This window comes from Sulfurospirillum sp. E15m, assembly GCF_059415145.1.
The window spans coordinates 1-115,343 of sequence record NZ_JCAHZS010000011.1 but is presented as its reverse complement, the minus strand read 5'-3'; the positions used below and the strand labels follow the sequence as shown (position 1 = coordinate 115,343).

Annotated in this window: 118 protein-coding genes, 5 tRNA genes, 1 pseudogene and 1 riboswitch (1 of these 125 running past the window's edge); of the genes and pseudogenes, 75 read left to right on the top strand and 49 right to left on the bottom strand. The window is 38.1% G+C overall.

The features are described 5' to 3' along the window. The 3 genes from sdhB to AC5SLP_RS13580 form a co-directional block, all read left to right on the top strand. A protein-coding gene (sdhB, locus tag AC5SLP_RS13590; protein ID WP_495255701.1) for an 8-methylmenaquinol:fumarate reductase iron-sulfur subunit crosses the window boundary here: on the top strand, positions 1–308 show its end. 652 nt of this gene lie to the left of the window's left edge; the window shows 308 of its 960 coding nt (coding positions 653–960); the start codon falls outside the window, past its left edge; the stop codon is at positions 306–308. A gap of 3 nt (positions 309–311) precedes the next feature. Beyond that, the gene (gene sdhE / locus AC5SLP_RS13585) at positions 312–1,166 is read left to right on the top strand and encodes an 8-methylmenaquinol:fumarate reductase membrane anchor subunit (protein WP_495255700.1); all 855 of its coding nucleotides are present in this window, start codon (positions 312–314) and stop codon (positions 1,164–1,166) included. 1,150 nt (positions 1,167–2,316) lie between these two features. Then, entirely contained in the window at positions 2,317–3,558 is a 1,242-nt protein-coding gene (locus tag AC5SLP_RS13580; RefSeq protein ID WP_495255699.1) for an ATP-binding protein, read from the top strand. A gap of 319 nt (positions 3,559–3,877) precedes the next feature. On the opposite strand, the gene AC5SLP_RS13575 is transcribed toward AC5SLP_RS13580, so the two are convergent. Further along, on the bottom strand, positions 3,878–4,600 hold the full coding sequence (locus AC5SLP_RS13575; RefSeq protein WP_495255698.1) for a hypothetical protein: 723 nt from the start codon (positions 4,598–4,600) through the stop codon (positions 3,878–3,880). A gap of 233 nt (positions 4,601–4,833) precedes the next feature. After that, positions 4,834–5,766, bottom strand: coding sequence for a hypothetical protein (locus tag AC5SLP_RS13570; RefSeq protein ID WP_495255697.1), 933 nt, complete (start codon positions 5,764–5,766; stop codon positions 4,834–4,836). A gap of 112 nt (positions 5,767–5,878) precedes the next feature. Between AC5SLP_RS13570 and AC5SLP_RS13565 the strand changes: the two genes are divergently transcribed. Genes AC5SLP_RS13565 through AC5SLP_RS13545 form a run of 5 tightly spaced genes read left to right on the top strand, consistent with a single transcriptional unit; the run spans position 5,879 to position 9,095 of the window. Then, the gene (locus tag AC5SLP_RS13565; protein WP_495255696.1) at positions 5,879–6,844 is read left to right on the top strand and encodes a helix-turn-helix transcriptional regulator; all 966 of its coding nucleotides are present in this window, start codon (positions 5,879–5,881) and stop codon (positions 6,842–6,844) included. 55 nt (positions 6,845–6,899) lie between these two features. Continuing rightward, on the top strand, positions 6,900–7,502 hold the full coding sequence (locus AC5SLP_RS13560) for a hypothetical protein (protein WP_495255695.1): 603 nt from the start codon (positions 6,900–6,902) through the stop codon (positions 7,500–7,502). Between the two features lie 37 nt (positions 7,503–7,539). Then, the gene (locus AC5SLP_RS13555; protein WP_495255694.1) at positions 7,540–8,298 is read left to right on the top strand and encodes a hypothetical protein; all 759 of its coding nucleotides are present in this window, start codon (positions 7,540–7,542) and stop codon (positions 8,296–8,298) included. Then, on the top strand, positions 8,295–8,615 hold the full coding sequence (locus tag AC5SLP_RS13550) for a hypothetical protein (RefSeq protein WP_495255693.1): 321 nt from the start codon (positions 8,295–8,297) through the stop codon (positions 8,613–8,615). The genes AC5SLP_RS13555 and AC5SLP_RS13550 overlap by 4 nt, the downstream gene beginning before the upstream one ends. Positions 8,616–8,660: 45 nt before the next feature. Beyond that, complete coding sequence (locus AC5SLP_RS13545) at positions 8,661–9,095, top strand: hypothetical protein (RefSeq protein ID WP_495255692.1); 435 nt, start codon at positions 8,661–8,663, stop codon at positions 9,093–9,095. A 144-nt stretch (positions 9,096–9,239) separates the two neighbouring features. Here the strand turns inward: AC5SLP_RS13545 and AC5SLP_RS13540 are convergent. From AC5SLP_RS13540 to AC5SLP_RS13530, 3 genes and pseudogenes are all read right to left on the bottom strand, one after another. Beyond that, positions 9,240–9,690, bottom strand: a pseudogene (locus AC5SLP_RS13540) (transposase); the annotation flags it as partial. Positions 9,691–9,772: 82 nt separating this feature from the next. Next, on the bottom strand, positions 9,773–10,204 hold the full coding sequence (locus AC5SLP_RS13535; RefSeq protein WP_495255691.1) for a 5-methylcytosine restriction system specificity protein McrC: 432 nt from the start codon (positions 10,202–10,204) through the stop codon (positions 9,773–9,775). A 1-nt stretch (position 10,205) separates the two neighbouring features. Then, a complete protein-coding gene (locus AC5SLP_RS13530; protein ID WP_495255690.1) occupies positions 10,206–10,973 on the bottom strand; it encodes a hypothetical protein in 768 nt (255 codons plus the stop codon). 144 nt (positions 10,974–11,117) lie between these two features. Here AC5SLP_RS13530 and AC5SLP_RS13525 point away from each other — a divergent pair, with 144 nt between their 5' ends. Together AC5SLP_RS13525 and AC5SLP_RS13520 are read left to right on the top strand one after the other, a co-directional pair. Further along, on the top strand, positions 11,118–11,450 hold the full coding sequence (locus AC5SLP_RS13525; RefSeq protein ID WP_495255689.1) for a hypothetical protein: 333 nt from the start codon (positions 11,118–11,120) through the stop codon (positions 11,448–11,450). Positions 11,451–11,466: 16 nt separating this feature from the next. Next, complete coding sequence (locus tag AC5SLP_RS13520) at positions 11,467–12,609, top strand: PDDEXK-like family protein (RefSeq protein WP_495255688.1); 1,143 nt, start codon at positions 11,467–11,469, stop codon at positions 12,607–12,609. Positions 12,610–12,674: 65 nt separating this feature from the next. On the opposite strand, the gene AC5SLP_RS13515 is transcribed toward AC5SLP_RS13520, so the two are convergent. Continuing rightward, positions 12,675–13,355, bottom strand: coding sequence for a hypothetical protein (locus AC5SLP_RS13515; RefSeq protein ID WP_495255687.1), 681 nt, complete (start codon positions 13,353–13,355; stop codon positions 12,675–12,677). A 107-nt stretch (positions 13,356–13,462) separates the two neighbouring features. Here AC5SLP_RS13515 and AC5SLP_RS13510 point away from each other — a divergent pair, with 107 nt between their 5' ends. Next, complete coding sequence (locus AC5SLP_RS13510) at positions 13,463–14,389, top strand: PcfJ domain-containing protein (RefSeq protein WP_495255686.1); 927 nt, start codon at positions 13,463–13,465, stop codon at positions 14,387–14,389. 22 nt (positions 14,390–14,411) lie between these two features. Here the strand turns inward: AC5SLP_RS13510 and AC5SLP_RS13505 are convergent, their stop codons facing one another. Further along, the gene (locus AC5SLP_RS13505) at positions 14,412–15,185 is read right to left on the bottom strand and encodes a hypothetical protein (RefSeq protein ID WP_495255685.1); all 774 of its coding nucleotides are present in this window, start codon (positions 15,183–15,185) and stop codon (positions 14,412–14,414) included. Between the two features lie 106 nt (positions 15,186–15,291). On the opposite strand from AC5SLP_RS13505, the gene AC5SLP_RS13500 reads away from it, so the two are divergent. Together AC5SLP_RS13500 and AC5SLP_RS13495 are read left to right on the top strand one after the other, a co-directional pair. Further along, positions 15,292–15,840, top strand: a complete 549-nt coding sequence (locus AC5SLP_RS13500; RefSeq protein WP_495255684.1) for a hypothetical protein — start codon at positions 15,292–15,294, stop codon at positions 15,838–15,840. A gap of 63 nt (positions 15,841–15,903) precedes the next feature. Beyond that, positions 15,904–16,302, top strand: a complete 399-nt coding sequence (locus AC5SLP_RS13495) for a hypothetical protein (RefSeq protein ID WP_495255683.1) — start codon at positions 15,904–15,906, stop codon at positions 16,300–16,302. Positions 16,303–16,316: 14 nt separating this feature from the next. Here AC5SLP_RS13495 and AC5SLP_RS13490 read toward each other — a convergent pair whose 3' ends face one another. From AC5SLP_RS13490 to AC5SLP_RS13480, 3 genes are read right to left on the bottom strand one after another with little or no spacing between them, the layout of a single operon-like run. Next, positions 16,317–17,006: a hypothetical protein gene (locus AC5SLP_RS13490; RefSeq protein ID WP_495255682.1), complete on the bottom strand. Its 690-nt coding sequence runs from the start codon at positions 17,004–17,006 to the stop codon at positions 16,317–16,319. Positions 17,007–17,031: 25 nt separating this feature from the next. Then, positions 17,032–17,592: a hypothetical protein gene (locus AC5SLP_RS13485; protein ID WP_495255681.1), complete on the bottom strand. Its 561-nt coding sequence runs from the start codon at positions 17,590–17,592 to the stop codon at positions 17,032–17,034. Positions 17,593–17,608: 16 nt separating this feature from the next. After that, a complete protein-coding gene (locus tag AC5SLP_RS13480) occupies positions 17,609–18,841 on the bottom strand; it encodes an MBL fold metallo-hydrolase (protein ID WP_495255680.1) in 1,233 nt (410 codons plus the stop codon). A 198-nt stretch (positions 18,842–19,039) separates the two neighbouring features. Between AC5SLP_RS13480 and AC5SLP_RS13475 the strand changes: the two genes are divergently transcribed. Together AC5SLP_RS13475 and AC5SLP_RS13470 are read left to right on the top strand one after the other, a co-directional pair. Beyond that, positions 19,040–19,966 carry a helix-turn-helix transcriptional regulator gene (locus AC5SLP_RS13475; protein ID WP_495255679.1) on the top strand — a complete coding sequence of 309 codons (927 nt, stop codon included), beginning with the start codon at positions 19,040–19,042 and terminating at the stop codon, positions 19,964–19,966. Positions 19,967–20,029: 63 nt separating this feature from the next. Then, a complete protein-coding gene (locus AC5SLP_RS13470) occupies positions 20,030–21,010 on the top strand; it encodes a hypothetical protein (RefSeq protein WP_495255678.1) in 981 nt (326 codons plus the stop codon). A 15-nt stretch (positions 21,011–21,025) separates the two neighbouring features. Here the strand turns inward: AC5SLP_RS13470 and AC5SLP_RS13465 are convergent, their stop codons facing one another. Continuing rightward, on the bottom strand, positions 21,026–21,769 hold the full coding sequence (locus AC5SLP_RS13465; RefSeq protein ID WP_495255677.1) for a hypothetical protein: 744 nt from the start codon (positions 21,767–21,769) through the stop codon (positions 21,026–21,028). A 698-nt stretch (positions 21,770–22,467) separates the two neighbouring features. On the opposite strand from AC5SLP_RS13465, the gene AC5SLP_RS13460 reads away from it, so the two are divergent. Then, positions 22,468–22,800 (top strand): helix-turn-helix transcriptional regulator, encoded by a 333-nt coding sequence (locus AC5SLP_RS13460; RefSeq protein WP_495255676.1) that lies wholly within the window; start codon positions 22,468–22,470, stop codon positions 22,798–22,800. A 35-nt stretch (positions 22,801–22,835) separates the two neighbouring features. Here the strand turns inward: AC5SLP_RS13460 and AC5SLP_RS13455 are convergent, their stop codons facing one another. Next, positions 22,836–23,066 (bottom strand): helix-turn-helix domain-containing protein, encoded by a 231-nt coding sequence (locus AC5SLP_RS13455; RefSeq protein WP_495255713.1) that lies wholly within the window; start codon positions 23,064–23,066, stop codon positions 22,836–22,838. Between the two features lie 144 nt (positions 23,067–23,210). Between AC5SLP_RS13455 and AC5SLP_RS13450 the strand changes: the two genes are divergently transcribed. The 10 genes from AC5SLP_RS13450 to AC5SLP_RS13405 all read left to right on the top strand — a co-directional run bounded on the left by AC5SLP_RS13450 (position 23,211) and on the right by AC5SLP_RS13405 (position 35,903). Continuing rightward, the gene (locus AC5SLP_RS13450) at positions 23,211–23,453 is read left to right on the top strand and encodes a hypothetical protein (protein ID WP_495255675.1); all 243 of its coding nucleotides are present in this window, start codon (positions 23,211–23,213) and stop codon (positions 23,451–23,453) included. 21 nt (positions 23,454–23,474) lie between these two features. Continuing rightward, positions 23,475–23,786 (top strand): hypothetical protein, encoded by a 312-nt coding sequence (locus AC5SLP_RS13445; protein ID WP_495255674.1) that lies wholly within the window; start codon positions 23,475–23,477, stop codon positions 23,784–23,786. Then, positions 23,786–24,712, top strand: a complete 927-nt coding sequence (locus AC5SLP_RS13440; RefSeq protein ID WP_495255673.1) for a hypothetical protein — start codon at positions 23,786–23,788, stop codon at positions 24,710–24,712. Before AC5SLP_RS13445 ends, AC5SLP_RS13440 begins: the two co-directional genes overlap by 1 nt. Positions 24,713–26,055: 1,343 nt before the next feature. Next, positions 26,056–26,691 (top strand): recombinase family protein, encoded by a 636-nt coding sequence (locus tag AC5SLP_RS13435; protein WP_495255672.1) that lies wholly within the window; start codon positions 26,056–26,058, stop codon positions 26,689–26,691. Next, positions 26,681–26,911 carry a hypothetical protein gene (locus AC5SLP_RS13430; RefSeq protein ID WP_495255671.1) on the top strand — a complete coding sequence of 77 codons (231 nt, stop codon included), beginning with the start codon at positions 26,681–26,683 and terminating at the stop codon, positions 26,909–26,911. Before AC5SLP_RS13435 ends, AC5SLP_RS13430 begins: the two co-directional genes overlap by 11 nt. Before the next feature lie 3 nt (positions 26,912–26,914). After that, positions 26,915–29,296 carry an EcoAI/FtnUII family type I restriction enzme subunit R gene (gene hsdR / locus AC5SLP_RS13425; RefSeq protein ID WP_495255670.1) on the top strand — a complete coding sequence of 794 codons (2,382 nt, stop codon included), beginning with the start codon at positions 26,915–26,917 and terminating at the stop codon, positions 29,294–29,296. Positions 29,297–29,333: 37 nt separating this feature from the next. Next, a complete protein-coding gene (locus AC5SLP_RS13420; RefSeq protein WP_495255669.1) occupies positions 29,334–31,421 on the top strand; it encodes a RecQ family ATP-dependent DNA helicase in 2,088 nt (695 codons plus the stop codon). Continuing rightward, positions 31,421–32,557 carry a DNA-processing protein DprA gene (locus tag AC5SLP_RS13415; RefSeq protein ID WP_495255668.1) on the top strand — a complete coding sequence of 379 codons (1,137 nt, stop codon included), beginning with the start codon at positions 31,421–31,423 and terminating at the stop codon, positions 32,555–32,557. Before AC5SLP_RS13420 ends, AC5SLP_RS13415 begins: the two co-directional genes overlap by 1 nt. A gap of 23 nt (positions 32,558–32,580) precedes the next feature. Next, the gene (locus AC5SLP_RS13410; RefSeq protein WP_495255667.1) at positions 32,581–34,008 is read left to right on the top strand and encodes an N-6 DNA methylase; all 1,428 of its coding nucleotides are present in this window, start codon (positions 32,581–32,583) and stop codon (positions 34,006–34,008) included. Beyond that, positions 34,008–35,903: a restriction endonuclease subunit S gene (locus tag AC5SLP_RS13405; RefSeq protein ID WP_495255666.1), complete on the top strand. Its 1,896-nt coding sequence runs from the start codon at positions 34,008–34,010 to the stop codon at positions 35,901–35,903. The genes AC5SLP_RS13410 and AC5SLP_RS13405 overlap by 1 nt, the downstream gene beginning before the upstream one ends. Before the next feature lie 41 nt (positions 35,904–35,944). Here the strand turns inward: AC5SLP_RS13405 and AC5SLP_RS13400 are convergent, their stop codons facing one another. Next, the gene (locus AC5SLP_RS13400; protein ID WP_495255665.1) at positions 35,945–36,658 is read right to left on the bottom strand and encodes a helix-turn-helix domain-containing protein; all 714 of its coding nucleotides are present in this window, start codon (positions 36,656–36,658) and stop codon (positions 35,945–35,947) included. A gap of 117 nt (positions 36,659–36,775) precedes the next feature. On the opposite strand from AC5SLP_RS13400, the gene AC5SLP_RS13395 reads away from it, so the two are divergent. Further along, positions 36,776–37,525, top strand: a complete 750-nt coding sequence (locus AC5SLP_RS13395; RefSeq protein ID WP_495255664.1) for a hypothetical protein — start codon at positions 36,776–36,778, stop codon at positions 37,523–37,525. A 153-nt stretch (positions 37,526–37,678) separates the two neighbouring features. After that, positions 37,679–38,710, top strand: a complete 1,032-nt coding sequence (locus tag AC5SLP_RS13390; RefSeq protein WP_495255663.1) for a tyrosine-type recombinase/integrase — start codon at positions 37,679–37,681, stop codon at positions 38,708–38,710. A gap of 3 nt (positions 38,711–38,713) precedes the next feature. Here the strand turns inward: AC5SLP_RS13390 and AC5SLP_RS13385 are convergent. The 13 genes from AC5SLP_RS13385 to tig all read right to left on the bottom strand — a co-directional run bounded on the left by AC5SLP_RS13385 (position 38,714) and on the right by tig (position 47,111). After that, positions 38,714–38,798: transfer RNA gene (locus AC5SLP_RS13385), tRNA-Leu, on the bottom strand. A gap of 47 nt (positions 38,799–38,845) precedes the next feature. Next, positions 38,846–38,922 (bottom strand) — tRNA-Arg (locus AC5SLP_RS13380). Positions 38,923–38,938: 16 nt separating this feature from the next. Further along, positions 38,939–39,015 (bottom strand) — tRNA-Arg (locus AC5SLP_RS13375). A gap of 19 nt (positions 39,016–39,034) precedes the next feature. After that, positions 39,035–39,111, bottom strand: a tRNA-His gene (locus tag AC5SLP_RS13370). Between the two features lie 21 nt (positions 39,112–39,132). Next, positions 39,133–39,210 (bottom strand) — tRNA-Pro (locus AC5SLP_RS13365). 78 nt (positions 39,211–39,288) lie between these two features. After that, the gene (locus tag AC5SLP_RS13360) at positions 39,289–40,080 is read right to left on the bottom strand and encodes a thiazole synthase (RefSeq protein WP_495255662.1); all 792 of its coding nucleotides are present in this window, start codon (positions 40,078–40,080) and stop codon (positions 39,289–39,291) included. Further along, entirely contained in the window at positions 40,080–40,661 is a 582-nt protein-coding gene (purN, locus tag AC5SLP_RS13355; protein ID WP_495255661.1) for a phosphoribosylglycinamide formyltransferase, read from the bottom strand. Before purN ends, AC5SLP_RS13360 begins: the two co-directional genes overlap by 1 nt. After that, positions 40,652–42,046 carry an NAD(P)H-hydrate dehydratase gene (locus AC5SLP_RS13350; protein ID WP_495255660.1) on the bottom strand — a complete coding sequence of 465 codons (1,395 nt, stop codon included), beginning with the start codon at positions 42,044–42,046 and terminating at the stop codon, positions 40,652–40,654. The genes purN and AC5SLP_RS13350 overlap by 10 nt, the downstream gene beginning before the upstream one ends. A gap of 8 nt (positions 42,047–42,054) precedes the next feature. Then, complete coding sequence (locus AC5SLP_RS13345) at positions 42,055–43,596, bottom strand: YifB family Mg chelatase-like AAA ATPase (RefSeq protein ID WP_495255659.1); 1,542 nt, start codon at positions 43,594–43,596, stop codon at positions 42,055–42,057. Between the two features lie 2 nt (positions 43,597–43,598). Continuing rightward, complete coding sequence (gene def, locus AC5SLP_RS13340; protein ID WP_495255658.1) at positions 43,599–44,114, bottom strand: peptide deformylase; 516 nt, start codon at positions 44,112–44,114, stop codon at positions 43,599–43,601. Further along, on the bottom strand, positions 44,111–45,205 hold the full coding sequence (locus AC5SLP_RS13335) for a GGDEF domain-containing protein (protein WP_495255657.1): 1,095 nt from the start codon (positions 45,203–45,205) through the stop codon (positions 44,111–44,113). The genes def and AC5SLP_RS13335 overlap by 4 nt, the downstream gene beginning before the upstream one ends. Before the next feature lie 20 nt (positions 45,206–45,225). Next, entirely contained in the window at positions 45,226–45,816 is a 591-nt protein-coding gene (clpP, locus tag AC5SLP_RS13330) for an ATP-dependent Clp endopeptidase proteolytic subunit ClpP (protein ID WP_495255656.1), read from the bottom strand. Then, positions 45,816–47,111 (bottom strand): trigger factor, encoded by a 1,296-nt coding sequence (tig, locus tag AC5SLP_RS13325; RefSeq protein ID WP_495255655.1) that lies wholly within the window; start codon positions 47,109–47,111, stop codon positions 45,816–45,818. Before tig ends, clpP begins: the two co-directional genes overlap by 1 nt. Positions 47,112–47,240: 129 nt before the next feature. On the opposite strand from tig, the gene folE reads away from it, so the two are divergent. The 7 genes from folE to AC5SLP_RS13290 all read left to right on the top strand — a co-directional run bounded on the left by folE (position 47,241) and on the right by AC5SLP_RS13290 (position 53,402). Beyond that, positions 47,241–47,816 (top strand): GTP cyclohydrolase I FolE, encoded by a 576-nt coding sequence (folE, locus tag AC5SLP_RS13320; protein WP_495255654.1) that lies wholly within the window; start codon positions 47,241–47,243, stop codon positions 47,814–47,816. Then, on the top strand, positions 47,816–49,120 hold the full coding sequence (gene fliI / locus AC5SLP_RS13315) for a flagellar protein export ATPase FliI (RefSeq protein WP_495255653.1): 1,305 nt from the start codon (positions 47,816–47,818) through the stop codon (positions 49,118–49,120). Before folE ends, fliI begins: the two co-directional genes overlap by 1 nt. 126 nt (positions 49,121–49,246) lie before the next feature. Further along, a complete protein-coding gene (locus AC5SLP_RS13310; RefSeq protein ID WP_495255652.1) occupies positions 49,247–50,437 on the top strand; it encodes a NifS family cysteine desulfurase in 1,191 nt (396 codons plus the stop codon). Between the two features lie 27 nt (positions 50,438–50,464). Continuing rightward, a complete protein-coding gene (locus AC5SLP_RS13305) occupies positions 50,465–51,454 on the top strand; it encodes an iron-sulfur cluster assembly scaffold protein (RefSeq protein WP_495255651.1) in 990 nt (329 codons plus the stop codon). Between the two features lie 69 nt (positions 51,455–51,523). Next, entirely contained in the window at positions 51,524–51,745 is a 222-nt protein-coding gene (locus AC5SLP_RS13300) for a MoaD/ThiS family protein (RefSeq protein ID WP_495255650.1), read from the top strand. A gap of 2 nt (positions 51,746–51,747) precedes the next feature. Continuing rightward, complete coding sequence (locus AC5SLP_RS13295) at positions 51,748–52,194, top strand: molybdopterin synthase catalytic subunit (RefSeq protein WP_495255649.1); 447 nt, start codon at positions 51,748–51,750, stop codon at positions 52,192–52,194. Continuing rightward, on the top strand, positions 52,191–53,402 hold the full coding sequence (locus AC5SLP_RS13290; protein WP_495255648.1) for a molybdopterin molybdotransferase MoeA: 1,212 nt from the start codon (positions 52,191–52,193) through the stop codon (positions 53,400–53,402). Before AC5SLP_RS13295 ends, AC5SLP_RS13290 begins: the two co-directional genes overlap by 4 nt. A 25-nt stretch (positions 53,403–53,427) precedes the next feature. Here the strand turns inward: AC5SLP_RS13290 and AC5SLP_RS13285 are convergent, their stop codons facing one another. The 4 genes from AC5SLP_RS13285 to AC5SLP_RS13270 all read right to left on the bottom strand — a co-directional run bounded on the left by AC5SLP_RS13285 (position 53,428) and on the right by AC5SLP_RS13270 (position 57,746). Further along, positions 53,428–54,855, bottom strand: a complete 1,428-nt coding sequence (locus tag AC5SLP_RS13285; RefSeq protein ID WP_495255647.1) for an SLC13 family permease — start codon at positions 54,853–54,855, stop codon at positions 53,428–53,430. Between the two features lie 214 nt (positions 54,856–55,069). After that, a complete protein-coding gene (locus AC5SLP_RS13280; protein ID WP_495255646.1) occupies positions 55,070–55,936 on the bottom strand; it encodes a prephenate dehydratase in 867 nt (288 codons plus the stop codon). A 73-nt stretch (positions 55,937–56,009) separates the two neighbouring features. Then, positions 56,010–56,429: a YqaA family protein gene (locus AC5SLP_RS13275; RefSeq protein ID WP_495255645.1), complete on the bottom strand. Its 420-nt coding sequence runs from the start codon at positions 56,427–56,429 to the stop codon at positions 56,010–56,012. Next, positions 56,430–57,746, bottom strand: coding sequence for an MFS transporter (locus AC5SLP_RS13270; RefSeq protein ID WP_495255644.1), 1,317 nt, complete (start codon positions 57,744–57,746; stop codon positions 56,430–56,432). It abuts the gene before it with no gap. Positions 57,747–57,885: 139 nt separating this feature from the next. Between AC5SLP_RS13270 and AC5SLP_RS13265 the strand changes: the two genes are divergently transcribed. The 6 genes from AC5SLP_RS13265 to AC5SLP_RS13240 all read left to right on the top strand — a co-directional run bounded on the left by AC5SLP_RS13265 (position 57,886) and on the right by AC5SLP_RS13240 (position 62,495). Beyond that, positions 57,886–58,050 (top strand): hypothetical protein, encoded by a 165-nt coding sequence (locus tag AC5SLP_RS13265; protein WP_495255643.1) that lies wholly within the window; start codon positions 57,886–57,888, stop codon positions 58,048–58,050. A 38-nt stretch (positions 58,051–58,088) separates the two neighbouring features. Then, positions 58,089–59,159: a murein transglycosylase A gene (mltA, locus tag AC5SLP_RS13260; protein ID WP_495255642.1), complete on the top strand. Its 1,071-nt coding sequence runs from the start codon at positions 58,089–58,091 to the stop codon at positions 59,157–59,159. Positions 59,160–59,206: 47 nt separating this feature from the next. After that, positions 59,207–59,797, top strand: a complete 591-nt coding sequence (rdgB, locus tag AC5SLP_RS13255) for an RdgB/HAM1 family non-canonical purine NTP pyrophosphatase (protein ID WP_495255641.1) — start codon at positions 59,207–59,209, stop codon at positions 59,795–59,797. A 244-nt stretch (positions 59,798–60,041) separates the two neighbouring features. After that, positions 60,042–61,262 carry a saccharopine dehydrogenase family protein gene (locus AC5SLP_RS13250; protein ID WP_495255712.1) on the top strand — a complete coding sequence of 407 codons (1,221 nt, stop codon included), beginning with the start codon at positions 60,042–60,044 and terminating at the stop codon, positions 61,260–61,262. Between the two features lie 67 nt (positions 61,263–61,329). Then, positions 61,330–61,668 carry a hypothetical protein gene (locus AC5SLP_RS13245; protein ID WP_495255640.1) on the top strand — a complete coding sequence of 113 codons (339 nt, stop codon included), beginning with the start codon at positions 61,330–61,332 and terminating at the stop codon, positions 61,666–61,668. Beyond that, positions 61,668–62,495 carry an SDR family oxidoreductase gene (locus AC5SLP_RS13240; protein ID WP_495255639.1) on the top strand — a complete coding sequence of 276 codons (828 nt, stop codon included), beginning with the start codon at positions 61,668–61,670 and terminating at the stop codon, positions 62,493–62,495. The genes AC5SLP_RS13245 and AC5SLP_RS13240 overlap by 1 nt, the downstream gene beginning before the upstream one ends. A gap of 19 nt (positions 62,496–62,514) precedes the next feature. On the opposite strand, the gene AC5SLP_RS13235 is transcribed toward AC5SLP_RS13240, so the two are convergent. Next, positions 62,515–64,644, bottom strand: a complete 2,130-nt coding sequence (locus AC5SLP_RS13235) for a methyl-accepting chemotaxis protein (RefSeq protein ID WP_495255638.1) — start codon at positions 64,642–64,644, stop codon at positions 62,515–62,517. A 132-nt stretch (positions 64,645–64,776) separates the two neighbouring features. Between AC5SLP_RS13235 and nspC the strand changes: the two genes are divergently transcribed. Beyond that, on the top strand, positions 64,777–65,922 hold the full coding sequence (gene nspC, locus AC5SLP_RS13230; RefSeq protein WP_495255637.1) for a carboxynorspermidine decarboxylase: 1,146 nt from the start codon (positions 64,777–64,779) through the stop codon (positions 65,920–65,922). Positions 65,923–65,993: 71 nt separating this feature from the next. Here the strand turns inward: nspC and AC5SLP_RS13225 are convergent, their stop codons facing one another. Next, positions 65,994–67,100, bottom strand: a complete 1,107-nt coding sequence (locus AC5SLP_RS13225; RefSeq protein WP_495255636.1) for an amidohydrolase — start codon at positions 67,098–67,100, stop codon at positions 65,994–65,996. Between the two features lie 278 nt (positions 67,101–67,378). On the opposite strand from AC5SLP_RS13225, the gene AC5SLP_RS13220 reads away from it, so the two are divergent. The 14 genes from AC5SLP_RS13220 (at position 67,379) to AC5SLP_RS13155 (ending at position 82,226) form a co-directional block, all read left to right on the top strand. After that, on the top strand, positions 67,379–68,044 hold the full coding sequence (locus AC5SLP_RS13220) for a hypothetical protein (RefSeq protein ID WP_495255635.1): 666 nt from the start codon (positions 67,379–67,381) through the stop codon (positions 68,042–68,044). After that, entirely contained in the window at positions 68,034–68,504 is a 471-nt protein-coding gene (locus tag AC5SLP_RS13215) for a YjiG family protein (RefSeq protein WP_495255634.1), read from the top strand. Before AC5SLP_RS13220 ends, AC5SLP_RS13215 begins: the two co-directional genes overlap by 11 nt. 185 nt (positions 68,505–68,689) lie before the next feature. After that, positions 68,690–69,634: an EF-hand domain-containing protein gene (locus AC5SLP_RS13210; RefSeq protein ID WP_495255633.1), complete on the top strand. Its 945-nt coding sequence runs from the start codon at positions 68,690–68,692 to the stop codon at positions 69,632–69,634. Between the two features lie 73 nt (positions 69,635–69,707). After that, positions 69,708–70,382, top strand: coding sequence for a response regulator transcription factor (locus AC5SLP_RS13205; RefSeq protein WP_495255632.1), 675 nt, complete (start codon positions 69,708–69,710; stop codon positions 70,380–70,382). Continuing rightward, positions 70,375–71,643, top strand: a complete 1,269-nt coding sequence (locus AC5SLP_RS13200) for an ArsS family sensor histidine kinase (protein WP_495255631.1) — start codon at positions 70,375–70,377, stop codon at positions 71,641–71,643. Before AC5SLP_RS13205 ends, AC5SLP_RS13200 begins: the two co-directional genes overlap by 8 nt. A 137-nt stretch (positions 71,644–71,780) precedes the next feature. Next, positions 71,781–71,876: riboswitch (guanidine-I (ykkC/yxkD leader) on the top strand. Between the two features lie 46 nt (positions 71,877–71,922). Beyond that, complete coding sequence (locus AC5SLP_RS13195) at positions 71,923–72,990, top strand: putative urea ABC transporter substrate-binding protein (protein WP_495255630.1); 1,068 nt, start codon at positions 71,923–71,925, stop codon at positions 72,988–72,990. Between the two features lie 35 nt (positions 72,991–73,025). Beyond that, entirely contained in the window at positions 73,026–73,844 is an 819-nt protein-coding gene (locus AC5SLP_RS13190) for an ABC transporter permease (RefSeq protein ID WP_495255629.1), read from the top strand. Next, complete coding sequence (locus AC5SLP_RS13185; protein ID WP_495255628.1) at positions 73,841–74,611, top strand: ATP-binding cassette domain-containing protein; 771 nt, start codon at positions 73,841–73,843, stop codon at positions 74,609–74,611. Before AC5SLP_RS13190 ends, AC5SLP_RS13185 begins: the two co-directional genes overlap by 4 nt. Continuing rightward, positions 74,601–75,308 (top strand): urea amidolyase associated protein UAAP1, encoded by a 708-nt coding sequence (locus AC5SLP_RS13180; RefSeq protein WP_495255627.1) that lies wholly within the window; start codon positions 74,601–74,603, stop codon positions 75,306–75,308. Before AC5SLP_RS13185 ends, AC5SLP_RS13180 begins: the two co-directional genes overlap by 11 nt. Positions 75,309–75,318: 10 nt before the next feature. Continuing rightward, positions 75,319–75,933, top strand: a complete 615-nt coding sequence (locus tag AC5SLP_RS13175) for an urea amidolyase associated protein UAAP2 (RefSeq protein ID WP_495255626.1) — start codon at positions 75,319–75,321, stop codon at positions 75,931–75,933. Positions 75,934–76,013: 80 nt separating this feature from the next. Beyond that, positions 76,014–79,622, top strand: a complete 3,609-nt coding sequence (gene uca / locus AC5SLP_RS13170; RefSeq protein WP_495255625.1) for an urea carboxylase — start codon at positions 76,014–76,016, stop codon at positions 79,620–79,622. 2 nt (positions 79,623–79,624) lie between these two features. Beyond that, the gene (locus AC5SLP_RS13165; RefSeq protein WP_495255624.1) at positions 79,625–80,509 is read left to right on the top strand and encodes a DMT family transporter; all 885 of its coding nucleotides are present in this window, start codon (positions 79,625–79,627) and stop codon (positions 80,507–80,509) included. Further along, complete coding sequence (gene atzF, locus AC5SLP_RS13160; protein ID WP_495255623.1) at positions 80,506–81,837, top strand: allophanate hydrolase; 1,332 nt, start codon at positions 80,506–80,508, stop codon at positions 81,835–81,837. Before AC5SLP_RS13165 ends, atzF begins: the two co-directional genes overlap by 4 nt. Continuing rightward, positions 81,834–82,226 carry an allophanate hydrolase-related protein gene (locus AC5SLP_RS13155; protein ID WP_495255622.1) on the top strand — a complete coding sequence of 131 codons (393 nt, stop codon included), beginning with the start codon at positions 81,834–81,836 and terminating at the stop codon, positions 82,224–82,226. Before atzF ends, AC5SLP_RS13155 begins: the two co-directional genes overlap by 4 nt. Before the next feature lie 38 nt (positions 82,227–82,264). On the opposite strand, the gene AC5SLP_RS13150 is transcribed toward AC5SLP_RS13155, so the two are convergent. Then, complete coding sequence (locus tag AC5SLP_RS13150; RefSeq protein WP_495255621.1) at positions 82,265–82,621, bottom strand: response regulator; 357 nt, start codon at positions 82,619–82,621, stop codon at positions 82,265–82,267. A gap of 84 nt (positions 82,622–82,705) precedes the next feature. Between AC5SLP_RS13150 and AC5SLP_RS13145 the strand changes: the two genes are divergently transcribed. The 5 genes from AC5SLP_RS13145 (at position 82,706) to AC5SLP_RS13125 (ending at position 85,868) form a co-directional block, all read left to right on the top strand. Then, positions 82,706–83,683 (top strand): DNA adenine methylase, encoded by a 978-nt coding sequence (locus AC5SLP_RS13145; RefSeq protein WP_495255620.1) that lies wholly within the window; start codon positions 82,706–82,708, stop codon positions 83,681–83,683. A 48-nt stretch (positions 83,684–83,731) separates the two neighbouring features. Beyond that, positions 83,732–83,989, top strand: a complete 258-nt coding sequence (locus AC5SLP_RS13140; protein ID WP_495255619.1) for a hypothetical protein — start codon at positions 83,732–83,734, stop codon at positions 83,987–83,989. 182 nt (positions 83,990–84,171) lie between these two features. Then, positions 84,172–85,260, top strand: coding sequence for a transglutaminase-like domain-containing protein (locus AC5SLP_RS13135; protein ID WP_495255618.1), 1,089 nt, complete (start codon positions 84,172–84,174; stop codon positions 85,258–85,260). Positions 85,261–85,263: 3 nt separating this feature from the next. Further along, entirely contained in the window at positions 85,264–85,596 is a 333-nt protein-coding gene (locus AC5SLP_RS13130; RefSeq protein ID WP_495255617.1) for a mercuric transporter MerT family protein, read from the top strand. Further along, entirely contained in the window at positions 85,593–85,868 is a 276-nt protein-coding gene (locus AC5SLP_RS13125; protein ID WP_495255616.1) for a heavy-metal-associated domain-containing protein, read from the top strand. Before AC5SLP_RS13130 ends, AC5SLP_RS13125 begins: the two co-directional genes overlap by 4 nt. Positions 85,869–85,911: 43 nt before the next feature. Here AC5SLP_RS13125 and AC5SLP_RS13120 read toward each other — a convergent pair whose 3' ends face one another. Then, positions 85,912–86,343, bottom strand: a complete 432-nt coding sequence (locus AC5SLP_RS13120) for a hypothetical protein (protein ID WP_495255615.1) — start codon at positions 86,341–86,343, stop codon at positions 85,912–85,914. A gap of 193 nt (positions 86,344–86,536) precedes the next feature. Between AC5SLP_RS13120 and AC5SLP_RS13115 the strand changes: the two genes are divergently transcribed. Together AC5SLP_RS13115 and AC5SLP_RS13110 are read left to right on the top strand one after the other, a co-directional pair. Next, complete coding sequence (locus AC5SLP_RS13115) at positions 86,537–87,163, top strand: LysE family translocator (protein WP_495255614.1); 627 nt, start codon at positions 86,537–86,539, stop codon at positions 87,161–87,163. 71 nt (positions 87,164–87,234) lie between these two features. After that, positions 87,235–87,768 carry a hypothetical protein gene (locus AC5SLP_RS13110; RefSeq protein WP_495255613.1) on the top strand — a complete coding sequence of 178 codons (534 nt, stop codon included), beginning with the start codon at positions 87,235–87,237 and terminating at the stop codon, positions 87,766–87,768. 83 nt (positions 87,769–87,851) lie between these two features. Here AC5SLP_RS13110 and AC5SLP_RS13105 read toward each other — a convergent pair whose 3' ends face one another. Next, positions 87,852–89,576 (bottom strand): DEAD/DEAH box helicase, encoded by a 1,725-nt coding sequence (locus tag AC5SLP_RS13105; protein ID WP_495255612.1) that lies wholly within the window; start codon positions 89,574–89,576, stop codon positions 87,852–87,854. 236 nt (positions 89,577–89,812) lie between these two features. Then, positions 89,813–90,427 carry a DJ-1/PfpI family protein gene (locus tag AC5SLP_RS13100; protein ID WP_495255611.1) on the bottom strand — a complete coding sequence of 205 codons (615 nt, stop codon included), beginning with the start codon at positions 90,425–90,427 and terminating at the stop codon, positions 89,813–89,815. A gap of 209 nt (positions 90,428–90,636) precedes the next feature. Here AC5SLP_RS13100 and AC5SLP_RS13095 point away from each other — a divergent pair, with 209 nt between their 5' ends. Genes AC5SLP_RS13095 through AC5SLP_RS13080 form a run of 4 tightly spaced genes read left to right on the top strand, consistent with a single transcriptional unit; the run spans position 90,637 to position 93,323 of the window. Then, positions 90,637–91,584: a CsgG/HfaB family protein gene (locus AC5SLP_RS13095; protein ID WP_495255610.1), complete on the top strand. Its 948-nt coding sequence runs from the start codon at positions 90,637–90,639 to the stop codon at positions 91,582–91,584. Further along, on the top strand, positions 91,571–91,915 hold the full coding sequence (locus tag AC5SLP_RS13090) for a hypothetical protein (RefSeq protein ID WP_495255609.1): 345 nt from the start codon (positions 91,571–91,573) through the stop codon (positions 91,913–91,915). Before AC5SLP_RS13095 ends, AC5SLP_RS13090 begins: the two co-directional genes overlap by 14 nt. Continuing rightward, positions 91,912–92,280: a DUF4810 domain-containing protein gene (locus AC5SLP_RS13085; RefSeq protein ID WP_495255608.1), complete on the top strand. Its 369-nt coding sequence runs from the start codon at positions 91,912–91,914 to the stop codon at positions 92,278–92,280. The genes AC5SLP_RS13090 and AC5SLP_RS13085 overlap by 4 nt, the downstream gene beginning before the upstream one ends. Continuing rightward, positions 92,280–93,323, top strand: coding sequence for a DUF799 domain-containing protein (locus AC5SLP_RS13080; protein ID WP_495255607.1), 1,044 nt, complete (start codon positions 92,280–92,282; stop codon positions 93,321–93,323). The genes AC5SLP_RS13085 and AC5SLP_RS13080 overlap by 1 nt, the downstream gene beginning before the upstream one ends. A 38-nt stretch (positions 93,324–93,361) precedes the next feature. Here AC5SLP_RS13080 and AC5SLP_RS13075 read toward each other — a convergent pair whose 3' ends face one another. From AC5SLP_RS13075 to AC5SLP_RS13060, 4 genes are all read right to left on the bottom strand, one after another. After that, a complete protein-coding gene (locus tag AC5SLP_RS13075) occupies positions 93,362–94,594 on the bottom strand; it encodes an ArsS family sensor histidine kinase (protein WP_495255606.1) in 1,233 nt (410 codons plus the stop codon). Next, positions 94,591–95,274, bottom strand: a complete 684-nt coding sequence (locus AC5SLP_RS13070; protein WP_495255605.1) for a response regulator transcription factor — start codon at positions 95,272–95,274, stop codon at positions 94,591–94,593. Before AC5SLP_RS13070 ends, AC5SLP_RS13075 begins: the two co-directional genes overlap by 4 nt. Before the next feature lie 38 nt (positions 95,275–95,312). Next, a complete protein-coding gene (locus AC5SLP_RS13065) occupies positions 95,313–96,458 on the bottom strand; it encodes a PAS domain-containing protein (RefSeq protein ID WP_495255604.1) in 1,146 nt (381 codons plus the stop codon). Between the two features lie 65 nt (positions 96,459–96,523). Continuing rightward, complete coding sequence (locus AC5SLP_RS13060) at positions 96,524–97,243, bottom strand: thioredoxin domain-containing protein (protein WP_495255603.1); 720 nt, start codon at positions 97,241–97,243, stop codon at positions 96,524–96,526. A gap of 95 nt (positions 97,244–97,338) precedes the next feature. On the opposite strand from AC5SLP_RS13060, the gene AC5SLP_RS13055 reads away from it, so the two are divergent. Both AC5SLP_RS13055 and AC5SLP_RS13050 read left to right on the top strand, forming a co-directional pair. Continuing rightward, positions 97,339–97,545: a hypothetical protein gene (locus tag AC5SLP_RS13055; protein WP_495255602.1), complete on the top strand. Its 207-nt coding sequence runs from the start codon at positions 97,339–97,341 to the stop codon at positions 97,543–97,545. 29 nt (positions 97,546–97,574) lie between these two features. Further along, positions 97,575–98,549: an HD domain-containing protein gene (locus AC5SLP_RS13050; protein ID WP_495255601.1), complete on the top strand. Its 975-nt coding sequence runs from the start codon at positions 97,575–97,577 to the stop codon at positions 98,547–98,549. Between the two features lie 173 nt (positions 98,550–98,722). Here the strand turns inward: AC5SLP_RS13050 and AC5SLP_RS13045 are convergent, their stop codons facing one another. From AC5SLP_RS13045 to AC5SLP_RS13030, 4 genes are all read right to left on the bottom strand, one after another. Then, a complete protein-coding gene (locus AC5SLP_RS13045) occupies positions 98,723–99,637 on the bottom strand; it encodes a DUF234 domain-containing protein (RefSeq protein ID WP_495255600.1) in 915 nt (304 codons plus the stop codon). A gap of 40 nt (positions 99,638–99,677) precedes the next feature. Continuing rightward, the gene (locus AC5SLP_RS13040; RefSeq protein ID WP_495255599.1) at positions 99,678–100,385 is read right to left on the bottom strand and encodes a pirin family protein; all 708 of its coding nucleotides are present in this window, start codon (positions 100,383–100,385) and stop codon (positions 99,678–99,680) included. Between the two features lie 94 nt (positions 100,386–100,479). Continuing rightward, on the bottom strand, positions 100,480–101,046 hold the full coding sequence (locus AC5SLP_RS13035) for a YceI family protein (protein ID WP_495255598.1): 567 nt from the start codon (positions 101,044–101,046) through the stop codon (positions 100,480–100,482). 41 nt (positions 101,047–101,087) lie between these two features. Further along, positions 101,088–101,543, bottom strand: a complete 456-nt coding sequence (locus AC5SLP_RS13030; RefSeq protein WP_495255597.1) for a MarR family winged helix-turn-helix transcriptional regulator — start codon at positions 101,541–101,543, stop codon at positions 101,088–101,090. Between the two features lie 137 nt (positions 101,544–101,680). On the opposite strand from AC5SLP_RS13030, the gene AC5SLP_RS13025 reads away from it, so the two are divergent. Then, positions 101,681–102,190, top strand: a complete 510-nt coding sequence (locus AC5SLP_RS13025; RefSeq protein WP_495255596.1) for a hypothetical protein — start codon at positions 101,681–101,683, stop codon at positions 102,188–102,190. 65 nt (positions 102,191–102,255) lie between these two features. Here the strand turns inward: AC5SLP_RS13025 and selB are convergent, their stop codons facing one another. Genes selB through AC5SLP_RS13000 form a run of 5 tightly spaced genes read right to left on the bottom strand, consistent with a single transcriptional unit; the run spans position 102,256 to position 108,808 of the window. Further along, entirely contained in the window at positions 102,256–104,091 is a 1,836-nt protein-coding gene (gene selB / locus AC5SLP_RS13020; RefSeq protein ID WP_495255595.1) for a selenocysteine-specific translation elongation factor, read from the bottom strand. A gap of 3 nt (positions 104,092–104,094) precedes the next feature. Next, positions 104,095–105,432, bottom strand: a complete 1,338-nt coding sequence (gene selA / locus AC5SLP_RS13015; protein WP_495255594.1) for an L-seryl-tRNA(Sec) selenium transferase — start codon at positions 105,430–105,432, stop codon at positions 104,095–104,097. Continuing rightward, positions 105,429–106,103: a response regulator gene (locus AC5SLP_RS13010; protein WP_495255593.1), complete on the bottom strand. Its 675-nt coding sequence runs from the start codon at positions 106,101–106,103 to the stop codon at positions 105,429–105,431. The genes selA and AC5SLP_RS13010 overlap by 4 nt, the downstream gene beginning before the upstream one ends. Beyond that, positions 106,084–107,712: a sensor histidine kinase gene (locus tag AC5SLP_RS13005; RefSeq protein ID WP_495255592.1), complete on the bottom strand. Its 1,629-nt coding sequence runs from the start codon at positions 107,710–107,712 to the stop codon at positions 106,084–106,086. The genes AC5SLP_RS13010 and AC5SLP_RS13005 overlap by 20 nt, the downstream gene beginning before the upstream one ends. A 1-nt stretch (position 107,713) precedes the next feature. Then, positions 107,714–108,808, bottom strand: coding sequence for an ABC transporter substrate-binding protein (locus AC5SLP_RS13000; RefSeq protein ID WP_495255591.1), 1,095 nt, complete (start codon positions 108,806–108,808; stop codon positions 107,714–107,716). A 272-nt stretch (positions 108,809–109,080) separates the two neighbouring features. Between AC5SLP_RS13000 and AC5SLP_RS12995 the strand changes: the two genes are divergently transcribed. The 5 genes from AC5SLP_RS12995 (at position 109,081) to fdh3B (ending at position 115,297) form a co-directional block, all read left to right on the top strand. Then, complete coding sequence (locus tag AC5SLP_RS12995; RefSeq protein WP_495255590.1) at positions 109,081–110,760, top strand: 4Fe-4S dicluster domain-containing protein; 1,680 nt, start codon at positions 109,081–109,083, stop codon at positions 110,758–110,760. Beyond that, on the top strand, positions 110,760–111,473 hold the full coding sequence (locus tag AC5SLP_RS12990; RefSeq protein WP_495255589.1) for a TorD/DmsD family molecular chaperone: 714 nt from the start codon (positions 110,760–110,762) through the stop codon (positions 111,471–111,473). Before AC5SLP_RS12995 ends, AC5SLP_RS12990 begins: the two co-directional genes overlap by 1 nt. A 193-nt stretch (positions 111,474–111,666) precedes the next feature. Next, positions 111,667–111,870, top strand: a complete 204-nt coding sequence (locus tag AC5SLP_RS12985; protein ID WP_495255588.1) for a twin-arginine translocation signal domain-containing protein — start codon at positions 111,667–111,669, stop codon at positions 111,868–111,870. 9 nt (positions 111,871–111,879) lie between these two features. Beyond that, complete coding sequence (locus AC5SLP_RS12980) at positions 111,880–114,720, top strand: formate dehydrogenase subunit alpha (RefSeq protein ID WP_495255587.1); 2,841 nt, start codon at positions 111,880–111,882, stop codon at positions 114,718–114,720. A 22-nt stretch (positions 114,721–114,742) separates the two neighbouring features. After that, a complete protein-coding gene (gene fdh3B / locus AC5SLP_RS12975; RefSeq protein ID WP_495254148.1) occupies positions 114,743–115,297 on the top strand; it encodes a formate dehydrogenase FDH3 subunit beta in 555 nt (184 codons plus the stop codon). Positions 115,298–115,343 lie beyond the last annotated feature (46 nt).

Sequence of the window (115,343 nt, the reverse complement as noted above, 5' to 3'; positions counted from 1 at the left end):
TCAGCGCGGCAGATGACATTGCGGGACTTCGTGCATTGGCATTGAAAAAAGGCTTAAATTCAGGTGTTGGTCCTGCACACGCACAATCATTCTACACAGACTTGGTTGAAGATTCAGGACGCCTCAATGAAATCAGACTTGCGCTTAGAACAGAAGGTATGAGTACCGCACTTCGTGCAGGAACGGCCATTACCCTTATGCGTGCAGGCAAAATGAACCCACTGGAAGTCTTTGGTGGTCATGAAATTGAAGGTCATAAAGACTTAGTAAAAATGATTGAAGCAGCGCATGCTGCAAACAAGGAGTAACGTATGCAAAAAGAATTTGCTTTTTTCCCTGGATGTGTGCTTACTCAAGCCGCGATTGAAGCTAAAATGTCGCTTGAAGCTATAGCACCATTATTGGATATTAAACTTAAAGAGATTAATGGATGGAGTTGTTGTGGTGCTTCTCAAGCACAAGATGTTGATCCATTGGCAACGTTGGTAGCCAATGCAAGAAATCTAGCCCTTGCTGAGCAGATGAATTTGCCTGTACTCACCACATGCAGTACCTGTTTATTGATGTTACGTCGTGCAAAAGCGCAACTTGATGGTGGTGAAAAAGAGCGTATCAATACGTATCTTGCCAAAGGCAATATGAACTATAAAGGTACCAGTGAAGTGACCAGCCTTCTTTGGGTATTGGCGCAAAATGCTGAGTTGATTAAATCTAAAGTAAAAAAACCTCTTACCGGTCTTAAAGTCGCTGTTTTCTATGGTTGCCATAGTGTTCGACCTGAAAAAGATTTAGGTTTTGAAAGCTCTGTTAATCCAACCAGTTTTGAAACGGTCGTGAAAGCATTAGGCGCAGAGGTTGTTCCTTTTGCAAAACGTTTGGATTGTTGTGGATTCCATGCGGTCTATCCTGCTGAGAAAACGGTTATGAAAATGACCAGTGGTATTGTCAATAGTGCTGCCGAATCCAAAGCAGATTGTGTTGTCACTCCGTGTCCTCTTTGCCAAATGCAATTAGACATCTACCAAGACGATGCACAAGAGACAACAAAGTCAAAAGCGCGTGTTCCCGTTCTTCACCTCTCCCAACTTGTAGGTTTGGCGTTAGGTGTTCCTGCTAAAAAGCTAGGTCTTGACTACAACGTTATCGATACGAGCAAATTAGGATAAGGTTATTGGTTTCACTGAGTGATATATCTTGTATTGACATTCGGTGAAACCTCACTAATACGTAACGTTTGAGAGCCTAAAGGTAAGTCCAAAGAAATCCATTTAACAATTTTCTTTCTAAAATTATTGAATACAAAACATTGTACTTATTTGATAGAACAATTGTTATATACCTGATTGATATGCTATAGCATACTACTGAACAATTTCATCAAGAATTCCCTGAGTATGAAGTTGAATGGTTTCTTTACACGTGTGACAATTCCCATTGAATACAAAATTAACGGTAAAACACCATATAGAGAGAATAATGACTGCAAAAAATTTAAATTTCATTCCTGAACCTTATTTGAATTATTTTAAAAATTATAATGATTCAAAGGTTTTTTAAAGAGTCTTTTTTGCATTAAAAACTGGCGACTTCTGCGCTTCGTTTGACAAGATATAAAAGAGACCGCAGCATATATTAACATTTTGGTAGGTAACCTTAGCAGAAAAAAGATGAAGGTATTATTCTATTCTCAAAGTTAGGGGAAAGAGTTATATTTTCAAAATATGACTTAGATGAGTATGTAGCAAAGAAGAGATCAACCACTACCCAAAAGAAAGTAAGTTAAGATTATTTTTGCTTGAAAGTTCATACAAAAAGAATGGTGCGGATAAAGAGACTCGAATTCTTTTTAGTAACCGTTAATGTCCTAAAATAGGCATCTTCATCATCATTAGCGTCTATTAAAATACACTAAAAAGGCACCATTTAGGCACTAAAATCTCTATCTTTGTATACCTCACAAATTTAATTTTTTAACCTCAAAAACATAGACAAAGAAGCACACATAAATTTTATAGCAGTGTGTTGACATCATGTAAGCAGTGAAGAAAAGTCCTTAAAATAGATGCTTATAAGATTGTTAGCAGTAAGTAAGCAGTGGGTTAGCACCTATTCTCTTATAAACTATACTAAACTTAATAAGAAGATATTTATAAATAAATATCTCTCTATCTTAACTAAATAAAAAAATGAAATTATCGTAACTATTATTGCGATGGTTGTTGGAAGAAAAAGAGAGATAATTTAGAAGTTATTTATATGTATTGTATTACATATAAATTTTATGTATAATTGTGTTATAAAACATTAGGATAGGCTATGCTGGAAGAATTATTTATTAAAAGTCGTGAATTTATAGCACTTAATAACCAAGTATATAAGCGTTATTTTTTAACAACAGAACCATTAGAACATAGACTTTCCATTATTGTTGGAGCAAGAGGTATTGGTAAAACAACGACCATTGCACAATATATGAGTTTGCATTATAAAGAACATGAAGCTTTGTATGTTAATCTTGATGATATCCAGAACACCTCCCAATTTAGTATGACAGAGATTGCAGAAGAATTTGTTCTAAATGGCGGAAAATTGTTATGTTTCGATGAGATTCACAAATATAACTCTTGGTCAGCAGAGCTTAAAAATATTTATGATCGTTTTGGTGAACTTAAAATTATTGCTACAGGAAGTTCGGCTTTACAAATCAATCAAGGTAGCCATGATTTAAGCAGAAGAGCTATTGTCTATACAATGGTGGGCATGAGCTTTCGAGAATTTTTAGAATTGCATTATGGGTTTAAATTTAGCCCATATACCTTACAAGATATTTTAGAAAAGCATGTGGAGTTAGCAACAGAGATTAAAAAACAGATTGAACAAAAAGAGCATAAGATTATTCCTTTGTTTAAAAATTATCTAAAATATGGCTATTATCCTTACTATTTATCAATGCCCAATATAACACTTTTCTTACAAACACTACAACAAAACATTAATGTCTCCATTGAAAGTGATTTACTCTACATCTATCCGAAACTCAATGGTACCAGTATTAAAAAAATCAAAACCTTACTTTCTATTATTATCAAAAGTGTACCGTTTGAACCCAATATGAGTGATATGAAAAAAGCAGCTGATATCACCGATGATAGGACTTTAAAAGAGTATCTTTCAAAGTTAGATGATGCAGGGCTTATTAAGCTTTTGATGCGGAATGCTTTAGCTATGAAGTCTATTGATAAACCAGAAAAGATTTATCTCGCCAATCCAAATTTAATGTACACAAAAGAGCCTGATATTGGGAATTTGAGAGAAACTTTTTTCGTAAATCAATTAGACAATTATTATAAAATCAAACGAAGCCTTAGTGATGATGGTATCTTTGCTGGTAAAAGTGGAGATTTTTATTGTGAGGAAAAATATACATTTGAGGTGGGTGGTAAAAAGAAGGGATTTGGTCAAATTAAAGACACCCCTGATTCTTATGTTGTGAGTGATGATTTGGAAATAGGAATTGGGCATAAAATTCCATTATGGCTCTTTGGATTTTTGTATTAGTTAAATGTAAAGAAAGAGAAGTCTATAAAGAGACTTACAAACTTTAATATGTGTAATCGACCCATTTATGGTATGGTTATACATATTAATCATACTATTTTGGAACATGGATGAACCATGGTAAAGTGATTGAACTTGATGCGTTTCAAAGCTATGTTGACAGACCCGCTTCAAAAGAGCAGTTTTATAGAAATATCATTGATTTTGGGGATAAGAGTAGTATGCTTTTCCCTAGCATCAAGTATATTTTTACATCTTATTTAAAATCCATATTCAGAAAATAGCTGGCATAATCGTCTAAAAAAGATTAAAGCTCTTTTTAGATAATGCTTGTGACTTGTTGTTTTAAATAATCAAGGATTTCTTTTCCATAAGTATTGGCATTACGATTAAGATACATTGGATGATAGGTTCTAAAGGCAATTCCATTGAAGTTTTCAAACCCTGGAAAATGTTTTAGATCTAAGTGACAGCATTTCCATTCATTCACGCTTAATGCATCGATCTTTTTATAGAGTTTTCGATAATCGCCATCTTGTTTGATGATCGGATCAATGAAGAGCTTATCATAGACATGCCCAGTAAAAAAAAGAATGATTTTAGGCTGAATGATCTCGATCTCTTTTGCTAAGATGCCTTTGTGGAATGCAAGGAGCTCTTTGAGTTGTTCATCACTGGCATTGGAGATGTTTTTCGTTTTACTCTTATCGCCCAAATCGAATTTAAACATATTATTAAAGACTGGAATCATCTCGTCTGATCCCATAATGTGCTTAGCATACGCAAAATACAATCGATTATGCTCTTTATAGTTGTCATGGTAGTCTTTATAGACTTTCATTTGAGCTTGAACGCCAATTCTTTTAAACGCTTGCCAATCATAAAACCATTCATTTGTCTCTTGTCCAACAATCATCACATTAGGATTTTGGTTGTGAACTTCTAAACTCATTAAGTATGGGGATGAAAGGCTTGCAATCACATCGTTTTTATAAAACTTTTCTTCATACAATGCTTCTAATTGCTGTTGTTTTGAGTGCATTCTTTTGAACCCTATCTGTCATTTATAAGCTTACTATAACATATTAAAAAGACAATATATTGGTATGGGATATATCTGTTGTCAAACGAAGTGCAGTTTTAGTCACTCTCCAATTAAATTAAGGACAGGATGGGAACTTTAACTTGAAAATCTTTGTAGAATTTCACACTTCGCCTGACACCATTTATCCAACCTTCAAAAAATGTGTCTAATAAAAATTGTCGTTATGGTTACTAATCGCACTGACATTGAATAATATTATAGTGGCTTATTAAATCAAATAGCGTTGGTGGAATATAAAAACTAAGAGATTCCATAATAAGTTCAATAAAATTAAAAGCATAGCTGTTGGCATAAGTGACTATGTTGATTTTATCTGCTTCTATATTTGCATCAAAAGATACTATTTCTCCTTGTGCTTCTAATTTTTCAAAAACATAGTTTATGAAACTTAAAAGAGTTCCAATCCATTCTTTAATATTCTCTATACTGGGCTCAAATACTTTAACTTCATCAAACTCTGTACTATCTAAAGATGAAAGTGTTGCTATCCCTCTTTTTATAATAGTCGATAAGTGCTTAAATGGTAGAAAGTGTTTAGCTATGTGAAGATGATTTGCATACCTTTCACCGCTCAGTATCTTTTGAATTGTTTTTTTATCATTCTCAATAATGGGTTGATTTAACTTCATTAGAAAATAAAATGCTTGAATTGAATGATTGGAAAGTGCAGAGAAAAGAGCTTTACTGTATAAATTAACATTAGAACCTATTATTTTTGATGAACAATATTCAAGCACATCACATTTATTGTGGTATGCGGCTTGATGGATAACATAGTCTAGATAAGATCTGACATGACTCATATAATACAAAAGATCATCAAAAAATCCTTTACTGAGGATGAAGTTCAGATTTTCTTTGTGGAATCGATGTAACTCTACCCTTAGTCCATGAGAGTCAATTCCATACTTCTTTTGAAGCATCACACGCAAAACAACTTCTTTTTTAACCACAGGCGAGAAAGGAAGTGAGGCTAAAAGATCCAATAATATTAAGTCACTAGGTATTGTTTCTGAATGATGAGATATTATATTGAAACCCCAAGTAGATGTTAAAAGTGAAAGATTTAGTTTTAAGAAATTTCTTCTGCTTAATGGGTACATAATATTTCTCTCAAATAAGATTTATAACATCATAACCATTTAACAAGACAGCTTAATGTCTGTTTTTAAAAAGATAGTGCTACAATTTTCAATACTTTATTATGGATACAATATGCCAACTAAAAAATCGCCCACACACTCAGTCATGGAACGCATTGAAACGATCGTTTATCGTCTAAAATCAGGTGAAACACTTAGTATCAAAGAACTCTCTTTAGAATATGACTGTGATGTTAAGACAATACAACGAGACATGAATCAAAGAATTCCGGAGTTATTTATGCGGCTTGGTATTCAAGCAAAACTTGGAAAAGAGGGAAGGCGTTTTAAGCTTATAGGAGATGTCAATCAACTCCATAATTTTGAAGAGAGTTTAGTCCTTGATGTTTTACAACAACTCTCAACAAATATCAGCCCCTCTTTTGCACTCAAAGCCAATAAACTTTTATCACATGCCTCATTTACCTCTTCGTATCTCTTCACCCATCTTGATTTTGAGGATATAACGCATAAAAAAGAAGAGATGAATGCTCTCGAAGAAGCCATCAAGCAGTTCGTATCTATCTCCTTTACTTATAAAAAAGAGCAAACAAGATACGAAGTGCATGCTGACCCACTTAGGGTGATCTGTTTTGATGGGTTTTGGTATCTACTCGCAAAAGATCACAAAGACACTATGATCAAAAAATACTATTTTCGCGCTATCTCAAATATCAAACAAGAGGGTAAATCATTTAGCATTTCAAAAAGCCTCGAAGACAAACTTGAGAATGCAATTAATGTATGGTTTAATGCTAATAGCGAGAGCTTTGAAGTGCGTCTGTACGCAAATAAAGAGATTGTCCATTACCTTATGCGTCGTCCCATTTCCAAAAGCCAACACGTTGTGGCGACTGATCCTGATGGTAGTGTTGAATTTTCCATCATGATTACGGATTACAATGAGATTATCCCTGAAGTGTTTAAGTGGATTCCTTATTTGTTTGTCTTAAGTCCAAAAGAGCTCAAAGAAAAGTGTGAAGAATTATTAGAGGAGTTTTTACAACAATCAAAGCAAATATCACAACAGGACATGTAGCTGTCTATTAAGTTGTTTATAATGGTGTTGAAAGTATGACAAGCAGGAGTTCGATATGGTAAAAATACCGTTTCCATCAGAAGAAATTATCGTTAAAGCCATTTTGGATGGTTTGCAATATTCAAGGGATGAGTTTTTTCGTTTAACTGGATCCAATGATTGGAAAGACTGGCTTGAATGGCCAGAGTTTATGTTAAGTATTGGCATGTTAGAAAAGCTAAAAGTACTTACTCCAAATGTCCATTTGTGGCTTGAAGTGGGTCAAGACATCTTGACAACAGATAAAAATATTCGTAAAGGTCGCATTGATCTTGTAATTGATGATACAGAAGACCATAGTCGAGTTCTTGTTGAAACCAAAGCCAATGTGGGACTTTTAAATGATTTTGAGCAAAAGGGCATACGAGATGATTTGGAGAGAATTTGTCAAATTCTTACAACCCCAAAACAAGAGAGCCTAGAGTATGGCATGTCAGCTTTTATAGCTAACCGATATGACAACAGCCTCACACAAACACTTGAAAACTTTGAACAAAAAGTTAAGGTTCTTGTTGCATCGTTAGGATTAGAATTTTACACATGTAAACAAAAAATTGAAGACAAGAGTGACCAGTGGAAAGCTTTTGCAGTAGTTTATGTTATAAAAAGAAAGTTTTAAAAATATTTTCTTTTAACTCTAGGAGGGTTGCGGAGACATGAAAGACTTAAAAGCATATGTTAAAGAACAATTAGAAAATGCAAAACGTGAGTTTAATGAAATTGGTGGTTTAGAATCGCTTAAGTCTGGTGATTGGCTGATGAAAATTATCCATAAATCGTTTACTACATATTGGAATAATGCGAATATTGAATATTTTGAATCCAAATATGGAACCAAAGATAAGGATAAGATTGCCAAAAAATTAATTTCGGTAGCTTCCAAAAATGCAGCAATACTTGGAGGTATGACAGGAGCCACTATGTCAGCTAATGAAATTATCGGATTTTTTACTGCTGGTGAAGGAGGTATTGGCATACCCGCTAATGTAGCGATTGCAGTTACAGCTATTGGAGGTGACATAATTTTCCTAACACGTATTCAGTTACAACTTATATCAAATTTAGGGAAACTATACGGGGCACCTTTGGATCCAGATGATCCAGAAGATATTTTAACAATTTTTGCATTTGCACTCGGAGGATCAGTTTCAGAAGGTGCAGGTAAATTTGGAATGAAAGTCGGTGGAAAATTGGCTGGACGTGCCGCAAAAGATGTATTTAAAAAAGAAGTATTGAAAAATTTAAAAAAACTTGCAACTAAAGCAAGTATGAAAATATTACAAAAAACAATTGTTAAATATGCAGTTCCTCTCGCATCAATGGGTTTTGGTACCGCATGGAACTTTACTTCCACAAAAGTTATTGCTAAGATTGCGGTTAAACATTTTGAACAACGAGTTAAAGAAAATGCTTGATTTGGCAAGTATATTTATTGGCACAACATACTACAGTATTTTTAACTAAAGAAACAGTTCGTGATAAGATTCGAAAAGATATTTCTTCAATACTTAAAGATAAAATCTACAGTGATATAGTTATTAGCTTGATAAGCGAAGCAATTAAAAGAATAGAGACTCAAAGTAAAAGTGCATTATTCGCAGATTATGATGTATTATCCAAGCTATTAAGTAGTAAAAAAGAAGATTTAAATGATTTTATTATCAATAATAACGATATCAGTGATGAGGGAAAAACAACAGAAGATTTATATATGTTATTACCCTTAAATTGATAAAACTATGGTATGCTTATTGTAGCTTTTATAGATGGAGTTGGTATGAGTAGTAAAAATACGATGGGTAAAGCGTTGGTAAAAATAGTTTGGCCATTTATTAAAGATGTTATTTTACCAATGGTAAAAGAATTTGTAAAAAATATTGTAATAAAATATATTTCTAAGTTGTCAGAAAAAATAAATAATGAAATGGATTGTCGCTTTAATAAAAGGTATCAAAATGCAACTGAAAAAGCGAATGAAGCTGAACAAAATGCAACTAAATCGTCAATAGATTTAGAAAAACAAAAGTATGAAGATATTGCAAAGATATGGAGAGAGGTGGCTGAGGAATTTCGAATTGAAAATCAAGAACTTAAGACAAAAATTAAGAATCTTACAACAAAAACAGAGAATGACATTATTAGTGAAACAAACAGTATGAACCAAACAATAAATGAAAAGAATGGAACTATATTGATTGAAAATAAAAAATAATAGTTTAATAACAGCGCGAAATGTCAATCGAAGCGTAGAATTGGAGATATATTTTTAAAGATATGCTCTTATTGAGGCTTTGAAAAAATTTGATAGGTAGTGTTCAGGATTCTGTGTCAGCATCGAATAGTTCCTAAAATTGTATCATAAATTTAAAGCATCAGTTAGCCGTCCATCGAAATGGATGGCTAACTGAGAGATAGTTAAGCTCCAATTTCTAATGGGCATAGTCCACTTCTTTTGAGTATTTTGAATTCCCATATAAAGCAGTTTTAACAAGCTATCATCGTTAGGGAAAGCGCCTTTAGTTTTAGTAAGCGTTCGAAATTGTCGATGGACTGATTCAATGATATTTGTGGTGTAAATGACTCTGCGTATATCTTCTAGATATTGAAAGTAGACAGATAATTTATCCCATTTATTTCTCCAAGATTGAAAAACAATAGGATACTTTTTACCCCATTTTTTCTTCAAGCTTATCAAGTTCAAATTCAGCTTCTTCTTTTGTAAAAGCCTGATAGACAGCTTTGAACTCTTTTGCAAATTGTTTTTGGTAAGCTGAACCCACATATTTGAGACTGTTGCGTATTTGGTGTCAAACGAAGTGCAGTTTTAGTCACTCTCCAATTAAATTAAGGACAGGATGGGAACTTTAACTTGAAAATCTTTGTAGAATTTCACACTTCGCCTGACATCATATAAGTATTTATTTGAAAAAAGTCGTTTCTATCGACATCACCAGCACCATTTTGATCTTTACCTTTCATCTTCATTCGTTTATACTTTGTGTCAAAGACCATGACATCATTGCCGCACACCATCACAATATCAGGGATGATTTTTCTTGAGTAAAACATCGTTTCATATAGTGGAATTTTTGGGCTATCCACTCTCCATGATGGAAACTCTTTTTGCAATAGCTTCGTTACATATGTTTCAAAAAGTTCAGCTACATTGATAATAAATCCATATGTTTCTTGTTTCCCACCATTTTTTTCTTCTATTGTATCGCCATGAATAATATACTTTGCGTACTCTAATACTTTTTTATAAGGTGCGAATATTGGGTTTTGTAACGCTTTGGAATGACCCCAAATTTGTAAACACATTTTAATTCTGCGTAGCCATTTTGATTTCTTCCACGAAAGGATTTTTCATCCATGCAAGTTCTTGAATATAGTCAACATTATTTTTTGCTTCGTCAAAATCATCATCGCATAAACTGATACATTGATCAAACAAAGAGAGCTCTCGTGATATCTCTGCCCTTAAATATCTGTGTAGCTCAGATGTAGAATTATGCGTTGAGATAATAGATAAAAGCTTTGTTAAGTTGTCTTTTTCATCCTCGGTTAATTGATATTTCCAGTAAACGTTACGTTCTTTTTTCTCATTATTTAAGGATAAAAGAGATTCCTCCGTTACCTTCATATCAGCATCTCGATATTTACTTGATGATTTTGAAAGACATTCGAGATTTTTTAAAAGCCTACGAATTTCTTTATCTTGATATCTATATTTTTTACTAAAATCTCTTCGCTTATGATTACTTAATTGCCAATACTCCATTCTTATATATATTTCTTGGTCAGCATCGAGTTTGAATGTTTTTAAGGCACGTAATAAATCCCTTAAATTAGGGCTGATGATATATGGCAGTTCATCAGAAATAGCATCTTGAACTTTATAATCCACATCCCAAATCAATTGTTCACAATAAGGACAAACGACTAATTTTTCATACTTTAACATCATCGACCCTTCATAATATAAATCCGTCCAAAAACGTGCATGTCGGCTATTGCCACTATTCATCTCATTTCTAAAAGCTATTTCTTTACAATGTGGACATTGCCTGTATGATTCTCTTAATGTCATTTTGACTAATCCTTATATGTATTTTTGATCAGTATAGCTACCAATATGGACTTAATATTGTCCAAATAAATGAGTATTATTAAGGTAATAAATTAAAAGTTGTGTACAATAACCGCTTGATTGTATACATCAAAAAGGAGTTTTATGAAAGTTGCCCTTATTGTTCCAGATGATTTTAAAGATTTGAATTTTTTGGCACCCATTTTGGATCAAATAAATTGTGAAGAGATTATTTCTGGTACATCAAATGGATATAGGCTCTTGGAAGAATACATCGTATCTACACATAGAAAAATAACTATTTCTAAAACACAACAAGCGAAAACACCTCCTCAAAGAACGTACAATGCAATTGATGCAGCTGATCAAGTTATTGTACTCACGCATGATAAGGGAATTAAAACTAAAAAAGCTCTTGAATATGCACAAAAACAGCAAAAAATACTCATGACTTATCGTGTCGAAATTACCAAATAAAAGGATATAAATACTTATGTTAGATAGCGAATATCAATTATTCTTCGACTTGATTCTGGACTTCAAACAGCTTCAAGATCAACAAAAACAAAGAGGGCTCAATGATTACAACATTCTTAATGTCGTAAGAGATGAATATGCCGAAGTTGGGTTGCACTCAAGGGTACTTTATTCTTTACTAGATCCAGAAGGACTTCATTATCAAAAAGATTTATTTTTAAAACTCTTTATCAAAGAAGTATTGAAAATTTCAGATTTTGGAGATATGGCTTCTGTTATTGTAGAACGAGAAGAACAAACACAAGAAGCAAGAAGAATAGACTTTACGATCAAAAATACAAACTACTACATAGGTATTGAGATGAAACTCAATGCAGCAGACGGTCAAAATCAACTTTCTGATTACGAAGATTATCTAAAAACTAAATCGAAAAATAATATCGACAAAGATAAAGTGATTATCTATTATCTTTCATTAGACGGGAAAAAAGCAAATCCCGATAGTTCAAATGGTATCAAATATAAACAAATTTCTTTTGAAAAAGATATTCTATCTTGGATTGAGAAATGCCAAAAAGAAGTGCATAATATTACAAATCTTAATCAAGCCTTTGAGAACTATAAATGGATTGTACAAAAAATTACAAAGAAATACAGGAGTCAAGTGATGTCTTTTGAAAAATTTTTAGAAAACAATAAGGGGCAAATTAGCGAAGAGATCATTAAGAATGTTTTAAATGAAATTGATGTGTTGCAACGTAATGCTCCAAAACAATTGTTCGACGATTTAGAAAATGTATTAATTATGAATAATTATAAATATGAAAGAATTAATGATCAGGCTATTGATTTATCTATGGGTAAGTTTTTTCTAAGACTCATAAATACTATATCAAGCCAATTAAACCACTTTACTCTCCAAGTTGGTATTTTGTCTGATCGTGACTTTAAAAAAACTGCTGATAATAAGTTAAAGTCATCCATTGTAGATGAACTTAAAAAAATTAATAAAAACTTTGAATCCGGTTGGCTGAAGTGCTATGGTGTTTTATACTATGAAAAAAATAACTATCAAAATAAAAAACATATATTAGACACTGCCCCGAAAATGCTACAAGAAATTAAAATTGTTTTAGAAAATCAAAGTAAATGGAAATAAAATTGTTAGATACTTAGATTTAAGGACACGTAAACAAGGAAAATATTCCCTATCCTTTTCAATTATCATATTGGATAGGGGAATTCTCTTAGCTCCTGCACTTCTAAAACAAGATCATTGATCGAAACATTAGCAATTAAATAGGCTTTTACTTCCTTTTCAATCGCAATCAATTGCGCTAAAGTCGCTAATCCTTCTTTTTTTACATCTAATCGTTTTTCATAAGTCGAAAGATCAATAGAAATTGTCTCTATGGGGTTATTTTCTAATGCCTGAAAGTTAATAGCAGTTTTTTGCAATATGTAAGAATTTTCTAGTATCAATCCACAAGAATAATGAGCAAGAGCACTATAAAAATTTTTATGGTTAATATACTCATCCAGAGGTCTTTTTTGCGTTATCTGAAATTCTAAATTATCATCTTGATCATCGTAACTTAAATACTGTAATTGTAATAAATAGGATTGAACTTTAGAATTGGCTTGTATTAAATCTCTATTGATTACGTCTCGCCATTTTTCTTCTGCTGAAGGATAAGATCTTGTTTGGACTAAAAACTCCTCTTCAAATGTCAACGCTAAATAATGCTCTAACACGACATAAAGGTCATAATTCATCTCATGTAAAGCACGATAGAGATCATAATAGAGTATTTTGCGAATCGATAGTTTAGAGCCCTTAATCTCAGCAAACGTCATTTGGGTAAGTTTTAAAATATCATCAAATAGGCCTTGATTGTCCATCATTGCATTCTCCTTGTCTTCTTTTATAGAATTATATCAACAATTAATAGACAGTATCTTGTCCAATTTTCATTATAAACTTTAGGATATTTAACAATAAGGGAGCTAATGTGAACCTCATTATTGATGATCAACATAAAGCAATGATGCAATTTTTATCAGTTCATCAAAACATTCATGATACAAACTTTTATTTTTTTAGAGATTATCCACACCTCTCATCTTTTGAAGGGCTGACCTTTAATGAGGCTGTATGTCATATTATTGGTATTCATACAAAAAAGGGGAATAAGGCACTTAAAAAAGCTTTTTATACATCACTCAATACTCTCACGCACTCAAATACTCCGTATTCTCCTTATGTCGATTTTTTATTGACTTCAATTTTTAGTGATCATAACTATCTTATACCTCTTATTCAATTGCCATTTGAACAGAAAAAAAGACTTATGGATCTTTCCTTAGCTTCAGAGGAGCAGATAAACCAATTGTGGTTTTTTCTTAAAAATAGACTCACACAAAAAACTCTTTTTACTCTAATGCATGATTTTTATTCGCAAGAAAATATCCACGATAAATACAAAAATATTTTGACACTTTATTTTCAGTATCAACTCTTACTAGAGGAAAAATTCATAACATGTAAAGCTTCAATGGATGATCTTCTTAAGACATTTACGCATATTATTCAAAATCATTATGTTCAAAAAATGACATATTATTACCAAGCACATGCTGTGATGCAAGAGATGATTGTGGGGGATTTAGAGTTTAGACTGCCTTGTAGCTCACACGAACTTTATCAATGGGCACAGATACTTCAAAACTGCCTTCTTACCTATATGGAAAGAATTCCTCATCACGCCATTGTATATGGTGTTTTTAAAAAAGGTCATTTATCGTATGCCGTTGAAGTCTATAAAAACAGAGTGGTACAAATGAGCGGTATTCAGAATATGAAGATCCCACCAATGGATGCTAGGTCAATTTATCAATGGATTGACCACGCTTATTCAGATAGCCTCTATTTGACATAAGAGGCTATGAAAAAATATTAGCTTACTCTTCTAGATTTAGGAGAATTTCTTTGGTAATTTTTCCCTGCTCAACTAAATGTTGATAGAGCTCTGCAGCTCGATTATACCCCATATGCAAATTCTTTTGTAAAAAGAAAACAAATAAATCTTGGTTGTTAGACAACAAATCTAGCGCTTGCTTTTCCAATAGACCAGCATCTTTGTGAACCATAAAATTTAAAATCACTTCTTGTCTGGAAATATCATCACGTGTGTACACCCAAAATGTATCGTTTGGGCTATCACTATTTTTTTTAGTATTAATATCAGGGATATCATCGTATAAATATACGTCTTTATGGTAACCAGCGCGTTGCATAATTGTATCAATAAAGAGATATCGCTCAGATGTCTGCTTATAATAATTTAGAGGTCCTCTCATAATAATAGGAGGTTGAAAGCGTCTCATATATTTTTTCACGCTATGAAAAACAAATTGCTTGAGGATTTCTCTCACCTTTTTGGATTCCACATATTTTTTAGTCGATAAGGCATCGTCTTCTTTGTGATTATTCATGTATTGATAGCGAAGCTCTTTTGTATCCCATCGTGACAACTCAACACAATACCCAAAATTTATAATGGGTAAGTACAAATACTTACTATATGCTTCTACACTAAAACGAGATTCTACTATAATATTTAAATCTTGGTACAGGAATGAATAACAAAATTTTCGCTCTATTTCTAAATTATTACTGTATCTATCCTCTTCATAACATCGAACTAATTTTAGACCATCTGCTAATTGAAACATTTTTCCCTCCTTTTGATGAAAAAGAAAGTATAAAATTAAATATGGACATTAATATGTCCTCATTCTAGTCTAAAGTTCTATCCAACAAACACAAAAAGGGTTTTATATGCAAAGAAGAAGTTTCTTTAAAAGCCTTGCAATTTTTCCACTTGCATGTCTAGGAGAAAAAAAGAAAGACGAAGAAAAAAATATTCTAGAAAATGCTACTATTCACATCTCTCTACCTTTTTCATTAAACTCTTCACAAGAAAATAAAACAGGTTTATTTGCCATAGATAAGCCAATGCGTGAACTTAGATCAAGATATTTAAACAGTATTTTAGAATCACTGAGACAATGGGAAAATAAAGAAATTATGTTGCATTTTGGTGGAGGTGAAGCTACTATGTATGATGTTGAAGTAGATAAAATACTTTGCAATGAAAAACTAGCCTCAGAGTTTTTATACTATCCTACTATAAAGTTATTTGATGACCAAGAAGAGTTATTGTTACCATCAATGAGTCTTCTTACCACAATGAAATACCCATCATTTAGTAGCACTGATTCAATGATTATGGTTAGTGGTGATTTAGAATATTTTGATATGGATAAAATTGGAAAAATAGTGAATTTAAAAAAATATAAACAAACAAAAGAGCCAAATTTTTATTAAAGCAGACATGATACTGTCTGCTTGGGACTCTATAATACTCCAATTAAAGAATTGGGGCATCACATGGAAATCTATACAGACACTATCATCGAACATACTATCTTCATTCCTTATGATGGACAGTTGATTATCAAAGATTGCACTGTAAAAATTGCACGTAATGCACATATCATTTGTTTAGGGAAGTTTGAAGCCTCAAATGTTCATTTTGAACCAATCGAAGATGCTTTTGGTGCTATTGCCATTATGAGTTACAACAAAAAATCTACTATTTTTCAATGCACTTTCAAACAAGGTTGCGGTATTCCTCTAAAATATTTTCAAAAATTACCCATTTTTTGGGAAATATTTCCTCTTGAAGATTGGGAATGTAATGCTGATGAAGAATCTCGTCACGCTATTCTTGACACAAAGATAGCAGGACTTTATGACCCAATCGAACCAATGTTGATTAAAATGTAGATCGCTTAAATGTATTAAACGCATTGAGCTTCTTCAATGATTAATTGCGATTGTTCTTTTTGTTCAAGTATCTCTTTTTCATACGTAAATTCTGCAATATCATTTTGAAATACTTTATTTTTAGAATAACATTTAGGCCAAACAATAGCTTTTTTAATGGAGTATTTATCCCAATCAAAGCCATAGATTTTCAATAAGTCATAAAAAAAATCTGCTTGTTCTTTGACAATAGTTTCAAAATCATTTACTTGTTTTTGAAGTTCTGTTAAAAACCTTGAAGATTTTAGTTCAATAATATAGAGTTCCTTATTTTTACTAAAACCTAAAATATCATTGACAATTTTTTGATTTTCTCGATCATACATAACTAACTCGGATGTAATAAATTGAATATTATCTCCAAACGGTAATAGATGAGAAGGGTGACCCATCGCCTTGTCAATAATAGTTGCTTGCAAAAGTTTTTCAGGAGTATTTCGTTTTGGTTTTTCTAATACTTGTGATTCTAAGGCATCTAAAAGTTTATGGAATTTTGCTTTTGTTTTGATACCTGAATATCCTTTTTCGGGTGTATCTGGATGTAAAGAGACAAATGACATTCCTTGCTTATTGCCGCGACAGTGCATTGAAAATTTCAAGAGTTGCTCTTTATATGTTTGATTCAAAACATTTGCTAATTTGAAATACTTGAATACGTCTTCCATAATTTAAATCCTTTAGTGCGTGTTTTTAAAGCATCGCTTTTGTGAGTGTTATTTGAACATCGACAGTATAATAATAATTTGATAAATAACACATCACTTCATCTGCAATATAGCCCTCTATATCAACCATTAGCTCTTGCATTTCTTCATGGAGAACATTATCAAAAGTATCAAGTTGTTCTTGATCCAAATCACTATCCAATTGGCGAAGTTCATCTGCCATTTTTTCTGTTTTTTGAAAATACGAATCATCGTACATTTGGGTCGATAAAGTAGGGTCTTTGCTATATGAGTTATACATATAATGATCATGAAAAACCACATCAACTTTTTCAATGATGTAATACAAAGGAAAATCGCCTTCTAAAATAGTCTCTATGTCATTGTAGATGAAGGAACTTTTGTTAGTTTCAATATTCAAATATTTTTTGATATTAGTGATAATATCTTCTTTAATATCTTCCATCTCCCCATCGATACTTTCACTTTTGAAATCCGTTAAATCATGAATTTGATACCCTCTGTAACTATTTTCTTTATAAATATTTTTAAACGTTAAAATGAGATTTTCATTTGATTCTTGCATGTTTTCTCCTAATGTCTTAAATAACAAATGGCATACCGTCTTCAAGGACAATGGTATTATCAAAATGCTGACAAAACTTATCTTTATGCTCTGTATGCATTGGAATAAGAACTTTTGGTCTTAATGCGTCAGAGAACTTTTTTAAACTTTCAAGATCGGCATGTCCGCTAGTATGCGCATAAACCCAGTTATAATTTTTTTGCAGTTTTTGATACAAACTAACTGTTTTTTCATCACTAAACTCAGACTTCAAATAACCAAGCCATTGAGAATAGATAATATTTGCGTTAGGAGTGTCAAGCTTTTTTAAAAGCTTGTCTATATGCCAAGGAGAAATCTTTATGTAGTAGCGCGATGGTTCTTTTTGTATATCTTCTAGTGAAATGACATTACTAAAAAGTCTGTATTGAAAATCATCAAAATAGTCACGATTTTTTTTGATTTTTTCATAATACTTTCCGCCATACTCTTTTAATACAAAAACGTTTTTCCAATCCATTGTAGGAATAGACGTTGAAACACTTGACATTTTTTCAAGTATCCATGCCGTGTACATATCAATCACAAAGATTTTTTCTGTTTTTTTACACGCTCTATACGCAGAAACTATAGAGTCTATGTTTTGGGAAGAACCTATCATAAACGTGATAGCTTCTGTATTTTTTAGCGTATCAACAATCTTATTTTCAACACTGATTTCATTGGGGAAATCCTCGTTACTTCGCTGAAGCATGGTTCCTTCCATTAAAAGGACATCCGTATCTTTCAGCTTTAACATCGAGTCAAAGAGTTTTGATTTCCTTCCGTTGGCTCTAAAATCACCACTATAGATTATCTTCTTACCATCATATTCAACTAAAAAAGCATATGCATCAACGGCACTATGATCAACCAAATAAGGAGTAATTGTAATATCTCCAATTTGAAAAGATTTCCATGCTTCAAAATGATGGAATGTATTTGCCAGCAGACCTTGCCCTGTAAAAAGTTTTGTTGCATTCATAAGCTCTTTTGAAAGTTTTCCACAGTAAATAGGAATAGTAGCATCAACGGTTTCAATTTCACCAAAATGGTCTTGATGCGGATGAGAAATAACAATGGCATCAATCCTCTTGTTTTTAAAATCAAGTTTTGTGGATGCTAAATTGAGTGGTGTTCCATAATCAAATAAGAGTGTTGTATTTTGAGTCGATAACTCAATGCAGCTTCCACCGATTTCATTTGTTCCTTTATGGATGGTCAGTACCATTATATGCCTTACATAAAAAAGTAGATTGTTTATAAATAAAGAATCTCTATTGTTAAAATTTACCGCAACGAGAATGATTTCATAGTATGCGGGATAGATATAAAATTTTAGCAAGAGACTAAGACAAATTTATGTCCATTTTTAAAAATATCATTACAATATTCATGTATAATCTAACAAATGTTGTAAAGGACATGTATGCCACAAGTCGAACGACCTACCAATAATTCCAAATGGGAACGTATCAACACTATTTATGAGCTTCTAAAGCAATCATGTGATGGGTTAAGTATTCAAGAACTCTCTAAACAAATGAACGTTAGTACGAAAACCATTCAGCGGGATCTCTATGAAGTTTTAGGGGAATATGGGGCAATTAAACAAGGGCGTCTGTGGAAGCTAGATGCAAAACGATCTGAAGACAATCTGAATTCTAATGAGCGCATTATTCTTGGTATTTTAGATGAAATGGCTAAAAATGCTGGTCATAGTTTTTACGGTAAGGCGCACTCTTTACTCAAGCAAGTTTCTCAACAACTAGAACATCCTATTTTTACAAATGTAGATAGTGAAACATTAGACGAAAATCACATTGCACTTTTCTCATCTTTGGAAAAAGCTATTAAATGTAAATACACGGTTAGTTTACAGTATAAAAAGCATACCTTTAATATTAAGCCTCTCAAATTAGTTTTTTTCGATGGCTTTTGGTATTTATTGGCATTGGATATTAATGATGATGATAAATTTAAAAAATTTCATCTCAAGTCCATTCGTACTTTAATACCCCAAAAAGATCTTTTTGAAATGGATACACTTTTAGAAGAACGCCTTGAAAAAGCGAATTCAATTTGGTTTGATTTAGATAACGAGTTTTTTGATGTGCATTTATTAATCGATAAAGAGATCATGACATACTTTGAGCGCAAACCTCTTAAAGGACAAAGTATTGTCGGAAAAGACTCCGACGGTTCTTGCGAAGTAGTGGTTTCAATTACGCATGAAATGGAAATAGTCCCTTTGATTTTTTGGTATATGCCGCATATAAAAGTGCTTGAACCGGAATGGATTGCCAAAATCGTCAAAGAACAGATACAAGCATATCTAAAAAGTATTTCAGCATAACCGTCATGGACATATTGTTGTCTACTTCAATCTTTATAATCCTTTGAAAAAGAAGGATAATGTATGAATACCTATAATTTTTGGATATCACAAGACATCATCATGAAGTATTTTAGAGATAATCCGCATATGCTGCCAAAAGCCTTACACACTATTGATACCTACAATTGGGATATGCTGCTTTTCTTTTTACATAAGCCCTATTGGGAACATATTGATTTTTTTTACTGGGATTATGTGGAATTTTTAGACGTTACATGTACGTATACGCTTGAAGAAGCATTGAACGTCTTGACGGGCTTATGCAATGATGAGCACGTTGTTTCCAAGATAAAAATATTGTACGCAAAAGCCCATATACCTTTTCGTACGAGATGGCTTCGCAACCAAACGACATTGGATATTTCCATTGGAATGATTCATCTGATACTTATATGCTTTAAAAATAACAGCTACGTGCAATCAGCTTTATTGGATACGTCGTTAATCACACGACATGTAGATATGGAACTTACCTATTGGCATCTATACGATATCTTAATGTTTTTCAAAAGACGGTATAGTGATGATGAGATCATCGCATTGTTTACGCCAACAGAAGATATCCCTTTTCCGGCACGAGATACCGTATTTTATACCATGGCAATGCTTTATGATGAACATAATGATGTTATCGAAGAACACTTTGTCAAAGAAGAGCTTAACATTTACAGTATTCATGGGACGTTTCATGAAATACTAGAACGCTATAAACCAGAAGCCTTGAATGATTTTTATCAAGAAAATACCGATCAGTATGAAGAAGAGGAAGAACGTGAACCGACTCAAAAAAAATCATTTTTTCACGTACTTTATGCGTGGATGAATCATACACATAGGATCGAACTCGATTCTTTTCAAAGTCACGTTAATCGACCTGCCTCCAAAGAGCAGTTGTATCGAAATATCATTGATTTCGGGGATAGGAGTAGTATGCTTTTCCCTAGCCTTCGATATATTTTTACGTCTTATTTACGCTCTATACTCAAAAAATGGATGACATAATAGTCCAAAAAATACCTAAAGTTCTTGGGTAGAGATTGAGATAATATTGGCTATTTGTTGTTTTAAATAATCAAGGATTTCTTTTCCGTACGTATTGGCATTACGATTAAGATACATAGGATGATAGGTTCTAAAGGCAATACCGTTGAAGTTTTCAAACCCTCGAAAATATTTTAGATCCAATCGACAACATTTCCATTCATCGACACTTAATGCATCAATCTTTTTATAAAGCTTTCGATAATCGCCCTCTTGTTTGATAATCGGATCGATGAAGAGCTTATCATAGACGTGTCCGGTAAAAAAAAGAACAATTTTAGGCTGAATGATCTCGATCTCTTTGGCTAAAATGCCTTTGTGAAACGCGATAATTTCGTTGCGTTGTTCATCACTAGCTTTGGAGATATTTTTAGTTTTGCTATTATCTCCTAAATCGAATTTAAACATATTATTAAAGACGGGAACCATTTCATTCGAACCCATGACATATTTAGCATATGCAAAATACAATCGATTATGCTCTTTATAGTCGTCATGATAGTCTTTATAGACTTTCATTTGCCCTTGAACGCCAATTCGTTTAAACGTTTGCCAATCGTAAAACCATTCATTCGTCTCTTGCCCGACAATCATTACGTTTGAATTTTGGTTTTGAACGTCTAAGCTCATTAAATAGGGAGAAGATACGCGTGTAATCACATCACTTTTATAAAATTTTTCTTCATAAAACACTTCTAAGCGTTGTTGTTTTGTACGCATTCTTTTGCATCCTTTTTGTGATTATAAGCTTACCGTAACATCAAAGACTTACGCTATATCAAAAATACTATACCCCGTTAAAAAGACACTATATTGTCTTGTTTTCAAGCTAAAATTATATTAGAAATGAAGTATAATTTACTTGATGCGATGAATGAAAGGAAAATTGGTATGGGATATATTTGTCAATGTTGCGGACATAAAAGTGCAGGAGCAAGCAGTGGTAGCTGTGCGTCATCTCCCGGTAAATATCATATTTATATAAATGAAAATTCCAACGGTTATTTGTGTCAATATTGTGGGCATACCAGTATAAGTGCGAGTTCTGGGTCATGCACATATAGTCCACATAAAAAGCACATCTATATCGGAAAACATACTGGTAGTTATAAATGTAAATTTTGTGGATATTCAAGCTTAAGTGCTAGTCAGGGAGCTTGTGCGAAAAGCCCTCATGGAAGACATGAATATATTTAAATTGTTGGGTCAAAATTAATAAAATGAAATAATATAAATCTTTTGCCAAACATAATTTCAGCAAAAGGCAACTTTATAAAAGAAATATATAATTAAAAAATACTATTTGATGAAAGAAGAGAGGGGAAATTCATCATTCCCCTCCTTGACAGAGTTACAAAAGATTTGGGTGATCTTTTGATGTGAGATCTCATTTTATAACTTCAATGAAGGATTGTCAAATGAATGTAGCTCTTGAAAACCTTGAACTCTTACCCCAGATTTTAGAGAAACTCACATTGATGGAAAGAAACATGGAAAATTTTCATTTAAAACGATGGATGAATGTTAAAGAATTGAGCCATTATTTAGGTTATTCTGAAGATCATATTTATAAGCTCAAAGAAGATGTTTTTTGTGAAAGCATCCATTTTTTCAAAAGAGGCAAGCTCTTTTTTGATCGAATCGAAATTGATAAATGGGTCACTAATGGTAGCAATAATGATAAAAGTGTTTTTGTTAAAAAGCGGATGAATGAAATTTTAGATTCCGTTATTGGAAAAACAAAGCGATAACTTTTATAAATAGCGATGGAAGCTCTTTAGTAGTTTTATTTCTTTATTTGAGGTATCAAATCCTTCACCTCTAACCCAAACTCAAAAGCAATTTTGTAGAGATGTTCAAGGTTATAACTGACATCATGTTTGCGTGTTTCAATCTTTGCCACATAGTTCGGTGATTTATGACCAAGAATTTGTGCAAGTGCTAATTGACTAATCCCACGTTTTATTCTCTCATTTTTGACATTCTCGACAATCTGATCCATAAAACGCTCAATCATTTTTTCCAAAATCAATCACCTTTGTTAAACACCTATAAGTTGATGAAATAGTAGTGATTAACGAGGTTTACAACAAACACTTATAAGTGTTTAATAAGCCTTTTTTCGGTATTCTTTAACTATAAATATAAGCAAGGATTGATGATGAAAAAGATGGTTTTAGTGTTGTTAATCTTAGTAGGTTTTTTAGATGCGGCAGAAGTGACAAAAAGTGTAACCACCTGTTCGTTCAGTCGAAAGAAGTTAGCAGCTTTTGCGGATATTAAAATGACATGTTCGGGTGATTATAAAGATGATGCGACAACCCAAGAGCTCTATGCTAAAGGTTGGAGATTGATTAATTCTTATATCCACAGTGGTGAAGCCTATCTTGTGTTTGAAAAATAATAGCGTATAAAGGAGTCTAAGATGTTGTCGATGATTGTTGATTATCTTTTTTTACTGATTGCAAAAATATTAATCGTTGCCTTTTTTATAGGACTTGGAGCACTTGTTATTTTTCTAGCCTATTGGGGATTTATTGATTATGCGACAGCTATCAGAAAAACACAATCTATCTTGATGGGTGATGTGATGATGTTTTTTTCTCTTCTTTTGCTCGTTGGATGTATGTTTCATTCTCCTGACACAAGTAGTGTTTCATCAAGAAAAAAATTCAATACCAATAAATATCTCGATAGAGTCTTTTTTGAACATGATAGTGGAAGTAGGATGTTTTAATGAAACAGATACTTTTCCTTTTATCAAGCATTCTTACACTATCTTTTTTTAACGGATGCGCCACAACCTCACAACCAAATAGTGCATTACAACAAGCCACTTCATTAAAAGAGTATATTGCTTTGAAACGAGGCGGTGAAACACTCAGTTATGCCGTTGTCGCAGAAAAAGAGAATCAAACCCTTATTGAATACCGCACGTATGATGAAGCAATGAATATCGCAGATGCTAGAGCGATGATGGATGTCTTAGATGATGCCAAAGGGTATTGTGAACTCATTGGTGGTCTTAGTATCTATGGTGATCAAGCCATAAAAGAGATTAATACCCATCCAACAGCACTCAGTCTTGATTATGTGAACTATAAAAGCACTATGCAAAAACAAGGATTAGGAAAGTATGAAGGTTTCTACCAATGCCGCCCTCCAAAAGACGGCTTTGCAATAACCTTTATGAAAGATCATGTGGAAGTACGTCAAAGTGCAATTTTGGGAAATCAGCGTGATTTAAAAGAGACCTATTCACGCTTTTATATGATTCAACACGATCACACACAAAGCCTTGGAGTAAAAACATGGCTAAAAAGCACAAAATACGCCCAATTTTTAACGAACTACACTTCGTTCGAGGAAATACTCGGATTGGAGAAAAATAGCTCTATTTTGCCTTGGAGATACGAACGTATCCTTGGAGCCCATAAATATTGCACCTATTACGGTGGAGAATTTTATATTTCCAATGCTTTTACACAATCTCAACCAATGAACATGGATGATTATCTCTTTACTCGTATTAATGCAATGAGTCCAACAACCATCAATATTTTTATGAACCAAGATACGTTTATTTGTAAAAACAAAGATGCAAAAAAAGCTTTTCGTTTGATACACAGTGATAAACAATTAGAATTCCAACAAGGGAAATAATTTTCCCCTTGAGTGTTTTAGAACAATTTGTTCTATAATTTCAAATGATTAAAGTAAAAAAACTTGAAAGGATAACCATGACACTTTTTAATATCATCATCGGCACATTAGCTTTTATCACAGCCGCTTTAGCGATTGCAAAGCTTAGATATGAACTTGGTTATTCTAAATACAGTCCCTACCACAAAAAAGCGTAAACAAACAGAGGCGGAAAAGTTTCTGCTTCTGCCTCTCTAAAAACACCCTCAAAAATTTTCCTACAACACTATTCACTATCGTTCATATATATACCGTTTTCATGACAAAAAGTTATACGAGTTACAATATTATTTTCACCTCTGTAAGAGGTATATTATACTTTTGTGACAGAATTTGTTTTGTCGTGACACACAATATATATGGTCATTTCGTGACAAAATTATTGGAAAAATATTTCAAGCATTACAAGTGATCCTAATTTTGGCCTTTATACACTTTATAGATAGATTACTCTTTTATTCGGAAAGAAAGTTTCTGTACATGACTATTCACTATCGTTCATATATAAGCTGGTTTTGTAACAAAAAATAGAATTTTTCATATTGCTTTTTTACCTCTATAAGAGGTATAGGCTATTTTTGTAACAAAACTTTTTTTATCGTAACGCACTATATATATCATTTTTGTAACAAAAGATTTAAATAGGAAGAGGTGATTTTGAGGTTTAAATATATAGTATGATTGATTCGCAATATAACTCTAAAAATGAATTTTATACAGCACTATTCACTAGTCGTTCATAATATCCCCATTTTATTCCCAAAAAAGCTAAATTTCACAAAATCACACTTAACCTCTTTAGAGGTATATGGGCATTATATTCCCAAAATATACATTACCTATGTTCGACTATATATCTATGACTATTTTATTCCCAAAAAAAATCGTTAGCCACTATTCACTATCGTTCATATATAGAGCCTTTTCGTTACTCAAAAGCTACAAAATTTCTCTGATTTATACTACCTCTTTAGAGGTATAGGCTATTTTCGTTACTCATGAAAAAAAATCGTTACTCGCTTATATATATGCCGTTTTCGTTAAGCATAATATAAAAACCTAGTATCGAAATATATTTTTCAAGATAGAACGTATATATTACTTTTCGATGTCCTTTATAATCTCGTTAGATTTTTGTTTATCATTTCTCAATTTTCCCCCTTTGCACCCATTATGCTATTAAAATTTTTTACTTTATATTGTTCATTTAGTTAGTTTGTATATTTACGTTAAATAGTATATATAAAAAGTAAATATTTGAGATATTTTTTAGTATAATAACTAAAAGAGGTAAAAGGCTAAAAATGGCTCATGCAATAGGTTATATTCGTGTCAGTACAGACAAGCAAGATTTCCAAAACCAACACCATACTATTCTTGCGTATACTAATCAAAAAAGCTTAGGTAAAGTCTCATTTGTTGAAGTCAAAATCAGCAGCAAAAAGAGTGAAGAAGATCGAAAGATTGATGAACTATTAGCAACCCTACAACCCCATGATCATTTAATCGTATCAGAGTTAAGCAGGATTGGTCGTAGCGTTGTCAATGTCGTCACGATTGTGAATCAGCTCATTGCAAAGAAAGTCAATATTCATATCATCAAAGAACATCTTTTGATCGAACCGGATACACAAAACCCTTTTACTGATTTTCAAATCAATATCTTCTCCTCCTTTGCCCAATTAGAGAGGGATCTGATTAGCCAACGTACCAAAGAGGCTTTGCAAGCTCGCAAAGCGAAAGGAATCAAGCTTGGCAAGCCAAAAGGCACAATTCAGGAGAGTATCTACGATAAAGATCAATCCAAAATTAAAGAGCTTTATGACTTAGGTGTCTCTCTTACCAATATTTCTAAAAAGCATTTGGGATATGGCACTATAAAAAGTTTGAGCGAATATGTCAAAAATAAGCTAAATAGGAAAAGAACCCATGAGCAATGATCAAGCCTTAACTGTCATATCCGATGAATTTAGAAATTCTTATGATTTTTATGAAGATTACGATAATATGGTCATTCATAAAACTTCCAGAAAAATTTTCAAACTCAATTTTGTTCACGGTATGGCACAACTTGTTCCTGTATCCAATGAAACAGCTATCAACAAAATAGAGTCTGGTATGCAATCATTTGTTGAAATGTTAAAGAAACAAGGGTTCTAGAAGATGTCAAAACGAGATCTGAGCGAAAGAGATATTTGTACAAAATATATAACTCCAGCGTTGATAGAGTCTGGTTGGAATCTACACTCTCAATTTAGAGAGGAAGTAACCTTTTTTACAGACGGTCGCATTTCTGTTTACGGTAAAATAGTACGAAGAGGTGAGCAAAAGAGAGCGGATTACATCCTTTACTATAAACCAAACATTCCTATAGCTATTATTGAAGCAAAAGACAATAAACATAGTATTGGTGATGGTATGCAGCAAGGTTTGAGTTATGCTGAGATTTTAGATATACCTTTCGTGTATAGTACAAATGGCGATGGATTTTTAGAACATGATCCAACATTGACTCATGGAGTACTTGAAAAAAACATTTCACTCAACCAGTTCCCCTCTCCTGATGAACTTTGGCAACGATACAAAAAATACAAAGGTATTGAGGAAAATGAAGCTGAAAAAATAGCACTTTCCCCTTACTATATTGACGACCCAAAAAGGGAACCAAGGTATTACCAGAAAAATGCTATCAATAGAACTATAGAAGCTATTGCAAAAGGCCAGAAAAAAATCTTGCTCGTGATGGCAACAGGTACAGGAAAAACATACACCGCATTTCAGATTATATATAGACTCTATAAATCAAGAAAAGCTAAAAGAATTCTGTTTTTAGCGGATAGAAATATATTAGTAGATCAAACCAAAATAGGTGATTTTAAACATTTTGGTGACAAGATGACCAAAATTACAAACAGAATAATCGATAAATCTTTTGAAATTTACCTTTCACTCTATCAGGCTATTACAGGCAACGATAAAGAAAAAAAGATATTTAGAGAGTTTAGCCGTGATTTTTTTGATCTTATTGTCATTGATGAGGCACACAGAGGAAGTGCAGCAGAAGATAGCCAATGGCGAGAAATACTGGAGTATTTTAACAGTGCCGTTCAAATTGGGCTTACTGCAACTCCCAAAGAGACGAAATATGTGAGTAATATCTCATATTTTGGTGAACCAGTTTACACTTACTCTCTTAAGCAAGGTATAGATGATGGTTTTTTAGCTCCATACAAAGTGATCCGATTATCCCTAGATAAGGATGTTGAGGGGTGGCGGCCATATAATGGTCAAACAGATGATAATGGTGATGCTATAGAAGATAGAGAATATAATACAAAAGATTTTGATAGAAACCTTATCCTTACTCAAAGAACAAACCTTGTAGCAAAAAAAGTAACCGAATACCTAAACGAGAATGACCCATATATGAAAACCATCATCTTCTGTGTAGATATAGACCATGCAGAAAGGATGCGACAAGCCCTTGTAAACGCCAACCCTACTATGGCAAAAGAGAGCCGAAAGTATGTGATGCGTATAACAGGAGACAATGATGAGGGAAAAAAAGAGCTAGACAATTTCATAGATCCAGAATCCACATACCCAGTAATTGCAACGACTTCAAAGCTTATGACGACAGGAGTGGATGCTCAAACAACAGGGCTAATCGTATTAGATAGCAATATTGGTTCAATGACAGAGTTTAAACAAATCATAGGTCGCGGTACTAGGATAAACGAGACTTACGGGAAACTCTACTTTACGATTATGGATTTTAGAAATGTGACGAGGCTTTTTGCGGATCCCGACTTTGATGGAGATCCAGTGCAAATCTATGAGCCAAAAGAGAATGAGCCTATTACTCCGCCAGACGAAGGGATGCCAGAAGAGTTAAGTGAAACGGTCAATGAACCAAGTAAACCATACGGCGAAACTACTGATGTATCTATTATAGATAGTAAAAATGGGACTCTAAAATCTACTCGTCATGTTGTAAGTGGTGTAAAAGTAAAAGTTTTAAATAAAAGAGTACAGTATATTGGGGCAGACGGTAAACTAATTACAGAGTCACTCGTAGATTACAGCCGCAAAAATATCAAAAATAGATATGCAAGCTTAGATGAGTTTTTACAAGAATGGAGTGTGGCAGAACAAAAAGAAGCGATCATTAAAGCTTTAAGTGAACAAGGTGTATTTTTTGATGAGCTTCAGGGTGAAGTAGGTAAAGAAGGAATTGATCCATTTGATCTTATATGTCATATAGCTTTTGATAGACCAGCTTTGACTCGAGCAGAACGTGCAGGAAAATTAAAACAAAACAGTTATTTTAGTAAATACTCGGATAAAGCAAAAGCAGTCATCAACGCTCTCTTAGACAAATATACGGAATCTGGCATAGAGAGCATCGAAGATATTGCAGTATTGAAAGTTCCGCCTTTTAATGAGTACGGCACGATGACAGAACTTACAAAACTTTTTGGTAGTGGAAGATCTGGCTATCAGGCCCTCATCAAAGAGATAGAACAACATTTATATGCTTTTTAATAAGAATAATTATGGTTAATGAGAGAAGGAATATGAGATGTTAACTAGAGAAAAAGCACAACAATATTTACAAGACTCCCTCCAAAATCAAAAGGCTGATTTTAGAGAAGATCAATATGAAGCTATTGATACAGTTGTAAACCAAAGAAAAAAAGTTCTTGTTGTGCAAAAGACTGGTTGGGGTAAAAGTAGTGTATATTTTATTTCAACCAAGTTTTTAAGAGAGCAAGGAAGTGGACTGACAATCATTATTTCTCCTTTGTTAGCATTAATGAGAAACCAAATAGATTCAGCTAAAAAACTTGGGTTGAATGTTGTGACAATTAATTCATCAAATACAGATGATTGGGATTTGATAAAAGCTCAAATTTTAAAAAATGAAGTTGATGCTCTTCTTGTTTCTCCAGAAAGATTGGCAAATGAAAACTTTATGCAAGCAATATTGGAACCAATTTCTGGAAGTATTGGATTATTTGTAATTGATGAAGCACATTGTATTAGTGATTGGGGGCATGATTTTAGACCTGATTATAAAAGGATTACAAATATATTAAAGCAAATGCCAGCAAACACACCTATTTTAGCAACAACTGCAACAGCTAATGATAGAGTGATCAAAGATATTGAAGATCAAATAGTTGGACTCGTCACAATTAGAGGAAATCTCAAACGAGAAAGTCTTTTTTTACACAATATTAGACTCCCCGAACCATCTCATAGACTAGCGTGGCTTCTTGAACATTTACCATCATTTGAAGGATCCGGAATTGTATATGTTTTAACACAAAGAGATGCCAAAGTAGTTGCACAATGGCTTAATCAAAATGGAATTACTGCAAGTGCTTATTTTAGTGGGGTTGAGCATGATGATTTTGAAAGCGGTGACGATTATAGAATATTTTTAGAGAATCAACTTATAAATAATGAGATAAAAGTTTTGGTTGCTACGTCAGCTCTTGGAATGGGATTTGATAAGAGTGATTTAGGTTTTGTAATTCATTATCAAGCACCAGGGTCAATTATAAGTTATTATCAACAAGTCGGTCGTGCAGGACGCGGGATAGATGCAGCTTATGGTGTTTTGCTCAGTGGACATGAAGATGATGATATTCATGAATTTTTTAGAGGATCATCTTTCCCAAAAGAAGAAAATATCACTTTAGTATTAGACCATTTAGATACTAGCAATGGATTATCAATAATAGAGTTACAAAAAGAACTCAATTTAACTCAAGGGGAAGTTGAAAAAACATTAAAATATCTTAATGTAGAAACACCTTCTCCCGTAATAAAAATTGGTTCAAAATGGCATAGAACACCAAATAAATATGTGCACGATAGAGAAAAGATAGAAGCTATTTTAGCTATTAGACAATCTGAATGGGATGAAATGCAAAGGTATTTAGATACTGATGAGTGTTTAATGGTGTTTTTGCAAAATGCTTTAAATGACCCAAATCCAAAAATATGCGAGAAGTGTGCTAATTGTTTAACAGCTTTGAGTGGTGAATTTTCTCATGACAATGGCTTGAAAGCCGCAGATTTCTTGAAAAAGAGTGACATAGTTTTTAATCCTAAAAAACAGGTAAAACTTGATGCACTAAGCGAATATGGTATTAGGGGTAATATTAAAACGGAGTTAAGAGCAGAAGAAGGAAGAATTTTGTCAAGATGGGAAGATGCGGGATGGGGAAGAATTGTTGCAAAGGATAAACATCAAGGAGAATTTTCGGATCAATTAGTAGATGCATTTGTAGCAATGATACAAAAATGGAACCCTGTTCCTGCACCACAATGGGTTACATGTATTCCTTCGCTAAATCACACAACTTTAGTTCCAAATTTTGCAAACAGAGTGGCAAAAAGTCTAAATTTACCGTTTGTGGAAGCAGTAAAAAAGATAAAACAAAATCAAGCTCAAAAAATGATGAATAATTCTTATTATCAAGCGAAAAATCTTGATGGAGTATTTGAAGTGAATGATAATATACCAAATGAACCTGTCTTATTGATAGATGATGTAATTGATTCAGGTTGGACTGTAACTGTTGTGTCAGCTCTTTTAAAACAAAAGGGAAGTGGTGAGGTGTATCCAGCATCGCTTGCTACAACTGGGAAAATGTAATGAATGATTTAAGTTTAAATTCACAAGCAATTATTCTATTAACTGCTTATTTTAATAAAGGGGATAAACCTCTTACAATAACAGAGTATTCAGAGTTTGCGACATGGCTTCTTCAAAATAATATGAAACCATCAGATCTTTTAGAATTAAATGTTCAAGAAGTTTTACAAGATTGGATCCATTCAAAAATATCAAAAGAGAGAATATTGTCTTTACTTGGAAGAGGAAATGCAATGGCAATCTCTCTTCAAAAATGGCAAAATTGTGGAATTTGGATTCTTACTAGAGCAGATCCTGAGTATCCAATAAGATTAAAAAAGCGCTTAGGTCAAAAAGCTCCTCCAATATTGTATGGTGCAGGAAATAAAAAAATATTAAATACAAAAAGTGTTGCAATTATTGGTTCAAGAGATGCGTCATCAGCAGATTTAGATTTCACATTTAATCTAGGCGAGAAACTTGCCTTATCAGGATATAGTGTTGTATCGGGAGCAGCAAGAGGTATTGATGAGTCTTCAATGCTAGGTTCAATAAATGCAGATGGTACAACTATTGGGGTGGTTGCAGATGATTTAATGCAAAAAGTATTATCTAAAAAATATAGAGAAGCAATACGAAATGACAATTTAGTATTAATTAGTCCATATTATCCAGATGCAAGATTTAATGCTGGTAATGCAATGGGGCGAAATAAATATATTTATGTTTTGGCGGAGTCTTCAATAGTAATTCATTCAGGATTGAAAGGTGGTACATGGGAAGGTGCAAAAGAGAATTTGAAAAATGGTTGGGTAAGTCTTTTTGTAAAAAAAAGTAATGATGCTGATGCAGGAAATCATAAACTTCTTGAAATGGGTGGTTTGGAATTAGAAAATTTAGACACATTGGATTATTTATTTACTGTAAATCAAGGTATTAAAAAAACTACAATAATTCCAAAAGAAGCACTAAATAAAAGAATTTTAGAACTAATATTTTTAGAAAAACTAACAGTGAAAGAGATTGCAGAAAAACTTGAAGAAACTGAAAATATAGTTAAAAAAATTATTGATGATCTACTAAAGTCTGGAGATATTGAAAAACATCCAAACAGACCTTTACGTTTTAGCAAATCCACAAAATTACCCGGACTATAAAAATCACAAGGAACAAATAAATTATGGCAGATATTTCAAATATTGTAAAATCAATTCAAAACATTATGAGAACAGATACAGGTGTTGATGGAGATGCTCAAAGAATATCGCAATTGGTATGGATGCTTTTTTTAAAAGTTTTTGATGCAAAAGAGGAAGAATTTGAATTAGAAAATGAAAATTATAAATCTCCAATCCTCGAAAAACTTAGATGGAGAAGCTGGGCTTCAAATGATGAAGGACTGACGGGTGAAGAGCTTATGCTTTTTATCAACAATGAACTTTTCCCTACACTCAAAGAGCTTGATATTGCAACATCAAATGCTTATGCTCCACTCGTTAAGGGCATGTTTGCAGATGCCTACAATTACATGAAGTCAGGGACACTTCTAAGACAAGTGGTAAATAAACTCGAAGAAATAAAGTTTGATAACCTTTCAGACAGACATCTTTTTAATGATATGTATGAGCAGATACTAAAAGACCTTCAAAGTGCAGGGAATGCAGGTGAATACTATACTCCAAGAGCTGTAACAGAGTTTATAGTGCAGATGGTTGATCCAAAGTTAGGCGAAAAAGTATTTGATCCAGCATGTGGAACGGGAGGCTTTCTTATAAGCACTATCAACCATATTATGAAAAGTGATGTAAAAACGGCAGAAGATAAAAAGACATTGGAGCAGACGATCCAAGGGATCGAGAAAAAACAACTTCCTTACATGCTATGTCTTACAAACCTCATACTTCACGACATAGAAACGCCAAATATTAGACATGATAACTCATTATCATACCCCCTAAAAGACATTACTCCTAGTAAGAGAGTAGACTGTATCGTGGCAAACCCACCTTTTGGAGGGACGGAAGAGCAAGGCATAGAAAATAACTTCCCTGCAACTTACCGTACAAGAGAGACGGCAGACTTGTTTTTACTACTTTTTATACAGATGCTAAAACCAAGAGGAAGAGCTGGAATAGTCCTGCCAGACGGTACACTATTTGGTGATGGCGTAACGGCTAGGATAAAAGAGAAACTCCTTGAAGAGTGTAACCTACACACTATAGTAAGACTTCCAAACGGGATATTTGCTCCATATACGGACATCAACACAAATCTGCTTTTCTTTACAAAAGGCGAGCCTACAAAAGAGATATGGTACTACGAACAACCACTTCCACAAGGGTATAAAAAATACACCAAAACAAAACCTGTAAAACTGCAAGACTTTGATGAGCTAAAAAGCTGGTGGAACGATAGAGCTGAAAACGAACAGGCTTGGAAAGTCGATATAGATACTATCAAAGCAAATAATTTTAATCTTGATGTGAAAAATCCTCATAAGGGTGAAGAAGAGGAAATATTTTCAACAGCAGAGATTATTGAAAAACTACATAATTCATTTACTGAATGCGATAAATTACTTTCTTCATTAAAAAGTGAGATCTTGTAATGGGTAATTTAAAGCCTATAAAAGAGCTTTTTGATTTTGAAAAAGGGCAGTTACAAAGTAGTAAGAACACAGAGGGGGATTATACCTTTATAACTGCCGCTGAAGAATGGAAAACACATGAAAGTTTTACACACGATTGTGAAGCTCTTATTTTTGCAGCCGCAGCATCAGGTTCATTGGGAAGAACGCATTATTATAAGGGTAAATTTATAGCAAGTGATCTATGTTTTGTATTAACACCAAAGGACAAGTATAAAGATCTTATTGATCTAAAGTTTTATCACACCATATTTAATGACTTAAAAGAAGATATAGTTAAAAAGACTTCTACAGGAACATCAAAAGTTTCAATTAATCGAACAAATTTTGGTGCATATGAAATTCCATTTTTTGATAAAGAACACCAAGAAACTGTACGAAATAAGCTTGAAAATGTCAATCCAATTAAAACGAAGCTATCAAGTGAACTCCAAACACAATTAGGGCTAATAAATAAACTTAGAAGCTCAATACTCAGCGATGCGGTAAGCGGTAAGCTCGTTCCACAAGATCCAAATGATGAAAGTGCAGAGGTTTTACTGGAAAAGATAAAAGCAGAAAAAGAGAAGCTCATTAAAGAGGGAAAAATAAAAAAACAAAAACCTCTACCGCCAATAAATGAAGATGAAATACCTTATGAACTTCCAGATGGCTGGGTATGGTGTAGAGTAGGAGAAATTTTAAATGCATTTTTAGGAGGCTACGCATATAAAAGTACAAGCTTTAAAACAGAAGGTAAAAATCAAGTTTTAAGACTAGGAAATATTCGACCTAATTTCATCAGATTAAATGAAAAAGCAGTGTTTATTGATGATAAATTGGCTTTAGCATCTGCTGACTCTAAGCTTCAAGAGGGTGATATTTTGATAACTATGACTGGAACGAGAGGAAAAAGAGATTATTGTTATACAGTTAAATTAGAAAATAAACACTTTTTAAAAAATGATTTATTTTTAAATCAAAGAGTTGGCTGTTTTAGATTTAGTAAAAATCTTAATAGTGATTTTTTAAATTTGGCATTAAAAGACGATCAACTGTTAGATCAAGTATATAGTACAGCAACTGGTTCTGCAAATCAAGCAAATATTGGTGCAACTGCACTAAAAAACTGGATTGTACCTCTTCCACCACTAGAAGAACAAAAACGAATAGTTGAAAAAGTAGAAAAACTTATGGCTACATGCGATGCACTGGAACTTGAAGTACAAAATAGCAAAATAGAAACAGAAAAACTAATGCAAAGCGTACTTAAAGAAGCGTTTTCAGCTTTAGATACTTCAAACGATCAGTCAAAGGCTTCAAAAGCTTTTCAAAGAAGTGTTTTAGCAGCATATTTAGTTGATAATAGCCTTGAAGACAAACATTTCGGTCACGTGAAACTACAAAAAATGCTTTTTATGTGTGAAGTTGCAAATAATTTAGACTTTGACTCACATTATAAACGACATGCTATGGGGCCATACGATCCAAAGCTTTTGAGATCTGTTGATCTTCAACTCAAAAGAAACAAATGGTTTGAGTGTGAAAAAATGGATGGTGATAAGGGAAGGTATATTTATTCACCTTTAGAAAAATGTGATGAGTATAAAAAATATTTGAACAGGTACTTTAAGTTTGAAAATATCGAGAAAATGTTTTCTCTTATGAAACCGATGACAACGCTTCAAGCAGAAATAGTGGCTACTCTTTATAGTGTGTATAAAGATTTAAAATCTATGCAACAAAAAATTTCAAGTCAAATCTTAATAAATGAAGCTAGAAATAATTGGCATGATAGAAAAAAGACTATTGAAGTAGAAAAATGGGAAAGAGCTATTGAATGGATGAAAGAGAAACAATTAATATCTTATGAGTAGCAAGTTCTCAAAAATATTTATTTTATAAGAACTTGCGTTAATTATTTTTCAAACAATAGCCTAAATTTATTAAATATATTGATATCTTTTTTAAGCTCTTCAATTGCTTCTGGAATATTGAGAAGTAAAATGTAGCAATCTAAGTCGTTAAGTTCTTTAGAAACCCATTCGACAAGATTGCTCTTATCTTTTTCAGAAATAGCAAACATTGAAAACTCAAACTCTTTGAGTGTTTGAATGAAATATATTTTTGCATTATCTTTTGTGCATGATAGACTTACAGGTTCTAAGAATTTTAAAAATTTTATTAACACTACATCCATACGCTCACCTTTCCCATGCCAAGATTCCAGAGCAATGGAAAATACATCTTGACCTTTGATACTTTTGATTTTTGGAAGGACAAGATGCAATGCATTTTGGTTTTCGGCAAAAGAAGTGAGTATTGAAATTAATTCATCGGTTTTCTCGTTTTTTTTTGCAATTTCTGTTGCGTAAAGATATGCATTATACAAGTTATTATCAAAAGAAATTTTTTCAATAGGTGTTCCAATGTCATAGAAAAACCATTGTGGATTAATGTGAAATTCACTAATTAATCTATATATAAAATTTACGTCTGCTGAGCGGCTACCTTTTTCATAATTTGATATTGCAACTTGAGATACACCTAATTTGTCAGCGAAGTCTGACTGCTTTAATCCAGAAAGCTTCCTAATTTCCAAAATTTTTTTAGAAAAATCAAATTTTTCCATAATTTCCCCTTGACAATAAATAACAAATGTTTTAAAATAAAACAATCGATATATAAATTAAGATATTATAACATTTATTATTTTATATATCAATATAGAATTACTATGGAGTATTACATGCACAAGACAAACATATCTTTTATTCCTTTTTCTACCGAGTTACTTTCATGGGCGATTGAAAAAGACCGTAGATATCATTCTGGCGATAAGCTTAATCAAGGTATTGAATCGTATACAAGTGCACTGCATGATCTTGGCTTTTATTTCAAGAAAATAGCTATAGGGGAATTACGTCAAAATTCTCAAACGGTTTCTGCTTGGGCGCGCCTGTGGGGATGGGATTATCGTAAAGCACTTCGCTTCATAACTATAGTATTGCGAGATTTATTTAACCTCAATGTTGCATTAAAAAAAGCAAAAGCTTTACGAGAGCAGCTAGAAAAATCTTTTGCTAAACAGCAAGCAAAAATGTGTGCATATATGCGTAAAATAAGAAGCTCTTTGCAAACTGATGCGCGAAATGAGGCTGAATATTATGAAACAGAAGATGAAAGACTTTTTCTTGATGCGATGGCAGCATTGGCTAAGACAAATCCATTGTATTATCGTACAAAAATAAAACAGCAGCTCAAGAATAAAGATGAGGGAACAATTTTAAATTTTAAAAATTGGTTAGAAAAAAATCGACAAAAAATGATTTTATCGACAACTATAGTTGATATTCATTTGATATTAAAAACTAAGCTAATTATGGGATTGAAGGTAATTCAATATTATCAAAAAGACAAAAATACCTACCATCTAATATTTGAAAATTATTTTGAAAATAATATGACGATTGAGCAAATTCTTGAGAATGCAAAATGATTTCAGAAAAATTACTATCTATGCAGCTTGGAATTGATTTGAAAAGAGAGCGATTAAAAGGTATCTTTAAACTAGGTGAACATTATTTTAAGTTCAGTGACCGTAAAATTGTTTATGATGAAGATGCCGTTTTCCGTTTAATAAGGGAGCGAAATGGCAAGTATTTATGTGAAAAACAATGTGATTTGGGTGAGTTTATATCAAAATGGGCAAAGGGTGAGAAAGTCCACAAAACTTCCCGATACACGAGAGAACAGAAAGCGAGTTGAGCGAGATCTAATACCAAAGCTTGAGAAAAGTGATTTTACTCCTAAGAAAACAGTAGCATATTATTATGAACGAATGATGAGGCAAAAAGATCTCAAAGGTAGTTCTATTCGTCGATATGGTAGCATATTTGAAAATCACATTCAGCAATTCGGGGATCGAGAGATTGATAGTTTCAAAGTATCTGAACTTAAAGAGTGGATGAGTAAATCATTAAGCCCTAAAAGCTTACGATTAAATGCTACAGTCTTTAGGCAGATATTCGATGAAGCATTGTATGATGAGGCAATAGACAAAAATCCTTTTGAGCACATCAAGCCACCTAAACTAAATAAGTTTGAGCCACAACCTTTTAATAGTGAAGAGGTTGAATTGTTGATAAATAATGCAACAGGATGGTTTAAAAATTTACTTGCTGTACTTTTTATGACGGGCATGAGAATAGGTGAGGCGATAGCATTAGAGTGGGAAGATATAGATGATTGCTTTATTAAAGTGTCTAAGACTTTAGCACAAGGTGAAGTAAGCAGTACAAAAACAGACAATATTAGGGATATCCCAATATTTGATGATTTACGCCCATATTTATATGCTCAAAGGCTAGAAACAGGGCTTAAAAATAGGGTTTTTGTTGGGTTAAATGATCCTGCAAACTTGCAAAAACGTTGGCATGCCTTATTAAAGAAATGCGAAATGCCTCATAGGATTTTATATCAAGCAAGGCATACGTTCGCTATAAATGCGTTGGACAGTGGTTTATTTAAAACAACACAGATTGCCAAGATGTTAGGGCATAGCTCAGTGCAAATGCTTTTTACAAAGTATGCTAAGTTTATCAAGTCTGAGATTGATATAATTCCAAGGGATTTTTCGGTTTTAGGCACTAAAAAAGACACCAAAGTGGTTAAAACATTGTAGTAGTGGTGCGGATAAAGAGACTCGAACTCCCATGCCTCTCGGCACCAGATCCTAAGTCTGGCGTGTCTACCAATTTCACCATATCCGCACACAACAGTAGTAAATTTTGCGAAGCAAAGGCTTCGTCTTTAAGGGTGGTACGCCCTACACGATTCGAACGTGTGACCTACGCCTTAGAAGGGCGTTGCTCTATCCAGCTGAGCTAAGAGCGCATCTTCTCGGTTTAGGTGGTGCGCTCGAAAGGAGTCGAACCTACAACCTACGGATCCGAAGTCCGTTGCTCTATCCAATTGAGCTACGAGCGCATAAAACCGCTCTAAACAATGGGGTGGGCGATGGGGATCGAACCCACGACCCTCAGAACCACAACCTGATGCTCTAACCGACTGAGCTACGCCCACCATCATTTTAATATTTTAACATGGTCGGGGCGAAAGGATTCGAACCTTCGACCCCCTGGTCCCAAACCAGGTGCGCTGACCAGACTGCGCTACGCCCCGACATTTAAAAAAACTTAGTTGGTCTTTTTAAGGCTGAAATTCTAGCCAAATTCCAGCCTTTTGTCAAGGAATTATTTTTTAAGCTTTAGGACTAAACTCAATAAGACCTTCTGTGGGTGAACTAGCCGTTGCAAAAGGTTTTTTAGCGATACGTCCTGCAAGAAAACTTGCACGTCCTGCAAGCACAGCATACTTCATTGCTTCTGCCATTAATATAGGGTTCTTCGCTTGTGCGATAGCGGTGTTGGTGAGTACTCCATCTGCGCCTATTTCCATTGCAATGGCGGCATCACTGGCACATCCAATGCCTGCATCGACAATCACAGGAATCTTCACCGCTTCTTTGATGAAAAGCACATTGTAACGGTTTTGAATACCAAGACCACTGCCGATAGGTGAAGCCAAAGGCATCACAGCGGCACTTCCAGCGTTTTCTAAGCGTTTTGCCATGATAGGATCGTCATTGGTGTACGTCATAATGGTAAAGCCATCTTTGGCTAAAACTTCACAGGCTTTAAGGGTTTCCATAACATCAGGATAGAGTGTTTTTGCTGTATCACCGATGACTTCGAGTTTAATCAAATCAAGCCCTGTGGCTTCTCTGACCATGCGAAAAAGGGTAATGGCATCTTCTGCAGTAGTACAGCCTGCAGAGTTTGGAAGAAGCTTGATGTCTGTACCTTTGAAGTAATCCATCAAGTTTTCTTCGTTGGGATTGGTAATATTAACACGGCGAACTGCGACAGTAATGAGTTTTGAGCCACTGGCTAAAGTTGCATCCTTTGTGGTTTGAAAGTCAGGGTATTTACCACTACCGACAATCAATCTGCTTGTAAATTCGACGTTGCCTACTTTGAGAATGTCATTCATCATTGGTTCCTATTCAATAAATTTTTTACAGTTTCTGGTAAAAGTTCATGTTCTAGCCTATGAATTTTATCTTCAAATGCTTCTAAACTCATACCTTCTTCTTTTTCAAAACAGCGTTGTGCGATGATTTCACCGCCATCGAGCTCTTCGCTGACATAGTGAACACTGATGCCAGCAACTTTCATCGGAGAATCAAAGCTCTCCTTTATAGCATTGCCACCCTTAAAAAGAGGAAGCAAAGAGGGGTGTAAATTAATGGCTTTAACATGCTTCGTAAAGTACGGTGTCAAAAAGCGCATAAAGCCTGCAAGGACGGTTAATTCTGCTCCACTTTGACGAATGGCCTTTACAAGTGCTTCATCAAAGGCTTCGCGCGTCTCATAATAGGTATGATCAATCACAATGGGTTCTATACCATAACTTCGTGATTTTTCAATCCCTGTTGCATAAGGGCGATTGCAAATCGTTGCGGCGACTTCGATGCGACAATGTTCAAACGTTTGTTGATGAAGTTTTTCAAGTAGTTTTTCGAGATTGCTTCCCGCACCACTAAACAAAATAGCGATTTTCTTTATAACCATTTAAGACCTTTGCAAATATCAATCGGAGTGAGTGCGAAATTATTACATGTAAATTTACGTGCGACCAACGCATGCGCCAAAGAAGCTTGAATGGCAGCATCTTTTAGCGTATAGCCTTGCGCGATGAGTGCGCCAATCATACCTGAGAGCACATCGCCACTTCCACCTTTAGCAAGCGCTTGTGTTCCCCAAGGGTTGATGTAAAGCTCACCTTGATGGGCGATAATCGTATTAGCCCCTTTGAGCAATAACACAAGATGTGGAAATGTTTGTGAAAACGTTTTTGCATAATAAAAACGTTTTTCTTGAATCTTCTCTGCGGAGATTTGCTCATTACATGTAATCTTTAAAATTGAACTAAATTCTTTAGGATGTGGTGTCAGCACTAATGGTTTCTTAGAGTCAATGAGCGCTTTCATTAAAGGATGGTGCGATAAAGAAGCATCAATGACTAAAGGAAGGGTATGTGAAAGCAAGATTTCTTTCATACTGTCCTCATTAAATGTTTCCAAACCCATGCCAGCGACAATGACAGATGTGTTTGTTGGTAGCGCGTTCGCATGCATAAGATACGCAGGTAATTTTTTTGGCTTTTCGCCTATAAGACTTACAAGACCTGCACCAAAACGAAATGCCCCTTGTGATGCTAAAAGAGCAGCGCCTTCTTTGTTTCCACAGACAACGGCAACATGACCAAAAGTACCTTTATTGGCATTTTTATGGGTACGAATTGGCAGTTTAAGATCACGTTTTTGTAAGACAAATAGAGAACTAGGCAGTTCGTATAATGTTCGTGAAATACCAAGATTTGCAACATGAATTTTCCCGACCACATCTTTAGCATAATCATGAAGCAGTGCTATTTTCATCGCTCCCATCGTGATGGTTTCATCCGCGCGGAACACCACAGATGTTAAAACACCAGAGGGCATAAGTCCGCTGGGGACATCGCATGCAATTTTATACCCTTTTTTTGCATTGAGCGTTTCAATAATCGCACAACTTTGCGCATTTAAAGGACGATTCAAGCCTGATCCAAAGAGGGCATCAATATACATGTTGGCATCGATAATCTCATGAACGATGGGCACGCCTGCTTTTTGCGCACGTTCCTTTTGTTGTAGGGCTAAAGCTGATGTGAGCTCAAACGGGAGATAAAGCGATACATCATACGCTCCATGCATCATCCTAGCCGCAGCAATGCCATCGGCGCCATTATTGCCGGCGCCACAAACAAAAAGTATTTTATCTTTACATGTAATTCTTTTTTTGATGGCACGGACAAGCGCAAGTGCGGCATGTTCCATTAAAATTTCTGGCGTTAAACTAAAGTGTTCGTAACAACGATTATCAAGACTTTGCGTCTCTTCATACACGTAATGCATCTTTTCTCCTAACGCTTGCGAAAACTCAAAGCTTCCAGCAGATGCTCAGAGCTAATCGTGTGTGCTGAAGCAAGATCAGCGATGGTTCTTGCGATGCGCAATGTTTTATGAATGCTTCTTTGGCTCAGTCCCAGCCTGTTTCGTGCCCTATCTAAGTCGGCGTGTGCTTTGTCATCGAGCAAGCAAAATTGCATCGTCTCTTTTTCGTTGAGCTTGCCATTGAACTCACTTTGAGCACGTTCTTTTTGCATATGAAATGCGCGTAAAACGTGTTCAAACATTTGGGAAGAGCTAAGCCCTTGCTCTTTTGAACTCTCTTCACTCATTTGAATGTATAAATCAATTCTGTCCATGATAGGTTCGGAAATGCGATTTTTATAGCGGTTGATTTCGACTTCGCTGCAACGGCATTCATGGGTTTTACTTAAAAGGTTGCCACAAGGGCAAGGATTTTGTGCGGCAGCAAAAAGAAATTTGGTTGGATAACACACTTTGCTATTGACACGTGAAATAAGAACACGATGATCTTCTAACGGTTCTCTTAAACTCTCTAAAACCGTCTTTGAAAAATTGGGAAATTCGTCAAAAAATAAAATTCCATGGTGAGCCAAAGCAATTTCACCGGCTTGACTTTGGTGACTGCCTCCACCAAAGATGGATGGACGACTGGACGTATGATGGGGCGAGCGAAAAGGGCGAAGGGGCGAGAGTGCGACATCTTCTTCTTGCAAGGATTGATAGGCATTTGATTCTAAAACCTCTTCCATACTCAGTGGTGGCAAAATATAACGCAACCTTTTAATGCTCATGCTCTTACCGCATCCAGGGCTTCCTTCCATCAAAAGATTATGCATACCAGAAGCCGCAATCACCATAGCTCTTTTGGAACGATGTTGCCCTAATACATCCGCAAAATCCAATGGGAAATGGGTATTGTAAAAGTAAGATTTGCCGCCAATTTCAAGGGTGTGATCATAAAAAGGCTGCTGTGTAATAATGTCGTTTTCTGGGGCTAAATAGTGTTTTTCTTTGAAAAAAAGAAGTGCTTCTTGCAGTGTCTCAACCCCGTAAGCTTTAATATGCGGAATGTGACGAATTTTTGACAGTAACTCTTTGGGGACGAGAACACAAAGATTTTCGATGGATGCAGCCAAAGAAAGGATAATAGGAAAAATAGTATTGGTTTTTTTGATTTTTCCATCCAATCCCAATTCACCAAAAATAAAAAAATCATTACATGTAAAACGTTCTTTTTGCATTGCAATCAGTAGAGCAATGACTAAATCAAAATGGCTCCCCTCTTTTTTAAGGTCGGAAGGCGAAAGATTGATAGTGATTTTTTGAGCGGGAAATTGAAAGTTAATGCTTGAGAGAGCCGATTTAATTCTCTCGCGTGACTCTTGGATGGCTTGGTCAGCCATCCCGACAATACTAAATCCTGGCAACGCCCTGACAAGGGTTGCTTCAACATCAACTTGGGAAGCTTTATTGCTGTATAAAGTAGCGCACTTGGCATGCTTTACTTTAGAGATGGCAAGGGCTTCTTCCATGATTATTTCCCTGCTTTTTGCTTTTTTTTCCACTCTTTTTCGAATTTTTTACGTTTTAAATAAGAAAGTTTTTCGATGAAAAGATGCCCTTTAAGATGGTCCATTTCATGTTGAACGGCAATGGCCATTAAATCTCTAAATTCTTCTTCATGTTGTGTTCCATGACGGTCAAAATAGCTGACTTTAATATGCGAAGCACGCTCAACTTCATCGTAATACCCAGGGACGCTTAAACAACCTTCTTGGTAAACACACAACCCATCTTTTTCAGTAATGTGCGGGTTGATGATTTCGTAAAGGTTTTCTTTTTTTTGCATGCCTTCATCATCCACAAGGTTGATGATAAGGATATTGAGTGGAACCCCGACTTGAATGGCTGCTAAACCAATGCCTTCTTTAAAAACCATGGTTTCATACATGTTATCTAAAAGGGTATGAAGTGATGCATCAAAAACAGTAACTTCTTTTGATTTTTCACGTAAAAGCTTATTGGGATAAACTAATACTTCTTGGATCATTGTTCCTCACTTGCAATGGATGGTGTACAAACAATATACGGAACAAAACGTTTACCTGTATGTGGTAATCCCTCTAACGTTGAAGCTATAAACTCTTCAGCACTGTGATCAGGATCGAGCGCTGTAATAGAAAGCTCTATATCGGTATCTACTTCATCGGTACCTACGAAAAAGCTGGTTTGATAGACAAGGTCACTGATACGATCACACGCTTTTTTTGCACCTGTCATATCGGTGTGTTTTAAAATCATCGCAAAAACACCATCGCCAAAATGAGCCACAATATCGCTACGTCTTGATGTTTTGAGCAAAAGCTTCGCAATATTGCGTACAATGGTGTCTCTGTCTTTTTTATTGGCAATAGAGTCTAAAACACTGTCCTTAACGCGAGCAAGCACCAATGAGGTTGGATGTGCATAGTTTTTAATGAGTTTGAGTTCATCCTCAAGTGATTTAAAAAGGTAACGTCGGTTGTAAACACCGTATTTGATGTCAAAAATAGATTGGTTATCGACTTCTTGTAAAATCGTTGTTGTTTTTTGATAATAATCTTTTAAAAGATCAATTTGTTTGGTAGTAAGCTCTAACATTTTGTTCAAATCTGTCGTAAAAGAGGCAATGATATTTTGCATTGTAAGAGCCGTTGGATTTGTATCGAGCTGATCTGTACGTTTTTTAACAATATCTTGCATGACATTTAGGTTTCGGTACACCGTAGAGACAACTTGCATAATATTTTTTATTTGAGCAAATCCCTCTTTGACCTCACGCTCAATGCGTGCATGGTTTTCATCATTGTTGGTGCCTTCTAATTCTAAAAATTCATTAATGCGCTTTTTAAAAGCAGTAGGCTTACTCTCTAAGAGTTTGTCGAAATAAATTTGAAAATTGGTCGGTGTAGGAGGAATATTTTCATCTCCTAACACCTTTAAAACTTGAGCAGCAAACTTTTCGAGTTCCGCATTGGATGCCTGCGGTACAATAGGTTCTTTCGTTGGAAGCGAAGGTGGTGGTGTTGCAACTATAGCATCCTCTTTAGCATCGATATTATAAACACCTGTTTTACCTTTTTCTTTATTGAACCGAACCATTGTTTGCCTTCTTTAAAATATTATTTGAAACTTTTGTCCAATACTTTATCAATTAAACCATATTCACAAGATTCACTCGCACTCATAAAGAAATCACGTTCGGTATCTTTAATAATTTTTGGAAGTTTTTGAGAACAATTTTTTGCCAAAATTTCATTTAAAACTTGTTTCATTCTCAAAATTTCTTTTGCCTGAATCTCGATGTCAGTTGCTTGTCCTTGTGCTCCACCAAGAGGTTGATGAATCATAATACGCGCATTTGGTAAAGCATAACGTTTGCCTTTTGTTCCTGAGCTAAGTAAAAACGCTCCCATTGAAGCAGCTTGACCGATACAGATTGTACTAATATCAGGCTTGATATAGTTCATCGTATCGTAAATGCTAAAGCCGCTGGTAATAACACCACCGGGAGAGTTGATATAAAGATAGATGTCCTTTTCAGGATCTTCGGCCTCAAGAAACAGTAGTTGCGCTACGATTGAAGAAGCAACAGCATCATTAATTTCGCCGCTAAGCATAATAATGCGATCTTTTAAAAGACGAGAGTAGATATCGTAACTTCTCTCACCACGGCCTGTCTTTTCGACAACGACGGGAACGTAATAACTCATTATTTACCTTTTGTAAAAAGCTTGTTGAAGAGTCTCTCTTCGATAATCGACATTTTAATCGCTGGAAGAACACCTTGTTTCTCATAAAATTCTAAGTATTCTTTTGGATTAGCACCTTGTTGCATTGCTTCGAAATAGATCATTTGCAGCACTTCTTGATCACTCACATTGATGCCTTCTTGTTTTGCAAGTTCATCAACGATAAATGTAAGTTTAACACTTTTTTCAGCTTCACTTCTAAATTCTTCGCGTTTTTCTTTAATTTTTTCTGGATTGCCTGAGTATTCTTTGATCTCTTCTTCGCTAAGCTTGCCAAATACACCACGCATTTGAAGATCAATCTCTTGATCAACGATATTTTCAGGAAGGTCAAGAGCAATTTTTTCTAAAACGTTTTCAACAAATTTTGGTTTGACATCGTCATTAAATACTTTCGCAAGTTTTTCGTTGCGAATTTCGGTTTCAATTTGTTCTTCAAGCACTTCAAGTGTTGGGTTCTCAACGCCTGGAAGCAATTTTTTAATCATCTCTTCGCTTGGTGTTTCTGGAACATCTTTCACTTTGATTTCTTTGAGAGTCACTTTGAAAACAGTTGGTTTGCCAGCAAGGTCTTTGTTGCCATAGTTTTCTGGGAACGTAAGTTCGATTTCTTTACTTTTACCCGCTTTCATGCCTACGATACCATCTTCAAAACCAGGAATAAATGAGTTACTGCCCAGTTCAAGTGTATAGCCTTCTGCTTTACCACCTTCAAATGCTACACCGTCTAAAAATCCTTCAAAATCAATGATCGCAAAGTCTCCTGATTTGATAGCACGTTTTTCTTCAACCGTTTTAAGTTCAGCAACCAATGCCAATGTTTTCTCTAATCGCTCGCTAATTTCTTTTTTAGTGACTTTAGGTGTTTTGTATTCAGGAACACACTCTTTGTAGCCTTCAACATTCACTGTTGGGCGAAATGAAAGTTTCATTTCAAGCTCTAAGCCACCCTCTTTTTCTTCAAATTTTGTAAAGCTAGGCTCACCGACAACAAGCTCTGCTTTAACATCTAGTTCTTCTAATGCTTTGTTAAAAAGCTCTCTTAATGCTTCTGTTTGTGCGTCTTGTTGAATTTGTTTACCGTGACGAGCTTTGATGATATGTGCAGGAACTTTTCCTTTTCTAAAACCATCAATTTTCATATTTGAAGCAGCAGATGCAATCATCTTCTCTTCTTTTTTTTGTAATAGTGCAGGTGAAATAGTCGCTTCAACAGCAGCATTAGCACTATTGGTGCGGTTAACTTTAATTTGCATAAAATCCCTTTTCGATATAAAATTTTGCTCAAATATAGCAAAAATTTGCTTTTAAGTCGCTTTTTATCCAGCAAAAAGCAAAAAGCAGATAGAATAAGTCGTCTTAATTTTAGAAAAAAGTGAACAATCATGCATAGACAAGAAGAATTTGAACAAGCGGTTAAAACGATGCTTGAAATCATAGGTGAAAATACTGGGCGCGAGGGACTCATAAAGACTCCGACACGCGTTTTTAAAGCGTATGAATATATGACACAAGGGTATCATCAAAGCCCCAATGAGGTGTTAGGTGAAGCTCTGTTTGAAAGCGATAATAACCAGATGGTTTTAATTAAAGATATTGAATTTTATTCCATGTGTGAACACCATCTTTTGCCCATTATCGGGCGCGCACATGTAGCGTACATTCCGAATGGAAAAGTCGTAGGCCTTTCTAAAATCCCACGCATGGTGGACATCTTCGCTCGTCGCCTTCAAATCCAAGAGCAACTCACCGAACAAATAGCCAAAGCAATAGACGATGTGATTGCCCCTAAAGGTGTAGGGGTTGTGATTCAAGCGCGTCATATGTGTATGGAGATGCGCGGTGTGGAAAAAACGCATTCGAATACAACTACATCAGCACTTCGAGGGCTCTTTTTAAAAGCAGATACTAGAAAAGAGTTTTTTGATATTATCAATGCTCCACAGGCCAATCGTTACTAATGCCACTCAATCGATTACGCGAAAAACTTCAAAACAAAAGTCTTTCGCCCATGTTTGGTACGATTACGAAAATTAGTTCCACGACCATTGAGGCGTGCGGGCTAAGACCTAGTATCGGCGATATTGTTAAAATTGTTTCCCTCAATGAAGATAAAAGTGAATTGGGGATGATTACCGAGGTAGATCGCAACGCTTTTTTTATCTCTCCTTTTGGTTTTATTGAAGGATTTAAGATTGGCGATAAGGTATTTATTAGCGAACAAGGTATGATGATTCCAGTGGGTGAGGAGCTTTTAGGACGCGTAGTTGATCCGTTTATTCGCCCAAAAGATGGCAAAGGAACGATAGGTGCAACGTCTCAAGCACCGATTATGAAAGCGCCTCTTGATCCGATGAAAAGAGGACTGATTAATGAACCTTTTCGCGTGGGTGTCAAGACTATTGATGGTCTTTTGACGTGTGGCAAAGGTCAAAAAATGGGTATCTTTGCGGGAAGCGGTGTGGGAAAATCAACTTTAATGGGTATGATTGTTCGTGGTTCCGAAGCGCCTATTAAAGTGGTCGCGCTTATTGGTGAGCGTGGACGTGAGGTCCCTGAGTTTATCGAAAAAAACTTAGGGGGCAATCTTGAAAATACCGTAATTATTGTCGCTACCAGCGATGATTCGCCTTTGATGCGAAAGTATGGTGCTTTTAGTGCCATGAGCGTTGCGGAGTATTTCAAAAACCAAGGAAGAGACGTTCTTTTCATGATGGATTCTGTGACACGTTTTGCAATGGCACAGCGTGAAATTGGTCTAGCTCTTGGGGAACCTCCTACCTCAAAAGGCTATCCGCCTTCTGTTTTGGCACTGTTGCCGCAACTCATGGAGCGTGCGGGAAAAGAAGAGGGCAAAGGCTCGATTACAGCGTTCTTTACTGTTTTGGTTGAAGGCGATGACCTCAGCGATCCGATTGCCGATCAGTCCAGAAGTATTTTAGACGGCCATATCGTACTCAGTCGAGAACTCACCGATTATGGTATTTACCCGCCGATTAGTATTCAAAACAGTGCCTCGAGGGTTATGGGCGACGTCATTGATGGTGAGCATAAAAAAGCGGCAATGCGTTTTAAACGTCTTAGCTCTATTTTGAAAGAAAATGAGGTACTTATTCGCATTGGTGCATACGAAAAAGGCAATGATAAAGAGCTGGATTTGGCGATTAGTAAAAAAGAGAAAATGAATGGTTTTTTACAGCAAAATCCTGAAGAGGTTTTCGAATTTGAAACAACGGTTAATGACCTAAAATTGATTGTTGGCTAAAAACGCTATGACACATTATTTTGAAAAGTGGTTAAATTATTTTAGTATTTTTTAAAGTAGAAAGTAATAGTATTCAAAAAAATTAATTAGGATAAACTTTATCCTATTAGCGATGGAGAAGTTTTTATGAGAGTCTATTTAGATAACAACGCAACAACCATAGTGGACCCTAAAGTGTTTGAAGAGATGGTTCCTTATTTTTGCCAGATGTATGGCAATCCAAATTCGTTACATGAGTTTGGCAGCGAGAGCCACCCCGCACTTCGTAAAGCAATGGATCAGCTGTATGCTGGTATTAATGCAAGTGATGATGATGATATTGTCATTACATCCTGTGCTACCGAGAGCAATAACTGGGTGATTAAAAGTATCTATCATGACTACATCTTAAATGGTGATAAAGATCATATTATTACCACTGAAGTGGAACATCCTGCTGTTGGGGCTTCCTGTAAATTTTTAGAAACGCTTGGTGTTAAAGTGACCTATTTACCGGTTAATACCGATGGTGTCATTAATGTAGAAGACCTTAAAAATGCCATTACTGATAAAACGGCGCTTGTCTCCATTATGTGGGCAAATAATGAAACGGGTATGATTTTCCCGGTTGAAGAAATTGGAGCTATCTGTAAAGAAAGAGGCGTACTTTTTCATACCGACGCTGTTCAAGCGATTGGTAAAATTCCCGTCGATGTGCAAAAAGTGAATGTTGATTTTCTCAGTTTCTCAGCACATAAATTCCACGGACCAAAAGGGATTGGTGGTCTTTATATTCGCAATGGACAAGCCTTGACACCTTTCTTTCATGGCGGCGAACACATGGGCGGACGTCGTAGTGGAACACTCAATGTCCCAAGCATCGTAGGCATGGGAAAAGCAATGGAACTTGCTGTTGAAGCGCTTGATTTTGAAAAAAATAATGTCAGACGTTTAAGAGATAAACTCGAAGATGCCCTTTTACAAATTCCTGAAATGATGGTGGTTGGTACGAAAGAACAGAGAGTTCCCAATACCATTTTAGTCAGCGTAAAAGGTATTGAAGGCGAAGCGATGCTATGGGATCTCAATCAAAGCGGCATCGGTGCGAGTACGGGAAGTGCGTGTGCGAGCGAAGCACTTGAATCAAACCCTGTTATGGAAGCGATTGGTGCAGAGGCAGATTTAGCGCACACAGCACTTAGACTTTCTCTTTCACGTTTCACCACAGAAGAGGAGATTGATTTTGCAATTGACGTCATTCAAAAAGCAGTTGTGAGACTTCGTGCCATTTCAAGCACGTATGCATATGCCCCTTCATGGCATGTCAGTAAATTATAATGATAAATAACACTAGAGGATAAAAAAATGGCAAAAAATAGTTTAATTGGCGGCTCCATTTGGGAGGAATACAGCCAAAAAGTACAAGATTTGATGAACCACCCACAAAACATGGGTGAATTAACAGAAGAAGATGCAAAAAAAGAGGGTGGCAAACTCATTATTGCAGACTTTGGTGCAGAGAGTTGTGGCGACGCCGTCAGACTTTACTGGATTGTAGATGAAGCAACCGAAATCATCAAAGAAGCAAAATTTAAAAGCTTTGGTTGCGGTACCGCCATTGCAAGCTCAGACACTATGGCAGAGCTTTGTAAAGGCAAAACTGTTTCTGAAGCGGTTAAAATCACCAATATTGATGTTGAAAAAGCAATGCGTGATGAACCCAATACACCGGCTGTTCCACCTCAAAAAATGCACTGTTCTGTTATGGCGTATGACGTTATTAAAGCAGCAGCAGCATCGTTTAAAGGCGTGGATGCCGCTTCATTTGAAGATGACATTATTGTGTGTGAATGTGCGCGTGTTAGCCTTGGAACGATTAAAGAAGTGATTAAAATCAACAACCTAAAAACCGTTGAAGAGATTACAAACTATACCAAAGCAGGTGCATTTTGTAAATCCTGTATTAAACCCGGTGGGCATGAGGCACGTGAACATTACCTTGTTGATATTTTACGTGACACAAGAGCTGAGATGGAACATGACCATTTACTTGCGATTTCTAATTCAAAAATCGAAGGAAGCAACACGGTTAGCTTTGAAGAATTAACCGTTGTTAAAAAACTCAAAGAGATTGAAGCCGTGATTGATGAAAATATTCGTCCTATGCTTGTCATGGATGGCGGTAACCTCGAAATTTTAGATATCAAAGACGGTGATGATGGAATGACAGATGTTTATATTCGTTACCTTGGTGCTTGTAGCGGTTGTGCAAGCAGTTCAACAGGAACACTTTTCGCGATTGAAGCCGTACTACAAGAAAAATTAAGTAAAAATATACGAATATTACCTATCTAAAACATTGGGAGGAGTTTTTTTCTCCCCTCCCAATCTTTCGAAATCTTTTACATGTAATAAGGAAAAAATGTGGCAAAAGTCGAATTTTTGGGGCCATTGGCGCGTCCAAGTATTGAAGTAGATATTTCCAATTTGAAAGAACTGAAAACATTTTTCAAAGACGATAATGAACTCCAAGAGTGGCTTGGCATCTGTGCTGTGGCTATCAATGATACACTGGTTTGCTCTTTAGATGTTCCTCTTTCCAAAGACGATAAAATCTCCTTACTCCCTCCAGTTTGTGGAGGTTGAAAATGTTAGAACTTCATAATGGGCCTTTACAGGTAGAGGCAATTCTTGCTTCGTGGTATGCCCAAATCAACGATAAAAATTACGGAGCGTTCATCCCTTTTGTTGGAATCGTACGTGACGAAGATGGCATTGATGGGCTGAGTTTTGATATTTATGAGCCTATTTTAACCAGCTGGTTTAATGCGTGGCAAGAAGTCGCCAAAGAGCAACATGCCTATCTTTTGATGGCACATTCGCGTGGGGATGTCCCAAATCATACCTCAAGCTATATTGCCGCGGTTGTTTCTCCTAAACGTAAAGTTGCCCTTAAAATGATTAATGATTTTGTGGAAGATTTTAAAGCTAACGCGCCTATTTGGAAATATGACCTTGTGGATGGCAAGCGCATTTATGCGAAAGAACGCTCCCATATTATTAGCGGTTCGGGCCTTTTAAAGGCTGACGCATGAGCCAATTTCCTCCCTTTGATGAAACATTAAAAGCACTTGAAGCTTCTATCACAACAGAATTTGGTATCGAAAATATTTTTATTGGCGATGCGCAAGGGCGTTACTTAGCTATCGATATCATGGCACGCGAAAACAATCCTACCCATGAAACCTCTTCGATGGATGGTTATGCCATTCGATTTATCGACCAACAATTAGGCGCACTTCGTATCAGTGATTTTGTGCCAGCAGGTACAGAAACACGTGGGGTGGTTGCAAAAGGCGAGTGTGTAAAAACCTTTACGGGAACGTTGATGAGTGAGGGCAGCGATACGCTGATTCCCATCGAAAATGTCGAAGTAAAAGAGGAAATGATTCACATTACGTCAGCAGTTCCTAAAGGTTTTGCGGTTCGCCCGATTGGTGAAAACTATAAAGCGGGAGAGATCCTCATTAAAAAAGGCACGAAAATCGGTTTTGCTGAGATTGGTGTCATGGCGGAACTGGGGATGGTACAAGTCGAAGTTTTTATGAAACCTCGTGTTGCTATTCTTTCTACGGGCAATGAAATCTTGGATTTTGGTGAAACGAAAACCTCTTACGCACAGATTAGAAGTTCCAATCACGTAACCGTCGAAGCGATTTTACGCCAATTAGGCTGTGAGACGATGCGGTTTAAATTGATTAAAGATGAGCGCGAGCTGATAGAACAACAACTGCGCCAAGCGCTTCGCTGGAGTGACATCGTGATTACGACAGGTGGTGGCAGTGTGGGCGATTTTGATTTTATTCAAAGTATCTTGACCGATATGAAGACCGAAAATATTATTGATGGCTCCTACATGAAACCAGGTCGCCACATTCGTGTGGTTAAGGCAGACCACAAATACATCTATGCCCTCCCAGGGTTTCCTTACAGCGCTTCAGTCTGTACCTTTTTGTTCATCGCTCCACTGCTTCGCAAAATGAATGCGCAAACTTTTGCCCTTCCAACAACCAAAGCGACTATGGGCGAGTTTTATAAAAAGCGCTCTAAATTTGTCGAATTTACTGCTTGTAATCTTCGCTTTTGTGATGGACAACTCATTGTTGATTTGGAAGGGAAAAAAGAAGGAAGCAGTGCCATTCTCAATAATCTTTTAGGCTCTCCTGTACTGTTACGTGTTGAAAAAGATGTTCAAAAAATCGAAAAAGGTGAGATGGTCGATATCGTATTGCTAGGTTCTTAAGAGCCTAGCAATACTCGCTTTTTTATTAAAATAAACCTATCCAACTCCAATAGGTATAAACCATAATCGTACTAAAGATTGCACCAAAAAGACTCATAATAGCGCCAACTTTAATCAATTCGCTCGAGGTAATCTCCTCGGTTGCAAGACCAATGATGTTTGGAAGATTGGAAACGGGGAGTAAATATTGGTGGAGCATATTCATCGCAACCAAGAGAACAAAAGCGGTGACTTGCATGCTTGCATTGGCAGGAAGTGCCGCTACGGCTACGGCATGCGCGATAACCACAGGTGTTAAAGCCGTTGTTTTAGGACCAGCTCCAGTGAATAAAACTTGAAGCGCAAGCATCAGCCAGATAAAAATGACCACTTGTAATCTTACATCCAACGTCAGCAATGGATGAAAAAAGGTACTTGCGAGCCACTTTGCCGCACCGGTTTTTACTAAGAGTGAACCCATAGACAAACCTGCACCATACACGATAAAAACATTCCAAGGCACTTTTTTTTCAGCCTCTTTCCATGTCATGACTTGCGTAGGAACAGGGGCAATCATGGCGGCAACGGCAAGCATGGCAACCAATGTAGTATTAAGTCCATGAAGTTTGTCCGTAGCCCACAAAAGAAGGGTTGCTATGAAAATAACAAACGCATATATCTCTTTTGAACTCATTTTTCCCATATCTGTCAATTGTTGATTCATCACATCACGACCTGCAGATATATCTTCAATATCAGGTGGAAACATTTTGATAATAATATATGTCGCAATTAAACCCATGAGTAAAGCAGGTGGCATACCTATTTTAAACCACTCCATCCAACTGACTTCAACGCCTGTGGCATTTTTTAAAAGACTCACCGAGATTGGGTTGGCCGCATGTGAAGTCATAATGCCCATACAATACATGGTTCCAGCGATGGTCACAATATAAATCAACCCTTTTACGAGGGTACTTTTTCCTTTTTCTGCACCAAACGCTAAACCCATAGAGGTAATAATAGGTAAAACTAAAAGCGTTTTTGCCGCGAGTGATGGGATAAAAAACGTCATTATGAGTGTGACGAGAGAAATTGCCCAGTATAAGTTGATGGCAGATTTTCCAATTTTACTGACAATAATGAGGGCTAGCCGTTTTGAAAGCCCACTGTCTCCCATACACGCAGCCATAACCATACCTAACATCACAATCCACACACCTGTTGAAGAGTATCCAATCAGTGCTTCGCCAATTTTTCCTGCTCCAAAAAGAACCAAAAAAGCGATGATTAAAAACCCGCTTTGTGCATCATCTAGGGCTTGTGTAATCCAGACAATGATTGCAAAAATACCAACTCCAAGCGCTACTTTTCCTTTGAAATTGAGTCCTGCCATTTCAGGTGTGAGATAAATCATGGAGAGCATAGCGACTAAAGCCAAAAGAATAAAGGCAATTTTCTTTGCGTTAAACATCTTAACCTCCTGTAAATGCGAATGCTTTAATGTCAGGTCAGGAAAATAAACAAATGACTTATAATAAAGATTATAAAGAGTAAATTTAAATCTTGGAGTAGAATAAGATAAGAAACCTTAAACTTGTAGAATGTGTAAGAAATTGTCTCAAAGATGTGTGACATTTTTTTATTTAGGTGACAAAAGGTTTTTACATGTAAAAACCTTTTTGTAATTACAAGACGTTTACACCCAGTACTTCATCGCGGTAATTATTTCTTTCATAGATACCCAGATACTTGATATTTTTGGCAAAAAACGTGAGTTCTTCTAAGGCGAGTTTTATGGATTTTTCTTCAGGATGACCGTCGATTTCAAGGTGAAATTGACTGACTTGAAGTGGCGTATCGGGCATGCTATAACTCTCGAGTTTAATAAGATTGACTCCATTGGTCGCAAAGCCACCGAGCGCTTTATAGAGTGCCGCAGGAATATTGCGTACTTGAAAAAAAAGTGAAGTGATATAGCGTTTGGTCTTATCATAGGTCGGTGTCATATTTTGTTTTGAAAGAACGATAAAGCGCGTGACATTGCCTTTTTGGTCACCAAAATCGGCATCAAGTATTTCCAAATTATAAAGCTTTGCCGCAAGTTCTGATGCGATAGCGCCGTATGTCGGGTCATTTTTCTCTTTGACTTCTTGTGCGGCACCTGCTGTGTCAAATTGAGCGATGGCTTCAAAATGATTTTGAATGATATGCTGATGACATTGTGCCAGTGCTTGCGGATGTGAAGAGACGTATTTAATGCTCTGAATGGAGCTTCCTTTGACACCTAAAAGACAATGTTTCACTGGTTGGAAATGCTCCGCCACAATGTGTAGAGCCAGCTGTGGGATTTTACGGTAAATTTCTTCAACACGTCCTGCGGTAGAATTTTCAAGAGGTATCATCGCAAAATTAGCGGTTTCGGCTTCAACCAATTTCATAGCATCTTCAAAGGTATGGCACGCGATGGCAATCGACTGAGGGAAAAAACCTTTACACGCCAGATGAGAATAAGCGCCTTCAACGCCTTGATAAGCAATCACGTAACTGTTCACAGGGTTTCCTTTAAAAAAGCTCATTTTACCGTTTACGTGCTGAAAAAATACGTAATGGTTTTTACATGTAAATCTAAAAAAGCGCTAGGAATCCCGCATAAATAAAGAGGTAGCGCAAAAATTTTGCGCACAAAACGGTGAATAAAAATTTACGCCACGAATAGTGTGCGACACCTGCAACAAACGTTAATGGGTCGCCAATGATGGGAAACCACGAAAACCACAGTGTCCAAAACCCGTAGGTATTAAACAAGGTTGTTGCTTTATCCAGCCATTTTTGTTTCATATAGTGTTTACGTTTTGCAAAATCTGTCGCATATTTGCCTAAAAGGTAATTAGTGAATGAGCCAAGCGTATTGCCTAGAGTGGCAAAGAGTAAAAGCAAAATAGATTGATGCTGTTCAGAGAGAAGGTAGACAAAAAGTGCTTCGCTTCCACCGGGCAAAAGCGTGGCAGAAGCAAAGCTTGTCAGAAATAAAGAGAGATAAACCACTTAAGAAATGACAGCGACAATTGTTTCTTTGTCCGTGAGATTGGCGTCGTATTTGACGACTAAGATTTGCTCACTCTCATTGCGATACCACTCCACAATGCCCTTAAGTCCTTTAAGGTGCTCAATGCGTGTTATATCAAATTCGCCATACGGGATATAAATATTTTTATTGTGTTTTGGGTTTTGAAGCGAGGCGATCAGAAAAAGCCAGAGAATACAGGTAATAAAGATAACCCATGCAATTTCCATCATACCAAAGTGCTGTAAGAAAAAGCCACCAAACACACCACCGATAAATGTACCTGCGTAGCCAAAAGAGTTAAAAACACCTAGTGCTGCGCCTTTTTGATGTACTTTTGCGTATTTACTTGCCATGGATTGCATGAGCGGTTCGTGCATATTAAAGCCGATAAAGAAGATGATAACGCCCACAATGAACCAAGAAGCGGAGTGTGCATACCCCATGATGACGTAACTCAGTGCAAACAAAGCAACGCCAATCATCAGCATCTCTTTGGCTTTATGCTTTTTCTCACCCATAATAGCAGAAGGTCCCATCGCAATAACGCCAAAAATCATCGCAGGAAGATAGACCATCCATAGCTCTTTTTTAACGTAGCCAAAATTTTTCAGCATGATAATAGGAATCACCAAAAAGGCCAAAGTCATCATCCCTTTTTGAAGCAAATTGGTGATGTTCATCTTCATCAAATTTTTATCTTTAAAAATGTGTCTGAGTTGGGTTTCATCTGCGCCGTAATGGTGGACGATTTTAGGAGGATTTGGGACTTTGGTAAAGAGAATGATAATAGCAAGTAACGAAAGTCCTGCCGTAATAAAAAAGAGTTTATCGACGCCATAATAACCGCCAATCACAGAGCCTAGCATCATCGAAATGGCAAAACTAGCGGCGATACTTCCACCCATCACTGCCATAGCGTGTGCGCGAACTTCTTCTTTGACCATATCGCTAATCATCGCTGTTCCAACGGCTCCAATGGCGCCAGCACCTTGTAAAAAACGACCAAACATTAAAGTATAGATACTTTCGCTAAATCCACAGACGATGGAGCCAGCCATAAAAATGACCAGACCAATAAAAATCGTAATTTTGCGGCCTATTTTATCGGAGAGGATGCCAAATGGAATTTGAAGAAGCATTTGTGTAATCGCATATCCACCGATGGTGATACCGACTAGGAATTCGCTGGAGCCTTCTAAATGCAGTGCATAAACAGACAGAACAGGCAGAACAATAAAGAGACCTAAAAAACGGAGTGAGATAATCAAACTCAATGGGAAAATGGTTTTAATCATAGGCGAAAAAATCCTCGTAATGTATTCATGACAATTTTACCTTCCTTAAACTTTGAAAATTCTATGAGATATGAAAATGAAACATTGTGCAAGGTTGTTTTATGTTATAATCCTCTCAACACATTTGAAAGGATGCACGATGGATATTACACATATTTTAGGCTTTATGGGATGTGCCTTAATTTACTTTATTTCACTTTATTACATTGGGCTAAATCATTGGCTCGTTTTAGAAAATGACAAAATGTATGCACAATTTGATTCAATCAAAGCAGAGTTGGCAGCACTGAAAAAAGCTGCTTAAATCAAGAGGTACGAGCTACCTCTTTTCCTTGGATACCGATGCGCTATTATTTCCCCCTTCTTCTTTGTTTTATGTTTGTGGTGAGCGGCTGTGCTCCAAAATCTTCTCCAACTCCTGAAGACCAAGCGTTAGTTACCTCCTTAGAAACGGGTAATGTCCGTTTTGACGAACTGGCTCAAAATGAAAATTTTGATGAACTCTTAGAGCTTTTCAAGGTGGATTGCAAAGCACCTTTAACACAAAAAGTGTATGCCAATGTATGCCAACAAGCATTACATGTAAAAGATGCAAAGGCGTTTTTTAAGACCTCCTTTGAGCTAAAACGCATTGAACCCAATGAGCAACGCTCCATGCTGACAGGCTATTATGAACCGCTTTTGCATGGGAGTCTAAAAAAGACCGAACGCTTTAAATACCCCGTGTACGCAAAGCCCAAAGATTTGCTCAAAATTGTCGGTGAAAATGACAAACAGATGCGCGGGCGCTCCGTCAAAGGCAAAATGCTTCCTTATTTTACACGCGCTGAAATTGCTAAACACAAACTCAAAGCCGACGTTATTTGTTATGTCGATGACAAAATTGACTTGTATTTTATGGAAGTGCAAGGCTCAGGCAGAGTTGAATTGGATGATGGCAGAGTCATCTTTGTAGGTTTTTCTGATACCAATGGCCATCAGTACAAGTCACTTGGACGAGAGATGATTAACCGAGGTATTTTTGCTAGTGTGGAAGAGGTCTCTTTGCAAAGTATTCGTGCATGGCTTTTAGCCCATCCCAAAGAGGTTGATTCTCTTTTAAATACCAATCCAAGCTATGTTTTCTTTCGTAAAATGGAGCAAAAAGCAACAGGCAGTTTGGGGCTTGTTTTAACCCCAGAGCGTTCAGCTGCTGTGGATAAAAGCTATATTCCTTTAGGCTCCCTCATCGCGGTACGCAGCCATTCGGATATTTACAGTGTCGATAAATTTGTCTTTGCGCAAGATACGGGCGGTGCTATCAAAGGACCTAACAGGGCCGATATGTTTATGGGCTATGGTCCTCGAGCACAATATGTAGCAGGTGAACTCAAAGCTCCACTTGAAGTGTGGATCATGCAACCGAAGTTTTAAACAAAAATCGGTACAATAAACATTCATTTGCGTATGTGGAGTAGGGTTTGAGAATTATTTTAGCGACATCGAATCAAGGCAAAGTCAAAGAGTTTCAATCGTGGATTCAAGAGTATGAAGTTATCGCGTACAGCGATATTATGCCTTCATTTGAGATTGAAGAAACAGGAAAGACGTTTAAAGAAAACGCGCTGATTAAAGCACGCGCTGTTTTTGAAAAACTGGACGATAAAAATGATATGGTCTTAAGTGATGACAGCGGTATCAGTGTGCCTGCATTAGGGGGTATTCCTGGAATTTACAGTGCGCGTTATGCAGGAATCAACGCAAATGCGAAAGATAACTTAAACAAACTGATTCATACGCTTCAAGAGCACCATTTAGAAGCAACACCAGCGTATTATACAGCTGCCATTGCCTTGGTGTGTAAAAAAGGCGAGTTTTGCGTTCATGGATGGATGCATGGAACCGCCATTGCAGAGGCTAAAGGCACTAATGGTTTTGGGTATGATCCGATGTTTATGCCATTAGGCTACGATAAAACGTTGGGTGAATTGGAAGAGAGTGTGAAAAAAGCGTTTTCGCACCGAGCGCGAGCATTAGCGTTGGCGCATATCATCATTAACAGTTTGAAATAAAAACGTAATCAAAATAAATTACACTGCTATACAGTGTTTGTGGCAGTCAAAACGTAATCAAAATAATTCTACTAGGCTTTTTTGATAATGGCTATGGCGTATAGCTCTTATTAAAGAAGCCTTATCTTAACTTTAATTCTGCCAACATGTTGGCTAGCTTTAGCGCCCTAGTGGCTAATCAAAAGAGCTTAGCTCTTTTGGCGTGGTTGAGACTTTAAAAAAGTCAATTAAAACATTGAGAAGGATAAAAATGGCAACAGTATTAATTATTGGTGCGGGTGGAGTGAGCCGTGTGGTCACTAAAAAATGTGCGATGAACAGCGGTGTGTTTTCACACATTGTCTTGGCAAGCAGAACAAAAGCAAAATGTGACCAAATCGCAAAAGAGATTGAAGAATCTTTACATGTAAACATCGAAACGGCTGCGATTGATGCGGATGATGTGGATGCGTTGGTCGCTTTAATTGAAAAAGTCAAACCCGCTTTAGTGATGAATATCGCACTTCCGTACCAAGACTTAACGATTATGGATGCATGCGTTAAAACGAAAGTTCCTTACCTTGATACCGCAAACTACGAACATCCAGACTTAGCAAAATTTGAATACAAAGAGCAATGGGCAAGAGATAAAGCGTTTAAAGATGCAGGCATTATGGCACTTTTAGGCAGTGGATTTGACCCGGGCGTGACGAATGTTTTTTGTGCCTATGCTCAGCAATACCTGTTCGATGAAATTAACTCTATCGACATTTTAGACTGTAACGCGGGTGACCATGGGTATGCGTTTGCTACGAATTTTAACCCAGAAATCAACCTTCGAGAAGTCAGCTCCAAAGGGCGTTATTGGGAAGAGGGCAAATGGATAGAAACAGAGCCTGTTTCCGTGAAAATGGTCTGGGATTACCCAGAAGTGGGACCAAAAGACAGTTATTTACTCTACCATGAAGAGTTGGAATCTCTCGTTCAAAACATCAAAGGACTAAAGCGTATTCGTTTTTTCATGACGTTTGGTCAAAGCTACCTCACGCATATGAAATGTTTAGAAAACGTGGGCATGCTTCGCATCGACGAAGTTGAAGTCGATGGCGTGAAAATCGTACCGATTCAACTCTTAAAAGCACTGCTTCCAGACCCTGCAAGTTTGGGACCAAGAACGGTGGGTTACACCAACATCGGCTGTGTGTTTGAAGGTCTGAAAGATGGCAAAAAACGCAAAATCTACATCTACAATGTCTGTGACCACCAAGCGTGCTACCGTGAAACGGGTGCTCAAGCGGTGAGTTATACCACAGGTGTGCCTGCGATGATTGGGGCAAAAATGATGCTAGAGGGCAAATGGGGCGGCAAAGGTGTTTTTAATATGGAACAATTTGATGCCAAGCCGTTTATGGACGAGCTTAATGTTCAAGGGCTTCCTTGGAAAATCATTGAAATGAAACCTGAAGAGACTTTCGAGGTCCAATAATCTTTCTGCCCAAAGAATTACATGTCATTTCTTTGGGCACTTCTTCGTTACATGTAAAAGGACGAATATGTCAAAAAAAGCTAAAATCTTATGGACAACAGACAATAAAGAGACAGCGATGCATATGGTCTGTCTTTATGCGCACAATGCTCTTCTAAAAGGCTGGATGGATGAAGTGGAAGTACTGGTTTGGGGTGCTTCACAAAGACTTATTGCCGAAGATGTAGAAGTAAGAACGAAAGTCGAAGCCATGATTAAAGATGGTGTGAAAATCATTGCATGCCTTAAATGTGCCGACACAATGGACATAACAACTCCTCTACAAAGCTGTGGCATCAATGTTTTTTACACAGGAGAGCTCTTAAGCTCTTGGATTGAATCAGGCGAGAGTATTGTGAGCGTGTGATGCGTCAGTCTATTTTAATCACGGGCTGTTCCAGCGGTATTGGTTATACGTGCGCGCATGGGCTGAAAAAGCTAGGGTATAACGTTTTTGCAACCTGTCGGGACGAAGATGATGTCAAACGTCTTAGTGCAGAGGGGTTAAACGCATTTAAACTGGATTTGCGCGATTCTTCAAGTATTCATGTTGCACTTGCCTGGATGCTTTCCCAAAGCGGTGGACGCATTGATGTACTTTTCAATAACGCTGCTTACGGCCAACCTGGCGCTGTGGAAGATTTGAAGCGTGATGTGCTTCGCGAACAGTTTGAAACGAATGTCTTTGGGACACAAGAACTCACGAACTTGGTTTTGCCCTATATGCGCAAACAAAAAAGCGGACGTATCATTTATAACAGTTCTATTTTAGGGCTTGTCGCGATGAGTTATCGTGGGGCGTATAATGCCAGTAAATTTGCAATTGAAGGACTTGCTGACACGCTTCGTTTGGAACTTCTCAACAGCGGTATTGATGTAGTTTTGATAGAACCAGGGCCTATACGAAGTCATTTTCGTAAAAATGCGCTTTCTAAATTTTTAAAATACATCGACCAAGAGCGCTCTTTTCACAAAGAAGTGTATGAACAAACCTTAAAACGACTTCAAAAAGAGGGCGATGCTCCCTTTACGTTAGGACCTGAAGCTGTTTTGGAAGTGGTTGTGCAAGCGATTGAGGCACGAAAACCAAAAATCCGTTATGCTGTTACTTTTCCTACAAAACTTTTTAGGGTTTTAAAACGCATTTTCCCGACCTCATGGCTTGATAAAATCGCCTACAAAGCAGGGCAATAAGAAGCCAAACGGCTTCTTATCATGTTCTAAATTTATTTAAAATCGCATTGAGCTTTTCGGTGAGTGAGTTAAGATGTTCGCTTGCTCCCGCAATCTCTTCGACACTGCGTGTATTTTGAGTTGAAAGTGTATTAATCTCCTCAATCTTCGTAACGATGGCATCGATTTTATCACCCGTTTGAATGTAATCATCCACTGTTTTATCATTGAGTTTGGTTGCAAAGTCCATAATATCGACGGTGGTATTAATTTTTTGCTCAACATCACTGGCGATGGCTGTTAGCTCCTGAATTTCCCCAGAATTGCGGTTCATCTGCTCTGAACTATCGGTAATGGCTTGGACAATAACATTAATCGTCGCATTAATTTCAATCAAGCTTTTTTGAGTACGTTCCGCGAGTTTTCGCACTTCATCCGCGACAACGGCAAATCCACGCCCATGTTCACCTGCACGAGCTGCCTCAATTGCAGCGTTGAGTGCTAAAAGATTGGTCTGGTCGGCGATATCGCTGATGACGGTTAAAATGCTTTTGACTTGTTCGGCATCGGTGCTGAGTTGTTGCACTTTCCCTGCGAGTTCCATCTCTGTATGTGCACTGTTTTGAACCCTTTGTCCGAGTTGTTGAAGATGTGTGCGTGCCATACGCAACTCTTCATTGGCTTTGATTACTTCTTCTTTGGATGTTTTTGCTTTTTGAACAGAGGCAACAATTTCTGTTTTGGTTTCATGCGACATCTTCGTCGCTTGTGCGATAATGGCAGAAGAGTCTTCGACACGTTTGCCCACCTGCAATGTCGTGACAGAGAGTTCATGCGCAATGGATGCATTTTCATTACTGGTGTCTTTGGCTAGTTCAATGGTTGAGCGCACTTTTTCGATAAAGTGATTAATTTCGGTTGATGCAACGCCAATTTCATCATTATTTCTAATTTCAAGTTGTTTGGTAAGGTCTCCATCTCCTGTGGCTAGATTGCGCGCGGTTGTTCCAAGATTAACAAGTGGTGCTGCAATGAGACGGTTGATAAGAAAATAGATACCAATGATGGCTAAAATGGCGACGATGGTTCCATAAAGCATCGTATCCCCAATCATAGCACGGATATTTTTCGATATTTTTTCACTTTGTGTTGCCACATGTTCATCGATATGGTCAATATAAACCCCCGATACTAAAATCCAATCCCACTCTTTAAAGTATTTTGCAAAAGCGAGTTTTGGAGCATCTTTTTTCGTAATAGGATGTGCAAAGTTATAGGTGACATAAACGCCATCTGGATTTGCGGCAACCCCTTCAATAATCTCTTTACGGTAGAGTCTCCCTTGTGAATCTTTGTCATCAAGTTTAATCGCTTTGCCAATCCATGAATGATTGACGCCATGAAAAGCGTATTCATACCCACCATTGGCACTTTTCTTTAAGGCATAAAAATAACCATCATCTCCATAACGGAGTTCTTCTAAAATACGAATCGCTTGTTCTTGAAAATTGGCTTTAATGCTTGATGCGTAATCGCCCGTTCCAATGACGACATCAAGAGGTTTGTAGTAAAAGTTGTAGGAGAGTTTTGATTCGTCTTTTTTTGTAATAGGATGTGGCCAAATAAAATGCGTGACACCCGTGCCGTCTTGAGCCGCTTTGATAATATCTTTAATAACGAAGCTTCCTTCTTTGTCTTTCATTTCGATAAGATTTTTCCCAACCAATGCTTTATTGATAGGATGTACGACATTAACGCCTTCTAAGTTATACGCGTAAAAATAACCGACATCGTTGTTATAGCGGTAAGCATTGATAAGGTTGAAAAGCATAGAGCGCAACTCTTCGGCGGAGAGTTTATCTTTGTTGCTGTTGTAAACGTCATCAAGAATTTTTTTGAAGGTCATTGCGTCTTTTTTGACTTGTTCTGCGATTTTTTCTTGGGAAGATGAGGCTTCATAAAATGAATGAATGGCTTTTTCTGCCATCATTGTATAGGCCTTCAACTCATTTTTATTGTTTTCTAAAATGAGTTCTCCTTGGTCTTTCATCTGTGTTTGCGCAAGTAGATTTGCTTTATAAATCGTTACACACAGTGAAATACCAGCCACAACAAAAATAGCTGTAATGAATAAGATAAGCGTTTTAAACTTAATGTTCAAAGTTTTCATTATCTCTCCTTTTAATTAACATAAGTAATGCCCATATCGTCCATTATGGCAAAAAAGTGTTGTATTTGCGTTGTATTGTATAATTAAGAGGAAACATGTTACATTTAGTGTGTAAAAGAGGGAGCGTCAAGTATGGTTAAAATCAGTCGAATAGAAAGTATCTTAGAAGAGATTAAAACACCTGTGTATATCTGCGAAGAAGCACTTTTAGAAGAAAATCTTAAAGTATTAAAAGAGGTGAGTGAGCGTTCCGGTGCTACGGTTCTTTTAGCGCTCAAAGGGTTTGCCTTTAAAGCCCTTGCCCCCTTGGTTGATACCTACCTTAGTGGGTGTACGTGCAGTGGATTGCATGAAGCTAAATTTGCAAAAGAGTACTTTAATGGCACAATTCATACCTATTCACCTGCGTATAAAGAAGATGACATTGATGAAGTCATTGCGCTGAGTGATCATTTGATTTTTAACTCCTTTCATCAATGGGAGACCTACAAACACAAAGCTATTGGTAAAACAAGTTGTGGTCTGCGCTTGAATCCAGAGGTCTCTTCAAGTCCTGTGGATTTGTACAATCCGTGCGGTCTTTACAGTCGTTTGGGCATTACCAAAGAGAATATGCAGTACGACAAGCTTGAGGGCATCGAAGGGCTTCATTTTCATGCCCTGTGTGAGCAAGATGCTAGTGCTTTAGAAGAGGTCTTAAAAGGGTTTGAAGCACGATTCGGCGATTTGATTCCCCGTATGAAATGGGTCAATTTCGGCGGCGGTCATCACATCACGCGCGAGGGGTATGATGTCGAAAAATTGATTCAACTGATTTCTGATTTTCGCACGAAATACAACGGCATTAAAGTCTATTTAGAACCAGGCGAAGCGGTGGGTTGGCAAACAGGGCCACTCGTGGCAAGTGTGCTAGACATCGTGCATAATGGCATGGACATCGCTATTTTAGACATTTCCGCCGAAGCACATATGCCTGACACCTTAGCGATGCCGTATCGCGCAGCGATTCGAGGTGCCGGTGAAGTGGGTGAAAAACCACACGTTTACAGACTTGGTGGCCCAACGTGTTTGGCAGGTGACATTATGGGCGATTACAGTTTTGATGCACCACTCAAAATCGGCGATAAGCTCATCTTTGAAGATATGATTCACTATACGATTGTGAAAAATACCACCTTCAACGGTGTTAAATTGCCTGATTTAGCGGTTTTACATAAAGATGGACATTATAAAGTGACAAGTCATTTCGGGTATGACGAGTATAAAAGGCGTAACTAAAAGAGCTTTACATGTAAAGACTGAATGACACCAAAGAAGCCGAATATATCAGCCTCTTTGATGTGCAAGTATTAACGGTTGAGTGCTATTTTAGTAGCCGCGATGAGAACGTTTTTGCCTTGTTCTAACGCTTCTTTGTTAAAATGCATTTTGGGGTTGTGAAGTCCTGGGGTTAAATCGCACCCTAAGCCAAAATAACCCGCTTTGATGGAAGGTTTTTCTTTGATGTAATAGTGAAAATCTTCGCCGCCTGCGGTTTTAATTGGTGGGCAGAGACCTTCTTTCCCATAAACTTCTACAATCGCTTCGCTTAAGACGGCAATCGCTTCATCTGAGTATTCTGCCGCTGGGATGGCGAAATAATTGGTCACATCAACTGTTGCTCCTACCGTTGCCGCACCTGCAATAATCGCTGCTTTGGCTTTTTCAAGTAATTTTGCCATGGTGGGGTTAAACTCGGAGCGTACATCCCAAATGACGGTTGCTTCGCTGGGGATGGCATTGGTCACGCCCGCATCGGCGATCATCTGGGTGGCTTTGATGCTGTACGATTCGGTGGGGTTGAGGTGAATGGCATTGACCGCTGTGATTGCCGCCACCGCCGCATCAATCGCATTGACACCCAAATGCGGGCGCGCGCCGTGTGCCGCAACACCGTGGAAAACCGCTTTGAGTCTTTCTGAGGCGGCGTGGTACAGTGCAGGCGTTGCTTGACCCATACTCGCCTCTTCGATAGGGCGTAGATGCAGACCTAAGATCATATCGACATCGTCAATCGCGCCACCTTTGACCATCGCAAGTGCGCCCGTGCCGATCTCTTCGGCAGGTTGGAAGATGATTTTTAATTTTCCTTGGCTGATGGCACCTGTTTTAAGCAGCTCCTCGGCGGCGGCTAAAACCATGGAAGAGTGCGCATCGTGACCGCAGGTGTGCATGGCGCAGAGTTTACCCTCAACGATATGTCCCAGCGCATCAATATCGCCTCGAAGCGCTATGACAGGTCCTTTAACGCCGCTGTCATAAACGCCCACAACACCTGTTGTGCCTCCGATGTTGGTGGTAACGCTAAAGCCTGCTTTGCGCAGTTCCTCGGCTAAAAATGCGGCGGTTTTGTGTTCTTCAAACCCTAATTCCGGAATTGTATGTAGATAATCGTATAGTTCAATAACTCTTGACATTATTATTCCTTGTAATATTATTTAATGCATACAAATAAACTGCTCTAAGTACTAGATTTTTATTTCTAAGAATGTCTAAGTTTTACTTATTTTTTGCTTATTTTGCCGATAATATAGTGATTTATCCATGTCTTAAATAGTATCATATCGCAATAAAAAAGAGAAAAACTACTCCTCACTTTTTTCTCATTTTTTTTTGCTAAAATGGAAAAGATTTTAATTTTGTAATATTTAATATTATCATATTTATATAAAATCTTATTAATAGGAGGATGTAAGTGGGTTTGGAAAACAGTAAACCAACACCAGAGTGGAATGTTGGCGTAGGGGCATACATTGCTTTGATTTTTGCAGTGCTCTTTTTTTCGGGTCTTTTTATGAAGGTCGATGGGATGGCATGGTTAGGTGCACTTGATTTTACAACATTAGCTGGAAAATTTGGAACCATACAAAGTGCTAAAGGTACTTTCTTAGGCTCAGGTGGTGCGAGTGCTAAGGGAGGGTTCTTATTTGCTTTATCGTTAGTCCCAACGGTGATGCTTGCTTTAGGGGTGCTTGAAATTTTTTCTCACTATGGCGCGATTCGTGCGGCGCATAAATTGCTCACGCCATTGCTTCGTCCAATTCTTGATATTCCCGGACTTACAGGTTTGGCGTTGATTACAGACTTGCAAAGTACTGACGCGGGCGCGGCACTTTCAAAAGAGTTGTACGATGAGCAACAGATTACTAAAAAAGAGCTTGTCATCATGGCCGCATGGCAATACTCAGGTGCTGGCCTTATCAATAACTATTTTGCGATTGGTTCAGCGCTATTTGCTTCATTAACCGTACCTATTATTATGCCTTTGGTATTGATGATTGTCATGAAATTTATTGGAGCGATATGCACACGTTTAGCATTAAATACTATTTATAAGAAGGATTTTGTCAATGAGCAATAATACAACACCTACCACCAACAACCCTTTCGATATTTTTGTTATAGGTGCACGCAAGGGATTTCATATTGCGATTAATAACTTAATGCCCAATGTTTTAATGGCGTATGTTATTGCCGAGATTTTAAATATCACAGGAGCGATGCAACTCATTGGTCATATATTTGGTCCCGTGATGGGATTTTTTGGGTTACCCGGTGAAGCAGTGACGGTACTACTGACAACATGGTTATCATGTTCAGCGGGTGTTGGTATTACGGTGAGCTTGTTCGCTAAGGGCGTTTTAACCACGACACATATCACGATATTGATGCCTGCTCTCTTTTTGATGGCCTCACAAATCCAGTATATGGGTCGCCTTTTAGGTGTTGCCGATGTTCCTAAAAAATATTGGCCTTTTTTGATGGTTATCAGTATTTTTAATAGTTGTATTGCAATGTTTGTTATGCGCTTTTTCGTATAAGCGTTTCTTTTACATGTAAAAGGAATGTCGCAAGATTTTCTTTTTACATGTTATACCCTTTCTCTTCTGCTCTTTTAAATAAGTTTTCAATGCTGATATGAATTTTTTGATTGTTACCCACTGTTTACTGCTTTAGCGTTAGGATTGCTATTGGGAAATTCCCAAGCCAAACACAGGAGGAGATGATGACGATCAGTTCAAATTCTCTCTACGGAACATCATCGTATGGTTCGTATGGCAGCAGTACGAGTTCGAGTAGTACCTCTCTTAGTTCACAGTTTGCAGAAGCGTTGCTTACTTCTATGGACAGTGATTCAAGTGGTTCTATTGACAGTACTGAGTTTAGCAGTGCAGCTCTAGCATTATCAAGCAGTACCGATGAAAGCACCATTAGTGATGCTTTTTCTTCTCTTGATAGTGATGGAGATGGAACAATCAGCGCAGATGAATTGAGCGCATTGTTCTCAGATGGTTCAACTATGGCAGCTGGAGGCATGCCCCCGCCTCCACCGCCAGCACAATCTTCATCTTCAAATAGTACGGAAGATACAGGTTATACGGCAGATGAACTCACCGCGATGGCGAGTGAAGTTTCCTCTACCGATAGTAATCTTGCTTCTTTACTCGCATCTGTTGTCGAAAATTTTGACGCAGCCGATGCAAATGGTGATGGAAAAGTAACCTCTGCGGAAGCAATGGCGTATCAGCAATCAACGCAGGATTCAACAACCGATGCAACAGAGACGAGTACTGTCGCTGCGGCTGGAAGCATGCCCCCGCCTCCACCGCCACCGTCATCTTCTTCAACTAATGAAGAGGATACAGGATATACCGTAGATGAGCTCACCGCGATGGCGAGTAGTGTTTCATCTACAGACAGTAATCTTGCTTCACTCTTTGAAACATTGGCTTCGAATTTCGATGCTGCTGATACCAATAGTGATGGTAAAGTAAGCTCCGCTGAAGCGCAGGCCTATCAGGAATCAACCAAAGCAGACAGTATTAGTGCGACAGAAACGAAGACGCAGGATAATAGCGATACATTGATGAAAGCGCTTTTATCTCAAATCATCTCAAATTATGCCACACAAAATACCCTCTCTGGTACTTCTGTAAACTTTAGTGCCTAAGATGCAAGCCACGCACTAAGCAAAGCGTGGTTTGTTACTTTTCATTTACTGACGCTTTGCTATAATCGGCGTCATGATTAAAATTTTAATGATTGAAGATGACATTGAACTCGCACAATTACTTCAACATTCTCTTGCCAAAGAGGAGATTGATACCCTCTTAGCTTTTACGCCATTGGATGGGTTGATGGCACTCCAACAAAACTCTTTTGACGCGTTAGTTCTTGACCTTTCTCTTCCTCAAATTGACGGCTTAGAAATTTGCCGTATCGTTCGTGAATCCATCCCGAATTTACCGATTATTATCTCTTCAGCTAGGTCAGATATGAGCGATAAAGTCATGGGATTTGAAAGAGGAGCCGATGATTTTTTACCTAAACCCTACAACCCAAGAGAGTTGGCGTATCGTTTACGTGCTATTTTGCGTCGGGGAAATTTGGGAAATGAGCAAGAACAACAGTTTGTTTTTGCTATTGATGAAGACAAACACATTATTACCCGTGCGAGCAAAGAGGTTAAGCTAACAATGGCGGAATATGACATTGTCTCTTACATGCTCAAAAAAGAGGGGTTTGTCATTTCTCGTGAAGAATTACTTTTAAATATCGGTTCCATTAAGTATGAAAGCAGTCTTAAAAGTATTGATGTCATTATGGGGAGAATTCGTCAAAAAATAGGCGATGACCCAAAAAAACCTCGTTTTATTCTCTCGGTTCGTGGTGTTGGTTATAAGTTTGTCAATGCGTAAAACATCTATATTAACGCTTATCTCTGTATTTTTTGCTCTAACGCTGGTTGTTATTAATATTGCTTTTATGCTCGAATACAAACGTCAAAAAAGTGAGATACAACTCTTTACCTTTCAACGCTTTATGATGGCCGTAAAAATCTTACATGACCATGTCAGCGATGAAGAAAATCAGCTTTTAAAGCTGGGCGTGCGCATCAGCAATGTCGATAAATTTTTCTTAGAAGAAAAAGGAACAAAGCTTTTAGAAGACCCGTTTGCTCATATGGTTTTATGTGACAATAAACTCTATTTTGTACCAAGTATGCCACCTCCGCCACCGCCTCCTTCTCCCTTGTCGTTTAGCGGTGATATGGATACCTTTTTTGGACCCATGGAGAGAATGCCTTTTGCGCCGCCTATTTTAGAAAACATTGAGGAGTTTTCGCTTTATCGGCTGTGGGTATTAGGTGCAGTTATCAATACGTTAATGCTTCTCTTTTTTGCGATGGTGCTTCGAAAGTTATTGAGGCTTCGTCTTTTAAAGAGCGATATTCGTCACTTTGGTGAAGAGAAAAAATTTAATCCCATCACTGTAGATAGCCAAGATGAATTAGGGGAGATTGCAACAGAGTTTAATTGTGCGATGGAAAAAATCCATCTTTTAAAAGAGGCACGAACCCTCTTTTTGCGCAATATTTTGCATGAGCTCAAAACGCCGATTATGAAGGGAAAAATTCTCTCTAACAGCGTTGAAAACACCAAACAACAAGACCAGCTAGAACGTATTTTTGAGCGATTAGAAACGTTATTAGGCGAAATGGTGAAAGTGGAAAAGCTCGCTTCCAACGAGTGGAATTTAGAAGCCAAAGAGTACCGTTTGGTCGATGTGCTGGACCATGCGATGGATTTATTGATGATGAGCGATAATAAACGCATTCATATCCATCACCAAGAAGAAGCGCCTTTGGTGAGTGTTGATTTTGAACTTTTTGCTACGGCGATTAAAAATTTACTCGACAATGCACTCAAACACTCCAATGAAAATGTTGAAATTGACATTAATGCAGAATCAATGAGTGTGTGCAGTTATGGTGAAAAGCTCTCCTCAAAACAACTGGATTTTTCGCGCGCGTTTAATCGTAGCGTAGAAGGCTCACGCAGTGGGTTAGGACTGGGGCTTTACATCGCCAATTCGATTATCGTGAAGCATGGTTTTGAACTCAGTTACGTGCATAACGAAGGACAAAACTTTTTTAGTATTCACTTCTTAAAATCCTAAAATCTTTTACATGTAAAACCGCATTTTCTTTTAGGTGTTTATTTTTTAATCACTTATCTGAATAATTAAAGTCAAAAATTCGATTATAATACGTGCAGAAAACATGTCATTGGGGTGAAAGCCTCAAGTGCTAACATAAAAATGATGGCTAGGGTTCCGGCACATTGTGCGTCTGGTCCGAGAGCTGTCGCCTCTTGAGTAGAGGTTCACGGAGGGATAAAAGCCCGGGAGGTTTTCAACCTCTTGGCGTGTTTATCAAATTCTACTCAGGAGTCTTCCATGAAGTCTTTCTTACAATCAACCCTTAAGCTTTGTGTTGCCGCTATGGTGGCTACTACGGTTATGACGACCTCTTTGATGGCGCAGACGAAAGAGAAGTTCCAAGTAGCGTGGACGATTTACGTCGGATGGATGCCTTGGGATTATGCTCAACAATCTGGCATCATTGATAAATGGGCTAAAAAGTACGGCATTGAAATCGAGATGGTGCAAGTCAATGACTACGTCGAATCCATCAATCAATACACCGCCGGTAAATTTGATGGCTGTGTGATGACCAATATGGACGCCCTTACCATTCCTGCTGCGGGTGGTGTGGACTCAACAGCGGTTATCATCGGTGACTTTTCCAACGGAAACGACGGTATCATCCTCAAAGATAAGAAAAAACTCTCCGACATTAAAGGTCAAAATGTCAATCTTGTCGAGCTTTCCGTATCGCACTACCTCCTTGCCCGTGGGTTAGAGAGTGTTGGTTTGAGTGAGAAAGACCTCAAAGTCGTCAATACTTCCGATGCCGATATTGTCGCGGCATTTTCTTCTAAAGACGTGACCTCTTTAGTCACATGGAACCCACAACTCAGCGAAATCAAAGGGATGAAAGGTGCTTCTTTGGTGTTTGATTCCAGCAAAATTCCTGGCGAAATCATCGACATGCTTGTGCTAAATACCCAAACCATTAAAGACAATCCAAAATTGGCTAAAGCATTAACCGGTGCGTGGTATGAAGTGATGGAGCTGATGAAAAAAGGTGATGCTAAAGCGATTAGTGCGATGGCAAAAGCTTCAGGCACCGATGTTGCAGGCTTTAACAGCCAACTTAAAACTACTAAAATGTTCTACAATGCCAAAGATGCTTTAGCGTTTTCAAACAGTGATGCTCTGCCAAAAACGATGCAAAAAGTGAGTGAGTTTTCGTATGACCATGGCATTTTAGGGGATGGCGCAAAAGATGCAACGTTTGTGGGAATGGCATTTCCAAAAGGAAAAACATACGGCAGTACCACTAATGTGAAGCTTCGTTTTAGCGATGAATATATGAAACTTGCCAGTGAAGGTAAATTGTAAGAGTTTGTAAAAACTCTCTTAAAAGAGGATGCACAATGCGACTGATTAACCAAAAGCCTTCTAATTCCACTGTTCTTTTGCTTGGACTGTTGCCTTTTTTGCTTGTTGTGTTGATATACGTTTTCGCATCAAACGCAAGATTACAAGAAAATGCAGACGATAAGCTCTTACCATCCATTTCGCAAATGGTGCAAACGATGGAAAAATCAGCTTTAAGTCCTAGCAAACGAAGCAATGAGATTATTTTTTTTAACGATACGCTCTCCTCTTTGAAACGCTTAGGCCTAGGAGTGGTTATCAGCGCACTTGTTGGGTTGGCGCTTAGTATTCCTTTGGGGCTGATTCCTTTGGTACGAGCAGGGTTTTCGCCATTCATTGCCGCCTTTTCGATGGTGCCGCCGATTGCTATTTTGCCTATTCTCTTCATCGTGTTTGGAATGGGCGAAGTGGCAAAAGTGGCACTTATTGTTATTGGTGTCACGCCTTTAATTGTGCGCGATTTGCAACACCGTGTGGAGGAGTTTTCCAAAGAGCAGCTCATTAAAGCGCAAACGTTGGGCGCTTCAACATGGACGCTTGTGATTCGTATTATTCTTCCGCAAATGTTGCCTCGTCTTTTAGATTCGGTGCGATTGACCTTAGGAACCGCATGGATATTTTTGATTTCTTCTGAAGCGATTGCCGCAACCGAAGGACTTGGGTATCGCATCTTTTTGGTACGTCGTTACTTGGCAATGGATATGATAATACCCTATGTGATTTGGATAACCCTGCTAGCGTTTTTAGCAGATTTTCTTTTGAAAAAAATGACATGTAAACTCTTTCCATGGTACGAAAACAAGGACAAAGCATGAGTTTAATCACCATTAAAAACCTGTGGAAACGTTATGGTGAAACGGTTGTGTTGGAAAATCTCTCTTTTAGTATTGAAGCGGGGGAATTTTGCACATTAGTAGGTCCTTCGGGATGCGGAAAGAGTACGTTTTTAAAGATGCTTTTAGGAGAAGAAAGCCCTAGCAAAGGGGTATTTCTCTTTGAAGGCAAACCCTTTCCTGCTGAACCAAGTGCTGAGCGCGGCATCGTGTTTCAACGCTATTCGCTTTTTTCACACCTCAGTGTGTTAGAAAATGTGATGCTAGGCATTGAATTAGGTGAGTCGCCTTTTTTGGGAAAACTGTTTGGAAAAGCGAAACAAAGAGCCAAAGAAGAGGCGATAGCCATGCTTGAAGCGGTAGGTTTGGGCGATGTGTTGCATCAGTATCCCGACTCACTTTCAGGCGGGATGCAACAACGTCTTTCCATCGCGCAATCTTTGGTGAAAAAACCAAAATTGTTGCTACTCGATGAGCCCTTTGGTGCGCTTGACCCTGGCATTCGTGCTGACATGCACGCACTCATTTTAGATTTGTGGAAAAAAAATAATTTAACGGTGGTGATGGTCACGCATGACCTTCACGAGGGATTTTACTTGGGAACAAGGCTGTTGGTGTTCGATAAAGTACGCCATGACCCACAAGCTCCCAATGCGTTTGGTGCAAAAATTACGTATGACATTCCGTTATTACGTGAAAAAGAGGGCGAAAAAAGCCTTCAAGAGTCAAGGATAAACAATGATAACTAAAGAAAATATCGTACTACAAGAGGTTTTGCCAGGCGGTGGCAAATGGTCAAAAATCATCAAAAGAGGCGACATCATTCGTCTGAGTGCACAAGATGCCAATGCAAGTTTGAGCGCGTTGTTTTACAATGCGGACAATACGGCTGAACGTTACAACTCCGCCGATACGGTGAAAATTCAATGGAACGCGTTTTTAGGCAAAGGAAAAGTCTTATTTTCCGAACTTGGGCATGTTTTGTTCTCCATTGTGGAGGATACGACAGGCGGACTCATCGATACCCTAGCGGGTATGAGCAATCCGCGTATTGTGGAGAAAAATTTTGGTCAAGGCACGTATGAAGAGCTTCGCAACCGTTATTACAAAAGTGACCGTGAAAATTTCTTGGTTGAGCTTGGCAAATACGGTATGGGAAAACGCGACATCGTGCAATGTTTAAATCTGTTTCGCAAAGTCGATGTCAAGCATGGAAGTATTTTAGAATTAAGTGCTAATCGCCCAGAAAAAGGTGCTTACATCGAACTAAAAGCAGAGATGAATGTTCTTTTTGTGCTTTCCAATACCCCACACGTGATGGAGAGAGGGAAGTATCATCCAAGCGATGTTGAGATTGTGATTTATCATGGAAATGAAAATTTGGCACTGGAATTTAGTGAAGAAGCAAAGCGCGGTTTTGAGAATAATGCGCGTTATTTTGCCTAAGGAGAAGAGAATGGATATTTCAAAAGCAATTTATAACGAACGTGTGAGTGCGGGTGTGCCTTGGTATCATGTGGTGAAAAAAGGACAAACCATACGCATTATTGATTCGATGGGATGCCAAGCCGTCGATACACTGTTTTACAATGCTAACAATCCTGAAGAGCGTTACAGCGCAAGCGATACGATTCGTGAGCAAGGCAGTATTTTTATCACCACGGGAACTAAGCTGATTTCAAGCGATGATAACGTGATGCTAGAAGTCATAGCCGATACATGCGGAAACCACGATACTCTCGGAGGTCATTGCAGTGCTGAGAGCAATACGGTTCGTTTTGGACACGATAAAAAATACATGCACAGTTGCCGTGATAATTATTTGTATGCCGTTGGTGAATTGGAAATGAGTCCACGTGATTTGACCAATAACATTAACTTTTTTATGAATGTCCCTGTCGAAGAAGATGGGCATTTGGCGATTGTAGACGGTATTTCGCGCGGTGGCGATTTTGTGGATATGAAAGCACATATGGATACATTGGTTCTGATTTCAAATTGTCCGCAGCTCAATAATCCCTGCAACGGATTTAACCCAACCCCGATTCAGATTGTCATCTGGGATGCATAGTGCTTAGGCACCTCTTTAGGGACGACCTTAAAGCGTATTTTTTGTGGGACGACCCACGAATGATTTTGCAAGGATGAACAATGTTTAAAAAAATTCTAATCGCCAATCGTGGCGAAATTGCTTGTCGTATCATACGCACACTCAAAGAGATGGGAATTGCTTCCGTTGCCCTATACACAAAGGCGGATGAAGACTCTTTACATGTCAGTTTAGCCGATGAGGCGTATTGCATTGGTGAAGGTTTAGCCAGCGAGAGTTACTTAAATGGCGACACAATTTTAGAGATAGCTTTGCAATGTTGTGCCGAAGCCATTCATCCGGGGTATGGATTTCTTAGTGAAAATGTAACGTTTGCTCAAGCGTGTGAAACCAAAGGCATTGTTTTTATCGGTCCAAGGGCTGAACATATCGAAGCTTTTGGTCTCAAACACACCGCGCGTGCTTTAGCTGAAGAAAAAAATGTGCCGTTACTTCCCGGTTCTGCTCTTTTAACGAGTCTGAATGAGGCTTTGGAAAAAGCAAAAGGCATTGGATACCCTGTGATGCTCAAAAGTACCGCTGGAGGTGGAGGCATCGGAATGCAGTTGTGCTACGATGAACAAGCCCTTCGTGATGCCTATGCCTCGGTCAAACGCCTCAGTGAAAACAACTTCTCCAACGGTGGAATGTTTCTAGAAAAATACGTCGAACACGCGCGCCATATCGAGGTGCAAGTCTTTGGTGATGGCAAAGGGTATGTTGCAACGCTTGGAGAGAGAGACTGTTCGGTACAACGTCGTAACCAAAAAGTCATCGAAGAAACGCCCGCTCCTTTTTTACATGTAAAAACACGTGAAGCGCTTTTTAGTGCGGCACGCGCTTTGTGTGAGTCAGTGAAGTACCTCTCTGCCGGTACGGTTGAATTTGTGTACGATACGCAAAGTGAGCAGTTTTACTTCTTAGAGGTCAATACCCGTTTGCAAGTCGAACACGGTGTGACCGAAGAGGTGAGCGGCATCGACTTAGTACGATGGATGATTCTGCAAGCCTACGGGCATAATCCCGAATTGTACGACTATACGCATGAACCAAAAGGGCACGCCATCCAAGTGCGTGTGTATGCCGAAGACCCGATGAAAAACTTTCAACCCAGTTCCGGTGTGCTTACGCATGTGCATTTTGCCTCCACCATTCGCGTGGATAGTTTTATCGAAACGGGGTTAAATGTTTCATCCTTTTATGACCCGATGATTGCAAAGCTGATCGTCAAAGAAAGCACACGTGAAGAGGCGTTGGTCAAAATGGCGCAGGCGATTCAAGAGACACGCATCGATGGGATTGAAACCAACCTCAAATACCTTGGCGCGATTGTCGAAGGCGAGGTTTTTCAAGCAGGGAAGCAAACGACCAAATTTTTGAATCACTTTCGTTTTGTGCCTCAAAGCATTGATGTATTACGTCCGGGAACTCATAGCACCGTGCAAGATTATCCGGGAAGAATCGGGTATTGGGATATTGGTGTGCCGCCTAGTGGTCCATTTGATAACCTCAGTTTTCGCTATGCCAATGCGCTTGTGGGGAACAGTGAAGATGCCGCAGGATTTGAAATCGCCATTGCAGGGCCTACGCTTCGGTTTAACTACGAAGGCGTTATCGCGCTGTGCGGTGCGGTGATTGATGCCTTTTTAGATGGCATTAAAGTCGGGATGAATCAAGCATTACATGTCAAAGCGGGAAGTGTTTTAAAACTCAAAAAAGTGCACAATGAGGGCTTTCGAACCTATCTTGCGGTACGAGGCGGTATTGATGTGCCTTTGTACCTTGGAAGTCGTTCGACCTTTTCATTAGGACTTTTTGGCGGTCATGCGGGAAGAGCTTTAGTGGCGGGAGATGTGTTACATGTCGATGCGATGGTTTCCAAAGAGGCGTGTTTTGAAGCCATTACGCCGTATCGTTCATTTGGAAATGCGTGGAAGATAGGGGTTTTGTATGGTCCTCATGGCGCCCCTGATTTCTTTACGCATGATGACATTAAAGCCTTTTTTGAAGCCCGTTGGGAAGTGCATTATAACTCCAATCGAACGGGGGTAAGACTCATAGGACCTAAGCCTTCATGGGCACGCAGTGATGGAGGCGAAGCGGGATTGCATCCGTCTAATATTCACGATACCGCCTATGCCATAGGTGCGGTGGATTTTACAGGCGATATGCCCGTTATCTTAGGCCCTGATGGTCCTAGTTTGGGTGGATTTGTCTGTCCTGTGACGATTGTGAGTGCAGAGCTTTGGAAAATCGGGCAATTGCGCGCTGGAGACACCATCACGTTTGTGCCTATCTGCCATGATGAAGCGATGCAAATGCTTCGGTTGCAAGAGGAGGCGATAGCCTCTCTTTCCACATACGATGAACGCTCAATGCTCCACGAAAAAGAGATAGGCTCGCCGATTTTATACCACGATGAGAGCAGTGCGCTTTTACCGAGCGTGACGTTTCGCCAATCCGGCGATAGCAATTTACTGATTGAATACGGAGAAATGCAACTGGATATTAGCTTGCGTTTTCGCATACATGTGTTGATGCAAGCCGTTATGGATGCCAACATCAAGGGAGTGATTGAATTAACCCCTGGGATTCGCTCCTTGCAAATTCATTTTAATCCACGCTTATGTGAGCGCGAGGCATTGATGCAAACGGTACAGCGCCTAGAGCTCTCTTTACCGTCGATAGAAGATATTGAAGTGCCTGCGCGCATTGTGCATTTACCGCTTTCATGGGATGATGAACAAACACGCATCGCGATTGATAAGTATATGAAAATCGTCCGACCTGATGCTCCGTGGTGTCCGAGCAATATAGAATTTATCCGTCGTATCAACGGTTTAGAAAGCATTGATGAGGTCAAACGCATTTTGTTTGAAGCGAGCTATTTGGTTATGGGACTGGGCGATGTGTATCTGGGTGCTCCCGTGGCAACACCGCTTGATCCAAGGCACCGTTTGGTTACGACCAAATACAACCCCGCTCGTACATGGACACCTGAAAATGCGGTGGGCATTGGTGGAGCGTACATGTGTGTGTACGGCATGGAAGGACCGGGCGGTTATCAGTTTGTAGGGCGCACCGTTCAAATGTGGAATCGTCACCGTCAAACCGAAGATTTTAAAGAAGGAAAGCCTTGGTTATTGCGCTTTTTCGACCAAATCCGTTTTTACGAAGTGAGTGCGGAAGAATTACTGCGTTTGCGTGAAAATTTCCCACGAGGGCGCGCTAAACTGCACATTGAAGAGACGACGTTTAGCCTTAAAAAATACCAAGCGTTTTTGGAAGAAAATGAGAGCACGATTAAACAGTTCAAAACCACGCAACAAAAAGCGTTTGAAGAAGAACGCACCATGTGGGAGAGGACAGGTCTTGCCAATTTTACCTCACAAAGCGCACACGAAGAGCACCACGATGAGAGTGCTTCTGTGGTGATTGATGACGATAAAGAAGCCGTTGAGGCTCCAATTCAAGGCAATCTATGGAAGGTTTTAGCCAAAGTGGGCGATAGGGTAAAAGAGGGTGAGAGCCTCGCCATCGTTGAGTCGATGAAGATGGAAGTCGAAATCGAATCGCCTGAGGATGGGCTCATCGTGAGTGTCTTGTGCGAAGAAGGTGAGAGTATTTATGCGGGCAAACAACTTTTTATCTTAGAGCCTTTAAAAGCGTAGGCATGATGAAAGCCTATTTCCCCGTTATTGTTTTATTTGGAGCTTCCATTTTATGGGGACTTTCATGGATTCCACTCAAAGCCATCAATGCGATGGGCATACAAGGTATTACGCTGAGTTTAGGAGCGTATGGCATCATCGCTTTGGTCATGAGTCCACAACTCTTGAGGCAACGCAGAGTCTGGTGGAGCCATCGCAAAGTGATGTTTTTCATCGCACTCTTTGGCGGAGGGGCAAACCTTGCGTTTACCTATTCGCTCATCAATGGTGAAGTTATACGCGTTATGGTGCTCTTTTACCTTTTGCCCGTATGGGGCGTTTTAGGGGGCTACTTTTTTTTAAAAGAGCGTATAGATAGATGGCGTTGGTTTGGGGTTGTTGCGGCAGTTTTAGGAGCTTTTTTCATTTTAGGCGGCTTTAAAATCTTAGAGGCGCCCCCATCGTGGATTGATGCGTTAGCGCTTCTTTCGGGACTGTTGTTTGCGCTCAATAATCTGCTGTTTCGTTTTGCGCAAAATGTTCCCGTGGCATCTAAAATCGGAGCGATGTTTTACGGTTGTTTTATCTTAGCGGGACTTTTACTCTTAGCTCATGTGGAGCCTTTCCCTATGAATGTCGGGATAAATGCGTGGGGAGCGCTTGGGTTGTATGCCCTGCTTTGGTTGTTGCTTGCCAATATCGGTTCGCAATGGGGCGTGACCCACATGGAAGCAGGGCGTTCGTCCATTATTATCATTATGGAGCTGATTACCGCAGCCATTTCGGCAACCATCATTGCGGGTGAAACGATGGAGAAAATGGAATATATCGGTGGATTTTTAATCCTCAGTGCGGCGCTCATTGAAGCGGTGCGAAACCAAGAAGATGAGACAAAGGAGAGAGAATGACACTTTTACATGTAAAGCAAAATTACGCTCAAAATGCGTGTACACCACGAGAATTGGTGCAGCAGATTAAAGAGCGCATCGCGCAGTTTTCAGACAACCCTATTTGGTTATATGTGTTAAGCGATGCAGAACTAGAGCCTTATTTAACGAAACTTGAACAAGCTTCGGTGGAAGATTTGCCGCTTTACGGTGTACCTTTTGCGATTAAAGACAACATTGACTTAGCGGGCATTTCTACCACGGCGGCGTGTCCGGATTTTACCTATGTGCCAGAGCGATCTGCTTTTGTGGTTGAAAAACTGATTGAAGCGGGAGCGATTCCCATCGGCAAAACCAATCTTGATCAATTTGCCACAGGACTTGTGGGTACGCGTTCACCGTATGGGGCATGCCAAAACAGCATCGACAAACGCTTTATTTCTGGGGGTTCTAGTTCAGGCAGTGCGGTGAGCGTTGCGCTTGATATGGTCGTTTTTTCTTTAGGAACCGATACAGCAGGTTCGGGCAGAGTGCCTGCGGCGTTTAATAATATCTTGGGGTTAAAGCCTAGTAAAGGGCTTTTAAGTACCTCTGGCGTGGTGCCGGCGTGTCGCAGTTTGGATTGTGTTTCGATTTTTGCTAAAAGCACAGAAGATATGATGGCCGTTTTTAACGTAGCAGCTTCGTACGATGCGGAAGATGTTTACAGCCGAAAAATGCCTGTGAATGCTAAAACGTTTTCATCTTCGTTTCGTTTTGGCGTGCCCAAAGCCGAGCAGTTGGCTTTCTTTGGCGACTTGGAAGCTAAAGAGCTTTTTTACCACGCTATCAAAGCGTTTGAAGATCTTGGAGGAGAGAGGGTTGAAGTGGATTTTTCTCCTTTTTTAGAAGCGGCAAATCTGTTGTACAGTGGGCCATGGGTCGCCGAGCGTTATGTTGCCATCAAAGAGCTTTTAACGAAAAATCCTCAAAGCCTTATGGAGGTTACACGCACGATTATAAGCTCAGGAGAGAGCAAACGTGCGAGTGATTATTTTGAAGCAGAATACCAACTCAAAGCCTATAAACGTCAGAGTGAAAGGGTGATGGAGCGTGTTGATTTTATGCTGACGCCTACGACAGGAACGATTTATTCCATCGATGAAGTGAATGCCAATCCAATAGAGCTTAATACCAATTTAGGCTACTACACCAATTTTATGAACTTACTTGATTTTTCTGCCTATGCCATTCCTGCGGGCAAACGAAACAATGGTCTGCCTTTTGGGATTACCTTATTTGCCAATGCCTTTGAAGAAGAAACATTAATGTATTTTGGAGCACATTATTTACACAAGGAGACATTATGAAACCGACCATCTTACTCGCGGTTTGCGGCGCGCATATGCAAGGCTTGCCACTCAATCATCAATTACTCGGTTTAGAAGCACAGTTTGTCAAAGCCTGCAAAACTGCCATTGGATACCGCCTTTTTGATGTTCCAGAGAAAATACCGCCTCGCCCAGGGATGATTAAAGATGCCGCAAGTCCTTATGCGTTGGAGCTTGAAGTATGGGAAATGCCATTGGAAAACTTTGGTGCGTTTATGGTGCAAATCGCTTCACCGCTATGTATCGGTACGGTTTTTTTAGAAGATGGAAGCTCTGTGTATGGCTTTTTATGCGAAAGCGACGCGCTTAAAAACGCTCGTGAAATCAGCGAATACGGTGGGTGGAGAGGCTATCTTGCGGCAAAATAAAGCAGACTTCCTTTTGATGGGAAGTCTGGCATTAAGCTTTAAACAATCTCTTTGAGCTTTTCTCTCAAGACATAAGCCGTAAAAGGTTTGACGATGTAGTTATTAACGCCTTCTTTAATGGCACTAATGACTTCGCGTTTTCCTCCTTCTGTGGTGACCATAATGATGGGTATGTCTTTGTACGCTTCCATTGCACGAATGTGTCGTACCAATTCCAATCCGTTCATTTTTGGCATATTCCAGTCTGTCATGATGGCATCAAATTTTTGATCTTTGATCTTTTTGAGAGCATCCAGACCATCTTCTGCTTCTGTGGAACTATAACCAATCGTTCCTAGGGTGTTGCACAATATTCTGCGCATGGTTGAGCTGTCATCAACGACTAAAAAATGCATAATTGTCCTTTTCAAATGTCTTTACATGTAAAAAGCAAAAAGTGTTCTACTTTTGCTATGATTATAAAAAAATCGGGGAAAAATGTGAATTATATTGGTTCAAAAGCAAAGCTTCTGTCCTTTATTCATCAAACGATTCACGATTATGTCGGAGAAGACCTCTCTCAAAAAATCTTTTGTGACCTTTTTGCAGGCAGTGGCGTGGTCGGCTACTCTTTCAAAGATGAGGTGCAATTTCTTATCAGCAATGATTGCGAATATTACAGCTACGTACTCAATCGTGCTCTTTTACAAAGTGGTGTTATTGAAAATAGAGCGTTCATTATTGACTCTTTGAATGCATTACCGCTTCAAAAAGGGCTGATTTATACCCATTATTGTTTGGCTAGCGGTAGTGGACGTAACTATTTTTCAGATGTCAATGCCCAAAAAATAGATGCCTTGCGCCAAGGCATTGAAAATTATCGTAACGATGAGATGCTTTATTTCTTTCTACTCGCTTCTTTATTGATGAATGTCGATAAAATAGCCAACACCGCATCGGTTTACAGCGCTTTTTTGAAAAAATTAAAACCGCTAGCAAAACAGTCACTTACGCTAGAAGCGCTGCCTTTTGAGCCTTGTGTTAAAGAACATCGTGTGTATTGTGAAGAAGCCAATCATCTTATTGAAAAGATTGAAGGAGACATCCTCTATCTAGACCCGCCTTACAACAGACGCCAATACGGTGCAAATTATCATCTGCTTAATACCATCGCTTTATATGACACCTTTACTCCCAAGGGAAAAACGGGGGTGAGGAAGTACGAAAGTTCCTCTTTCTGCAAAGAAAAAACAGCGCTTGGTGCATTGGAAGATATTATTGCTAAAGCTAAGTTTCCTTATATTTTTCTCAGTTACAATGATGAAGGCTTGATTCCTCAAAAATCACTTGCTTCAATGATGCGACTCTATGGGCGTTATGAGAGTGTAAAAGTGCCGCATAAACGCTTCCACGCCTACACAAATACACTGCAAAAAAAAGAGATTAACGAGTATATTCATATTATAGAAAAGTTTTAGAATTCACGGTGTAGAATGCGACATTTATTTTGAGAAAGGAGAGAAAAAATGTTTAAAAAATTGTCTTTGATTGCCGTGATGATTGCATTCTTATCCAATGGTGTTTATGCAGAAAGCGATACGACTTCCGCTACCGCTACGCATAAAAAAACCGTCCATAAAAACGATACATCTAAAAAAACAACAACTGCTAAAAAAAACGTCAAAAAAACAACGAAAGTTGCTAAAAAATCAACGAAAAAACAAACAGTTGCATCTGCAAAGAAAAAACCTAAAAAAACACAAAAAAAACAAACCATCGCTTAATATTTAAAAGCTCTTATAGTTTTTTATTATAAGAGCTTTTAGCACTTTCTTAAGCTTTATCTCTGTACAATTTACTCCATACACGATATCTAAGGCTTAGATAAACATAATTGTAAAGCTTCTTTTTCTACTCTTGTGTTCTAAAACTTCGTGTCAAACAACATTCCCTATAAGGATTTTTTATGCAACGACGTTCATTTATGAAAGGGTGTGTAGCACTGGGTGCAAGCACAATCATTTTACCTCAGGTATCTATTTTAGAGGCGAGCGAGCCAAAAAGTAAAACACGTACTTTTTACGTCAAAAATAGCTATAACATTCAACATGAAAATAAAAATGGTTTGACAAAATTATGGGTTCCGCTTCCACAAGAAACGGAGTATCAAAAAGTGAGTGATTTTAAATTTAATTCCAATGCCACCAAAGCTTATGTGACCGACAAAAATGAGTATAAAGCACGTACACTTTATGTCGAATGGAAAGAGGGCGGAGAGAAACTTTTAGAAGTGATGTACACGGTGACAACCCATGAACGCAGTGTCGATTTAAGGAAAGCAACCGCTTCAACAAAATATCCAAAAGCGGTCACAAAATATTTAAAACCAACCGCGCACATTCCAACCAGTGGTAAAGTGAAAGAGTTAGCCCTTAAAATCACAGCTACTTCTAAAACACCGCTTGAAAAAGCCAAAGCGATTTACCTTTGGGTGACTGAAAATATGTACCGCGATAACAGCGTTGTAGGTTGTGGCGTGGGTGATGCAGGCAAAGCGATTGAAAACAACATCATGGGCGGCAAATGCACCGACATCAGCTCTGTTTTTGTAGCGCTTCTAAGAAGCGTGGGTGTGCCGGCTCGTGAAGTGTTTGGTATTCGTTTAGGCAGTTCTCGTTACTCAAAAGCATGCGGAAGCAGCGATGAAAAAGGGTTGGCGAAAATCACGGGAGGCGAGCATTGTCGAGCGGAATTTTACCTTGATGGCGCGGGTTGGGTTCCATGCGATCCTGCTGATGTTACCAAAGTCATCTTAACCGAGAAAATGACATTGAACGATCCCCTTGTGAAAGAAGTCCGCGAATACTTCTTCGGCAACTGGGAAATGAACTGGATGGGCTACAACCATGCGCGTGACTTCGTGCTTGCTCCAACCCCAGCGCAAAAACCACTCAATATGTTTGGCTACCCGTACGGCGAAGTCGAAGATGACGTCTTAGACTACTACGCACCAGCGGCATTTGCATACAGTTTTGTCTCACAAGAAAAACTCTAAGCGATGAAAAAAGAGATTCTAGGCGTACTCACAGCGCTGCTCTCAGCTCTTGCCGCCACGGCATGCTGTCTGCCACCTTTGCTGTTTTTACTCTTTGGAATCTCGTTTGGATTTCTAAGTTTCTTAGAAGTCCTCACCCCGTTTCGCATACCGCTCTCTTTGTTATCGCTTTTTGTTTTGTGGCTTTCATGGCGAAGTTACGCGCATCACACCTTTACATGTAATCCTCAAAAGAGAAAGCGCTACTTGTGGTTTTACTCGATTGTTTTAGGGATAATTCTAGTGATTTTACTGTATCCCGAAGTGGCGAATCTTTTTATAGGAAATGACGAATGAAAAAATGGTTGATTTTGCTTTTACCTTTGATGCTCTTCGCTAAAGAAGAAGTGGTCATCAAAGTCGCTGAAATGCACTGTCCTTTGTGTACCACCGCAGTCAAAAAAGCACTCAAAAGTGTGGATGGCGTGGAAAATGCCAAAGTAACGTTAGAGACAAAATTAGCGGTGGTCGTTGCGAAAGATGGCATCGAAGATAAGACGTTTTTAGAAGCGGTGAAAACGACGGGGTATGAGGGCGTGATAGTGTCTCGTAAGCATTTGAAAGAGTAGGCAGTTTTTCTTTACATGTAAAAAATTTATTGCTTTACTTTTGTTAAGATTTAAAATGATACAAACCAGCTTCTTTGATTATTGGTGACAAGTTTTCAACGCTATAATCATCATAATACCAAATTAGATATGTATAGTCCCAACTTTCTTCAATTACACAATTTAAAGATGGAATTAATAATCTATCAAATTTATCACCAGGTTTGTTCATTGCATTTTCATATGTTAAGATAATTAAATCCACAGATTGTAATAGTTGTATAGAAAAATCATTTTTTATTTTATAAACTTCATATTTTTTAAATATTAATCTAAGCAATTGATTAAATTTATCCCATTCCTCAATGGTAACTTCATCAAGTTTATACAAGTTTTCAATTCCTAACCAAGAAGACCACAATGTAATTGCTTCTTTTTTGCAATTAGGATTTGGCTCAAAATATGTATTATAAAATTTTCTAATATCTATATTCAACTATAAACCTTTCGTATAAGAAAATTTTTTGGAACAAAGGCTATTCTTATTTTCATCTCTATATATAAGATTCTAAAGAAATCTTATCAAAAAAACCATTTAAACAACCTCTCTTATATCCCTATCCACATTTGCGTGCTAAACTTTCACTAGCCAAAATTCTGGTGAAAATTTTTACATGTAAAGGCACATTATGGGTGAATATGCTTTTCTTTTAGCGATAGCGACGGTATTTATGTTGGGGACGATGAGTCCGGGACCTAGTTTTATCTTGATTGCCAAAACGGCTGTTTCCAAGTCTCGCAAAGAGGGGTTTGGGGTGGCGATTGGTTTGGGAATGGGCGCGGTTGTGTTTTCACTGTTAGCCATTTTTGGACTTTATGCCATTTTAGAAACCGTGCCTTTTTTGTACGGCGCTTTAAAAGTAGCAGGAGGCATGTACCTTGTCTATTTGGCCTATAAAATGTGGAAGTACGCCGCCACGCCGTTAGACACCAAGCTCAGTTTAGAGCACAAACCAAAGAGTTTTTTCAAAGCCGTTTTATTTGGTTTTGCCACACAAATGAGCAACCCCAAAACGGCGATCATCATCGGAAGTATTTTTGCCGCTTTGCTTCCAAAAGAGGTACCGCCTTTTGGAACGCTGTTTATTTGCCTTATTGCGTTTATCATCGATGTTTCGTGGTACTCGTGTGTTGTAGGACTTTTATCGACACAAAAAGCGCAAAAAATCTATTTGCGTGCTAAGAAGCACATCGATAGAATCGCAGGAAGTGTACTGGGGATTTTAGGTCTTAAATTAGCGCTGGATAGAGCGTAGTTACGAGTGCGAAAAAAAGCAAAGAGGGGTTACGGTACAATCTTCCGTAAATTTAGCATACAAGGTTTGATATGAAAAAGATACTATTGGGTGTGTTGGCGCTTCTTGTCGTTGCGGCGGGAGTGCTGTTTTTATTGAAAGGTAAAGATACCTATGAGGGGCATACCTCTTCGGCGTCGCTCAGCGATGGGCTCAATGTCGGCTCGACGATCTCGTACACGCTTTTTGATCAATTTGGCAAATCGCATACGCTGGATGATTCGATTCATACGCTCATTTTGGTATTTGCAAAAGATACGGGACATGCGGTTAAAGCGTTTCTTGGGGCGCAAAGTACGGATTATCTTAGCGTTCATCATGTCGCATTTGTGGCGGATATCAGCCCGATGCCTGTGGTGATACGCAATACATTTGCACTTCCTGATCTTAAAACGCAACCTTACAGTGTCAATCTCATTTTAGATGAGACGATTGCTAACTCTTTGAAAAAAGGGGCAAAAATAGATGGCATTACGGTGGTAACACTGAAAAATAAACAAGTTGAAAAAGTGGCGTATGTTGAAACTGCTGAAGCATTGAAAGCGATGATCGAGAAGGAAAATTAAAAGAGGAGTGATGGCGTGAGTTTTTCACGCCACCTTATTAAAACCAGAGTCTAGCCTCTTGCGAAGCCAAACGTTAGACGTTATTAGTCTTTTTTGTATGCGTTTCTAGGAGCTGAACGTGGCGCGCGTCCTGCGTCAGAGCGTGGAGCACTGGGTCTATCGGCTCTTGGTGCGCGTGGTGGTCTGCTATCTCCACTATCACGGTTGCCTTTGTAGCCACCTTCGCGTGGTGCTGAACTGCTTCCCTCTTTTGCAAATGGGTTACGGCTTTCGCCTCTAGGTGCGTCACCTCTTGGAGGACGAGAATCTCTGCTACCACCATCACGTGGGTTTGAACCTTTATATCCACCGCCATCGCGTGAACCAGAGTTACCTCTATAACCGCCACGTCCGCCATCGCGTGAGCTAGAGTTCCCTCTGTAACCGCCACGTCCGCCATCACGTCTGCCACGGCTGTTGTCGCGCTCTTCGATGTTTCTCACAACATTTTCCAATGTTTTTTTGTCTAATCCGATTTTATCGGGACCGACAGGTGTGTTTTCTTTAAGTAAATTAGAGAGTAGTTTAAGTGCGATTTGCGACATATCCATCTCTTCTTCAAGAATTAAAAGAAGTTTTGAAGCGTTTTCATTCAGTTCGGCATTTTTGATTTCATCGGCGATTTTTACGAGCTTGTTCTCTTTCACATCACGTAAGCTTGGAACCATTCTGTGCTCCATTTTAGAGCCCACTTTTTTACCAATGCGTTGCATAGAGTGAAATTCGATTGGGGTTACCAAGGTAATCGCTGTTCCTTTTTTACCTGCGCGTCCAGTTCTACCGATACGGTGAACATAACTCTCTGGATCAAACGGCATATGGTAGTTAAATACATGGGTGATGTCAGCGACATTGAGACCACGCGCCGCAACGTCGGTTGCCACGAGGATTTCAATTTGTGAGCTACGAAACGCTTTAATAACGCTCTCACGTTGGTTTTGTTCCATATCGCCGTGTAAGCCTTTTGCCGCATAACCCACTGCCATGAGTTGGGTTGAAAGTCTATCGACTTCTTTTTTGGTACGGCAGAAAACGATGGATTTTTCAGGCTCAAGCGCATCTAAAAGACGAATCATCGCATCATCTCTCTCATATTCATTAATCACATAGTAAAGTTGTTCAATGTCTTCATTGGTCGTGTGATCTTTTGGCGTAATGCTGACAAATTTTGGCTCATGTAAGATTTTGCTGGCAAGGCGTTTGATAGGATCAGGCATGGTTGCTGAAAAAAGAAGGGTTTGACGCTCTTTTGGAAGGTAAGTAAAGATCTCTTCGATGTCTTCTAAGAAGCCCATATCAAGCATCTCATCGGCTTCGTCCAAAACAACCATTTTAGGTGAAAAACCAGGAAGTCTGTCATTTTTAAGAAGGTCTAGCATACGACCCGGTGTTGCTACGATAACGCTTGCACCTTTTTCGATAAGACCAATTTGTCTGCTGTAAGAGCTACCACCGTAAATCGTTACCGTTTTAATGCCGCAAAAACGACCCAATGAGTAAAGCTCGTCGCTGACTTGGGTTGCAAGTTCACGTGTTGGGGTGATGACCAAAAGTTGCACTTTATTCAGATGTGCGTCAATCATACTCATAGTTGGGAGACCAAAAGCAGCTGTTTTACCGGTACCTGTTTGTGCTTGTGCGACAATGTCGTTACCTGCTAGAACTAAAGGGATTGCCTCTGTTTGTACGGGACTTGGCTCTGTAAAGCCTGCCTCTGTGATAGCTTTTAGAATATCTTGGTGGAGACCAAAGGATTCAAATGTTTGCATGTTTTATTCCATTATTATAAATTTTTTCAAAACAAAACTAACGTGCGGCTAGGCACAAACTCATGTACATAAAAATTTTAATGGGGAATCAACCCGTCAATATCGTATGCAAAAACCTACATACTCACTGAGGATTTCTCAAATCTGGTAGGTTTTAGGTGAAGTTCTCTGTTTCTTAATGAAGTCTTGAAATTAAGGGCATTATAGTGGAAATAGATTAAAAGGAGGTTAATGTTTTAGACTGGTTTAGTCTCATTCCAATCGTAGTCCATCTGACGAGCCGTATTGAGCGCTAGTTCGGAACTAATGAGGCGCTTAACTAAATACAAACTCATATCAATTCCTGCAGATATTCCACCGGATGTGACAACCGAGCCTTCATCAAGATACCGCGCATCAGGTTTTACATGTAAAGCAGGAAACATTGCTTGAAGCTCATCACTATCTTCCCAATGTGTTGTCACGTTTTTATCGTTTAATAATCCTGCTTGCGCCAATAAAAAAGCGCCCGTGCAAATGGAAGCGGTAATCGTCGTATAAGAAGAGGTCGTTTTAATCCATGAAATGACATCGTCATCTTCAAGTTCTCGTGTCACAACGCCACCAGGAATAAGCAATAAATCGGGTGTCGGATGAGAGGTAATCGAATAATCAGGATGCAGTTTAAGCCCAGCTCTGGCATAGATAGATTTTTTTGTTTTCCCAATCGTAAAAACTTCAAAAGGAAGGTTCTCCAATGACGAAGTCATTTTATGAAAAACTCGTGACGCTGTCGTAAACACTTCATAAGGGCCTGCAAAATCCAGTACTTCAACATTATCAAAAATATAAATCCCTACTTTTAAAGCCATGAAAGATTCCTTTTCATCAAGTACAATTAATGTGATAAATGTTTAATATATTAACAAAATCTAGTGAAAGCATACACTATTTTTATAAATGGATAATATTTTACTCTTTTTAAAGCGAATATAACATATGGTTTGTTCATACTTATTTTATAAGTATTAATATTAATTCTGTTCTAAATATTTATAATTTATCACTAGGGGGCAATATTATGGTGAGGAAGAATTTAGTTTTTGCAGTGATGATATCTGCAATTTTTGCAGGTTGTACGACAACTACGCCGACTGTCGTTAGCGTTGAACAACCTACGGCTTTACAGCCAAAAATAACAATACCGGAACAACAACCTGTATTAAAGCGTAAAGTAGCAATTGCACGTTTTGGTAATGAAGCACAATATGGAAAATCTGCACTTTTTGGTTTAAATAATGATTACAATGCTGAAAAACAAGCTACAGATATTCTCTCAGCGAAATTAACGCAATCAGGCAAATTTATTCTTTTGGAAAGAAGTGATCTTGATAAAATTAATAAAGAAATTCAATCTTTTAATTTAGAATCTATGAATATCGGGGCTGATTATTTGATTGTTGGTTCGATATCAGAGTTCGGGCGCAAGAATGTCTCTGATACAGGTGTTTTCTCTCGTTCAAAAATTCAAACAGCATATGCAAAAGTAAGTGTGAGACTTATTGATGTAAAAACCGGGCAAGTTGTTTTTGCACAAGAGGGAAGTGGTGAGGCTGAAAGTGAGGCTGGGAGCTCATTTGGTCTTGGAAAACATGTAGGGTATGACTCAACACTTAATGATAAAGCCATTTCAGCAGCCATTAGTAGTGTTGTAGATGGTATTATGCAAAATTTATTAGCAAAACCTTGGCGTTCTTATATCTTATCAATAGATAATACTAATGTTATTATCGCTGGTGGTGCTAAGCAAGGGCTAAAAGTTGGTGATACCTTTAATGTCTATGGAGCAGGACGAAAGATAAAAAATCCACAAACGGGCATGATGATGGAATTGCCTGGCATGAAATTAGCTGAACTCCGTGTGATAAGCCAATTTGGATCAACAGAAACAGATGAAGGATCAATTTGTCAAATTATTAATGGATCAATTTCTAGTTCTTCGATAAAGGATTATTATGTACAAAAGTAAAATCATTTTCATAATTTTAGGATTGTTTTTTTTGGCGGGTTGTGGTTACAAGCAAACGGTGACCCAATATAGAGATGTTGGATATTTAAAATTCATCAAATCCTCAAGTACAGGATATAAAGTGGTTGTGAATGATAAATATCAATTTTTGCTTGATAAGTGTATATCAAATCAAACGACAGGACAATGTCAAGATACGACATCTGATAAACTATTTGAGGTGAGCAGTGGTGCAATTACCGTGAAAATATATGACGATAATCAAAAAATTATTTATGAAGAAAATCTTTATCTAGGATCAAATACTACTAAGGAGATTACATTACCATGATAAAAATTAAACATATTGTATTCGCCACGAGTGTTGCTACATTATTTGCCGGTTGTGCAAATGCTCCTCAACCCCCTCTTTACACATGGAATGATTATGTTAAAAGTTCAACACGCTATGGTATGGAAGGACAGAATAAAGAAGTTGTAGAACAACATAGTGCTGAACTTAAAAAAATTATTGATGATTCAGCAAATAATAAGCAAAGAGTTGCACCAGGGTTATGTGCTGAATATGGTGAATTGCTATTTGAAAGTGGAAAAAAAGAAGATTCAAAACAGTATTTTATTTTAGAAAAAGCAACTTATCCTGAATCAACTAAGTTTATTGATCAGGTAATGAAAAAACTCTATGGAGAAAGCTAATGAAACGATTTATAGCCCTTTTATATGTATTGATTATTCCATTTTTTTTCACAGGTTGTGGTCAAAGCATTTCTCAGATTACAAAAAGCGAGTTGTATCCTAAAGTCTATAGCCATCATCCAAAATCAATTTTGGTGCTTCCTGCTCGTAATACAACAACATCGGTTGATGCAACTGACCATTTTCGCTATACGATCACGAAACCACTTGCTGAGCAAGGCTATTATGTCTTTCCTGTTCACTTAGTTGATGCTTTCTTTAAAAGTGAAAATATAAGTGACCCTGAGATGATTCGCAAAATTCCTGTATCAAAACTAAAGGAAATTTTTGATGCTGATGCCATCTTATATGTTGATATTAATACATGGGATACTGGTTATACTGTTTTTAGCAGTAATGTAGATGTCGGCTTATCTTTCTCTTTGATTGATGCTAATACGGGCGAAGAAATTTGGCAAAATAATTCATATGCATATTCATATCAAGGGCTAGATGGCAATAATGGTCTTGCGGGATTAATTGTCTCTGCCATAACCACAGCTGTTAATACGGGAACGGATTATACGGCGTTAGCCTATACTGCAAATACTGCAGGGGCAAAGCAACTACCTGAAGGTTTTTATGGTCGTTCATATCAAAAAGATGTCAATGATAAGATCGGGATTATGGATAGTGCATCTTTGGAAGATAATAGGTTATATGTGAGCGCATATTTTATTTATGGGCTCAAAACAGAAGGCAAAATTCCTTTAACAATTCTTCGATATCAAAAAGGTTATTTCGGCTTTCCTGTTAATAACTTGAATGCATTTAAACATAATGGATACTCTAACTATTATGTAACTCAAGAAATTAATGGTAAAAAATTCTTAAGAAATAGATTTTTCCAATATGAAAATGGATTTCCATATTTATTGGCAAATGGTAAAAAAGTATTTGTTATGACAGAAACTGATGGGACAATCCCATACAGCGAAGATAATGGAAGATTTTACTTCCAAATAGAACACATTGTTGATCTTAAGACGCAAACGAACTCATAAATGTGATCAATAAAAGAGATAGATTTTTTCTATCTCTTTTATGACAAGAATGAAATTACAAAATAATTTGTTTCATTTTCATGCGTATAGGCTAAACGCATTCCATGCAAGCGAATGACGTGCCATGTAATGAAGAGTCCAAAACCAAGTCCGCGTGAGCTTTTTTGCTTTTTGCCTTCTAAAAAGTAAGGCTCAGCATACCGTTCCAGTGGAAATTCCAATGCGGGTGCTTCGTTTGAAATCGTAATGGTCGTCGTATTATTACAAATTTTGACTTTATTGTTGGTTGCGTAGTTGATACCGTTGTCTAAAAGATTTTTAAGTGCTACGCCAAACAGTTCAAAATCAACGTTGAGTTCGGCGGGCGTGAGATTGAGTGTAATTTTATCTTTTTTGTCATCTAATAAATCCAGTGCAAAATCAACCACATCTTCAATATGATACTCTTTGATATCAAGCTTTAATTCATCGGCACTCAGTTTTTCAATACGCGAGAACTCTTCAATCAACGCTTCTTGGCGCTTAAAAACATTTTGAAGTATCGTGGTATAGGTCATGTCTTCAATCATTTCTGCCGCTAATTTTCCCTTTGTAATGGGCGTCTTAAGCTCATGCATGATATTGCGTAAGAAGAGCTGTCGGGAGTCGCGCAACGATTTTATTTTTGCCACGGCTGCGTCAAATTCATTAGCAAGTGCGGCAATTTCGTCGTGTTTCTTACTTTTACATGTAATCTCATAATTTCCACTCGCAAAATCTTTGATTTGTTCACGCAGTGTTTTAAGCGGAAGAATACTGCGAATGATGCCAATATATAAGAAAATGACAAAAGCGATGGTTAAAAATGGAAAAAAGATGCGTGGAAACAGCTCTTTTTCAAAAGGCGTCTGGAAAATAAGATGCTCTTTGTCCCGTGATAAAATCGTATAAATATGCATCTCATAAGGGATACAATCGAGTCCAAAATGAAAACGCTCTTCCATTCGTTTGATAGGAAATGGTTTGGGAGGTCTGGGTTTGGATAAGAGTGTGGCGATAAGTTTTTCATCACTGATAAGACGAAATCCCATCTCTTCCATTTTAACAAAATCAAGTTTTTGCGAAGGTCTATCAAATGCAGATCGCAACGCAACATGCGAATAATCCATCATCATTTGCATGTCTCTGTTTTTTTCATGCTCCGAAATGGAGAAAAAAACAGCCGCGATGCCCAAGAGCGCCAATGCAAAAATGAGGGTAATGCGTGCGATAATCGAATGGTACCATCTCATGCTTGAAGCCTATACCCAATCCCTCGTATAGAATGAATGAGCTCAGGCTCTTTAGAACTTTCCCCCAGTTTTGCGCGAATACGGCTGATGAGAACATCTAAACTTCGGCTCTCATTCTCTTCGTTCAAACTGAGTGATTGGTTCAGTAGTTCCGTACGAGAAACGACACAATTATTTTTTTTGATGAGATACGCAAGCACTTCGTATTCTGCGGGTGTCAGAGCAAGCGGTATGTTGTGAAATAAAATCGTATGGCTCTCATCTTTTAAGACGAGTATAGAGCTATTGGCTTCTTCTTCGTGTGCAAAATGGCTTTTTTTATAGCGTCTTAAAACACTCATGATACGCGCGTAAAGTTCTTTAGGCTCATAAGGTTTGGGTAAATAATCATCGGCTCCTAGTTCCAACCCTATGATTTTATCTTCCAAATCGCTTCTAGCAGAAGAGATGATAATCGGTATATCGCTTTTAGCGCGGACTTCTTTGCAGATTTCCAGTCCATCCATACCCGGAAGAGAAAGGTCTAAAATTAAGAGGTCATATTTTGTTAGGCTCAGGGCGCTAATGCCAAGAAAAGGGTCATCGTAATTGGTCACAGTGATATTGTAGCGTTTTAAAAAATTACAGAGGATTTCTGCTAATTCAATATCATCCTCAATCATTAGAAGATTGGGTTGCATCGGTCTATCCTTAAAGTTTTTCTGCAACAATGATACTCCTAGACTTTGAACGATTTGTTAATATTGTAACCGCAGATTAATTTCTCATCGCCTGAATCAATGAGAAATTTATAGAGCGTAAAATGTTCCAGCATCCCCTCTTGTGTCGGTAAATCTAAAGCGTGTTCATGGATACCTTCATAGAGGCTGAGTCTATCAGTTTCGGCAAGCATTTGGGCTGTTTTTGTATCAAATAAGTCTGAGGCTGTTTTGTTTTTCCACGTTTTAAATCCTAAAAATTTCTGATACGCTTGATTCATATACAAATAGTGCCCTTGAGCATTTTTAATAAAAGCAAGGGCGGGTAAAAATTCAAAAAAAGCGATAAATCTAGCATGTTCCTCATTTAAAGCCATTTCTTGATTTTTTTGCTGGCTGATATCTCGTAGCGTTCCTACCATACGAATGGCTTGGTCACTTTTGCCTCGTGTCACTTTTCCTTTAACTTTTACCCATTGTAAAGGCTCACTTTGGCGAATGCGATGTTCGACAATGAAAAAATCAGTCTTGCCATCAAGGTGTGCTTTGAGGCGTTCATTCACCAGTGCCATATCTTTTGAATGCACCAAATTAAGCCATGAATTAAGCGACGAAGGTGTTTCATTGGCACTGTAGCCCATAATGCTTTTCCATTTGGGCGAGTAAAAAACAACATCGCTTTTCATATCCCAATCCCAAAGTGCTTCATCGGAGCTTTCTAATGCCAACTCAAACCGCTCTTTTTGAAGCAGCAGCGCATTTTTACAGTTATGTAAAGAATGCACATCTATAATCAGCGCTAAAAAGTCATTGGGAAGTGAGCCTGTATATAAAAGAGGCGTTGTATAAATCTGTACACGCTTTGTAATAGCATTATCAAACATCACTTCGTGTGAATGCTCGCCGCTTTTTGGAAGATTGGAAATGAGCTTGATGCACTCTTTGCCAAAAGAACCAAAAGCGTGTTCAAAGGCCTTGTTGCAGACAATATTCTCTCCTTGTTTATACACAAGAGGAACCATAATGCCGTTTTGGATAATCTCTTCTTCAATACAGAGCGAAGCTTTTTGTGAGAGTTGTGTATAGAGGGCTTGAAGCCTAACATAGAGAGTAACAGCGATAACGAACAAAAAGGCAATAATGGCAAGAAGGATAACCGAAGACATGCCAACCTCTTTATAATGAGAGTTTTATCTCGCCCCAAAAAAAGGGCGAGATATAGGGGTGATGTTTATTTTAAGAGCTCTTTTTCTTTAACGATAAAGGGAACACCTTTGATGCCGGCACCGAAATATTTTGTTTTTAAATCTTCAATGCGTGCAATCTCTTTGTCACCAATTTTTTGATCGTATTTGACATTTTCATCGTAGTATTTGTGTAGAATTTTCAATTTTTCAGCATCGCTTTTCACTTTGGCGATTTCATTGTAGATAATAAAAGATTTTTCCAACGATGAGCGCTCATGAACAGGTGTGAAGATAAGCTTTAAATTGTTGGTGGTGAGGCGTTGCTCAACTTGAGCAAGTTCTTGTCTGCAGTAAGGACATTCAGGGTCTGTAAAGACAACCAATGTCTCTTTTTTAGGGTCATTTCCAAGAGTAATGATGTTCTTTTTATCCTCTTTTTGGTACAAAGGAGCGAGTTTCTTTTGAAGCTCTGCCATCTCCATCATCTCTTTGATACTTCCACCTTGTTTGATGCTGATAATATCTGGGAAAATCAGATCATCTTTTGTGAAAATACTTAATTTTTGAGAACGTTTACCATCGCTAAGGTTGAGGGTAACAAAATCCATTCCTTCAATGCCATCGACTTTTTGACGGGAGACGACTTCAATCGTAATGTTTGGTACTTGAATCGTTGATTTAAAATGTTCAACAATCTCTGCGTCGGTTGCTGCAAAAAGTGTACTTGTAAGAAGTGCAACAAGCCATAAAAGTTGTTTTTTCATTCATTTTCCTTATAGTATGACAGAAACTAATCTGCATGAAATGTTAGGTATTGTACAATAAATTTAGTAATAATTTGTTAATACAAGGTGACGCGATGCAAGAGAATGCCGATAAAATGGCACTTATTGAAGAAATTGAAACATTGATTGAATCGGATCCAAACGCACCGATTTCTTCATTTTCGATGCTAGAATTCCTTGAACTGAGTGATTTGGTCTCCATTCGCGAAACGCTTTTGCGCTCTAAAGCCAACCGTTCGGCTGAGAATGATAAATGGTTTGACGAGCTGTGTAAAAAATAGAAAACAGTTTTACATGTAAAAGGCTTTGTATGAATAAAAAATGGGCGTATCTCAATGATATCATCGGATGCAAAATCATCGCTCTTTATACAATGAACGCATTAATTGAAATAGTGTATCAAAAAGAGGAGCATACCAGAAGCCTTACGATTAACTTTCATACTGAAGGTGGCGCGTTAGGGTATATTGAAACACTCTATTGTGATTCCATTCCGCTTCCTCCTGCAAAAATAATCCACCCTTTGAGTCACGCGTTTGAGTCGCTTTACGATTATAATCTTTATGTCCGCGAGAATGGTTGGGAGCATTATGAAGAACTTGAATTTATCACTGACCAAGGTTCTTTCTTACTCTTTTTTGAGAGCGATGAGACTCAAAAAGTACATGCAAAAATGGAAAAAAACAGAGCGCCTAGCTTGCCTTTACATGTAAAACAAAAAGCCACTCTGCCTCAAGAGCTTTTTAGTGTCGATGATTTCAAAGCGCATTTGGCATTTGCCTTACAGGCGCACGGTGAGCAAAAAACACCGCATGGGCTTCCTTATAGTATGCATCTTCTGAGTGTCGCGAGCGAAGTTATCAATGCGCTTTATATGGAACCACTGAGTTATGATGAAAACAATGTCGCCATTGCATGTGCTCTCTTGCATGATGTCAATGAAGACACACCCACTAAAATCACCTGTGAAACTGCGTTGGTTGGTCATGTTGAAGTGATAGTCAAAGGCGTTGCGGCACTCACAAAAGACAAGACGTTGCCTTCCAAAGAAGCACAAATGCAAGACTCAATAGCGCGCCTTAAAAAACGCCAAAACTGTGTTGTTATGGTAAAACTTGCGGATAGAATTACCAACTTAGGCGCTCCTCCAGCACACTGGGATGTAACAAAAAAACGTGCGTACCTTCATGAAGCGCGTTTCATTTTAAACGAATTGGGTTATGCTCATCGATACCTTGCAAACAAATTGGCTGAGAAGATAAACGCGTACGAAATTTACATGTAAATGTTTCTGTGGAATTAAAAATGCTTAGTCCATCCCAAAAAATAAAGGATGAACGATGCGTGTATGGATTGCTTATTTTAGATATACCCCCGAATTTATCGCACTTGTTGCAACGTGTATTGTCTTAGCGCAATAACAATTTGGGCAGTATAAGGGAGCAAAAACGTTTTATTTTAGTACTTTTTCCCACTACAAGGAATGACCTCTTTTTCTCCAATATCTTCGACTAAAGGCTTGAAGCTTTTGAGTGTAAAAAGTTTGAGTGTATCGCTTTTGAGTGCTTTAAGCTCAGAGCTAAAACCATTTTTGCTGAAAAGAACGAACATATCTGCTTCAAGCTCTGCGAGTGCACATTTCTCTTTCAGGCGTGTGAGTTCCGTTTTTTTCATTTTCGTGTTGGTGTACTTGCACGTACCTACGATGCGTTTATTCGATTTTGTTTTAGCCACAAGGTCGATTTGCGTGTTTTTATCCCAATAACCGCCTATCTCGACGATAGCATCGTGTGGCATGCTTTGTTTTAAGAGCGCATAAGAGAGTTTCTCAAAAATGAAATCGCTAAAGCCTTGTTCACGGTTTGTAAATGCTTTGATAACTTCACTAAAATCGCCCTCTTTAATAGTTTTATAGTAAGGTGAAACAAAAGCAAACCAAAAGCGCATAAAAGGACTGAGATAGCTTAATTTATCGGAGTTGTCATCTTCTTCTCTTAACGGACGTTCGATGGAATATTCAGTACATACCAGCTCACTTTTTAACAGAGCATTCAATGCTTCATCGCCTTCTTCACGGCTTAAACGCGCTCTTTTATACGATGAAAAAATACGTCCATCTCCCGTAGCACACGCGCTGAGTAATGCATGCGAGAGTTTATTGCTGTGTGTAAGTTTGGTAATGTCGGTGTGAATATAGGTGTAGTTCTTTAAAATCTTCGTTTCGATAAGCTCTAAAAGAGGTTTTGTCGTATCGATATTCCAACTCGTACCGCCAAAAACGCTGAAATACTCGATAGCAGTCTCAAGGTCATTCAGGTTATTTTGGCGGTAAAACGAGCGAAATTGTTGTAAAAGGGTAGGGTGATGTGACATAAAAAAATACCTTTGATTGTTTTATGTCATTATACAAGAATTATTGCATCGGCACGTCAAAGAGCAAAACCCATGCAGGACTTAATGCTTTAAATTCGTAAGCATCTTCCTTGGTGATTTGAACTTCATCCCGCGCTTCTAAAGTAACTCCACCGATTTCTATGCTGCCTTCCACGACGAATAGCAGTTTACCGTGATGGTTGATTGAAGAGCCAACCGTAAGACTTTTACCCGCTTCTACTTTTGCGGAGTAGATAAATGCATCTTGCTTAATGCTAATCGAATGGTCTCTGCCATCGGGTGAGATGAGTGTCGCCCATTGGTTGGTTTGGTTGATGTCTCTAAAATCACGTTGGTCGTATAGGGGGTCTCCGCCTTTTTGATTGGGAATAATCCAGATTTGAAACAAAGCAGCGGTTTCTTCTTTTGAAGCAAATTCAGAGTGTAAGACACCGTTTCCTGCACTCATGTATTGAATTTCGCCGGCATGAACCGCCCCTTCATTGCCAAAAGAATCTTTGTGTAAAAGGGTTCCTTGGGTGACGATGGAGATAATTTCCATATCGCGGTGTGGGTGCATTCCAAAGCCTTGTGCTTTTTCAATGATGTCATCATTGATGACACGTAACGCACCAAACCCCATACGTTCTTTGTTGTAATATTCCGCAAACGAAAAACTAAAATGACTGTGAAGCCAACCATGCTCTGCTACACCTCTTTGATTGGCTTTATGAATAATGAATGACATGATTGACTCCTTTACATGTAATCTTGCATGCACTGAGCACACTTCAATTTTTTTGTCGTGTGCCCTGCATGGTATCTGACAAGATTGTCAGAAATTATTTTTGTAAAATTCCCTCTAATGCTACGTCCAATTTGACCTCTTCACCGACGACAACACCACCGGTTTCGAGTGCTGCATTCCAAGTGATTCCAAAATCACTTCGTTTGATTTTGCCTGTAAGTTCCATACCGACACGTTTGTTGCCGTAAGGGTCTGTCGCCATACCGCCATTTTCAAAATTAAGTACAACAGGTTTTGTAACCCCTTTCATCGTAAGCTTACCGTACGCTTTGTCATCTTTGATGGAATCAAGTGTAAACGTAATGGTTGGATACTTCGCAACATCAAACAACTCTGCTGAACGTAAATGGTTGTCTCTTTTTTCAATACCGGTGTTAATCGATGCCGCGTCAATCGTGCCTGTTAAAGATTTCAGTGTTTTAGTTGCTTCATCGTACTCAAACGCACCATTAAATTTTGTGAAATTTCCTTTTACTGTTGAAATCATGGCATGTTTGACACTAAAATCAGCACTGGAATGTGCGGGATCAACAGTATAGTTTCCAGCAAATAGGGCAGTTCCTGCCAACAAAGAGGTTGCGAGTAACGTTTTGATTTTCATAGGGTTTCCTTTATACTAATTAGTAATATTTGTGCAAAAAATTATTGTGCTTTTTGCAATTTTCGTACAAGGTCATACAACATGACCAACTCTTCGTCACTCAACACTTCAAAATAGCTTTTCAGATTTTGCGCATGCGCTCCAAACATTCCACCGATGAGTTTTTTCCCTTCTTCGGTGATGCTGAGCATTCGCACACGGCTGTCTTCTGGCATAGGAAGCGTATCGACGAGCCCATCTCGTTTAAGATTTCGAACGACTACCGTAACGTTGCCGGGTGTACTCATAATGAGTTTTGTAATCGCACCTATTTGCAAATCGCCACGATGGTAAAGCACTTCTAGTACCTCAAACTGATTCATGGTTAAGCCGCACTCGTTGATGTATTTCAACTCTTTGGCACGGATTTTTTGGAATGCTCGTAGGATTTGAATCCATGTCTGCATACTCTTATCAGTGCGCTCACCATAACTTTTAACGTCAGTTCTAAGTTTCATCTTTTTGTACCTCTGGCGAAATTATATTACTAATTAGTAATAATGTCAAGAGCAAACAATTTTTTTGATAAAAACTACCGATAATACGTTTAAATTGTACTATAATTGCGCCGCTAAAAGCCTATATCGGAGAAAATATGGTATCCAAATCTTCACAAAACAGTGAACCAGAACCCAAACGCAAGCTGACTCAACACTTAGAATCCAATGTCGAAAGCTTTTTACTGAAGCTTTTAAATATCGCCCGCTATATTTTTATCGTAATGATGATTGTCTATTTGGGGGAATGCTTTATCAGTTTAGCCTATAAGATGATTGCCTTTACGATTACGCAAGGCGCACTTGATTTTCAATCGATTAAGATTATTTTGACCGATGGGTTGTTTATCTTAATCGTTTTAGCAATCGTCAAAACGCTGTTTATTCAAGATGGGTTTGATTATGCGGTAACGTTTCTTGAAATATCGTTTGTCGTGTTGGTGCGAAAGCTCATCTTACTAGAAACCGACCCTACTGAAACATTGCTGTTATTGGTGTTGGGTATTACATCGGCACTCTTTTTCATTTTAATTGTCTATATCAAAGGGATGAAGCATAAATGGGAGAGAGAAAAATGCGAAAAGTGCATTAAAGCCGAAGTAAAGTAGCCTTTAGAAGAGTCAAAAATTCTGAGAGAGGTTTTACATGTAAAACCTCTTTTGCTTGAAAACCTTTAAACAAAGACTCTTCGATTGTCCTCTTTTTTAATATCCTCGAAATTATCAAGGTAATCAAGATAGGCGACTAAGTATTTTCGACTCATATCGAAATGCTCTTTAAACGATTTGATGTCAATACCGTTTTCTTTGCGCATAATTTCTCTAATGTGTGCCATCATTGCACTTAAGGCAATGGTTGTAACGAAAAGATTGTGTTCTAAGCGAACCACTTTTTTAGCACGTGTTAGATTTTTGAGTGCTTCATCTCCCATTTTTCGGTCAATGTCTAACTCATCATAGAGATTGTAAGGTGCGTCTGGCGTAAATTCTGCTTTGAGCAGGGTCTCATAGACTTTATCTTCGATAAGTGTTTCGATGTTGTCGATATCGATTTGAGCATTTTTATAGACGCCACCCACAAAATCCAACATGCCTTCATCGCACAATTTTTGCAAGACATGTTCAACCAACGCGACACTGGCCCATTTGAGTTTCAGCGAAATGGAGTTTGCAGAAAGAAGCGCATACGCATTTTTGGTATAAATGGCTTTGATGATTGCCTCAAGTTCATGTTGAATAAACATCGGATAGAGCACTAAGCCTTTTTCATCGACAAAAATATTTTCCATGTCATTGGCAATGCTAATGGCTTCATCATGATTGAGTCCGAAGCGTTGATTGGAGGAGATAAGTCCAAACCCATGCTTATGCATTTCCACTAAAAGCGTAAACGCACTCTTATAATCTTTACTCTCAAGCGCTTTTAACAGTTCCAGTTTGACTCTTTTTTTCATAGGGTCATTGATAGGATTTACAATGTGTCCGCCACCAATCGTTCGACCACTCGTACAGATAATAAACGGTTCGCCATACACTAAAAAGAGTTTATGACTAAATTGCAGTTTGGCAAATCCTCTCTCTAGGGTTGATTCGCTTTCATAAAATAAAATACGTGCTTCTACCTGTTTGGTTCCAACAAAAAGATTGACTTTGCTGTTGTGTTTGAGCGTGTGACCGCCAATACTCTCAAGCCAAACATCGGCAACATCAAACCCTCTGATAAACCCTTTTTTACAAAGGAGCAACCCTTTCTCAAACGAGGCTTTTTGCGCGCTTTGGATATTAATAGCGGTACGTTGGGATGAAAATGCTTCCGTCACATCTTGGTCATGCACTTGAAGGTTACGAATGGTAAATTCTTTATCGATTTCAGGAGCCAACAGCTTTTCGCCAACTTTGATGCTCCCATCCAGTACGGTTCCTGTGACAACCGTTCCTGCGCCCGCAATTGAGAACGAACGGTCTACATAATAACGAAACAGACCATTGCTTTTTTTAGGAATGTAAGGCAAAGCATACAGTGCCTCTTGAAGCGTTTTGATGCTCTCAGGTTCATAGATGCTCACAGGCATAATGCCAATGAGATGAAGGTTGTGAAGCGTTTTAAAATGCTCTTTTACTTCCCATTCGCGCTGTTCTATCAGCTCTTTGGAAGCGAGGTCTTTTTTGGTTAAGGCAACGATGACATTGTTTACATGTAAAAGATTTAAAATTTCTAAATGCTCTTTGGTTTGAGGCATCATGCCTTCAAGTGCGTCCACGACCACTAAACTCGCATCAAAACCAAAAGCGCCTGATATCATGTTCTTGAGCAGTTTTTCGTGTCCTGGAACATCGATAAACGCTACATTGGTTGTTTCATTGTGCATGCTTGAAAAACTAAGATTGATAGTAATGCCACGGCGTTTTTCTTCTTCGAGCGTGTCGCCTTCAAAACCCGTCAGAGCGGTAATGAGCGCTGTTTTTCCATGATCGACATGTCCGGCGGTTCCTACGATAATGTAATGCATTGGTTATTTTCCTACAATTGTCTCTATAATATGAATGAGTTTCTCTTCCACACTGGGAAGAATGGTTCTAAAGTCCAGTAAAAATTGGTCATTTTCAATACGACCTATCACGTGATTTTCACGGAATTGGCGCTCTAGCGACGTTGCTTTGCCTTTTACATGTAAAGCGATGGTCGGGAAGCGTCGGTTGGGAAGTGTGCCGCCACCCATATACGTATCGCTCTTAACAATATCGCAGTATTTCGCACCCACGTGTTTTTTCACCTGTTTAGCACGCTCTTCAAGTTCTTCAGTCGTTCTAAACAAAAGCCAAAGTGTTGGAATCTCTTCGTAATTTTCTTGCAGATACGCTTTAATACTCTCTTCTAAGAGGCTGAGCGTAATTTTATCCACGCGAAGCATCCGTAAAAGTTGGTTCTTTTTCAGTTTGGCTATCAAATCGGCGCGCCCTGCAATAATGCCCGCTTGCACACTACCAAAGAGCTTGTCTCCGCTAAAACTAATGAGTGAAGGCTGACATGCTAAAATCTCATGCAGCGAGTGTTCACGATTGCCTAGATTGTAGGGAAGTTTGGGTATAAATCCGCTGCCTAAATCGTAATAGTCTAAAAGATTGTTATTGGAAGCGAGCTGTTTAATGCTCTCATACGCAACATCTTCACTAAAGCCTTCAATGGAGAAGTTGGATTGGTGTACTTTCATAAGCATCACGGTATTTTCATGAATGGCTTCGACGTAATCGGCTAGTTTTGTTTTGTTCGTCGCACCCACTTCGCACAAAAGAGCGCCACTGTGTTTCATCACTTCAGGAATGCGAAAACTCCCACCAATTTCAACGAGTTCGCCTCGTGAGACGACGACTTCTTTATTTTTGGCAAAGGTGTTGAGAATGAGAAAGACCGCAGAAGCGTTATTATTCACGACTAAAACATCTTCCACGTTGAGTAACTCTTTGAGATGACTGCTCACATGCTCATAACGCTCTCCGCGACTGCCTAATTCTAAATTGTATTCGAGATTAGAATAGTTGCAAATAACATCGCTGGCACGCTCTAACAAAGTTTTTGAAATAAGGCTTCGTCCCATATTGGTATGCAAGATAACACCTGTGGCATTAATAAGCGGTACTAAAGAAGGCTCTAAAAGTTTGGTGTACGCCTCTTTAATAGAGCGCATCAAAGTCTCTTCATCAAAACTTTCGATTTTGCGTTCGATGAGGTTTTGACGTAACTCCTCAATTTTTTGGCGTGCAACATGAATCAGCAAATGCTCACTTAAGCCTTGTAGTAAAGGATGTGTTAGACATTTATCGACTTTGGGTATGCTTCGAAGTAAATTCATGCTTCCTCCGGTAAGGGGAGTTTGGTCTCATCAAAAAGGTATTTTTTGTTTTGAATTTTCGTTAAGATACCTTGGTCACTGAGTTGTTTAAAGAGCTTAATGACGGTTGGCTTACTCACATCGACTTGCTCCATGATCTCACTATAAGAGTAGTTAAGCATATTGTCGTTGTCTAAATTTTTGATAATAAAACGAATAATCTCCACTTGCTTACTATCGGTCACGGCTGAAATGGTCTTGATGATATTGTAGGAGCGCTCAATCTCTTTGGCTTGAATTTTAGGCCAAAGAACATCGTGTAAGGAGTTGAGTAACTCTTTAATATTTACGGGTTTAATGATGTAGTTATCGACATGTAATTTAATGGCATCTAAAAGGTATTCGGTATCGCTAAATGCCGTTGTAACGATAGAGGGAAGTTCTAATTCTAAGTCATACTTTACAGTGCGTAAAAAATCAAGACCGTTGCTGTATTTGAGATGAATATCCACGATGATAACATCAATTTTTTCAGTTTTAATGATTTCTAATGCATCATCAATGCTTTGCACCGGATAGATTTTTTTCACAAAATCTTCTAATACTGAAGTGGTATGTTTGAGCAGATCTGCCTCATCTTCAATGTATAAAATACTAAAACTGCCTAAGAGTTCAAAATTGCGCTTCTTCATCGTCTCCCTCTGTTATCTCAAGTATCTTTTTGGGTATTTCAATTGTAAACATAGAGCATGCGAAAAATGTTTTGGTACTTAGTTTATGGCGAATATTTTTACATGTAATTTTTCCATGCATGTGTTTTTCGACCATTTGTTTTGACATGTAAAGCCCGATTCCCGTACCAACACTCTTGTGTTTTGTCGTAAAATAGGGGTCAAACACTTTGGGTATTATATCATTTTTTATACCACCGCCATTGTCGATGACATTGACAAAAACGCTCTCTTCATTTTGTTTGGCAATGATATGAATAATCTTTTGAGGCAGGTCGGTTTTTGTGGCTAACACATCTTTAGAATTGCCAATCATATTTAAAAGAACATGAATAAGCTCATTTTTAAAGCCAAAGACCTCTAAGTCATCTTTCACAAAAATTTTGAGAGTAATCTCTTCTTTTTCCAACTGATATTTGGAAAGATCAACCGCTTTTTGAATCACATCTTTAATCAGAAACGATTTTTTGCTTTTATTGGGGTTAAAGAAGGTGCGAAAGTCTTCTAAGGTATCGGACATGCTTTGTGAAAGAACTTGAGCGTCTTTAACACGAGAACTCACAAATTCTTCGCTAAGCTTTTGCGCGTGAAACTTACTCTCAAAGCTTTGAATAATCATCATAATCGAACCAAGCGGCTGTCGCCATTGATGCGCAATGTTTTGAAGCATCTCACCTAAGCTTGCAAGGCGGGCTTGTTGGAACATGATGTTATCTTTTTTGCGGCTATTCTCGACCTCTTTTTTGATACGAATTTCCAGTGAATCGTTGAGGTTACGAAGCTCTTTGGTTTTAATCAAAATATTTTCTTCTAAATAATTATGCAGATTTTTAAAGTGGTTGATAATGATGAAAAGCACCATCGTGATAAAGAAAAAAATCATACCAATCAGTAAAATAAGCATATAGGTACTCGTTTGAAAGAGACTGTCATTGACTTGTTTTTCCGTGATGGACTGCTTTAAATGGCTGGTAATGAGGCTTGAAAGATAGATATTCAGCGAATTGGCAGAGAGCATAATATCATCAATCATGACCGCTGCTTCTTGGTTTTTGTTGTACTTTAGAAGGTCTAGCATGATGTCAATTTGTGCGTCGATATGCTCCATTTTAAGACTGATTTTCTCAACAATGCCTTTTTGAAAAAGTGTCTTTTCCGGGATGGATGGAGTTACGAGAAAAAGACTGAGCCAACGGCTGGCATAATAAGGAAGCCCACCAATGTGCTGGCTAGCCTCTATTTGATAACTTTTCCATTGCTTATGAATGATTTGTTGTGACAGAAAGACCACTTCAATTGCATCGTTGTTACTGATTTGATGGTCTTTAATATCGCTGAGCGTTTCCGTGATATTCACGCGGTACATATCTTTAATCTCTTCAAGATCGACTTGTGGCTGCGTATGCTTTTGAAAGAGTGTTTCATAGTCATATTTAAGAGCAAAGATGGAGACAAACATTAAAAACCCGATGGTGATGGTACCACTTAAAATAATAAAAATCAGAATTTTGGTTTTGTTCGTAAATTTAATGGTTTCTAATTTTTGGTTGATAAATTGAAAGAACGTCATCTTAATGCTCGTACTTTTCAATAATTTCAAATTTACCGTTCTGATAGGTGGAGAGGTAGACTTGATTGAGAAGTTGTGCGTTACGGTATTTTAGAGGAATGTTATCTAAGGTATTTATAGGTAATGATTTTATGGCGTCTAAAAAAGCGGTGCGCGTAATAGGCCCTACGATAGATTTAAGCGCAATAACCGTCGCTTTGGCTGCTAAAAAAGATTCATACGAGACCAGAGAGGGTTTCTCTTCGGGATAGTAAAAGGCTAAGAGTTTGAGATATTCTACTGCTTCTTTGGAATAAACATCATCGTATGAAGGAATGGTTTGTGAAAAAAGAATGTTCTCTCCATTCCCATGCAATTCATTCATGAGCGCATCGGCATTGACAAATGAGATGGGAGAAAAAATAACTTTGGAAGCCCCTGCTTCTTTCATCTTCTCAATAAACCGTGCAGTTGGTTTATAGGCTCCCACTAAAATAATAGCCTCCGGTTTCGCAGAAGCAATTTCGTGAATGGCATGACGAATGGAGAGCGTGTTGCGTTTATAGGTTCCCTCGGCAATTAAATGTAAGTTACGCTTGGCAAGTGCTTGGGAAAGGGCGATATACCCTTCTTCTCCATAGTCATCGTTTTGGTAAAAAATGGCAAAACGCGTGACGTTCTTCACGGAGCTTAAATACTCGACCAAAGCATCGACCTCTTCGGCATACGAGCTTCTAAAATTGACAATATTGTCAGCATCTTCGTTACGCAAAAAGGTTGCGCCCGTATAGGGTGCGATAAAAGGGATATTACTTTGCATAATAATCGGTAAAACACGTTTGACAGTGGGGGTTCCTACAAAACCAAAGAGCGCAAAAACATCGTCTTTCGTCAGAAGCGTAAATGTGTTGCTCAGTGTATTTTCTGGTTCATATTTATCGTCATATTGGATGAGTTCAATTTTTTTACCTTGGATGCCGCCTCTGGCATTGGTATGACTGAAATAGGTATTTGCCCCAACAACAACATCTTTACCCAAATGGCTATTGATACCACTAAGCGGAAGTGACGTGCCAAGCAGGATACTTTTTTTATCGGGGGATTGGTAATTAAGCATGAAAATTCCCGTAAACAACAAGATTGTTGTGATAAATAAAAGAATGATCAGGAAATTTTTATTGACCAATTTTGAACCTCAAAAATAGTTGATGAACTTATTATATCTTGATGTAGTTTAATCTGAACCAAATTGATAGAATCCCTTAATTACGTTATATATAATTTTATATAATGCAACTATTTAAAGATAATCTTTGTCTTGTTAAGATCGATTTAAACCAAATCATTTTACAATTCGGTAAACTAACATTTACCAACTTGGAAGTTGCAATGCAAAAAGAGTATGTTTTTTTCGACAAAATAGGTTTAGATTTTCCATTGAGCGATGAAATTGAAATAGTCAAAGCTCCAACAACAGGAGATTATATCGTCTCAAATGATCCAGATGCTGATGCGGTTATTTATGCACCTGAGATTAATTTTTACCTCCAATCCTCCCTTGATCCCATTGCACGCAAAATGAGCAATGTTTTGAAATTATATGCTATCCGCGCGGTTGGATTTGATTTCGCTCAAGATATTGATTATGCGCAAGAAGTCGGTAAAAAGTTATTGATTGTCACCGATGATGCCGAACACGAATCTCTCAAAGAAGAACTAAGCCGTGATGGATATGCCGTTATTGTCCTTTCTCCTTCGATGATTTTAGATATTGATGGCCATATTGGAGCATTACATGTAACGCTGAAAAAAGAGGGCGAACTCTTTGATGTCGAGTGCGATCAAATTATCTGGTGGAATGCGCCGCAATTTGCTACTAAACAGAGCGGAACATACGATCCTTCGCTTTTAGGGCTTGAAGGAGCACTCGCAAAACTAAGAATGAACACAGGTGAGTATCGTTACAAAAATTATATAAATTATGACAGTTCTATTTGCCAATACCATGAGCGCCGTGAAGAGATTTGCGGTAAATGCGCGGAAGTGTGTCCTACGGTTGCGATTTTAAAAGAAGATGAGAGCAAACACCTGGTCTTTTCACATATTGATTGTCATGGATGCGGTGGTTGTGTGAGCGTTTGCCCAAGTGGAGCATTAGATTATACTCAGATGCCACGTATTGCTTTTACGCATGTGAGCGCTTATTTTAAAGGCTCCATTCCTCTCATTATTCCGCATAAAATGGATTTGAGTTTGATTGATATTTCGCTTCGTGAAAATGTGCTTCCTTTAATGATTGAAGGTGAAAAGTATTTGCATGAAGCGCATTTGATGAATTTGCTCCAAACCAGTGGCAACCCTATCATTTTCTATACCGATTTTATCTCTAAAGGTACGGGTGATGTTATTCGCATCATCAATGAAATTTTTGAAAAAAAATACCATAAAAAAGCCATTTATGTGTGTGAAGATAGCCAAGAGTTGGCTTCCATTTTTGAAACGTTGCAGGCAATTCCTGAGTGCATTTACGGTATCAATGAAGAAGGTCTTCGTAAACGTGAAATTTTTTCCGCTCGTTTAGCGCATCTTGTCGGCGATGAGGATTTAGGCGTTGTCAAAACGGGTGAGCATGTACATTATGGCGATGTTGTGATTAACGAAGACAACTGTACGTTATGCCTTAGCTGTGTAGGGGCTTGTAATGTAAGAGCCTTGACTGCGCATCCAGAAGATAACTCCCTTCGTTTTAATGCTTCCATTTGTACAAACTGTGGTTATTGCGAAGTGACCTGTCCTGAAAAAGAGTGTTTGAGTGTTGTCAAGGATGAAATCAGCTTAAAACCAAGTTGGTTCTCACAACGTATCATGGCAAAAGATGAATTGTTTGCATGCAGTGAATGTGGAAAAGAGTTTGCGACTGTCAAATCCATTCAAAAGATTGCGGCAATTATGACACCGCTTTTTGGCGAGGATGACGTCAAAATTAAAACGCTGTATTGCTGTGCAGATTGTAAACCAAAAGTGATGTTTAAAGCACATATGGAAAACAACCCAAAAGGAATTTTATAATGGATAAAACAGCCATTAATAAAGCAAGGTCAGTCTATTATGGACTCTTTGCTTCGTTACTTACAGGGATGGAGCGTGAAAATCAGCTTGAACCCATTATGCAAACCATCGCTTTATTACTTGAAAATCCTGTAGATGAGTACAGCCATAAAGCATTGGAAAATATGTACATGATGTTAAAAGATGGTGGGCTAGAAGCACTTAAAGAAGAGAATGACAAAGTCTTCTTTAACCCTTACGAAGGCTTTATTCCTGTGACAGCATCGTACTATGATGAAGACAGAGATGATGGGAAAAAGCGCCTTGAAATGGTCAATTATGTTTTAAGTTCAAAGTTTAGACGTGATACCGAAAAATTTAAAGAGCTTGAAGACCATATTGGTTTTATTCTTCTTTTTATGCAAAAGCTCATTGATGAAGAGGCTCAAGGCGATGCTATGGCTCAAGACCTTTCTCATAAAGTATTTACCACTGTTTTAAATGAGTTCGTTGATGAATTTATCGTGAATTTGCACCATCATGTTAATAGTTGTTTTTACGAAGAACTCGCCGTTGTACTACAAGTGTTTATGGACCTTGAGAGACTTTACTTAGGCGTGAGTAAGCCTGTGAAAGAGGCAAGAGCACGTATCGTGGTGCATCAAAACAAAGAACGTAAAGAGATTACTCCACGGGGTAAACGCAATATTGATGAATTAACATCGGGGTTATAAGTCGCTTTTTTTTCGGAATAGATATGCATAAAATGCATATCTATAGTGTTCTAATAAGAGTAAACCACGGCTTTTTGAGAGGTAAAATATGCATTTTTTGCATAATACTATGTAAAAAGAGAGTGTTGAAAAAAGAGTGCTTTTTTGAACACTCTCTTTGAGGATCAAAGAGAAATTCTGCAGGAGGAATGCCGTGCAAGATGAAAGAAGGAGTTTTCTAAAAAAAACTCTCGGAACTGGGGCTGTTGTAGCCGCCGTTGGCGTTAGCGCGATTGCTAGCGACAAAGGAGGACATACAGCAGGGTCAAATGGTGTTGTCATAGGGAAATCCAAAAAGAAAGAGATTCTCTATAAAAAGACAGCGAATTGGGAAGCGTATTATCGCGCAGCAGAGTAAGGAGAAAGCATGAGTAAAGAGATACTTCGTGAAGTCTCTTCGAAAATGGGAAGACGAAGTTTCCTTAAGATGGCAGCGGTTGGAGCGAGTTTTGGGGCAAGCAGTGTGTTTGCATCCAGTGACTCAATCAGACCAGCGACCGAAGAGGAAGTCAAAAATCCATTCCCAGGATCAAAGAGAGTTAAAACAATATGCAGTATATGTTCTGCAGGATGCGGAATTATCGCAGAAGTACACAATGGTGTATGGGTTCGTCAAGATGTTGCTCAAGACCACCCTATTAGTGAAGGAAGCCATTGTTGTAAAGGTATTGACCAAATTGATTTAGTAAAAAGTACACAACGTATTAAACATCCAATGAAAAAAGTGGATGGAAAATGGGTTAAGATCAGTTGGGATCAAGCGGTAAATGAGATTTCAGAAAAAATGCTAAAAATCAGAGCTGAGAATGGTCCAGATGCGACAATGTTCTTGGGGTCTGCTAAATTTAACTTGCAACAATCTTACTATTTTAGAAAGTTTGCTGCCATGTGGGGAACGAATAATATCGATCACGTAGCACGAATTTGACATAGCGCAACAGTCGCCGGTGTGGCGAATACATGGGGTTATGGCGCAATGACAAATCACTTTGGTGATATTGTCGGTCATTCTAAGGCTATTTTAGTTATCGGTGCAAACTCTGCTGTTGCTAATCCTATCGGCTTTAAACATATGTTACAAGCCAAAGATCGCAATAACGCACAACTTATCGTTGTTGATCCTGTTTATACCAGAAGTGCTGCAAAAGCAGATCACTATTTGCGTATCAGGACAGGTACAGACATCGCTTTTGTTTACGGACTTTTACATCTAATCTTTAAAAACGGATGGGAAGATAAAAAATTCCTTGAAGAACGTGTTTATGGTATGGATGAAGTACGTAAAGAAGCAACCAAATGGACACCAGAAGTGACATCGGATGTTACAGGCATTCCTGCTGATCAAATCATTCAAATTGCAACACTTTTGGCAAAAACAAAACCAGCAACCGTTGTATGGGCGCTTGGAATTACCCAACACTCTATTGGTAGTTCAAATACCAGAATCCTTCCAATCCTTCAACTTGCTCTTGGTAACATGGGTAAAAAAGGTGGCGGATGTAACATCATTCGTGGACATGATAACGTTCAAGGCTCCACCGATATGTGTAACCTTGCAGATTCTCTCTCCGGTTACTACGGACTTGCCGATGGTTCATGGAAATACTTTGCAAAATCGTGGGGTGTGGACTATGAATGGCTGAAAGGTCGCTTTTTTGCCAAAGAGTGGATGAACGCCAAAGGTTTTTCACTCGCTAAGTGGTGGCAAGGTGTTCTTCAAGAGGAAAAAACCTACTCTTCAAGCCCAATCCGTGCGGTTTGGATTCAAGGTACGGGAATCACCTCTATGTCGCAACAAGCCAAAATTCAAGAAGCGCTTAATAAGCTTGACTTAATCGTTATTGCTGAGCCATTTGTGAACGAAGCTGCTGTTCTAACAAGCAGAAAAGACGGTATCTATATTTTACCTGTATGTACACAATTTGAAACAGAAGGTATTGTTACCGCGACCAATAGAAGTGCACAATGGAGAAGTAAAGTCGTTGAGCCTCTTTATGAGAGCAAAGCCGACCATGAAGTCATGTTTGAGTTTGCTAAGAAATTTGGTTTCTACGATCAATTTGTCCAAGGTATGAAGATGGATGTCAAAGATCGTCAATTGGTCGAAGTGAAAAAAGATTTTGTTTGGCCAGATGATGCGACCAATGAAATTGCACGTACGATTAAAACGATTGGTCTTGGTGGATGGACCGCAAAACGTCTACGTAAACACCAAGAAAATTGGCATATGTTTGATCCATTGACGCTAGAAGGTAAAGGCGAGATGAAAGGCCAGTATTACGGACTTCCGTGGCCATCATGGGATGAAAAACATCCAGGTTCACCAATCCTTTACGATGTTGAAACGCCAGTCTCTGAAGGCGGTATGGGCTTTAGAAATCGTTTCGGTTTAGAGCACAATGGCGTGAGTCAATTGGCAGAAAAATCTGTTACGGTGAAAGGCTCACACGTGGAGGGTGGATACCCAGAAATCACCAAAGACAATATCGAAAAAGTACTTGGTATTACGCTTAGTGAAGAAGAAAAAGCGGTCATGGGTGCAAACTGGAAAGTCGATCACAGCGGTCTTATTCAAGAAAAATGTCGTGAAAAAGGCGTAGCACCGTATGGTAACGCTAAAGCACGTACAATCGTTTGGGAATTCCCTGATCCTGTTCCAATGCACAGAGAGCCAATTCACTCTTCTCGTTGGGATTTAGTCCAAAAGTATCCAACCTATGAAGACCAAAAAAATAACTTCAGGGTTGAAACGAAATACAAATCCGAACAGCAAAAACAAGATTGGTCTAAAGAGTTTCCAACCATGATGGTAACCATGAGGGTTGTCAATCTTTCAGGGGCTGGAATGTTAGAGCGAACCAGTAAGTATCTCTCCCATATTACACCAGAGATGTTTGCCAATATTCACCCTGATTTAGCGTTACAACACGGTATTAAAGATGGTGATATGATGTGGTTACATGCGCCACAAGGCACGAAAATTAAAGTCAAAGCACATCATAACCGAAGTGTGACGCCTGATCGTGTTGCGATGCCGTATAACTTTGCAGGTATTTTCCAAGGTACCGACTTAAGTGCCAATTATCCAGAAGGTACGAAACCGTATGCGATTGGCGAAAGTTCCAATACGATTGTCAATTATGGTTTTGATATTATCACACAAATTTCAGAGTTCAACGCAGGTCTATGCCGCGTCGAGAAAGCATAGGGGGTGTGGAATGAATAACGAAATGTCACGAATGAAATTTTACTGTGATGATCACCGTTGTATTGAGTGCTTTGCGTGTTCGGTTGCGTGTTCAGAAGCCCATGAACTACCCGTAGGGATTAGTCGTCGTAAAGTCATTACCTTGCATGATGGTGTTGAAGGTAAAGAGATCTCAACATCGATTGCATGTATGCATTGTACCGATGCTCCTTGCGAGCAAGTCTGTCCCGTGGATTGTTTCTATATCAGAGAAGACGGCATCGTGCTTCATGATAAAAACAAATGTATCGGATGTGGGTACTGCTTATATGCATGCCCATTCGGAGCTCCACAGTTTCCACGCGATGGTGCTTTTGGTATTAAAGGTGTTATGGATAAATGTACGATGTGCGCAGGCGGACCATTAGAGACGAACTCTCATGAAGAGAGAGAATTGTATGGGCAAAATCGTATCGCTGAAGGTAAAGTACCTATGTGTGCGGCAGTATGTTCCACTAATGCTTTATTGGTGGGAGATGCTGAGAGTGTTTCTGCAATCTATCGTAAGCGTGTTGTATCTAGAGGCAGAGGTGCATAAAGGAGTGCTTATGAAACGAATTACAGTACTCCTTGGTAGCCTTAGC

Bases quoted from the DNA above. Each gene is read 5' to 3' on its own strand.
- AC5SLP_RS13025 (WP_495255596.1), top strand. From the start codon at position 101,681: ATGGTATCCAAATCTTCACAAAACAGTGAACCAGAACCCAAACGCAAG.
- AC5SLP_RS13410 (WP_495255667.1), top strand. From the start codon at position 32,581: ATGGCAGATATTTCAAATATTGTAAAATCAATTCAAAACATTATGAGA.
- AC5SLP_RS13535 (WP_495255691.1), bottom strand. From the start codon at position 10,204: ATGTGTTTACAAATTTGGGGTCATTCCAAAGCGTTACAAAACCCAATA.
- selB (WP_495255595.1), bottom strand. From the start codon at position 104,091: ATGCATTACATTATCGTAGGAACCGCCGGACATGTCGATCATGGAAAA.
- AC5SLP_RS13560 (WP_495255695.1), top strand. From the start codon at position 6,900: ATGGTAAAAATACCGTTTCCATCAGAAGAAATTATCGTTAAAGCCATT.
- AC5SLP_RS13135 (WP_495255618.1), top strand. From the start codon at position 84,172: ATGCAACGACGTTCATTTATGAAAGGGTGTGTAGCACTGGGTGCAAGC.
- AC5SLP_RS13175 (WP_495255626.1), top strand. From the start codon at position 75,319: ATGGATATTTCAAAAGCAATTTATAACGAACGTGTGAGTGCGGGTGTG.
- AC5SLP_RS13545 (WP_495255692.1), top strand. From the start codon at position 8,661: ATGAGTAGTAAAAATACGATGGGTAAAGCGTTGGTAAAAATAGTTTGG.
- AC5SLP_RS13415 (WP_495255668.1), top strand. From the start codon at position 31,421: ATGAATGATTTAAGTTTAAATTCACAAGCAATTATTCTATTAACTGCT.
- AC5SLP_RS13115 (WP_495255614.1), top strand. From the start codon at position 86,537: ATGGGTGAATATGCTTTTCTTTTAGCGATAGCGACGGTATTTATGTTG.
- AC5SLP_RS13225 (WP_495255636.1), bottom strand. From the start codon at position 67,100: ATGTCAAGAGTTATTGAACTATACGATTATCTACATACAATTCCGGAA.
- AC5SLP_RS13285 (WP_495255647.1), bottom strand. From the start codon at position 54,855: ATGTTTAACGCAAAGAAAATTGCCTTTATTCTTTTGGCTTTAGTCGCT.
- AC5SLP_RS13480 (WP_495255680.1), bottom strand. From the start codon at position 18,841: ATGGTACTGACCATCCATAAAGGAACAAATGAAATCGGTGGAAGCTGC.
- AC5SLP_RS13515 (WP_495255687.1), bottom strand. From the start codon at position 13,355: ATGATGGACAATCAAGGCCTATTTGATGATATTTTAAAACTTACCCAA.
- hsdR (WP_495255670.1), top strand. From the start codon at position 26,915: ATGTCAAAACGAGATCTGAGCGAAAGAGATATTTGTACAAAATATATA.
- AC5SLP_RS13235 (WP_495255638.1), bottom strand. From the start codon at position 64,644: ATGAAAACTTTGAACATTAAGTTTAAAACGCTTATCTTATTCATTACA.
- AC5SLP_RS13140 (WP_495255619.1), top strand. From the start codon at position 83,732: ATGTTTAAAAAATTGTCTTTGATTGCCGTGATGATTGCATTCTTATCC.
- AC5SLP_RS13000 (WP_495255591.1), bottom strand. From the start codon at position 108,808: ATGCTTAATTACCAATCCCCCGATAAAAAAAGTATCCTGCTTGGCACG.
- AC5SLP_RS13570 (WP_495255697.1), bottom strand. From the start codon at position 5,766: ATGTACCCATTAAGCAGAAGAAATTTCTTAAAACTAAATCTTTCACTT.
- AC5SLP_RS13450 (WP_495255675.1), top strand. From the start codon at position 23,211: ATGAAAAAGATGGTTTTAGTGTTGTTAATCTTAGTAGGTTTTTTAGAT.
- AC5SLP_RS13405 (WP_495255666.1), top strand. From the start codon at position 34,008: ATGGGTAATTTAAAGCCTATAAAAGAGCTTTTTGATTTTGAAAAAGGG.
- AC5SLP_RS13085 (WP_495255608.1), top strand. From the start codon at position 91,912: ATGATAAAAATTAAACATATTGTATTCGCCACGAGTGTTGCTACATTA.
- AC5SLP_RS13200 (WP_495255631.1), top strand. From the start codon at position 70,375: ATGCGTAAAACATCTATATTAACGCTTATCTCTGTATTTTTTGCTCTA.
- AC5SLP_RS13520 (WP_495255688.1), top strand. From the start codon at position 11,467: ATGTTAGATAGCGAATATCAATTATTCTTCGACTTGATTCTGGACTTC.
- AC5SLP_RS13440 (WP_495255673.1), top strand. From the start codon at position 23,786: ATGAAACAGATACTTTTCCTTTTATCAAGCATTCTTACACTATCTTTT.
- AC5SLP_RS13080 (WP_495255607.1), top strand. From the start codon at position 92,280: ATGAAACGATTTATAGCCCTTTTATATGTATTGATTATTCCATTTTTT.
- AC5SLP_RS13130 (WP_495255617.1), top strand. From the start codon at position 85,264: ATGAAAAAAGAGATTCTAGGCGTACTCACAGCGCTGCTCTCAGCTCTT.
- atzF (WP_495255623.1), top strand. From the start codon at position 80,506: ATGACACTTTTACATGTAAAGCAAAATTACGCTCAAAATGCGTGTACA.
- AC5SLP_RS13555 (WP_495255694.1), top strand. From the start codon at position 7,540: ATGAAAGACTTAAAAGCATATGTTAAAGAACAATTAGAAAATGCAAAA.
- AC5SLP_RS13165 (WP_495255624.1), top strand. From the start codon at position 79,625: ATGATGAAAGCCTATTTCCCCGTTATTGTTTTATTTGGAGCTTCCATT.
- AC5SLP_RS13270 (WP_495255644.1), bottom strand. From the start codon at position 57,746: ATGATTAAAACCATTTTCCCATTGAGTTTGATTATCTCACTCCGTTTT.
- AC5SLP_RS13500 (WP_495255684.1), top strand. From the start codon at position 15,292: ATGCAAAGAAGAAGTTTCTTTAAAAGCCTTGCAATTTTTCCACTTGCA.
- AC5SLP_RS13180 (WP_495255627.1), top strand. From the start codon at position 74,601: ATGATAACTAAAGAAAATATCGTACTACAAGAGGTTTTGCCAGGCGGT.
- AC5SLP_RS13055 (WP_495255602.1), top strand. From the start codon at position 97,339: ATGCAAGAGAATGCCGATAAAATGGCACTTATTGAAGAAATTGAAACA.
- AC5SLP_RS13295 (WP_495255649.1), top strand. From the start codon at position 51,748: ATGTTAGAACTTCATAATGGGCCTTTACAGGTAGAGGCAATTCTTGCT.
- AC5SLP_RS13290 (WP_495255648.1), top strand. From the start codon at position 52,191: ATGAGCCAATTTCCTCCCTTTGATGAAACATTAAAAGCACTTGAAGCT.
- AC5SLP_RS13210 (WP_495255633.1), top strand. From the start codon at position 68,690: ATGACGATCAGTTCAAATTCTCTCTACGGAACATCATCGTATGGTTCG.
- AC5SLP_RS13420 (WP_495255669.1), top strand. From the start codon at position 29,334: ATGTTAACTAGAGAAAAAGCACAACAATATTTACAAGACTCCCTCCAA.
- AC5SLP_RS13045 (WP_495255600.1), bottom strand. From the start codon at position 99,637: ATGTCACATCACCCTACCCTTTTACAACAATTTCGCTCGTTTTACCGC.
- AC5SLP_RS13390 (WP_495255663.1), top strand. From the start codon at position 37,679: ATGGCAAGTATTTATGTGAAAAACAATGTGATTTGGGTGAGTTTATAT.
- AC5SLP_RS13525 (WP_495255689.1), top strand. From the start codon at position 11,118: ATGAAAGTTGCCCTTATTGTTCCAGATGATTTTAAAGATTTGAATTTT.
- AC5SLP_RS13010 (WP_495255593.1), bottom strand. From the start codon at position 106,103: ATGAAGAAGCGCAATTTTGAACTCTTAGGCAGTTTTAGTATTTTATAC.
- purN (WP_495255661.1), bottom strand. From the start codon at position 40,661: ATGGTTATAAAGAAAATCGCTATTTTGTTTAGTGGTGCGGGAAGCAAT.
- AC5SLP_RS13245 (WP_495255640.1), top strand. From the start codon at position 61,330: ATGTCAAAAAAAGCTAAAATCTTATGGACAACAGACAATAAAGAGACA.
- AC5SLP_RS13240 (WP_495255639.1), top strand. From the start codon at position 61,668: ATGCGTCAGTCTATTTTAATCACGGGCTGTTCCAGCGGTATTGGTTAT.
- AC5SLP_RS13035 (WP_495255598.1), bottom strand. From the start codon at position 101,046: ATGAAAATCAAAACGTTACTCGCAACCTCTTTGTTGGCAGGAACTGCC.
- AC5SLP_RS12995 (WP_495255590.1), top strand. From the start codon at position 109,081: ATGCAAAAAGAGTATGTTTTTTTCGACAAAATAGGTTTAGATTTTCCA.
- AC5SLP_RS13460 (WP_495255676.1), top strand. From the start codon at position 22,468: ATGAATGTAGCTCTTGAAAACCTTGAACTCTTACCCCAGATTTTAGAG.
- AC5SLP_RS13575 (WP_495255698.1), bottom strand. From the start codon at position 4,600: ATGCACTCAAAACAACAGCAATTAGAAGCATTGTATGAAGAAAAGTTT.
- AC5SLP_RS13090 (WP_495255609.1), top strand. From the start codon at position 91,571: ATGTACAAAAGTAAAATCATTTTCATAATTTTAGGATTGTTTTTTTTG.
- AC5SLP_RS13030 (WP_495255597.1), bottom strand. From the start codon at position 101,543: ATGAAACTTAGAACTGACGTTAAAAGTTATGGTGAGCGCACTGATAAG.
- AC5SLP_RS13580 (WP_495255699.1), top strand. From the start codon at position 2,317: ATGCTGGAAGAATTATTTATTAAAAGTCGTGAATTTATAGCACTTAAT.
- fliI (WP_495255653.1), top strand. From the start codon at position 47,816: ATGCCACTCAATCGATTACGCGAAAAACTTCAAAACAAAAGTCTTTCG.
- AC5SLP_RS13190 (WP_495255629.1), top strand. From the start codon at position 73,026: ATGCGACTGATTAACCAAAAGCCTTCTAATTCCACTGTTCTTTTGCTT.
- tig (WP_495255655.1), bottom strand. From the start codon at position 47,111: ATGCAAATTAAAGTTAACCGCACCAATAGTGCTAATGCTGCTGTTGAA.
- AC5SLP_RS13465 (WP_495255677.1), bottom strand. From the start codon at position 21,769: ATGCGTACAAAACAACAACGCTTAGAAGTGTTTTATGAAGAAAAATTT.
- AC5SLP_RS13125 (WP_495255616.1), top strand. From the start codon at position 85,593: ATGAAAAAATGGTTGATTTTGCTTTTACCTTTGATGCTCTTCGCTAAA.
- AC5SLP_RS13155 (WP_495255622.1), top strand. From the start codon at position 81,834: ATGAAACCGACCATCTTACTCGCGGTTTGCGGCGCGCATATGCAAGGC.
- mltA (WP_495255642.1), top strand. From the start codon at position 58,089: ATGCGCTATTATTTCCCCCTTCTTCTTTGTTTTATGTTTGTGGTGAGC.
- AC5SLP_RS13105 (WP_495255612.1), bottom strand. From the start codon at position 89,576: ATGCAAACATTTGAATCCTTTGGTCTCCACCAAGATATTCTAAAAGCT.
- uca (WP_495255625.1), top strand. From the start codon at position 76,014: ATGTTTAAAAAAATTCTAATCGCCAATCGTGGCGAAATTGCTTGTCGT.
- AC5SLP_RS13495 (WP_495255683.1), top strand. From the start codon at position 15,904: ATGGAAATCTATACAGACACTATCATCGAACATACTATCTTCATTCCT.
- AC5SLP_RS13400 (WP_495255665.1), bottom strand. From the start codon at position 36,658: ATGGAAAAATTTGATTTTTCTAAAAAAATTTTGGAAATTAGGAAGCTT.
- nspC (WP_495255637.1), top strand. From the start codon at position 64,777: ATGGTTAAAATCAGTCGAATAGAAAGTATCTTAGAAGAGATTAAAACA.
- clpP (WP_495255656.1), bottom strand. From the start codon at position 45,816: ATGAGTTATTACGTTCCCGTCGTTGTCGAAAAGACAGGCCGTGGTGAG.
- AC5SLP_RS13185 (WP_495255628.1), top strand. From the start codon at position 73,841: ATGAGTTTAATCACCATTAAAAACCTGTGGAAACGTTATGGTGAAACG.
- AC5SLP_RS13095 (WP_495255610.1), top strand. From the start codon at position 90,637: ATGGTGAGGAAGAATTTAGTTTTTGCAGTGATGATATCTGCAATTTTT.
- AC5SLP_RS13305 (WP_495255651.1), top strand. From the start codon at position 50,465: ATGGCAAAAAATAGTTTAATTGGCGGCTCCATTTGGGAGGAATACAGC.
- AC5SLP_RS12990 (WP_495255589.1), top strand. From the start codon at position 110,760: ATGGATAAAACAGCCATTAATAAAGCAAGGTCAGTCTATTATGGACTC.
- AC5SLP_RS13475 (WP_495255679.1), top strand. From the start codon at position 19,040: ATGCCACAAGTCGAACGACCTACCAATAATTCCAAATGGGAACGTATC.
- AC5SLP_RS13455 (WP_495255713.1), bottom strand. From the start codon at position 23,066: ATGATTGAGCGTTTTATGGATCAGATTGTCGAGAATGTCAAAAATGAG.
- AC5SLP_RS13265 (WP_495255643.1), top strand. From the start codon at position 57,886: ATGGATATTACACATATTTTAGGCTTTATGGGATGTGCCTTAATTTAC.
- AC5SLP_RS13350 (WP_495255660.1), bottom strand. From the start codon at position 42,046: ATGCATTACGTGTATGAAGAGACGCAAAGTCTTGATAATCGTTGTTAC.
- AC5SLP_RS13205 (WP_495255632.1), top strand. From the start codon at position 69,708: ATGATTAAAATTTTAATGATTGAAGATGACATTGAACTCGCACAATTA.
- AC5SLP_RS13490 (WP_495255682.1), bottom strand. From the start codon at position 17,006: ATGGAAGACGTATTCAAGTATTTCAAATTAGCAAATGTTTTGAATCAA.
- AC5SLP_RS13215 (WP_495255634.1), top strand. From the start codon at position 68,034: ATGAGCAATAATACAACACCTACCACCAACAACCCTTTCGATATTTTT.
- folE (WP_495255654.1), top strand. From the start codon at position 47,241: ATGCATAGACAAGAAGAATTTGAACAAGCGGTTAAAACGATGCTTGAA.
- AC5SLP_RS13050 (WP_495255601.1), top strand. From the start codon at position 97,575: ATGAATAAAAAATGGGCGTATCTCAATGATATCATCGGATGCAAAATC.
- AC5SLP_RS13100 (WP_495255611.1), bottom strand. From the start codon at position 90,427: ATGGCTTTAAAAGTAGGGATTTATATTTTTGATAATGTTGAAGTACTG.
- def (WP_495255658.1), bottom strand. From the start codon at position 44,114: ATGATCCAAGAAGTATTAGTTTATCCCAATAAGCTTTTACGTGAAAAA.
- AC5SLP_RS13005 (WP_495255592.1), bottom strand. From the start codon at position 107,712: ATGACGTTCTTTCAATTTATCAACCAAAAATTAGAAACCATTAAATTT.
- AC5SLP_RS13470 (WP_495255678.1), top strand. From the start codon at position 20,030: ATGAATACCTATAATTTTTGGATATCACAAGACATCATCATGAAGTAT.
- AC5SLP_RS13360 (WP_495255662.1), bottom strand. From the start codon at position 40,080: ATGAATGACATTCTCAAAGTAGGCAACGTCGAATTTACAAGCAGATTG.
- AC5SLP_RS13445 (WP_495255674.1), top strand. From the start codon at position 23,475: ATGTTGTCGATGATTGTTGATTATCTTTTTTTACTGATTGCAAAAATA.
- AC5SLP_RS13565 (WP_495255696.1), top strand. From the start codon at position 5,879: ATGCCAACTAAAAAATCGCCCACACACTCAGTCATGGAACGCATTGAA.
- AC5SLP_RS13310 (WP_495255652.1), top strand. From the start codon at position 49,247: ATGAGAGTCTATTTAGATAACAACGCAACAACCATAGTGGACCCTAAA.
- AC5SLP_RS13335 (WP_495255657.1), bottom strand. From the start codon at position 45,205: ATGGTTCGGTTCAATAAAGAAAAAGGTAAAACAGGTGTTTATAATATC.
- AC5SLP_RS13060 (WP_495255603.1), bottom strand. From the start codon at position 97,243: ATGAAAAAACAACTTTTATGGCTTGTTGCACTTCTTACAAGTACACTT.
- AC5SLP_RS13070 (WP_495255605.1), bottom strand. From the start codon at position 95,274: ATGCAACCCAATCTTCTAATGATTGAGGATGATATTGAATTAGCAGAA.
- AC5SLP_RS13430 (WP_495255671.1), top strand. From the start codon at position 26,681: ATGAGCAATGATCAAGCCTTAACTGTCATATCCGATGAATTTAGAAAT.
- AC5SLP_RS13065 (WP_495255604.1), bottom strand. From the start codon at position 96,458: ATGTCTTCGGTTATCCTTCTTGCCATTATTGCCTTTTTGTTCGTTATC.
- AC5SLP_RS13485 (WP_495255681.1), bottom strand. From the start codon at position 17,592: ATGCAAGAATCAAATGAAAATCTCATTTTAACGTTTAAAAATATTTAT.
- AC5SLP_RS13040 (WP_495255599.1), bottom strand. From the start codon at position 100,385: ATGTCATTCATTATTCATAAAGCCAATCAAAGAGGTGTAGCAGAGCAT.
- AC5SLP_RS13505 (WP_495255685.1), bottom strand. From the start codon at position 15,185: ATGTTTCAATTAGCAGATGGTCTAAAATTAGTTCGATGTTATGAAGAG.
- AC5SLP_RS13150 (WP_495255621.1), bottom strand. From the start codon at position 82,621: ATGCATTTTTTAGTCGTTGATGACAGCTCAACCATGCGCAGAATATTG.
- AC5SLP_RS13345 (WP_495255659.1), bottom strand. From the start codon at position 43,596: ATGGAAGAAGCCCTTGCCATCTCTAAAGTAAAGCATGCCAAGTGCGCT.
- selA (WP_495255594.1), bottom strand. From the start codon at position 105,432: ATGAATTTACTTCGAAGCATACCCAAAGTCGATAAATGTCTAACACAT.
- sdhE (WP_495255700.1), top strand. From the start codon at position 312: ATGCAAAAAGAATTTGCTTTTTTCCCTGGATGTGTGCTTACTCAAGCC.
- AC5SLP_RS13530 (WP_495255690.1), bottom strand. From the start codon at position 10,973: ATGACATTAAGAGAATCATACAGGCAATGTCCACATTGTAAAGAAATA.
- AC5SLP_RS13195 (WP_495255630.1), top strand. From the start codon at position 71,923: ATGAAGTCTTTCTTACAATCAACCCTTAAGCTTTGTGTTGCCGCTATG.
- AC5SLP_RS13435 (WP_495255672.1), top strand. From the start codon at position 26,056: ATGGCTCATGCAATAGGTTATATTCGTGTCAGTACAGACAAGCAAGAT.
- AC5SLP_RS13075 (WP_495255606.1), bottom strand. From the start codon at position 94,594: ATGAGATGGTACCATTCGATTATCGCACGCATTACCCTCATTTTTGCA.
- AC5SLP_RS13395 (WP_495255664.1), top strand. From the start codon at position 36,776: ATGCACAAGACAAACATATCTTTTATTCCTTTTTCTACCGAGTTACTT.
- AC5SLP_RS13110 (WP_495255613.1), top strand. From the start codon at position 87,235: ATGAAAAAGATACTATTGGGTGTGTTGGCGCTTCTTGTCGTTGCGGCG.
- fdh3B (WP_495254148.1), top strand. From the start codon at position 114,743: ATGTCACGAATGAAATTTTACTGTGATGATCACCGTTGTATTGAGTGC.